The organism is Streptomyces sp. NPDC052079 (genome assembly GCF_040680275.1).
GTDB lineage: Bacteria > Actinomycetota > Actinomycetes > Streptomycetales > Streptomycetaceae > Streptomyces.
Window position 1 is genome coordinate 755,249 of the sequence record NZ_JBFAWL010000001.1, and the last position, 113,969, is coordinate 869,217.

Genomic DNA, 113,969 nt, shown 5'->3' on the forward strand with positions numbered 1-113,969 from the left:
ACGTTGGCGTTCCCGGCGTTGTTGTTGCCGTTGCCGCCGAAGTTGTTCCCGTTACCGCCGTTGTTGTTGCCGTTCCCACCCTGCTGACTCCACCACCCCTGGTTGCCCTGGTTCGGGTCGTCGGCGGCGAGGGCGGGGGTGACGGCCGTCGCGACCGCAAGGGCCCCGGCGGCGAGTGCTATGGGCAGTCGGTGAGAGAACGGGTGGCGCGGAGCCATGACAGTACCTCCATGTAGGGGGAGAAAACGGGTCGAAGGTGACTTGTCGCCACACTAGGAGCGCCCTCAGTTGCCCGCCCGCCCTGCTGCGCCATCGGTGACGGCATTCCGCCCTCCGGGTGGCGGCTACTCCGTCAGCTCCTCCAGCAGCCGCGCCGTGGTGAGCCCCGCCCGCAGATAGTCGACGAACAGCTCGTTGTGCAGCGCCCACGAGGAGCGCCGGGATCGGATCAGCCGGATCGCCGCCTCGGCGGTGCGTCCCTGGCGCATCAGTGCGTGCGCGATGACCAGACCGGAGCGGTTGTACCCGTGGTAACAGCGCACGAGGACCGTCCGGCCGTCGTCCAGCGCCTCGCACGCCGCCTCGGCGAGCCGGATCACGCCCGCGAGCTGCGTCCCGTCCAGCGGTCCGTCGGGAATGGGCCACACGTGGTGCTCGATCCCGGGATCCGGACCGTGCCCGGGCAGCCGCAGCAGCGTCTGCACAAGATCGAACTGCCGGTTCACGACGGCGAACTCCAGCTGCCCGGTCAGCCCCCGGAACTCGTGCCCGCCCATCCACAGACCGGGCACGACCTCGCTCCACGGAGCGTCCGGAGCCGGTACGTCGGGTTGATTCCTGCGGGTACGCAACGGCGCCTCCCCACCCTCACCGCCCAACTCCTCTCCAAGGTAACCGGCTTCTTGCCCCTGGAGCACCCCGCCTGTTCCCATGGACGTGGGGTGATGGTGCATGAACGAATTGCGCGTCATACCGACCTGGCAGCATGGCCGGGCAAGGCTGTACGTCTGCCTCCCGGACGGCAGGAACCTCGCCTGGTACGACCGTGAGGCGGCCCGGGTGAACCTCCTCCGTGAGGATCAGGAGGACGAGGTGCTGACCGCACTGGGCCCCTACCTCACCGGCCCGGTCTCGGTCGGCCCGCCGCCGGTCCCCACCCCCGCCGAGCTGGCGCGCCTCACCCTGCACCCGGACGACGATCTCGCGCCCAACCGTCCCGGCGAGGCACTGCTGATCGCCCTCGACCGCGATCCCGGCCCGGCCCGCCGCCTCCGCCCCGACCCGCGCCGCCGGGCGCTGGCCGCGCAGCAGACGGTGGGCGAGGCCCTGGACCGCCTGGAGGAGAGCGGCTGGCACACCCTGCACTCGATCCCGCTGCCCGGCGGCGACCGTATCCACCACCTGCTGATCGGCCCCGGCGGCCTCTACGCCGTCCACACCCTGTACGCCCGTAAGCAGCGGGTGACGGTCGCCGACCCCCGGATCGCCTTCGGCCGTCATGAACCCGTCCCCCTCCTCCGCCGCGTCCGCGCCGACGCCGACCGGGCCTCCCACGCCCTGACGGCCGAGGTCCGCGCGGTCCTGGTGCTGGTCGGCGCGTCCGCCGTGACCGTCCGGCCCCCACCCCCCGAGCTGCGCGTCCTGACGGACCCCGACCTCGACGCCCTCACCCGCCCGGGCGGCGTACTGAAGCCGGCCGACATCGAGGCCCTGCACGCCGTGGCGAGGGACCGGAACACCTGGTCCCGCCTGTGACGGACTGACGACACGCCCTACGGCAGCCGGGCCGCGTGCGCCGGATCCAGCAGCGGCGCCAGCAGATCGCCGTACTCCTGCACGCGCGGCTCGATGTCGGGCGCCAGGAACGCCAGCCGGTCCGGCGCCCGGCACTCCTCCACCTCCTCCCAGGTCACCGGCGCCGACACCAGCGGCTCGGGGCGCGCCCGCAGCGTGTACGGGGTGGCCGTGGTCTTGCGGGCCGCGTTCTGGCTCCAGTCGACGAACACCTTCCCCGGCCGCAGACTCCGGGTCATCCGGTGCAGCGCCAGCCGGGGCATGGCCTTCTCCGCCTCCACGGCCAGCGTCTTGGCGTACTCCGACACCTGCTCGGAGGAGGCGCCCCGCACCGCGGCCAGCAGATGCAGCCCCTTCGAACCGGACGTCTTGACGTAGGCCTCGATCCCGTCCGCCGCCAGCCGCTCCCGCAGCCACAACGCGACCTCGCAGCAGTGCATGATCGTCGCCGGCGCCCCCGGATCCAGATCGAACACGATCCGGTCGGCCTGCCCGGGGTCCCCTATGAGCCACTGATGCGTATGGAACTCGGCGACCAGGTTCGCCGCCCACATCAGGCTCGGCAGATCCTGCACCAGCACCATGCGGGCCGGGCCGTCGCTCCTCGGCACCTCGACGGTGGTGACCCAGTCGGGCGTACCCGGAGGCACGTTCTTGGTGAAGAACACCTCCCCGTCCGCCCCGTCCGGATACCGCAGGAAGGACACCGGCCGCTCCCGCAGATGCGGCAGCAGCACGTCGGCGACGGTCGCGTAGTAGTGCAGTACCTCCCCCTTGGTGAACCCGGTGGCGGGATACAGCACCTTGTCCAGATTGCTGAGCACGAGCCGTCGCCCCTCCACCTCAGTGATAGGAGCCATACGATGAGAATCTCACGCAAACCATGACAAACGCCCCGACACTGACCGGAGAGGTGCTGCAGTGCGATCCATTTGGAACGGCGCGATCTCGTTCGGCCTGGTCAGCATCCCGATCAAGCTGGTGAACGCCACCGAGAGCCACTCGATCTCGTTCCGTCAGATCCACACGAAGGACGGCGGCCGGATCCGGTACCGCAAGTTCTGCGAACTGGAGGACGTCGAGGTCTCCGGCCAGGAGATCGGCAAGGGGTACGAGGACGCGGACGGCACGATCATCCCGATCACCGACGAGGACCTGGCCCGCCTGCCGATCCCGACCGCCCGCACGATCGAGATCGTCGCCTTCATCCCCTGGGACCGGATCGACCCGCTCCAGATGGACGCGGCGTACTACCTGGCGGCGGGCGGGGCCCAGGCGGCCAAGCCGTACACGCTGCTGCGCGAGGCGCTGAAACGGAGCAAAAAGGTGGCGATCGCGAAGTTCGCCCTGCGCGGCAGGGAGCGTCTGGGCATGCTCCGTGTGGTCGGCGACGCGATCGCCATGCACGGCCTGCTCTGGCCGGACGAGGTCCGGGCCCCTGAGGGGGTCGCGCCCGACACCAACGTCACCGTCCGCGACAAGGAGCTGGACCTCGCGGACGCCCTGATGGACACCCTCGGCGAGGTCGACCTGGAGGACCTGCACGACGAGTACCGGGAGGCGTTGGAGGAGGTCATCGCCGCGAAGGTCTCCGGCGAGGCCCCACCGGAGGCTCCCCAGCCGGAGCCGGGCGGCAAGGTCCTGGACCTGATGGCGGCCCTGGAAAACAGCGTCCGCGCGGCACGCGAGTCCCGCGGCGAGGAAGCCCAGGTCAAGGACCTCCCCCAACGCAAGACGTCGCGTACGGCGCCGAAGGAGACCGAGGGCAAGAAGTCGACATCGAAGACGGCGGAGAAGAAGGCGTCTTCCAGCCGGAAGTCGACGTCGAAGGCGGCGCAGGCCGAAAAGAAGACGACGAAAAAGTCGCCCGCGAAGAAGACGGCGGCGAAAAAAACAGCATCCCGCAAACGCTCGGCCTGACACCGTGACCGTGGGGCCCACGGTGGGTGGCTGGCGCGCCAGCCGCGGGCAGTCGTGCCTCCCCCAGTGCCTTAAGGGCCTGGGAGGTACCCCCAGGGCGGCACGGGTGGGCGCGACGGCACCCCGCTTGCGCCGGGCTGCGCGAACAACCCCCGGCCCGCACCCACGCCGGTACCCGCAAGCACCGGCCCGCGCGGCCCAGCCCGCCCCGCCGCCTACGCCACGCGCCTCAGCGCCAGCACGTCACGACCCCCCCGCCAGATCCCAGATCTGCCGCGAAAGCGACTCCGCATACCCCACCGGGGCCGGATCGTTCGGCAACTGAGCGGGCACAGTAGTGCCCTCCTTCGCACCGGCCCGGTCGGCGAACAGCGCCACCGCCAGCGTGAGCCGGGAGTCGTACCCCACCGACCACACGGTGCGCCGGGTGATGCCGCCCCCGGCCCCGGCGGTGAGGAATGCCCCGCCCCCACCCCGCACGCCGGCCCGGTCGACGGCCGGGGGAACACCCACCTCGGACGCCCCCCAGCCAGAGCCGTCCGCCTGCGCGGTCACCACGTAGACGCCCTTCTCATCCATCACCCGCCGCCTCTCCGCGCGAGCGGTATCCACCGTCCGCCCCTCCCGAGTAATCCGCGCCACAGTATGAGGAGCCGCATGCACACCCTCCGCGGCCACAGCCGCATACGCCGACGCCAGCCGCAACGGTGTAGGCGCCGTAACATCGCGCAACCCCCGCAGCGGCCCACCCAGCCGCACCCCGGCGAACGGATCAAGCACCGACCCCGCCTCCACCGCCCCACTCACCGCATCGTTGAACGGCTGCCGCGCATAATCCGCCCCGCCGTACAGCACCCGCACGGCCCCGTCCCCGGGCTCGATCCCCACCACGGCCGTATGCACCCGGATGCCGCCCTTCCCCCCGGACCTGCCACCCCCGCTCCCACCCTTCGTGCGCTCCTTCACCGACTCCGCGGTGGCGTCCTGCAACGCCAGATCAAAGGTGGTGTGCACGGTGTACCCGCCGCGTGCCAGTTGGTCCTCGGTGATACCCAGCCGGTCGGCGGCCTCCTTCGACGCCACGTCGATCAGATACTGCCGCTGCCCCTCCGTCCCGCCCGGCGGATAGAACCGGAACGCCGGAAAACGGGCCTCCGCCCGCTGGGCGGCCGTAATGCTGCCGCCGGCCTCCATCGCGTCGAGCACCCACTCCCAGCGGTACCGCAGCTTCGCGGTCACCTTTGGATCAGACCCCGCCTTCTCGTAGTAGGAGGGGATGTTGACGATCGAGGCCAACGCGGCGCCCTGGGAGACGGTCAGGTCCTTCACCGCCACGTCGAAGTAGTTCCGAGCGGCGGCCTGGACACCGGCGGCCCCCCGGCCGAAGTACACCGTGTTGAGATAGCCCTCAAGGATCTCATCCTTGTCGCGCGTGCGATCGAGCTTGATGGCGATCAGCGCCTCCCGCGCCTTGCGGGACAGCGAACGCTCGGGGCTGAGCAGCGCGTTCTTCACATACTGCTGCGTGATGGTGGAACCGCCCTGCGGGGCGCCGCCGGACACCGTGGCCCACACCGCGCGGGCGATGGCGCGCGGTGACACCCCCGTGTCCGTACGGAACGACCGGTTCTCGGCCGCGATCACCGCGTCCTGGACATGCCGGGGCACCTGAGACAGCGGCACCTCCTGCCGATCCACGGGACCCCGCCGGCCCAGGTAGGAGCCCTCGGCGTCCACGAAGACCGTGCTCTGCACCACCGTCTCGGGGTGCGGCTCAGGAATGACGGTCAGCTTGTACGCCACAACAGCCGCACCGCAGACGACGGCGAGGAACCCCACAAAACAGAAGAAAAGCCGCCGCAGCCAGCGCCCCCGATTGCGCCGGAGACGGACACGAAAAGGCACACGCGCAGCCCGTTCCCCGGACCGGCGACGCCCCCGGACACCCAGCGAAGGCAGCTTCACAACCGCCACACCCCCGCAGGCACCGTCTCCCCAGGCCCCGACTGCCCAGGCGCCCTCCCCTCAGGCACCGACCCCACGGGCACCGCCCGCCCGACCGCCGGCCCAAGCTCCGACCGCACCAGAACGTCACCACTGGCGTCGTACACCGTAACGACCTGCCTGCTGCCGCCCCCGCTCCCGCCCTCGCCGACCGGTGTCTTCGCGTACCACACACCCCACCCCGGACTCCCGGCCAGCGTCAGCACGTTGGCGGTGACGGTCCTGCCACCGGTGCGGATCTCGATACGGGCGGCCTCGCCGTCCAGGCCGTAGTACACGCCCGTCTGGAAGTACGTCTCGTCGTCCAGCCGCTCGCCCTGGACGGAGATCCCCGGCCTGCCGTGATCCAGGTTCCCGTCGCTCACCGGGCGGAACCGCGTCGGCGCCTGCGCGGAGGACCAGTGGTGGCCGTCCGGAGTCAGCCAGACGTCCACCCCCGGAGCCGCGGCCACCCGCTCACCAGGGGCGACGATGCGCACCGGGCCGGGCGCCGGCTGGTCGGGAGCCTCCGCGGCCCCGGTGGTGTCACCGCCCGTGAGGGAACCGGAGGTGAGCACGGCGGGCGGCGCGAGCAGCAGCGCGCACCCCGCGGCGACGACACCCGCCCGCCGGCGGCGCCGCAGCGCACCGTCCCGCCGGATGTCGTCCAGCGGAACGGCCGACGGCACGAAGCCGGACATCAGCGCGGCGAACCTCGCCTGCCTGGCCTCGGGCGGGACGTTCTTGGCCCCGCGGCGCAGCAGCGCACGTACGGCACCGACCGAACACCCCAGCACCTGCGCGATTTCGGGCTCTCCCAGCCCCGACCAGTGCCGCAGCACCAGCACCGCCCGCCGCCGACCTCCGATGCGATGCGTCCGCAGATAGCCTCGGACAAGACAGCGCCGTACATGGAAGTCGACGTCGTTGCGCGGGATCCGCCGCCACCGCGCACACACCCGCACCAGGGTGCGCCGGGCCAACTCCTCCCCGGCGCGGGAGTCTTCGGTGAGCAGCCGGGCGGTGGCGACCAGCCGCGGCCACACGCCACGGGCGTACACGTCGAAGTCGCTGTCCACAACAGGCACTTGGGAGGCGTAACCCGACGGGGGCGGGAGGTACCTCACGTCTCTCGCCGCGGCCCCTCTGCGGTGCGCACCCACCTGCACGACGGGTCGATGGATCCCGGTACCCGTGTTCATCGTCTTCCTCCAGGGGTGTGCTTCGATGTGCGCGACCTGCGAAACCTGTACGCATGGCAGTGGCGGAAGGGTTGCAGGGGAAAATCCGAGACTCCGGTGGAGGGCATGACCGAGGACGAGTTCGACGCTTTCTACGCGGCCGCTTTCCCCCGGCTGACCGGGCAGCTCTACGCCTTCACCGGGGACCTCGGCGAGGCCCAGGACGTGGTCCAGGAGGCGTTCGTGAGGGCCTGGGACCGGCGCCACAAACTGGTGGCCGACGAGGCCCCCGAGGCCTGGATACGCACCGTCGCCATGCGTCTCGCGGTGAGCCGCTGGCGGCGGGCGAGACGCTGGCTGGAACTGGTACGGCGCACCCCGCCGCCCGAGCCGACGCCCGGCCCGGGGCCCGACCGCGCCGCCCTCGTCGCGGCGCTGCGTCAACTTCCGGAGGCGCAGCGCATGGCGGTCGTGCTGCACCACCTGTGCGACCTCAGTGTCGAACAGGTAGCCTCCGAGACCGACGCGCCCGTGGGGACGGTCAAGGCCAGACTGTCCCGCGGACGGGCGGCACTGGCCAGGCATCTGGCGGTGGACGAGGCCGCCGAGGAGCCGGCCTGGGAGGAGGGCGGCCGTGTCGGATGAACTCGCCGATGCCCTGCGCGAGTTGGCGGCACAGCATGAGACCCCGCCGCGCGTGGACGCTGCGGGGATCCGCGACCGCGCCCGGCGCCGCTCCCGCCGCCGCAGGGCGACCGTCGCCCTCGGTACGGCGGCGACGGCGGCCTGTGTGGTGACGGCAGCCGCCTTCACTCTGCACACCGAGGACCCCGCGGGGAAACGGCAGCTGCCGGGCGCGTCCTCGCAGACACCCGCCCCGACCGCGGCGACCCCCACCCCCACCCCCACCCACCCCAGCCGCCCCGCGTCCGGCCTGCTGGATCTCGGCCTGCACACCCTCACCGTCCGCGACCGGGTGATCCGCGTCGACTCGAATTCCTTCGGCCGGTCCCCGTCCGACGACCGGCTGACGGTGGTCTCCAAGGCCGACAACGCGGTGCTGCCGCTCAAGGGTGATCCGACGATCGAGGAGGTCAAGGTCCCGTACCTGGTGGAGCTGCGCGCCCCCGACGGAAAGCCCGTCTACGCGGGTGCCCTCACCTTCGACGCCAAGGTGCTCGAGGGTCTGTCGGACGACACGGGCTGGCTGGGCATGAGCTTCAAGGACGCGCAGTGGTTCTACGACCAGGTCCGCGAGGGCGACGGGATCGAGGTGACGTCGACGGTGCCCCCGGACGCCGGAGCCATCGCCGCCGTACCGGCCTCCGGGGCGGCGACCACCCTGCCGGAGACGGAGAAACCGTAGGTACCCGTACCCCAGAACGCGGCCCTCAAGGCACCATGGCACACATGGCCGACGACAACCGGATAGTGAACACCCACCAGTTCGAGGCGTGGAACGGCTACGAGGGCCGGCACTGGGCCGAGCACCAGTCGCGCTACGACGCCCTCAACGACCCCACCAACGCCCCGCTGTTGGACGCAGCCCGCCTCCGCGACACGGACAGCGTCCTGGACATCGGCTGCGGCAACGGCCGCCTGACCAGGCTCGCCGCCCGCACCGCGCGCCGCGCCGTCGGCGTCGACCTGTCCACACCCATGCTGGAACGGGCCCGGGCGAGCGCCGTCGAGGAACGCCTCACCAACGTCACCCACATCCAGGCCGACGCCCAGGTGCACCCGTTCGAGACCGCCTCGTTCGACGTGGCCCTGAGCCGCTTCGGCATCATGTTCTTCGCCGACCCGGTGGCCGCGTTCACGAACATAGGCCGCGCGCTGCGTCCGTCCGGCCGGCTGGCCTTCGTATGCCCGCAACCGCTCGACATGATGGACCAGTCGACGATCTTCAAGGCCGTGGCCGAGCACGTACGCCTGCCGGACTTCTCGCAAAAGACCGAAATCGGCCCCGCCGCCTTCGCGGACCCGGAACGTACGACAAGCGTCCTGTCGACGGCCGGTTTCGATCAGCTGGCCATCACCCCCCTGGAGGTCTCCCAACGCTGGGGCCCGAACGCGACGGACGCCGCCGACTTCCTCTTCGGCTGGGGCCCGATGCGCCACTGGCTGCGCGACGCCACCCCGGAGTCGGTAACCCACGCCCGACAGGCAGCAGCCGACGCCTTCCACCTCTACGAATCAACCGACGGCGTACACCTCACGGCCCGCTACTGGCTGGCCACGGCGACCTGGCCCAGCTAGGTAGTAGGTACTGCCGCCTCAACACCGTCTGCCAGGCGACTCAGTTCGTGTTGCCGCACGCCTCGGGCCGGCTGAGGCCGCACGACGCGCGAGTAGCAATGCCACTGGGCTCTACAGCAAGTGGTCGGCTTTACCGGCCTTGATGTCGGTGATGAGGGTGCGCAGGGCTTCGAGGGAGTCGGTAAGAGGGCTGTGCTCCTGGCCGACAACAGCTATGTATCCGTTGCCCTCGGAGTCGGTACCGAGGCGGAAGCAGGAGCTCCCCTCGCCGCAGAACGGGGCTTCCCAGGCGATGACAGCCATGTGGCCACTCCTCAAAGTTGGTGAGCGATCTCGCGGATGAAGTCGCGGGACCGTTCCGGGGACAGTGCCAGATCTTCCAACAGGTCGAGCTGGGCGCGGTATTTCGCGAGCTGACCGTCGGTGTGGAGGAAGTCCGGTCCATGAGAGTTGTCGATCTGCACGGTGTCGAGCTGCGACACGGGCCCTTCGGCGTAGACGACCGTCTGTCCCGCTCCCGGGAAGGCGCCGTGATCGAAGGGAAGCACAAGCACGGTGACGTTGTCCCACTCGGAGACTTCCAGCAGGTACTTCAGCTGCCCTCGGGCAACGTCCGGTCCTCCGAACTGCATCCGAAGCGCCGCTTCATGGATCACGGCCACATAAGGAACCGGATGGTCGCGAGTGAGCACACTCTGGCGTTCTGAACGGTGAGCGAGACGGAGAGCGACTTCATGTTCAGGAAGCTGCGGGACGACGGCGCGGAAGATGGCCGTGGCGTGCTCCGACGTCTGGAGCAGCCCCGGCACGTGCACGGTGTTCGCACCCCGCAGACACACCGCGTAGGCCTCGGTTTCGGCGATGTCCAGGAAGCCCTGGGGCAAGCTGCCCCGATAGCGCTCCCACCAACCCGCCTGGCCGGGCTCGGCCATTTCGGCGAGGGCATCGACGTAAGTCTCGTCGGTGCAGTCGCAGTTGCAGGCCAGCGTGCGCAACCGCTCTACGCTGATGCCGCGCAGTCCGGACTCCATGTTGGAAATGCGGCTCCGGTCGACGCCGAGGAGCCCTGCGGCGTACTCCGCGGACATGCCGGCTGACGTGCGCATCCTGCGCAATTCGCTCCCCAGACGCTTCTGTCGTTGAGTGAGGATCGTCCTCGGAGGCATGCCGTTCCTTCCATACGGTGCAGCGCCCTGATCAGTCCTATGAACACAATTTCACCGCTTCGAGGCCATTATTTCGGGCGGCATGGCAAATATGGCCCCTGCTGCTCTACTGTCAGTATCGCGCAAGTTACACAACGCGAGCCGGAAGTGCACCGCGCGAGCATGCCCGCCTGCCTTGGGACGGGTGTGCCCGCGACCAGGGCGGCAGGCCACCGGCGACCCCAAACCATCCCCACCGCACCGGAGTTCACCATGCCCGAAATCCCCCTGGTACCCGATCACTGGCACTTCCCCGCCCACCCCACCTCTGTCCGGCGAGCCCGCCAAGCCGTCGCGGAGTCACTGCCACACGCCCTCCGCCCGCACCTGAGCGACGACTTGAGCCTGCTGACCTCCGAACTGGTCACCAACGCGATCCGCCACGGAACCCTCCGGGAGGACGAGGACCTGATCGAACTCGTCCTGTGGCCGGCCGACGGCCACTACTGGCTAGCCGTATCCGATCCCGGCACCGGCAAGCCCGAACTGACCCACCCGGACACGGACTCGGAGAACGGCCGGGGCCTACTCCTCGTCAACCACCTCGCCACCGCCTGGACAGTCCGCCCCCGCCCCACCCGCGGAACATCCGTGATCGCGGGCCTCCCCTTCCACCAAGGCGGTTGACCCGACGAAGCGCTCGCTGGACCTGGTCGAGCAGCCGGGCGTCCCGGCCGCCCGCCGATCTCGCTGAACCGGCCACGGCTCGCGCGGTCCTCGACCCGCTCAGCTCGGCGCTCCACGGCACGGCGAGAGCACCCGACCATGCCCGGGCCCCTGGCATCCACCAGGGGCCTCGGTATTTCCCAGGTGTGCCCGCTCAGCACCCTGGGTCCACGGTGTCCTCGGTCGGGAGTCGCTGTGCGCGGGTGCCGAAGGGGTTGTCGATGACATACCGCCAACGGCCGTCCGCACCCCGCCGGGCGATGTCGGTGGCAGTGCCCTCGACGTGCACGGCTCTGCCCCTCCCGCCCGGTCCCGTCGATGACCCAGTCGACTATCAGCAGCGCCACGTCCCCGCTGCGGTACACATGCCGCGGACGGACCGCGATGGGAACTCCGAGCCCTTGCAGGCGGCCGTTCACGGCATGCAGTACAGGGCAGGTCGCCGGTGTTCCCGGCTGCGGCACCAGCACTGCTGCGTCCCCGTAGACCTGCGCCAACGCGGCGGCGTCGCCGCTGTTGAACCGCCCGGCGAACACTGCGGGCACATCTTCGGGCCGATCGGCCAAGCCTCGCATGATCGACAGACGTGAGGCGATATGCCACAGGGCCGGCGCATCGCAGACTTGCTGCGCGAGTACGAATAGGCATCACTGCCCACCTCCGACGCCCCTGGTATCGCGTCCTGGGGCCGCATTGGTGCTCTGCGTCTCAGCTCGTCGGATAGCCGATCTCCGCAATGTCCTCCGAGAGATCCGCCAGGACGATTTCCGAGTTCAACGCGCGGACCGCTTCTTCGGTCAGCGGGCGGGAAGAGAAGACGTGACGAACGGCCTCCAAGTCGACCGGGACCTCGTAGTGATCCTCGGCCCATCGCTGAAACGCTTCCGGGGTGCGATCCACCAGCAGTCGGAAGAGGTATCCGGCCCCGTCCGAATCTTCTGTCGCCGCATCGGGAAAGTCGATCGTTCCCACCTTCCAACGGGCGTCGACTGTCTCGCGCCACGTATAGGCAGTGACGAGGGGTATTCCGTCTTCGTCAGAGAACGCCGGTGCTTCGACATAAGGCCGGAAGACCTCAGGAACCTCGTCGAGCACTCCGGGCCATGGCCCGTCCTCCGCATAGGGGCTCATGGGCGATTCGTGATCGAATCCCCGCACGTAGACGCCGGCGGGTGAGAAAACGATCGAGTACTCGTCGCCCGATCCGTTCCGCATCGAGGCCACCGACTCCGTCTCGGACCAGTGGTCGTCGAAGGAGTGGTGGCGGCTCTCCCACTCAGGGCTCAGGACTGCCTCCAGGACGGCCAGGGAGCGGCAGTGCTCGCGTAGGACTGCTATTTCGGGCAGGTGTCGAGCAACGTCATGAACGGTCACCTGCTCATTCAAGCGCACGCCTCCGAGACGTCAGGCTCCTGCCTGACGGGTGCTATCGGAGCCTTCGCCCGGCCGGATTGCGGTGCGAAGGCTCTGGCATGACTGCGAAGCCGCCCGTCTGGTTCCTTGTGGCGGGCGGCTCGTGCCGTAGGTGTGCAGAGACTCGAGATCGCCGGCGGGATTCGAACCCGCGTCACCGGCTCGCGAGTCGGAGTAACGGCAGCGAGCGGCCGCTTGATTGAAAGGGCCTGTCCGCGCAGGGCCTGAGCGAAGACGATTGCAGTCAGTTTTTTTCCTGCCATGCGTGGATGACAGGTTGGGACATTCAGGCGATGACGCGGTAACGGCGGCGCAGTAGCGCCAGGACTACGACGGCTGCGAAGGTCATCCACATTTTGCCGAGGATTTGTCCAGGCAGGTAGTTGAGGGAGCCGAAGGCAAGGTGGAGGAACAAGAAGCTGTCGGCGAGAAGTCCGACGATGTTTGAGGCGAGTATTGCGACCAGTAGTCCTCGCTTGCGCAGGGGTTCGTAGACGACGAAGTCCATGGTTTCAGCGACGGCGAAGGCGACCGCTGAGGCAGTGGCGAGGCTGGGGTCGGCGAGGAGGTAGGAGAGGACGGTGCCGACGGCTATGGCGGCGAGAATCGCGCCACGGCCGGTCGCCTCGCGTGCAAGGTCGCGCAGGACGAGCGCCAGGCCGACGAGGTAGACGCCAGCAGGTGCGACGTAATTGAGGCCGACGGGTACCGCGCCGAAGTGAGTGACGGCCAAGTTGGCGGTTGGAATAGTGGCGATGTAGGCGATGAGTGTGGCGATACCGGCAGGAGCGGGGGCTTTCACGATCTACTTTCTGTCTCGGTGGTGGGGTGCTGCGCTCGGCTCCAGCGGCGGCGAGCGGGTGGGTGGGACGAACGTGCAGACATGCAGCGCACGGCACTGACATCCATAAGGCGTCGGTCCGTGCTGAAGTGCTGAGGGGAAGTGCCTGGTTCCGGCAGTGTGCAAGGTCCGGGTGGGGTCAGGCGGCGATGCTGCGCTGAGAGACTCGGGTGGGGCTCTCGACGGCGGGCATGCCAGACAGTGTCACGGATGCCAGCCCGCTGTACGGGCCACGGGACGCGTGCATAGCCGCCAGTGGACGCCTCCCGCGGGCTCGGGCGGGCGTGGGCTCAGCCGGTGTGGGTCAGGCTGGCGATGGCGTCGTGGCTGTGAATGCTTTCCAGATTCTTCGCACGAATCGCGTGATTCAGCCCCCTTTTACGACAGGCAAGGCTTATGTCACGGATGATGTCTTCGACGAAAACGGGATGGTCGTAAGCCTGCATGGTGACGACGCGTTCGTCGGGCCGCTTGACGAGGGGTAGGACAGGGGCGGAACCGGCGCTGCGCAGCAGGTCGACGATTTCGTGGATCGCCAGGGGGTAGGGCTCGTCGGCGGTGCCCGTGACCGTGAGGGTGATCTCGCTGCGTTGGTTGTGGGCCCCGTAGTCGGAGATGACCTTGGAGCACGGGCACAGACTGGTGACGTCGGTGGTCACCGTGGTCGTGACGGTGCAGGTGTCAGGGGTAATGCGGCCGGTGATGGTAACGTCGTGGGTTTGCCACGACTGCCGCTTACTGGCGGGTGCGGTCACGGTCGTGGCGATGGGCAGGGACAGCGTCACGGCCAGGGTGGGGGATTCCAGCAAGGCGAGCCCTCGTTTGAGGGCGATGGGCAACTCCTGCGGGGCGAGAGTAGCTACTTCCTCGTGCACCAGGGCGATCATGCGGCTCATGTGGGTGCCCCGCCGGTCGGCCTGCAGGCCGACGGTGACGCTGATGTCGGCGATGCCGTGCTGGCGCGTGTGGCCGTCATCGAACGTGACCGGGTAGCGCAGGCCGCTGATTCCTACTTCGTCGATGGCGATGCCGCGGTGGTCGGCCTCGTTTTGGATGTCGCGCATGCTGCTACTCGCCTCGGTAGGTGCAACCGGAGGTGCACGTCTCGCGCACGGTGATCGCTGACAGGGCGGGGAGTTCGGCGATCATCCGGTCCCAGATCCAGCGGGCCAGGTTCTCGCTGGTGGGGTTTTCCAAGCCTTCGATGTCGTTCAGGTAATAATGGTCTAGTTGTGCGTCGATGGGCTTGAATGCACGCTTGACGTCGGCGAAGTCCAGTACCCAGCCCGCTTCCGCATTTACTGGCGCTTCGACGTGCACGGTGATTTTGTAGGAGTGGCCATGGAGGCGGGCGCACTTGTGTCCTTCGGGGACACGTGGCAGGCGGTGGGCCGCTTCAAAGGTGAACTCGCGAAAGATTTCCATTACTGAATTCCCAGATACTTGTGCGTCTGGAGGGAAAGTGTCCAGCGCGGGTTCTTCAAGCAGTACTCGACGGCGGCGCGAGTGTGGGCCTCGCGATGAGCGTCGTCCAGGGGTTGCAGTCTGAAGTGGCGGAAGTTGAGGTCTTCGAACTGGGCGGGGTCGCCGCCGGCCTGGGGATAGACCAGCTTGAGTTCGTCGCCGTGAGTGAGGACCAGTGTGGAGCCGATCTTGGGGCTTACGCACAGCCAGTCGATACCCCGGGGTGCCGGGCGGGTGCCGTTGGTTTCCACTGCGACTTCGAAGCCGCGGTCGTGGAGGGCGTTGATGGCCTTCTCGTCCAACTGCAGTAGGGGTTCTCCTCCGGTACACACCACGAACCGGCGTGCGCGATCGGCAGTGGGCCAGGCAGCCTCCACGGCGGCGGCCAGGTCGTCGGCGGTGGTGAAGCGGCCGCCGCCTTCGCCGTCGGTGCCGACGAAGTCGGTGTCGCAGAACTGGCAGATGGCGCGGGCGCGGTCGCGTTCCCGGCCGGTCCACAGGTTGCAGCGCGAGAAGCGGCAGAAGACTGCAGGGCGCCCTGCGTGGCTGCCTTCCCCTTGGAGGGTGTAGAAGATTTCCTTGATCAGGTAGGTCATGCTCAGGCGCTCTGGTACTGGACCGGGTCCGTCACGCCGGCCTCGGCGAAGCCTTTCAGGCGCAGCAGGCAGGTCTCGCACTTGCCGCAGGCCCGTCCATGGTCGTCGGGGTCGTAGCAGGAGGAGGTCAGGGAATAGTCCACACCCAGACGCAGGCCCTCGCGGACGATGTCGACCTTGGACAGCGCGATCAGGGGGGAGTGCAGCGTGATCTTGGAGGTGCCTTCAACTCCGGCCCGGGTAGCTAGGTTGGCCATTGTGGCAAAGGCCTCCATGTACTCGGGGCGGCAGTCGGGATAGCCGCTGTAGTCCACGGCCGTAACCCCGGTGAAGATGTCACTGGCTCCGACGGTCTCGGCGAACGCCAGCGCGAACGACAAGAAGATCGTGTTGCGGGCCGGCACGTACGTAATCGGTACCCCGGATTGCGGCTTGTCCTGAAGTGAGTCGTGCTTGGGCACCTCGATGTCGGCGGTCAGGGCGGAGCCGCCGAAGACCCGCAGATCGATGTCGGCGATGACGTGCCGGGCCACCCCCTGCGCCTGGGCGACCCGCCGGGCTGCCTCCAACTCGATGGAGTGGCGCTGACCGTAGCGGAAGCTGAGCGCATAGGGGGTGAATCCCTGGTTTTTGGCGATGGCCAGCACCGTGGTCGAGTCCAGGCCGCCGCTCAGCAACACGATCGCGGGACGGTCCATGCTGTCACTCCCTTGTCGATGTCCGGTTGCCTCAGTTGAGGCAGGTGAAGCCTACCCCCTGTAACTAGCGGCTACAGTAACCACAACAACAGACGAGTTAGGGAAGCCAGGGGTCGATCCGCAGTGAACGAGTTGCCCATCGTGGTCACGTGCACGGACCGGAAGGCTTCACCGCCCGTGACCGCCCTGCGGGCCCGCGATCTGCCCGCCGCGGATCTGCCCGAGAGGGCCACGGAATGGGAACGCCGCCTTCGTACCGCCTCCGAGGCGCGGGTGGAGTTGGCACATCTCTACCAAGGGGACCAGTGGCGGCGTGCTCAAGCCCTGGCTGCCGTTGCTACCCATGCCGGGTTCGCGCCCCGACTGTATGTGGCCTCGGCCGGACTGGGTCTGCGATCAGTCTCCAGTCTCGCCCCCTCCTACGCGGCCACTTTCATGTCCCGACACGCAGATTCCGTGGCTTCCTCCACCTCCCAGGCGGCCGACTGGTGGGATCATCTGCAGCGCATGGACGAAAGTCGCAACTTGTCGAAGATTGCGGCTTCTGTCGGACGAATTCTTGTGGTGCTGTCGGAGACATACGCCCAAGCCATGCACCGCGAGCTGCTCGCCCTGGCGGCCAGCGGAGCGGACACGGTGCTCATCGGAGGCGCCTGCGACCTGGACGGCGTGCTGCGAATTCCAGCCAACGCCGCCCTGCGCAACGCCCTGGGCGGCACCCTCACCAGTCTCAACGTGCGCATGGCGGCCGCCTGGCTGCAGCACTGCACACCAGGCCGTCTCATTACCCCTGCCGCTAAAGAGCGTTGGACGACCTGGGTCGGCCAGGCGGCCTGCCCAGAACGCTACGCCCGCACCCCCATGTCGGACGCTGCAGTGATCGAATTCATCAAAGACATGAAACGCCGCTACCCAGACTCGTCCCGTACGCGCCTGCTACGCCTACTGAGAGACAAGGGGATGGCCTGCGAGCAAAAGCGCTTCGCAGGACTGTACTCGTCAACGATTGGCCAACGATGACCTCCACTGTGCTTAAGCGTCGGGCTCTGCGGATCGAGCAACACCCCACGATCCCGCTGTATGTGTTCACCTTGGCGGCGGAAGAGGTCCACCAGGTCGCCGACGTAGCCCGAATCTCGCGAGACGAAGCGGGCAAACTGATCGGCTACCAACGCCCTGAGAAGAAGCAGCACGTGAAGCAGATCCTCGAGTACCTGGACGGCGACGAGGTCCTGTTTCCCAACGGGCTGATCATGGCACTGCCCTCGAGCGTGCGGTTCAAGTCCAGCCCCGGCCCGAGCAGCAGCGACGGCTTGTGCACCTCGGGCACGCTGGAAATCCTCCTGCCCGATGCCCCCGACGCCCCCCGGCCCGCCTGGATCGTCGACGGCCAGCAGCGCAGCCTCGCCCTGGCCCGCACCCGCAACACCCGCCTGGCTGTGACCATCGCCGGCTTCGTCGCCGAAGACCTGGAAACCCAGCGCGACCAGTTCTTGCGCGTGAACACGGTATCTCCGCTGCCCACCAACCTCGTTACCGAACTCCTGCCGGAAGTCGGCACCCTGCTGCCGACCAAGCTCTCCGCCCGCAAACTCCCAGCCGTGCTGGTCGAGGCCCTCAACCACGACAAGGACTCACCCTTTCGAGGCCTGGTGCGCCGCCCGTCCACCACAGCCGAGCAGAAGACGGACGCCGTCGTCACGGACAACAGCCTCACCACGGCCATCCAGGAATCCCTCAACTCCCCGTCAGGCGCCTTCTTTCCCTACAAAAACCTATCCAATGGCACGGTCGACACGGCGACCATCCGCCAGATCCTCGTCGTCTACTGGACCGCAGTGCGCGACACCTTCCCCGACGCCTGGGGGTTGCCGGCGACCAAGAGTCGACTGATGCACGGTGTCGGCATCCGCTCCATGGGACGCTTGATGGACCGCGTCATGATGGCCATCGACCCCGCCTCACCCCATGCCGTGGAGTTGGCACGGGCCGAACTCGCCCTGATCGCTCCGCACTGCCGCTGGACCAAGGGACGCTGGCCCGACCTGAACACCCCCTGGAACGAGCTCCAGAACAACCCGCGCCACATCAGCACCCTGTCGAACTACCTCCTCCGTATCTATGTGCAGGAAAAGGCAAAGGCCGCGTGAAATTCTATTTCCCTGACAGCCAGGACCTGGTCAGCCCCACATACGACTTCATCAACGACGAGTACTCGCCCTACCGAGTCCGTCAGCGTGACGACGTCTACGCCCACCAGGCCGTGACACCGATCCCCTACGACGGGATCCTTGTCAGTAAAGCGGTTGTCGACGGATCCATGAAGGGTGCAGGCAAATACTCTGCCCCCCAGCGCGAGCGCTTCTACCGCCTGGGCGTCAGGAACTTCTTCCGCCTTCCCGACGAATGCTCCACCATCGGAGACTGCGGCGCCTTCAATTATATCGATGAAGAGCGCCCACCCTACGAAGTTGACGAAGTCCTTGACTTCTACGGCCGATGCGGATTCGACGCCGGCATCAGTATCGACCACATCATTTTCGGATACATCCCTCAAGAATCCGACCAAGAACCCGAAGCCGCCTGGATCAACCGCCAGCAGATCTCTCTGGCACTCGCTGAAAAGTTCCTCAATGCGACCAAGAAAACGGGCGTACGGTTTCAACCCGTCGGCGCAGCACAGGGATGGGGGCCCAACAGTTACGCGCACAGCGTCCAAGAACTGCAGAAAATGGGATATCGACGGATCGCGCTCGGTGGCATGGTCCCTCTCAAATCCCACGAAATCCTTGCCTGCCTGGGCGCCATCGACAGCGTCCGCAACATCGACACGGAACTGCATCTGCTCGGCATCAACCGGGTCGAGAGCATGGAAGAGTTCGCCCGCCACGGCGTGACTAGTTTCGACAGCACCTCGGCCTTCCGCCAGGCCTTCATGGACGACCGCAACAACTACCACAGCGCAACCGGCTCCTACACGGCCATCAGGGTCCCCCAAGTCGACGCCAACCCCGCCCTCAAACGGCTCATCCTGTCCGGCAGCATCTCCCAGTCCCAGGCCATCGCCGCCGAACGCGCCTGCTTGCGCGCCCTCCGAGAATTCGACCGCGAAGAGACATCCCTCGAGGAAGTGCTCAGCGCTCTGGAAACCTACGAATCCCTCGTTCTCGGACCGAAAAAGAAAAGCTATCTCGCACTCTACGAACGCACCCTGAGTGACGCACCCTGGCGCACCTGTCCCTGTGCCCTGTGCAAGAAATGCGGAGTCGAGATCGTAATATTCCGAGGGACGGAACGCAACAAACGTCGCGGTTTTCACAACCTGACCGTGCTCGAGGCAAAAATGCGCTCCCTCGCCTTCACGTAGAGCTTAGAAACATGTCCGCCTTTAATTTATTTCAGGAGTTGCGATGGCCGACCGATACGAACTAAGGCTTCCGGCGCTCGAAGTGCGCCAAGGCAACCGAAAAATTTACTGCTTCGCCGTCGACGGAAAGGAACTCCACAGCTTCGCCGCCGTCTCCCGCGTACGCCGGGACGACAGCAGTACCCTCCAGGGCTACCAGCGGCCCGAGGTCCTCAGCCACATCCGCGGCATCCGCCGCTACCTCGAGTCCGACAACGCCATGCTCCCCAACGCCCTGGTGCTGGCCTTGGACGACTCCGTCCGCTTCGAGACCACAGCGCGCCGTAGTAAGGGCGTCGACTACTCCGTCCCGGGCGAGCTGGTCATTCCCGTCGATGAGTCGCTTCCCGATGAGGACAAGCCGGCCCTGATCGTGGACGGTCAGCAGCGCAGCGCCGCCATCCGTGATGCTGACCTGGCGGAATTCCCCGTCGCCGCGGTCGGCTTCATCGCCGATACCCAAGAAGACCAGCGCTCCCAGTTCATCCTGGTCAACAACACCAAGCCGCTGCCCAAGGGCCTCATCCATGAACTGCTGCCCGAAACCAGCGGACACCTGCCCCCCTCCTACGCCCGCAAGCGGCTCCCCGCCCACCTGATGACCCGTCTGAACACCGACGGCAAGGGCCCCTTCTACGGCCGCGTGGCCAGCCCCACCTCGCCCGACGGCAACATCAAGGACACCAGCCTGCTGCGCATGCTGGAGCACAGCCTCTTCGAAGGCGCCCTCTACCAGTACCGCAACCCTGAAGACGGCTCCGGCGACGTCGAACGCATGCTGCTGCACCTGCGCAACTTCTGGATCATCGTCCAGCAGACTTTCAGCGACGCCTGGAAACTTCCGCCCCGCCAGTCCCGCCTCACCCACGGCGTCGGCATCCAGGCCATGGGCTTCGTCATGGACACCGTCACCGACGGCATGGCGGCGGAAGACGTCGACTGCGACCAGGTCCGGGCCGCGGTCCTTGGCTTGATGCCGGTGACCGCCTGGACTTCCGGGATGTGGCGCTTCGGTGACGGTGAGCAGCGCCGCTGGAACGGGCTGCAAAACACCCCTAATGACGTCCGCCTGCTCACCGACCTGCTGGTGCGCGCCGTACGGGACTGACGGCCGGCCGCGTTCACCGTGCCCTTTTGGGTACGGTGAACTGACTACGTCACTTCCCGCGCCTGCGCCCGCCCTTGGGGGCGGCAGGTTGGGCGGAGCGATGCTGCAGCGCATCTACGATGGCCCGCACTACCGACACCGACCCAGCCCCCTTTGGATACACCACCGCTTGCGTGTGCTGGGTGATGAAGTTGGTGGCGGCATGCGTGGCACACTGTGTGATCAGCACACTGAAGTCCACATGCCGGGCGACCTCCCGTAGTCGGGTGGAGCCCACCTTGTCCCCGGACAACGACACCTTCACCCGCGGGTAGTGATGGGCCATCCACTGCCGCACCCGCTCCAGGACGCCTGCATCCATGCCATACACCAGCACGTGCGCCGGCAAGATGGTGACAGGGCTGTCGCTGCTGGAGGTCTCCTGCCAGGTGGGCCAGACAAGGCCCAATTCCAACTCATCGGACAGGGAATGCGCCGAGGCCAGGCACGCCTCGTCAAGTCGCTCGGCGTGCCGGTTCAGCGGGGCCAACAACTCTAGTGCAGCCTGCGCGCGTACCTGCGGATCCGGAGTAGCGAAGGCGGCCAACCGATCGACGAAGTCCAGCGCCTGGCTGGCCGTCTCCGACGCAACCCACTCCTGTACTCGCATGGTCAGATACTCGAGGAACTCGTCGTAGTCGTCTGCGGACGGCGACGTCCGCAAGAACAACTCCAGCAACAGGTCCAGCACGGCTAGGTTCGCCGGATCACGCCGCTGGCCGATACTGCTGGTGGTGATCTGTGCCAGCGTCAACGGGAGGGAAATATTGCTGCGGGCGACCTCCTGCAAGAACGGGGACAGCGCGTACCGCCACACGTTCTGATACGCCGCATCACTCAAACCGGACAGCAGGTCGGCCAAAGCCGCATCCACGCCGGCATCCGCCGCCAGGGGCAACTGAGTGCCGCCGTCGGCCTCCATGTCCCGGCAGACCTGCAGCGCGGCCTTGTCCCCGTCGGCGACGGCTGCGAGCAGCTCCTCCCACGATGCCGGCAGCCAGGCCACGCTGGCATGGGAGGCTCCTGCTGTGTCGGCGGAGCCTGTGGTGCTGGCCTCCACCGCAAGGTCCGCTTCAACTGAGCCTGTTCCTGTAGCAGTCGTGCGGTAGGAGTCCATACCGGTTGGGACCACCGACGAACGCTGTGCCGCATCCAAGGTCGCAATAGCGCCGGCCAACTCCGTGTCCTGCCCGCGCGCCAGCAGGCCGACGAGCAAAGTCGCTGCCGCTGCATCACTGAAACGCACCGGCTCTTCTTCGGCCAGAAGCGCTATCGGTACTTGCGGTTGCGCCAGCGCTGCGCATGCCTTCTCCAACGAGCCCTCGGCCAACGCCGACTCGACACAGGTGGTGTAGATGGCGCTGAGGATCAGATCCTTCACCGCCCGGGGCGGATCCTGCAGCAGGATCTCCCGCAAGCCTGGCAGGTTAAGCAACTCCTGTGCCTGACCCAGCACCGCCAGGCGCTTGATCTGGAGATGCTTGAGGTTGGCCACCGACAGACCGCCTTGTCGGCCTATCTGGTCCAAGATCTCCGCGGCCACCTGAGGGGCACCGCCCACCAGCGCCGATTCAAAATCCGTCAGCAACCGGCCCAACGGCTTTGGCGCCGACCACGCCCGCTGCGGACTGTGCTCCACCAACGCCAGCATCCGCGTCAGCGCCGCGTGCAATGCTTTGCGCTTATCGCGTGGCGCCCGCAGCTTGAACGTGCTGGCGGGCCCGTAACGGGCGGCAATCGCCGCCTCGATCACATCACCGTCATCCAGATCGACGGGAACGTCGTAACCGACCTTGACCATCGACGGGCCTGCAAAGGCAACCAGAAGACCACGCACCACGGCTGCCTCGTTCGGCCGTCGGGCGATGACGTAATAAGCGGACTCCGCCGTCGCCTCCCACAGACGCGGCAGTACCAACGGTGCCCGCTGGGCCTGCAGAGCGCTGTCACGGAACACCGCGCACCATTCCAGATGCCGTCCCGCGGCGTTGTGCGCCGGATCAAGAAACAGATCAACGAACGCTTCCAGCGCCCCGCCCTGACTGGCCTGGGTCCCCTCAGAGCTCTTCACGCCTGCTCCCACTCGTGTTGAAACTCCACCAGAGCCTGTGCAGCGGCGCGCTCGTCCACGGCGTACGTGATCTGCTCCTTGTTACGCGCCAGGCCGTTGCGGGTGAAGTTCATCGAGCCCTGGAGGATCCATCCAGGACCCACCAAACACTTTTCGTGAACATTGTCGTCTTCGACCACCCGCAGGTGGCAGGTATCATCCGCCCCGGACCGCAACCGCTGCACGAACGTCTCATTGGCCGTGGCCGGTCTCGTCACCACCCGCACTTTCGTTTCCGTCCGGGCCAGCATCACCAGCAAATCCGACAATAGACAGCGCTCCGGGGGGTCCTCGCCGAGCAGATAGTCGAAGGCGCCATCGGAGTTGTCGACCAACTCCACATCGCTGATCCACGCTGACACCAGCCACACCTCGCCGTGTCCGCCGGCCAGTTGTGCCAGCAGAGCCGTGCGGATCAGGGAGTCCGCGCGCAACGCGCTGCGCGCATTGGTGCGCAGCGTCCGAGGCATGGTCACTGCTCCGACTCCCTAATGGTGCAGCGCACCAGAATGTGCTGATGATCCCGGCTTACTTGAATTACCTCTCCATAGACCCGCATCACGCCGCGATCCACCTCAACCAAAGGCACCTGCAGCATCACTGCACGGAGCACTTCGGGCTGATTCATTGGCACAACCAGGTCCACTTTCGCCGCGTGCGTCAGCGTCTCCTGGTACTGCTCGACCCAGGCGTCGGTGGTGGCATCAACGCGCGGGACGTTCTGCGCGTGCACGGTCGCCACCAGCAACCGGTCCAGCACGGCCGGGTGGTCACTGTCCCGGTAGGGCTGGTAGGTCTCCAAGTGATGGTTACGGGCTTGGTCGCCACGCGGCCAGAGCATGCTAAATGCCTGGTCCGCGGTCAATGCCCGCGGCAGGGGCACCGCGCCGGCGCCCGCGGCATACGCCACCACCCGAGCATCCACCTCGATGCCCACGGCTTCCTCCAGACCATTCCATGCCTGAATCAGCGCCCACGCAGCGGCATCCGTCATCCGGTCAGAGCCCGGACGCAGCAACCGGGTCGCCAACGCCGCCACGTCCGCATGCCGAGGCGCACCGTCCAACGCGCCCCAGGCTGCTCTGACCTGCCGCAGCGCGGCACCGGCAGCACCGGCTGACCCAGCATCCCGCACTTGCCCAAGGGCCTGAGCCAACTCCCCACTCGGCTCCTCCTCGACGACATGCCGCAGTAGATCCGTTAGCCGCCGATCGGTGTACTCATACGCGTTGGGCCGCAATGCAGCCTCCACCAGCGTCCAGAAGCGAGCCGGATCTTCGCCGTAGTGGTAGGCCAGGGCTTCAACGATGCCCAAGCCCCCTTCGGAGGTTTCACTGATCCAGATCGTGTCGACGCCCTCGTCGGTGCCGGCCACCACATCGATGGTCACATCACCGTCCTGGGCATCCGGGCAGATCCTCAATGCTGCCTCGAGGATTGCCGCAGCCAAAGTGTCGCGGTAGGCGCGCCGGGCAAGTTCGCCGGTGGCTTCTTCAACCTCCGCGGAAAACAGCAGCGCGCCTGCCTCGTCCATGGCACGCGCCACATCCGGCACCTGGCTCAGAGCCTGGAGATCGGCTGTCACCCGGTCGGCAGACCCGCCACCCGCAGCCTGAGCGCCACTGGCTATTGGATCCTGCCGATACAGCATCTGGATGACCTGATCCGCCTGCTCACGCCACGCCCCGCCGGCCAACGCAGCATGGATCGCCTCCGGCGTCTCCTTCTGCAACCCGCGCACGGCGAACGTGGTCAGGTAGACCAGCGCCAACCAGCCCCGCTGGAACACATTGGCGTGCGCACTGATCCGCGGATCCTCAGCAACGATGCGGGTGAACGCCTTTGTACGCCACTGCCGTGAGCGAAGATGCTCCACGATCCGCGGCGCTTCGATATCCAAGGCAGCCACCTGGACCTGCAGCGCGTCCGCGGACGACGCAAACCCCATAGCGGCAGCTTCACCATCCAGGGTGTAGCGCACCGACACCCGTTCCCGTTTCACCGGCGTGCCACGCGCGATGTCGCATTCCGCGCCGTAGGTCATACGGCGCACTTCGATGGGGTTACCCGCCGCATGCGTGGCAAAGCCCACCTGCGTGATGCGGCCCTGCCACGCCGCCAACTCCGGCACAGTGGCCTCGGTGGGACCACCTGACCAGTTGGGGAGGAACGCACTCGCCCACAGCGGGCGCCCCTGAGAATGGGTGGCCACATCGTCATCAGGTGCGGCCAGGATCATCCTGTGGGGACGCGTGACCATCAGGGTCCCCACATCTCCTCGGCCGCTGTCCCATCGGCCTTGCGATGACGCGAGCCGAACGATCCCGCTCAGATCGAGCGTGACGTCACTCGAACCTGCCGGCACCGCCAGCCAGGTACGGTGACGGTCGCTTTGGTAGCCGTAGCGGCGGCTGACCCGACCAGGGACCGCTTCCGCCAGCGCCCGTCCCACCGGCAGTCGCTCATCCCCGTCGGCGGCGAAGGGAAGTTCGAACTCCACCTCCGGCAGATTCAACGGATCGAACAGCGAGCGGGTGACGAACTCCGGCAAGAACGCGAACGGACCCGCTCCTGCATCGCTGTGCACCGGATCACGGCCCACCGCAAGGCGCCGCAGGATGGTCGGCGCCACAGCCAGCATCAGCGACCGCGGCTGTTCCCACAGCAGCGCCAATACACCGTCGTCATCGAGCGCCAACGCTTGCTGCAGGTGCACGGTCAGAGCGGCCAGCAACCCGTCGTCGCCGTCCAGCAATCCAGCAAGGTCGCTGCATACCTGCTCCCGTGCGCGCCCATACCTCTCACCCGGAGCCGGGTCGGCGGTTCCCGTCAGCAGTTGGCGCGCGTCCACCCCTAGGCCGCGCTGGCGCAGTCGCATGCCGAGCCAGTCCACCAGCGCCTGCGCGCCTTGGATCTTGATGATGTGGCGGTTTCCCAAGGGCAGGTTGCGCGCGGCAACCTCGGGGGAGAACAGCGCGTCGTAGCCCTGATAGGCCAATCGGTCGCGGCCGAAGTCGGAGAGGGTGACCAGCGTCAAGGGGCGCGTGCCGCGCTCACGCCCGGCACGACCCCGCCGCTGCAGGAAGGACGCGGCATCATGCGGAGCCTTGTGCTGCAGCACGAACCCGACGCGGGGGTCGTTGAAGCCCACTTCGAGCGACGCGGTTGCCACGACCAGATTGGCTTCCGCGTCGACGCCGGCGTCCTGGGACGAAGTCCGCCCGATCAGCAGAGGCCGCTGGACCAGATCGGCACTGAGATGGTGCCCGATGCGTTCGGGAAGGTCCCACGACTGGCCCACCGCATACCGGGCATCCGACGCTGGCAGATCCTGACCGCGTAGCGCCGCCAACACAGGCTTGTCGCACTTCCGGCGTCCTAGGCGGCCTATCTGGCCTCCTTCGGCATCACGCAAGTCGTCGTACAATCGGTTGGTGACATCCAAGTCGTCAGTGAACAAAAAGCCCCGGCTGCCGTGAAGAGACTGTTGCAGCGGGGTGCGGTAGTCGAGCAACCGGCCGTGCAGCATGGCGGTCTGGATGGCCACCGACAGCAAGCTCACCCCTGAGATCGGATCTCCGCGCAGGGCCAGGGCGTACTCACGGCCCTCGCTCTCCAGGTCGTCCGGATGCGGCTCGATCAAGGTGACCTTCCCCGCCTCCAGTCCGGTCAACTGCGCCATGAACTGATCAGCATGACGCAGCGTTGCGCTCAGCCCCACGAATGTGACGGGGCTTCGCCGGGCGTGGCGCCACCGCCGCAGCAACAAGGCGGTTTGCGCTCCTGTCGAACTGGTGTGCGTGTGTACCTCATCCAGCAGCACCACGCGCGGTCCCGCCCCGGGTATCCAGCCCAACACCCGTCCCAACACGGACCCGGCACTGACGCGGTTGAGCATCTCCGTAGTGGTGAAGAGCAACTTGGGGGCGTCTTGACACAGTGACTGTCGCGTCAGCGCCACCATCCCTGAGGGCAACTCCTTGCGACACTGAGCACAGCGCAGTACTTCCCGCTGGCGCTCGATGTCGCGTCGCGACCACTCCAACAGGCCGCCATCGCACGAGGGGCAGTTCAGGTAGGGACAGACGAAGCCGTCACGTGACGCTGGCCATGCCCCTGGCCGCTTGGACTCAGCCTTGGCAATCAGGTCCTTCCCGTTCCAAGGCGTACTGCCATACAGCACGCCGATGCGCAGCGCGCTCAAGCCCCGCTCTTTCAGCCGAAGGTTTCCTGCCACCGCGTCCCGCAATTGGTCCCGCAGCAGTTCCACCCGTGGATACAGCGCCAGGGTATGCACCACGTTGTGACGTCGGTCGTGGACCAGGGCCGCGAAATCGGGCAGGTAAAACGCCAGCGTCTTGCCACTACCGGTACCCGCGCTAACCACAACGCCACGCGAGTCGGTGGCCTGCAGACAGTGCAGGACTGCCTTGGTGGCATCCACTTGGAACCGCGACAAGTCGTAGGCGCCGATCTGACTGCGCGCCACCTTGGCATGCAGATCCGTCCATCCCGGCACTTGGGCCATCTCGGCGATTGCCTCCGCCGCGGGGACGTTCCGCTTGGGATAGCGGCGTTCGGCCACGTGCAGGCGGTAATCCGCCACCAAGCGTCGGCCCTGCTCCCACCACCGCTCCGGCAACTGCGACGCGCCGGGCTTAAAGCCTCGCGGGGGGAACAACTGCCGCAACGCTGCGGTGAGCCGCACCCCCTCTGCCAGACGCGTGCGGTAGCGCTTGGGGTTGTCCGGCAAGGGGAACAACAGATGGTGCCGTTTCAGGCTGTCCAGCAGCCCATCGCCCCCGAATTTTGCAGCTTCAGGGTCGTCCGCGGCCAACTTCCACAGCACATTCAGCACTTCACCGCGCGCCAGGGCACCCTCTGTCACCCCCCAGGACAACAACGGCAACTCAAGATCTTCAAGTACCGTAAGCGCACGTCCAAGCAAAGCGCGGCTGGGAACCGTCTGCGAAACCACCGACCGTCAGTCCGCCTTCCGGGTGACAGAGATCCAAACGTCCTGATCGTATTGACGCAGCAACGCAATGTCATCCGCGCTCAGGTCACGCAGCGTCATCCCGCCGGCGTCGATCCGTTCGACCAACTGCGCAAGTTCCGCCGGCACGTCACTGGGCGCATGCGCCAAGAGGCGCATCATGTCTGCATAAGCGGTGCAAAAGCCGCGGATCACTGTGCCGTCGACGGCGCGCCGCTCGGCATAGGCGCGCAGATCCCGCAGCAGTGCCTCCGCCTCACGCCGCTCCGCCGGAGCCAGAGCTGCAAAACGTACCGAGGAGACACCGCTCACCTGCGCCCGAGCCCACTGCGCCCAGGCCTCTCGGATCGCTGAGGTGAACTCCTTCGCGCAGGCCTCGAGCGCCTTTTGCGCCTCGGTGAACACCCGATCACCCGGAAGACCGCCACGGGACTTGTTCACAAACCGCTCATAGGCGCCCATCAAGGGCGTCAGGTCCACTGACTGCCCGGTGCGCTCTTTGAGCAGCGAGGCAATCGTCACCTGCCCGGTGGCTTTGTCCAGCGCGCCACGCACCTCATCGATGCGTCGTACCAGCCGCTCCTGCTGTACTGCATCCTTTCGTGCCTCGGCGATATGGCGCGCCTGATTTTGCAGTTCGCGCGCCTTGTCCAGAACCGAAGTGCTCACTTTTCGCCCTCCGACGCCGCCTGTGCGACCTGAGTGATCTGCTCCCAGGTGTCCGTCAGCGCTTCCATTTGCTGACTGGCCGTGCTGGCGGCTGTCTGTCCGCGCTCTTGAGCGGATCGCAGCGCATCGCCGAGGAACGCGTCAGCCTCCTGCAACAGGCGATGCATGTCGGCCAGGTGCGCATCCCTCAGTGGTATGACGCCCTGCAGCATGGCGGCCAGCTCGTCAGGCTTCTCCAGGTCGGGGGTGAGCTTGGCCAAGTCTTTCTCCAACACCGTCACACTCGCCCAATCGGCGTCCTGGATCTCCTCCATCAGTTGGCGGATTACCGGTACCTGACCGCCACCTTCCAGACCCAACTCCACCGCCACCCGCAGCGAAGCCTCCAACTGGCTCAGCAGATCAGCTGAGCGCTCTCCTCGCGGGAAACGCTCCCGGATCCCCTGCAGCAAGGCGATCAGGTGTGCGTGCTGGGTCGGCACCAGGACGTGCCACCCCGCCAACGGCTGTGCAGCATCTTGCGCCCACTTGGGCAGTTCCATCTCGCCCAAGTCCCACCTCTTGATCGCACGGCGTAGCAGTGGCAGTGCTCGGGCAGCGTCGATGACCTGTACTGCGCCCGTTCCCTGTCCCACCCCGAGCGCTCCGCGCAGCGTGTCCACCAGTGGCCCGCGTCTGGCCAGGTGGCTGATGAGGCTCCGTTGCCACATCTCGGTTCGGGAGGAGACATCCGGGCGCTTCCAAGATTGTCCGGAGTCGAAGGCGGCAGCGTGCAATTTCTCCAGCGGCATGCCCGGGTGAGCTCGGCCGGCGAGCGCTGCACCCATCAACGACACGCGCAGCCCCGCCACCAAATCATCGTCGGTGACTTGTGACTGCTCGGTGACACGTTCACGCAGGACGCGGGCGTAGCGGTCGGCCATGCTGGACAAGCGTACGACGTCCTGAGGCCTCACCCCGACCGCGGACTCAGTGCTCAGCAGGATCAGGCTTTTGAAGAATTCGGCGTTTGCGGGCTTCCGCTTGAGAATAACAGGCGAGTCACCCCGGGCCAGTGCCTCAGCCGATGCCTGCTCAATGGAGACAGTGCTCGCCTTGTTGGTCCAGCCTGCCTTGTCAAGTTGACCGGAAGACAGTGGCTTCACCGGAGGGTTGAGCCAATCCTGTCGGTAGAAAGCGGCTCGTGAAACCATCGAACGCACGGTGGAGGCCTCCGCCGTCGGCAGGCCGGTGTCCCCGGTGCTCCAACTCTCCACCAGGTCCAGGCGCTTTCGCAGACTCGGCGGTAGGAGGGATGGCCCCACATCGGGCGGGGCGACTACAGGGGTCTTCGCAGTCGCCTTGGGCGTCTGGGGGAGCACACGGGGGCGATCAACGTCGAGGGGCAGGTCAGGTAGGGAGAAGGCGGTGGCGATACCGGGTTCGAGGTTGATCAGTTCGGCGGGGCTGTTTGCCCAGAATTCCAGTAGTTTCTCGCGGCGTGCGCCATCGGTCTGGTCGAGGTCTTCGATCTGTTCCCGCACTCGGCTGGCCAGAGGCAGGTCTCCTGCCTCGCGGTTGCTCTTGAAGCGGCCGCGGAACTGTTCGTCGGGGAACGAGCCCTCTTGGATGCTATCGAAGCCTTCGGTCAGGACAGGGATCAAGGCCCGGCTGAGAACGGTGCGTGGCACGAACGCCTTCGGCTGTGCCGCCGGAGCGACCGCGTGGACGGTCCGGTTCAGTGCGAAGCGGTTGAACGGGTACAGGCCATACCCCTCCGCCGACTTGCCGAAGGTGTCATGGCAGGGGGCTTGGAAGGGGCATTCCTCGCACTGGTTGGGTACCGACTCTCCGGCGTGTGCCTCCAAAGCCTTGCGGCCCACCCGGGCGGCGTTGAGGTAGCGGCCGGCGAAGGAGGCGACGGCTTCGGGGCTGTCTTCCTCCAGGACAAGGTCCAAGTTGTAGACGTGACCACCGGTGGAGGCCTCAATGCGGGTGAGAGCCGTTTCCGGTAGATCGTGGAAGTAACCGCTGGTGATGGCCATGAGAGTGCGCATCGGAGCAAGGGCGGTGCGGCCCTCGCGCTGCGACGTCTCGGTGATCGCATCGAGCAGATCACGCTGCACACCCTGAATGAGGGCGAAGTCCTCGACCAGCAGGACAATCTCTTTGCCCTGCCGCGCGTAGATCTCCCGCACCTTCTTCATCGCATCAAGGACGCGTCCACCGCCCAGCGAGGAGGTGGCCTGAACAGACTTCTCCCAGTACTCGTTGAGCATGTCCACCGCAGCGTCGCGCATCTGCGGCTTCGACAACAGCAACCGCAGCATGACCCGTGTGGGCGCGGCCACTCCGTCCATCACGGAGTCAACACTGAGCGGCAGGTCATCAACGGTGAAAAGGGGAGGACGCTCTGCATCCGAACCGCGATCGCTGAGCATGTGCTCGGCGAAGCGCGGGATGAACTTTCCCTCCTCCAACATCTGATCTTGCAACACCGGGTCCTGCAAGATCACCGCCAGGCCCTTCAGACCCGCGAGTTGCCGCTGCTTACCGCGCAGTTCACCAGCCACAGTCCCCGCAAGCGCGATCTTCAACTCATTGATGAGCCGCAGGGCCAGCGTAGAGGCATCCGTGCCGCTGGTGGAGCCCCTGACATCCGAGCGGATCTGAGTGATCTCCTCATCGTCGATTCCCTCCAGCAGCGACTCGATCACATGCCGCAGGCTGGTCTTGGATTTCTCAAGGTAGATCACCTTGCGCTTGTCCGAGGCCGGCAGGTTCTCCCGCACCCAGCGCACCAGGTGAGACTTTCCCGATCCGGACTCGCCGACGATCGGCATGAGCACCGTGCCGGTGGCAGTCTTGCGTCCGAGGAAGTCCTTGAGGACATCCCTTTCGCTGACGAGTTGGCCGGTGTTGGTGAACTGCCTGCCGTCGATCTCAGCACGCTGCATCTGCAGAGGAGTGTGTGTCGCCAAAAAGACTGCGGGGGAGGCCACCACCGCTTCGGTCTGGATGGTTGAGACAACCCGCTCGACGTCCCAGCAGACGTAGTCGCGAAGTTCAGGCATCGTCGCCCTCCAGCAGGGTGATGGAAGAACAAATACGGGGAGAGGAACGTTCCGGGTCATGCAGATTGATGACCACGGAGGCGTCCGAGTCCTGCCCGAGCAGCAACCACCCCTCGTGCTCGCCCCGCAACAACGCAAAGGACAAGGCCGCACCAGCAACCTTTGGAGCATCAATGACATAGCCCAGCGACGTGGCGAGGGCCCCACCAGACACCACCGGCAGGTGGTGGCGCAGCAGCTGGACGGCCGTCATGGAATCAGTGGCGCGGCCACGCTCGAGTCCATCGGTGAGTACCTGATGGATTGCACGCGTGCAGTCCGGCACGTGCCGATTGGCGGCGTGAGGCGCCGGCGCGATCAGCCCTAGGGCGGTTCCCCAAGCAGCGAATGAGGGCCACCGTGTGTCATTGGTCAATACGAGTTGGCCGTCCGGCGCGTCGCGATTGTGGGCCTGGTCGACGAGCGCCCAGTTGAATGCTTCCTTGAAGGGGTCCCTTGACAGGATCCAGGCAAGAGCGCGCCGGATGTCCTCCGGCGGATCCGGCACCTCGCCGTGGACCCCCAAGACGGCCGCGCGCGCCACCTTTTGGAAACCGGCGAAGTCGTCAACGGCAATCTTCTCCAGCCCCCCGGCAAGGGACCAGCAGTCGTCTTCGGATGCGGCAGCCAGGCCTAGACCCTTCAGCGTGTTCAGGGCGTGATGTACCGGGCCGGTGTTCTTCGCCGCCTCTCCCGGCTCCAAGTACATGGTGATCGTCTGCTTAGATACGGGTTTTCCCTCCGACGCGAGGAAACGTACCGCAACCCACATGACTCCCGGCTGCGGAGTGGGGGTGTTCAGCAACTGCATCGTTAGAGCTCTTTTCTCGCATGCTCGAGGGAGACCGTGGTCGCATGGGTGTCGAGTAGGAGGCGACCGGGGCGTTCTGGGTCTTCCGCCTTCTCGGGATGCAGCAGGTAGAGGGGCTCGCCGTCGGACAGACGCGTCCAGGCGTCGGCGTCCACGATGGTTGCGTTCTCCTTCTCCACCCACACCATCAGGCCTTGAACCTCGTGCACCAGGCTGCCGTCGTTATCGAAGACCACCGCGGCCGAACCGGCCTCCTCTTGGATCTGGAGTGCCTGCTCGGCGCTAAGACCGGGACCGCCGAAGTAGGAGGCTCCCGACCGCGCCAGGCGCACCAGCAAGGGCAGCAACTCTGTGCGGCGCTCGTCGCCGCTGCGCCAGTACAGGCACAAGCTCGCACCGTAGGGGTGCAGTCGGTGCAGCGGAGCCCTGGTGCGCGGCCATTCGGCGATGTCCGGGTCGGGGGACAGGGGAGCGCGATACAGCGTGCCTGGGCCGCCGGGTGGCAGGCCCTGGCGCCGACACGAAGGGCACCCGCGACAGCCCGGCATGGTGAAGTAATCATCCACGGTGTAGTACTGCGCCAGGTCATCGGCCAGGCAGCAGCGACGCAGCAGCAGTTGCTCCATCCGATTAAGGGCGCTGTCTTGAGCTCTTCTGATGTTGCCTCGCACCCGGTCGATAGCGGCGGCGAAATAGGCGGGATCGTTGGTCTGCCCGTCCTTGAGGTCGACATCCACGAGGTCGGGCGCCTCGTCGTAGAACGCGGTCAGCCTTCGCCGCCACGCCGCCTCGTCCTCTCCTTGCCCACGATGCGGCGGCTCGGGGGGCCGGATCTCGATCAGGCCGGCGCGCACCATGAAGTTGAGGATCTGCTCGTTCCATCCGCGGTGGCGTTTGAATCCTTCGGCCAGGCGCGTCGGTCGGTGCGTCAGGTTCAGCCGGTAGCAGGTGCCCTCGGTCCTGGTGTGCTGCAGGAACATACCTTCCCACCAGCGCTCCCACGCGGTAGGAGCGGTGATGAGGTTCTGGCGGTTGAGGGTGTGCGCGATCGCGCGATCTGAGGGAATGGTGGCGAGGTAGGCCAGGGACGGGCTGCCGTCCCGCCCGCCGCGCCCGACTTCCTGGTAGTAGCGGTCCACCGTCTCCGGCAGGCAAGCGTGGATCACCGTGCGCACATCCCCCAGGTCGACCCCCAGGCCGAAGGCGGAGGTGCCCACGATGACATCGAACCGTGTCGGCACGGGGGAGTCGCCCTGGCGGCCTGCCCAACCGGACAGTGCCGCACGCCGCTCCTCCTCGGTGGAATCACCGTGCACGGTGCCCACCCGGTGCAGTCCGGCCTGCCGCAGCTTGTGCAGCCACAGTTTGGCGTCTTCACGTCGCGCCACGTACAGCGCCATCGGCTTGGGCAGGCGGGTAACGGCCTCCAGTATGGCCTCTGTGCGTTTTTCCTCGTCAGAGAGGGAGTCGATGAAGTAGGCCGGCTCCTGCCGCAACTCCGATGCCCACACCATTTTCGCCTGCCGTGGCCGGGCGAAAAGGTTTTCCAAGGTGCTGACCTGCTGCTGCGTAAGCGTGGCACTCATGGCAACGGTGCGCGGTGCCCACTGCTGGCCGGCTGCGCCGATCCAGTTGCGTCGCTGTGCGGCCAGCGACTGAAAGGCCGTGCGGAAGTCGTTGCCCCACTGCTCGACGAGGTGTGCCTCGTCCAGGATGAGGTAGTGCAAGTGCTTGGCGTTGGCAGCCTCCAACAAGGCCGCCTGCAACCCCATGGTCACCGCCTCGGGGGAGGCCACCACCAACCCTTGGCGTCCGGAGACGATGTCGTCACGGATCTGCTGTTTGGCGGCGGCATCCAAGGAGCCGACATAGGCATACCTGCGCCGGGCGGCGTCGGGATGGGTGCGACTGAGCAGGCTGCGGATGCGGCGTTCCATGTCGATGGCCAACACCACCGTGGGAACCACCAGCACCGACACGCCACCGTGGGCACCGGCCAGCAAACATGCCGCGAGCGCCACCGGGGTCTTGCCATGTCCGGTGGGAAGGCAGACGATCGCCGTTTCCCCCGGCGGCATCATCGCTAGCGAGCGCGCTGCCTGTTGCTGGCCCCGGGACAGGTAGTGGCGGTAGTTCCACACATGCGTCCAAAACGGGTCGGCCGGTGTGTGGTCCAACGCTCGCCGCATCGAGGAGTCAGTCCCCAAGACGGCCTGGCGGACCTGGTCCAGGCCTGCTTCGCACGCTGCGGCAGAGTCCTCCGTCGGCGCCCACGGCACGCCGCGCAGCAAGACGCGCTCACCGTCGAAGAGCGCGTCCAGGCCGCCCGCCCGCCACTGTTCGAGCGTCGGCAACCCCTCACGCAGGGGGACCGGCAGGCGGGCAGGGTTGCCCAAGGCGTCAGCACGCAACAGGATTTGATGCGTCAAGGTGACGACGTCGAGCCATCCGCCGGCACCACTGCCTAGTCCGGCCAGCGCGTCGCTCAACCGGCGCGCCGTTCCCGCCGAGGGCGCATCCGTACCGGCTGCCGGCCACGCGGCGAACAGGCGGCGGGCTTGCCCCCATTCATCCATGCTCATGCCTGCACGTACTCCAAGCCCCTACGCACGACGCACACGGCGGCGACGATACGGATTACCGGACGGGACAACCCCTTGGCCAACGCCTCCAGGACGGCGGCATCGGTAACCAGGCCCTCGGTGTCGGTCACCAGGTGGCCTGCGGCGCGCCGCGCACCGCACTGGGCGTTGAGGACGGCGGCCACCTCCAACGCCTGCTGCTGGGCTTCCTCGCAGGTGGCTGTCAGATTCGTGTGCTGGTGCAGGAAATCGAAAGCGGCCTCCGAGGCCTCGCGGGCAAAGGCAGCGGCGACCTTCTGCCCGCCAAACAGGGCGAAGTACTCATCGGCGCGGGCGCTGTTGTAGTTACGGTCACCGCTGAGCTTGTTGTACGGCGCGTTCAGCCATGCCACCTGCGCCGTGTCGGTGACGCCCCGGTTGGTACCCCCTTCCACCCACACCCGGTGCACGAACGGAGCCAGTATGCGGTCGGCTTGCCGGCGCAGGGCCCGCGCCGCATCCGGGCTGTCTTCCACACAGGACAAAGCGGCTGCGACATCGGCTTCGATGAGGAAGTCAAAGCCGTAGTAGGGCTGAGGCTCCTCACCACGCGCCATGCGCCGGTCGATGCGGCGAAACACCGCGCATTGCCCCAAATCGTCACTGAGGACTGCTTCGCCGAGGAGGTCCACAAACGGATTACCCAACCTGAAAAGCCGCGCACCCGGACACCGCAGTGCCACCGAACGGTTGAACACGCCCGCCGCCAGCCCATCATCAGTGATCCGCTGATGTACCCGCCGCCAGTGCCGCGGCGCTAGCAAGGGATGCGCAGAACTGACGTTGAACTGCACCGCCGGTACGCCGTTGACCGAGCGTGTCACGTGTTGCAGGCGGATCCCCCCACTGTCCTTGTCGGTGTAGCCCATAAGCGCCGACTGGATCTGCTTCCAATCCGTCTCCACATCGACCAGGGATTGTGGAACGCTGCGCAGCCCTTGCCCGGCGGTGTGAATGGACTCCAACAGGTCCATCTTGGCGATCTCCTGCTGTTCCTCCCTCAGACGACGGCGTACTTCCTCTCGCTGCGCCAGCAACCCCTCCGGTCCGGCTGCAAAGGCCTGCTCCCACACCCCGTGAAGGGACTGCGCCATGGCATCCTGCAACGTTGAGGTGGAGGCGTCGAAGACCCCATAGCCCTCGGTCAGCAACGCCGCCCAGGCCTCGTCGAAGGAGGCATCGCTGCCGTTTTCATCGGCTACACGGAACTGTGCGGCAGGCTCGTCGCGACCTGCACTCTGCTCACCGGGATAGCGGTCCACCCTCCCCAACCGCTGCTCCAACTGATTGGCCGACCATGGCTGCCGCAGGTGAAACACCCCGTCGGTAACCTGCAGGTTCAATCCGTCCTCGGCGGAGTCGTCGGCAATGAGTACCGCCTGTCCCGCAGCGTTCGACCACGTCGTCAGCGCATTCGCCGCTACCGCCGGCTCCTGACGCTGAGAGTGCTCAGCCACCGTCAGCCGCCCGAATCGGCGTCTTAGATAATCAGTGAGGTGGCCGGCCATCTGACCCGGTCCACAGAAGATCACCGACTTCTTCAGCCCACGCAAGTGGGGCAACAACGCGTCTACCAGGCCGCGCATGTCCTCCCGGGAAGGTGCAGAGATCTCTCCTTGAACGCTGTTGAGCAGGCCGCGCTCGACAGCCACCACTGGGGCTGCGGCCAGCAGCGTCCTTTCCTGTGCGCTCACGCCGGCCCGCTGCGCGGCGGCCTCATCGGCATCCAGGCGCCAGCGCAACACATCGACGACGTCTTGAGGCAGGCCCGTCGCTCGCGTAGCAAGAACGGCCAGCACCATGCCGTAGGCGGCGCTCTCGCCGGTGGCCTGCTGGTTGTCCAGATGGTCACGCACCTGGCTCCACCAGCGCAGCACCAACTCCGGCCCCGCGTCCGCAGCGCCGGAAGCGGCCGGGATGAGCGTCGGCCGAGCCCGGCCCCGCACCGCGTATGTCAACCCCACCGATTCGGGCTCGGTGCTCTCCCGCAGTACCGCCTCGCGACGATGGCGGATCACCCGCCGGTGAATACGGTAGGTTTCACTGAGATGAGCACGCACCTGTGCGACCCGGTAGGCGAAGTCACTACGCCGGGCCTCATCGACCAGTTCGTCCTCATCATCGAGCAACGCCAGCACATCGCCAGCGAGCTGATGAAAGCGCGTGTCGGAGGCGGGCAGGAGGTCGGCGATGTCAGTCAGGCTGTCGCGGATCACATAGTTCAACTCCGGATCGAGGGACTGCACGGCGTCGGCTAGTGCCGCGCGCATCGCATACCGCTTCTCAAACTGTGCCTGCTGATCCCATCGGTACAGCTTCGGATCCAGCAGGTGCAACAGGCCCAGATTCGTCAGGTAATGCGAGGTGACCGGCGTCGCGGACAGCAGCAGCAACCGCTGCGCAGAGTGCGCCAGCGCACACAACTCCCGGTAGGGCGACTGCTGCGGACCCGACTGCACCAGAGCGTGCGCCTCATCGACCACCACCAGTGCAAAGCCCTCATAGGCCTGCCACTTGTGCGGGGTCTCGTGAGAGGTGACGACCAACTGCTCCTTGGAGAAGTCGCCAATGTGGAACTTCTCCTGAAGCTCCCTCAGCCACTGCCGGCGAAGCGCTGCGGGAGCGACCACCACAACCCGCGCAGTCGGATCGTCCAGCAGCACCTGCCGAACCACATAACCCGCTTCGATCGTCTTGCCCAGCCCGACCTCATCGGCTAGCAGGTACCGTTGGACGGGGTCGGACAGCACCGTCAAAGCGGCATCGACCTGATGAGGGTAGATCTCCACCGACGAGGAGGAGAACGCACTCATGCCGGCGCAGGCACCACGCTGACGCACCAGGCTGTGCAACATCGGCAGGCGGGCCTGCCGGTAGGGAGCGGTACTGCCTCCGCGCACGGCGAGATTGGCCGTAGGATCCTGCACGGGGCGATCCCAGCGGACGTAGAGATCGTCCACGGAGACTGGCAGGTCGTAGTCTGCATTGGGGAACCGCACGATGTACTCACGCTCACCGGCGTAAGCAACCCGCCCTGCGTTCCACGCCCCGTTGCGGTTGCGACTCCTCCACCAGATGCGCTCCTCGACATCGAGAAGCACCCGGTGGGCAAGTCGGTCAGCAACCCACTGTGAGTGCGCCACGGTGGTAACCGGAGACTCGAAGTAGTCGACGCGGACACGGCCGTCCTCCACCGCCCCGACCTTGCCGATGCCCGGACCCCCCGGCACCTGCACGAAACTACCAATCCACGAAGCATCGGCGCGAGCGTACGTCATGGCCCTACCCCCCACATGCCGTGCAACCTGCCGCTCTTCCGAGCTAACACCCCCCAGGCGTTATGGCTGCAAACCTTCACTATTTGATCACATCCTGGGCGTGTATTTGAACCCATGAGGATGTGCGGGCTTCGCCGAGCGAACGGGGACGCCGATATAGGTGTAGCGCACATCGGCCATAAGGGGAAGGATCCGGCGCTTTCACCATCCCTGCAGGTCGGATGAACTGAGGCGACGCGTGAGCCCTCAGGTCAAGGCGCTGCCCTGTCGGCAGCAAGGCCAGTCACAGCCAACCTGTTCGCCTGCATGTACTACGGCGCCTTGCGCCCGGCTGAGGCCTCGGCCTCACCGATGCGGACCTGAAGCTCACCGAGGTCGGCTGGGGAACGGTGCTGCTGAACCGGACGCGCCCCCGTGTCGGCAAGCAATGAACCGGACTCCGGCGAGACCCACGACGACCGGGGCCTGAAGAACCGGCCGGCGGAGAAGGTGCCGCTCGTACCGATTCCGCCCCAGCTCGTCGCCACCCTCCGGCAACACTCGACACCTTCGATAGCGACGAGGACGGGCGGCTGTTCGCCGATGAGCGTGGGGGAGTGGTCGGCTCCTCGACGTACTACCGCGTCCGGCACAGGAAGCGCGTGCGCTGGCGCTCCCGCCGGTCGCGGTCGCCTCCCCGCTCGCGGCTCGCCCGTATGACCTCCGGCACTCGGCACTGTCGACCTGGCTCAACTCCGGAGTTGACCCGACAGAGGTCGCCGAGCGTGCGGGCGTCAGCGTGGAGGTCCTGCTGAGCCGCTACGCCAAGTGCATCGACGGACGGCAGGGGATCGTCAACCGCAAGATCAAGGAACTGCTGCGCGAGTACGAGTGATCGGGCGGTGCACTGTCGGTGCCGTCCTTTACGCTGCGCCTTTGATTGAACAGTCCAGGTGGGGAGGGACAGAGGTGGGCGGCAACGCATGGCGGGACACTGGTCCGTATCAGCGTGATCTGGACGCCGCATTCCGGCAGGCCCAGGAAGAGGAGCTGGCGCGGGACAACCACGGTTTCGAGGGCCGGTCTGTCGAGGAGCTGTGGCGCGACCCGGACTGGCAGGATTACGTTCTCACCGGCGGCACGGGCACCGTGCTGGACTTTCCCTGCATGATCGAGGCCACGGACACCGTCAACGGCCCGTTCATGCGGCTGCTGACCGATGATGAGGTGCGTGCGTGGGCTCCTCACGGCCGGCCCACCTACGCGGAGTGGGACGCCGCCCTCGCCTCCGAGCGGTTGGGCTTCCCGGGCCGCGCCCAGGGGAACTGCACGGTGCTCTACCGCGACGGCCGGCCCGCGCAGATCGCCTACTGGGGGGTCACTGCCGACTAGCGGGGCGGCGTCGTGATCAGGCTCAGTGGAGGAGACACATCGGTGGTCCCCGAACTCGTCCTGGGCCACCAACGTTGTCCGCGCTTCGGTAACACAGCTCACCGAGCGGGGAAGGTGAGTCGCAGAACGATCTCGCCGTCGTCGATCTCCCCGGTGGGCTCGAACCCGAACTTCTGGTAGAAGGGCCACGGCTCGCCGTCGCCGGGCTCGTAGCTGGTCAGCAGCTCGGTGGCGCCGTCCGCGCGCACCAGGGTGGCGACCTGCGTGAGCGCTTCTCGGCCGATCCCTCGCCCCTGGTAGCGCTTGTCGACGAGGAGGCGCCAGAGGAAGTGACGCCCTTGGTAGGGACCGGCAGGCGGTTTCCACGACAGCATCACGAAGCCGACCGGCTCATCGCCGCGGTACACGGCGCGGTACCAGGGATTGGCCTCCGGTTTCTTCGCCGCCTCCTTGAGGGAGTGGGACACGGAGGCGACGAATTGCTTCTGGTCACGTCGGACGCGGAGGGCACGGACGGCATCCCGGTCGTCGTCGGTGATCTCCCGTAGGTGCACGCTCGGGGATCTCATCCCACACCCCTTCCGCATCCGGCAGCTGCGCCGTCTCGGCCTACGTGAAGAGCCGCCACCGGGCGGCATTCCCGCGCATCCGCGTCGTCGAGGCCTCCAGGTCGGACGTCTTCGCAGCGTATTCGGCACAGGCGATCTGGAGCGGGACTGGCACGCCGTGCTGTGACCGCGTCCAAGACAGCTCCCAGGAGAGCAACCTGGCCTGACGCGGCGATGCGCGTGCGCAGGCCCCTTCGTCAGTTAGATGCGCTGACCTGGGTAATCGCTCGGCCGCGACCGGCTCCACGTCGACCCGCGGACGAGCCGGATGGCGCAGTCGCAGGTGATCGCGAGAGGTTTCCTTCGGAACTTACCGAAAGGCTATTGACTTATGACATCTGGCGTGCATCGTGGTTAGTAGGCCATAACACCGAAAGGGTTGCAAAGTCGATGACGACGTCTAGTCGACGTAGTGACTTGGACAGGATGTGGTTCAGGCCCCCAGCAAGCCGGCGCGACACCGAGGCGACAGTGACGACTGAAGCTTCAGGACACGCGCAGTACTACTGGGGACTGTTTTTTGCCCCTCAGGGCGCGGCCACTGCACTGTGCTCTGCCGCGACGGTCAGCAGGCCGAGATCGGCTACTGGGGTCACCGGCGATCAACCGACCCTCAGGCCCCTGGACTTGTCCGGGGGCCTTACTGTTTGCCGGGGCTGACCTGGGCAGACGTCTCAAGATCCTGTCCACGAATAGTCCACAGACGCCGACATACGGCGCTCCGGGCGGCATACGCCTGCACAAACACGAAGACCCCACCTTCAGCGTTTTCGCTGGTGGTGGGGTCTTTTGGCACCTTCTTCGAGGTGCCCCCGGCAGGATTCGAACCTGCGCACACGGCTCCGGAGGCCGTCGGATTTACTGTGGCGTGAATCACAACGGCTGGATTGAGTCGGACACCGGGGCCAATTCCGTACTCTCTGCTGACGCGTGAGACCCGGACTGCGAGGATGAGGCGCCGTGACCGCTGGGGGGTGTACTCGCACGCTCAGGGCCGCTGTGTTCGCGGCCGTCTGCGTGCTGCTCGCCTCCCTGGGCCACGTCATGATGTCGGGAACCGCGGTGCCCTGGTGGGCCATGGCCGCAGGAGCGGCGGCGACCGGCGGCACGGCCTGGCTGCTGGCCGGCCGGGAGCGCGGGCCGGTCGCGGTCGGCTCCGTCACGGTCGCCGCCCAGGCCGTACTCCACGCGTCGTTCTCGCTCGCCCAGGCAGCCGTACAGCCGAAACCGTCCGGCGGCAGGTCGCTGGTCCAGCAGTGGCTGGGCTATCTGCTGTGCGGTTCGCCGTCGGGACCGGGCACGGAGCACGGCGCCATGCCGACGTCCATGACCTCCATGGACCACGCGATGGGTACCACGCACTCCATGGGCTCGATGGACCACATGGGGGCCGCGCATGCTCTGGACCACGACATGGGCGGCCTGTCCTCGACCGGCATGCTCGCCGCCCACCTGCTGGCCGCGCTGCTGTGCGGCCTGTGGCTCGCCCACGGCGAGCGCGCCGCGTTCCGCATCCTGGGCGCTCTCGCCGGATGGCTCGTCGCTCCGCTGCGCCTGATCCTCCGGCTGCCCGCGCCGCCGCACCGGCCACGCGTCCGCGCCCCCAGAGGCGGCTCGGAGCGCAAGCCGCCGCGACTCCTCCTCACCTACGCGATCACTTCTCGGGGTCCACCCATGGGGACCGCTGTCGCCTGACGACAGCCGGCTTCCCGAGGCCGTGCACGGAGACGACGAACGGTCGGCTCCCCACCTCGGGTACCGGCCGCGCATACCCGCGCCCGGCCGTTCACCCCGACACCCCTTCACCGGTTCCGCCGTGCCGCTCGCACTGCCCTGTGCGCGCCGTCCCGGACACCGGTCCAGGCCCGGATGCTCGATCACCCCTGGGCCGGTGCCTGCTCCAGGCGGGCCAGGGACCAGCTGAGTGTCCCGGCCTGGCCGCGCAGGGCCTGCCCAGCGTTTGAATACAGCCCCTACACCATCGAAACGAGGGAGTCCTCCGTGCACCGCCCGACCCTGGTACGCAACCTGCGCCTCACCGGCGCCCTCTCAGCAGCCGCGCTCGCAATCGCTGTCGCCACCGCGGGCCCGGCCGCGGCCCACGCCGAGGTCGAGGCGGAGGGTGCTCGGGCCCTCGACCAGAACGTCGAGCTGACCTTCTCCGCCGAGTCGGAGTCCGCCTCGGCCGGGATCAGCAAGCTGGAGGTGATCCTGCCCAAGGGCATCGCCCCGCAGGACATCACCTATGAGGAAGGCCCCAAGGGCTGGAAGTTCGCCCCTACCGGCCGGGGCTACACGGTGTCGGGGCCGAAGCTCGCCGTGGGCGAGGACGCCGAGTACGCCGTGACCGTACGGCAGCTGCCCGACGCGAAAGAGCTGGTCTTCAAGACTCTGCAGACCTACAGCGACGGCAAGGTCGACCGCTGGATCGAACTGGAGGAGGAGGCCGAGGCGGACGGACACGGGCACGGCCATCCCGCGCCCCGCCTGGAACTGAAGGCAGCCGCACCCGGCGCCAAGCTGGTGAGTCCCAGCCCCACGGACGAACCGACCACCTCCGCTCCATCGTCGGCCGGCACCTCGGACGAGCCCGCCGCCGACGAGTCGCCCGCGGAGCCGGTGGCGGATGACCCGAAGGACGACGACGGCATGCCCATGGCCGTACCTCTGGGCATCGGTGCGGCCGTCCTCGTGCTCGGCGGTGGCGTGTGGTGGTTCAGGAACCGCCGGAGCGGATCTGCCTGAGCCCCCTCGGTCCGGTCGAGGCACGCCCCCTGGGAAGCCAGACAAGAGAAGTGATGTTGCGAGGTGCGCGCTTGAATCAGGGTGGGAACGAACACAGGCACCAGCGGCGCGCTCTCATCGTCGCCTACGACGACGCGCAGATCGCTGTCGCCCACCCGCTACGCCCACTACATGTAAGGCAAACCGCCGGGCGGCTGCGCATGTGAGCGGATGCTTCGGCCGCAAGCGGTAACCGGAGGACACATCAGATCTTGATGACGGTGGCGCGCCCGCCGCACAGCAGGGTGACGTCCTCCGGATCGGAGGTCAGGATCGTGGCCGGTCCGGGCGCTGCGAGTGCGGTGGCGCTGAGCATGGCGTCGATGGCGTACTTGTGGCCGTGCAGGCCTGCGTCGGCGAGGAGGGTTGCGGCGTGGCGGGCGATCGGCTCGGTGACCGGTTCCACGACGAGGCGGGAGAGGGTCCACCCCAGGGCGGGGCGGTTGATCCGCGGGTGGACGACCTCCACCAGGGTGGCTGCGGAGGTGATCACCCGGAGGTCGTCGGCGCGGGCGAGTGCGAGCCAGGCGGTGACGGTGCGGTCGCGGAGGACGGCCTTGGCCAGTCCCTCGCTGTCCAGTACGAGGGTGCCGCCGGGGACGGCGGGGGAGCGGCTCACGCGGCGTTCGCTCCGCCCGTCGCCTGGTTGTCGCGGGCCTGGTGGAGCAGCTCGCGCAGGGCCTGGATCTCCTCGTCCGTGACGGGCCCGTGCTCGGCCTCGGCGACGGTGATGAGCTCGTTGAGGTTGTCGCGCTCGATCTGGCGGGCGACGGCGGCGGCGACGTAGGCGGACAGGCCGGAGGGGCCGCTGCGGGCCTTTGCTGCTTCGGCGATGTCGCGCGGCATGGTGATCGAGTACTTGCCGGTAGGCTCACTCATGCTACCTATCCTACCGTGAATCCTCCCGGCGGTGAGTGCGGATACCGAGCCCGCTCAGACGTGCCCGCCGCATTCCGGTCCGATGGTCGACCCGTCCTTGCGGAAATCCCCGGACGATCCGGTGCGACGGCCGGACCATGCCGCACTCACCGCCGGCCGCCGCGCGCGGGGCAGTTGCCGGGGCGCACGGGTTCGCGGCACATGGGCTACGCCGTGCCAGGGGTCGACAGCCTGCCGGTTGCCCGGGGGTAGGACGTCCATCCTTGATCGAGGACCGGATTGCGGTCCCCCTCGTGTCCGTTGAGGCATTCATTGAGAGCCCAGGTGGAGCGCTGGGGGTCGGCCGCCCGTTCCAGGAGCAGAGTGCTGGGTGTGGTGTCTGTCAGGGTCACCAGGCGTTCGACTTCGTGGGCTGCGACGACCGTGGTCGGGATGTCGGCGATGGGCAGGCCGAGGTGGGGCAGGTTGGCGTTGGCGACGGGGAACGGTTCAAGGGTGACGATCAGTGCCTGGCGTGGACGGTCGGTCGGGATGCCAGCGAATGCCGGATGGTACTGGTCGATCTGGGCTGAGGTGGCGTTGACCTGGCGGGGCTGTGGCCGCTCGGGCGTGCTGTAGCGTGCCGCCGCTGTGGCGATCAGTGGCAGCAGTGAGCTGTGACGATGCCGCCGGATGCGCTGGCGGTATTCGTCCTCCGTCACCAGCCGGTCATACAGGTACGCAGCCATTCCGCCATGATCCTCGTCCTGGAGCGGTTATTCGACAGATTTCTCCCGAGTCAGTCCCGAACGTGCCTACTTGAGGCGTGATCGCGCGGATCCTCGCGTTTCGGTGTGGGCCGGCCCTCACACCCCTGCCCGAGGTCAGTGTTGTGCGGGGACGCCGAGGTCGTCGAGGAGCCCGCGGACGCGGTGCTCGATTTCGTCGCGGATGGGCCGGACGGCGTCGACGGTCTGGCCTGCGGGGTCGTCCAGGGTCCAGTCGAGGTACCGCTTGCCGGGGAAGACGGGGCAGGTGTCGCCGCAGCCCATGGTGATGCAGACGTCGGACTCCCTGACCGCGTCCACGGTGAGCATCTTCGGGACCTCGGCGGAGATGTCGATGCCGACCTCGCGCATGGCTTCGATGGCGGCGGGATTGACGTGCTCGCCGGGGTTGGAGCCGGCGGAGCGGACCTCGACGCAGTCCCCGGCCAGGTGGGTCAGCCACGCGGCGGCCATCTGGGAACGGCCCGCGTTGTGGACACAGACGAACAGCACGGAGGGCTTGTCGGACATCAGAGGTCTCTCTTGTCTCACGACGACATCAGGTGCGACTGACATCAGTACCCGGTGGTGTCAGTCATCACTGATGTGACACTATCAGTCCATGATGACGTCAGTCGACACTGACCTGATCCGGGTTCTGGCCGACCCGCTCAGGCTCCGGATCGTGACCCTGCTCGCAAAAGAAATGCTGTGCACCACCCACCTGGTGGAGGAGACCGGTGCCAAGCAGACCAACCTCTCCAACCACCTGAGAGTGCTGCGCGAGGCCGGGGTCGTCGAGACGGAGCCGTGCGGCCGGTTCACGTACTACAGGTTGCGCCCGGATGTCATCGCCCAGCTCGCGGGCCAGTTTGCTGACCTGGCCGAGTCCGCCCGTACCGCCGCCGACAACAAGCGGTCCTGCCCCTGAACTTCGCCGTCCCAGGCGACTGCACCAAGGAGTCTTTGTTGACCGCCACGCACGAGTCCGCCGCGGAGTCAGCGATGTCCGCCGCCGAGCCGCAGCCCGCCCCGGGCGCCACCCCGCCCCGCAGGCCGCTGGCCGCCCGGGCTGCCGCCGAACTCGTCGGCACCGCAGCCCTCGTCGCGGTGGTGATCGGCTCCGGCATCCAGGCCACCGAGCTGACCAGGGACGTCGGGGTACAGCTGCTGGCCAACTCCCTGGCCACCGTCTTCGGCCTCGGTGTCCTGATCCTCCTGCTCGGGCCGGTCTCCGGCGCGCACTTCAACCCCGTGGTCACGTTGGCCGAGTGGTGGACGGGCAGGCGCGGTGGCGCAGGGGTGACGCTCCGCGAGACCGCCGTTTACGTCCCGGCGCAGATCGCGGGTGCGATCACGGGCGCGATCCTGGCGGACGCGATGTTCGGCAAGCCGCTCGTGGAGTGGTCCACCCACGACCGGTCCGCCGGGCACCTGCTCCTCGGCGAGGTCGTCGCCACCGCCGGCCTGATCCTGCTGATCTTCGGCCTGGCGCGCGCCGACCAGCTGCGCTTCGCCCCGGTCGCGGTCGCCTCGTACATCGGCGCCGCCTACTGGTTCACCTCCTCCACGTCCTTCGCCAACCCGGCGGTGACCATCGGCCGCGCCTTCAGCGACACGTTCGCGGGCATCGCGCCCGGTTCCCTTGCGGGCTTCATCGGCATGCAGCTGATCGGTGCCCTGGTCGGGCTGGCGCTGGTGGCCCTCATCTTCATGCCTGGCCGGGACACCGCCAAGTGACGCACGCAGTCCAGGTAGTGGTGATCGGCGGCGGCCAGTCCGGGATCGCCGCCGGATACAACCTGCGCCGCCTCGGTGTCGACTTCGTCGTCCTCGACGCCCAGACCACACCGGGCGGAGCCTGGCAGCACACCTGGGACTCCCTGCACCTGTTCTCCCCAGCGGCCTTCTCGTCTCTGCCGGGCCGGCTCATGCCGCCGCAGCTGGGGGAGGAGTACCCGGACGCTGCCCACGTGGTGGAGTACCTCGCCGACTACGAGAAGCGCTACGAGCTTCCCGTCGAGCGCCCGGTACGCGTCCTCGGCGTCCACCGCGACGGCCAACTCCTGCGCGTGGAGACCGACTCCGGCACCTGGCAGGCACGCGCCGTGATCAGCGCGACCGGCACGTGGTGGCGCCCATTCCTCCCCGCCGTCCCCGGCCGAGGGGACTTCGGCGGACGCCGGCTCCACGCCGTGGAGTACCGCAGCCCGCAGGACTTCGCCGGCCAGCGGGTGATCGTGATCGGCGGAGGCAACTCGGGCGCGCAGATCGCCGCCGACCTCGCCTACGACACCAAGCTGACCTGGGTCACCCAGCGCCCGCCCCGCTATCTGGCCGACGACATCGACGGCCGCGCCCTCTTCGACGCGGCCACCGCCCGCCGCCGTGCCCTCGACGAGGGCCGCACCGACACCGGCGGCGTCGCCTCGCTCGGCGACATCGTCGCCGTGCCTCCCGTTCGCGAGGCCCGCGACAGCGGCCTGCTCAGGGCGAGCCCGATGTTCACCCGCCTGGTCCACGGCGGTGTCGAGTGGGCCGACGGCACTCGCGCCGAAGCCGACGCCCTCATCTGGTGCACCGGCTTCCGGCCGGCTCTCTCGCATCTCGCGCCCCTCCGACTCCGTGGCCGACGCGGCCACATCGCCACGTCCGGCACGCGCGCGGTGGACGAGCCGCGCCTGCACCTGTTCGGCTACGGAGACTGGACCGGGCCCGCCTCTGCCACTCTCATCGGTGTCGGCCGACCCGCGCGCGAGGCGGCACGAGAGATCGCCGGCCTGCTCGCGTAAGCGCCCACTTCCCGACCACGCCATGCCCTGTGCGACCGTTGGGGCAAGCGGAGACCCCTCCGGGGCCTCCGCCCCCGGAGGCCGACTTCGGCTCAGGAGCCGGAGAGCGAGGATCATCGTCCTCCCGGGTATCCGGCCGTAGCCGAACCTGAGAAGCCAGCGGGACGGAGTGGCAGCCATGGACGAGCGATGCCCACTGGACCGACAGGCTGTCCACGCCGACTGGGAGCGCATCCAGGCCGACTTCCATCGCTTCCTCGCGGAGGCGAGCGCCACCGACCTGCGCCGACCGACAGCCGGGACACGCTGGACCAACGAGCAGCTGCTGTTCCACATGCTCTTCGGCTACATGCTCGTCCGCGTGCTCCTGCCCCTGCTGGGACTCTTCACCAGGCTGCCGCGCACTGCGAGCAGGATGTTCGCCCGTCTGCTGAACGCTGCGGCCAGACCGTTCCATGTCATCAACTACGTCAGCTCCGTGGCTGGCTCGCTCTACTTCAACCACCGCCGCATGGGAGCGAAGATGGACCGTACCCTCGCTGCCCTCCATCGGCGCCTGGACCGCGAATGCGCAGCCTCCCTCGAGCGCGGCATGCACTACCCGCCCCGCTGGGACCCCTTCTTCCGCGACTGGGTGACCCGCGCGGATCTGTACCGCTATCCCACCCAGCACTACGACTTCCACCGCGCCCAGCTCACGCTGGGCCCTGCGCACGACTGATCCGGTTCGGCCGGCATCAACTGGTCCGCCGTCACCGCTTTGGGGCATCGGTCAGGTGACAGCGGGGCTTCGGCGCTCGATGAGGACGACGTCGCGCCAGCGGCCGTGGTGGCGGCCGATGCGTTCGCGGGTGCCGATGACGCGGAAGCCGGCCCGTTGGTGCAGGGCGATGCCGGCGGTGTTCTCGGGGAAGATGCCGGACTGGATGGTCCAGATCCCGGCCGCCTCGGTGGAGTCGATCAGCGCTTTGAGCAGGGCGGAGGCGACTCCGTGGCCCCGGGCGCCGGGATGGACGTTGAACGAGCTGGTCGAGGCCGCGGACGAGAAAATCCTGACCAAGACCATAGCCCGCTACGGGCGCGCCGATCTCCTCTGCATCGACGAACTCGGATACATGGAGCTCGACCGACGCGGCGCCGAACTGCCGTTCCAAGTACTCACCGAGCGGGAGGAGAAGAACAGCGTGGCCATCGCCTCCAACGAGAGCTTTGGTGCATGGACAAAGACGTTCACCGATCCCCGGCTTTGCGCGGCCATCGTCGACCGGCTCACCTTCGGCGGCAACATCATCGAGACCGGTACCGACTCCTACCGCCTCGCCCAGACCAAGGCTCGGGCCGAAGAGTTCCGCACCCGCTGACAGCCACCGCACACCATGGTGCGGTGGCTGACGACGTGCACAGACGCTACAGAGCGGTTTCCAAGGTCACCGACTGAGACGCGAAGCCGTTGCGCTCATAGAACCGGATGGCCTCGGCGTTGCTTGAGTAGGCCGTCACCTCCGCCTGCCCGGCCCCCACCTGCTTCGCCCAAGCGAAGAACTCGCTGACCAGGCGACCCCCGACCTGTCCCCGACGGTATGCGGGCTGCACATACATGCTCACCAGCGTCGCGACCTTCACCGGCTTCATCGCGGATGCCTCGCCCACCACACCCGTGAGATGCCCCACCACCTTGCCGCCGCAGTCGGCAACGAGGAGAAGCCGACTCGGATCAGCTAAGCCAGCCGCGAAACGCTGCCGTCCGTGCTCGCGAGGCCAGTCGATGTTGATGCTTGGATCTCGGGTTCCGGCGTCCTCGGCGAATAGGGCGCTGCTGCATGCGACAAGCCCTTTGACATCCGCCTGTTCGGCTTTACGGACAACCACCTCTTGTCGTTGATCACTCATGGTCACGACACTAGCGACCGGCACCGACACCGCCGCCCGAGTGCCTCTCAAACGCGTGAACAAACAGCGGCATCCAGATCGGCAAGTGACTCCCGAGCTCATGAACAAACGCCATCGTACTCGTCGACATAGCCAGTCGCGGGAAGATTCTGCCGGGTAGTCGGCGCGTGTCGAGAGTCGGTACTCGCCGGCCGGGCCCTGCGCTGCGCGGGCGAGCGGCAGCAAGAGGGGCGGGATCTCGTTGCGGTGCCGGCGCATGATCTGCCGCAGGGCGCGGGCGCATGACGGGCGGACGCTCATCCGCGCAGCATGGCAGACAATCACCCGGCGGCCGGCCACTGCGTCACCAGGCTGCTGTCGCCTCGTCGGTGAGGGTGATGCGGGCGCCGGGCCGACCCCAGTTGCCGACCCAGGCCGCGAACTTCCGGCGGGCGACAGCTTCACTTCCCCACCATCCGTGCTGTACGGGCTGGGAAAGCCGGCAACAGGTTGGTGCCTCGTCTATCCGGTGATGGCGACTGGCGCGTCCCAGGCGTTGCGATCCACGACGATGGTGTGACCGCCTCGGGTTTCCTTGCTGTTGACGGCGTACTGGTGCGCGCGGCTGTGGTTGGTGTACAGCGTCGGATCCCAAGGCCAGTCGGCACAAGGCCGACAACAAGTCCGAGGCCATCGACTACACCTTCCACGCCGGCCCCGGCGGCTTCGTCCAGCCCGCCGATGGCGAGCGCACCGCTCGCCGCCTGCCGCTCGTCGCCGAGGCTGACGGCACTAAGTACAACCAGGTCTCGTTCTCCTGGCGCCGCTCCGAGGCCGATGCATGGACGCGGATCCCCGCTGGAGACGTCACCAAGGATGGCACCGCGCTGACGTCGTGGCCCATCGCGCCAACGAGCGGCAAGAGTCCCACCCTGGCGTGGAGCGCCACGGACACCGTGAATCCCGATGGCAGCATCGAAATCAAGGCCGACTTTGACGGACCCAACGGCGCCTCAGGCAGTACCGAGGCGCTGACGGTCGTGGTCGACCGGAATGCCGACAGCGCCGCCACCGAGGCGATCGGTCCCGGTTCGCTCAATCTCCTCACCGGTGACTTCCTGCTGTCAGAGACCGACGTCTCGCAGTTCGGACTGTCCGTGGAACGCTCCGCGTCCTCTCGTACTCCCGCGGCCACGCAGGACGGCCAGCTACCGATCTTCGGCAAGGAGTGGGTCAGCGGTACTACCGCGGAACTCACCGACTCCGACTACAGCTACCTGCGGAGGATTTCCGACACCGCGGTGGACGTGGTGACCGCGGACGACAGCTCCATCCACTTCACCGCGAACACCGCCAGGACCGGCTGGATTCCTGAGCCCGGATCGGAGTACCTGACCCTCACGGGCAGCACCGCCGGAAGCTTCACTCTGACCGAGACCGAAGGTGTCGTCACTGAGTTCACCAAGCCCGCCGGCGCCACCACCTGGCAGGTGAGCAGTTCCAGGAACGACGGCCAGACGGTGTCGACCACCAGCATCGAGTCCAAGACCGTCACCGTCGACGGCAAGGAACTCGCGCGCCCGGAACGAATCTTCGCTCCCACCTCGGCGACGACCACCGCGGCCTGCAAGGCCGATCCCTCGACCAAGGGCTGCCGGATCCTGCAATTCGTGTACGCCACGGCCACCACAGCCACGGACACCGCCTACGGCGACTACAACGGCCAGGTGAAGGAGGTGCGGCCTCTGGTCGACTGCGCCTGGTGCGGCGACGGCGACGGCGAAGACGGTGCAGAGCTACGCGTACGACAGCACAGGCCGGCTGCGGCAGACCTGGGACACGCAGATCTCTCCCGCTCTGAAGACCGAGTACGACTACGACAGCGCGGGCCGGGTCATCAAGGTCACGCCGCCCGGCGAACTGCCGTGGACCTTCACCTACGGCAAGGCGGGCGCGAGCAGCGCGGCCGGTGACGGCATGGTGCTCAAAGCGTCTCGCCCTGCGCTGAAGCAGGGTACGGCCGCCACCGTCGAGGGCGAGGCCGTCACGTCAGTCGTCTACGACGTGCCGCTCACCGGGACCGCCGCCCCATACCAGATGTGAACGGCTGACGTGAAGGCGTGGGGGCAGACCGACGCTCCCACGGACGCGACAGCCGTCTTTCCCGCTGACTCGGTGCCCACTTCCAACACGGGCACCTCGCTCGGCGCGGGTTCCTACGGCCGAGCCACGATCCACTATCTCGGCACCTCCGGCCGTACCGTCGACAAGGCCGACCCGGGCGGCCACATCACCACCACCGAGTACGACCGCTTCGGCAACACGGTGCGTGAGCTGACGGCCGCCAACAGAGAGGTCGCCGTCCGTACCTCCGCCGAGAACACCGCCGCGCGTGCCGACCTGGCGCCCAGCAGCGATCGGGCGAGACGCTGTCCGGGCTGACCCTGATGGGCGCTCGGATGTACGACTCGGCCACCGGCCGTTTCCTTCAGTCGGACCCGGTGACCGGCGGCGGCGCGAACGCCTACGGCTATCCTGTCGACCCCATCACCATGTACGACCTGAATGGCAAGTGGTCGTGGTCGGGGAGCACGTGGTGGAAGATTGCCAAGTGCGTCTGGGCCATCATCTCCGTGGCGATGTGGGCCAGCGGGTTCGGATGGCTGATGAAGGTCAACAAGATTCGCAAGGCCGTGAAGCTCATCCGTAAGATCGGCTTCAAGCGTCTGTACAGACTGATCAAGGTGATCAGGAATAAGCCTCGACGCAAGTGGTATAGGGCTGCCGCGGGATTCGGGGCCGCGCTAATTTCGGCGGTCGGTGTCCTCATGGGCTTCTCGTCAGTCCAAGAAGACTGTTACGACGCGTTCAAGTAACAAGCAGCCGGGGGGCCCGACAGGCGGGCCCCCCGGCTACCCTTCTTCTCGAATCGGAACCAAGATGCCTGCCTCAGTATGGAAGTCGGCCGGAGTCGTAGCCCTTCTCCTCGCCATCGTCATCACAGTCGCGTTCCTGGTCACGGCCCTTTGGATGTCCCGGACCCGAAACCCCAAGCGCGAGTATCTCAAGTGGTCCCTTTCTTTGCCCGTCGTCGTGGCTTCGGTGCTTAGCGTTCTCATTGGCGCATGGGCCACCGACCGGACCCCGCACTTCGAAATGGATGAGTTCAAGACGGTGCTGATTCCACTCACCATGGGACTCTCAGTGCATGCCCTCGTCCGCGCCTGGCTCGCAGACGACAAGGGAGTTCAGTGGCCGACGCGTTATATCCCGGCTGCTCTCGTGCTGCTCTGCGGAACACTCGTCTCCGGTGCGACTACCTACCTCGGCGCCTGACAGTAGGAATCCGCCCCTGCGGTGAAAGAGCCGGGGTGGATTGATCAGTCCGTGCTGGATGATGCCGCGGCTCGGGCTTTGCACACCGTGAGGCGTTGAGCCTTTTCCAACCTCACTCTGCGCTGGTCAGGTGCAGGGCGAGGACGGCCTGGACGAGACGCGTGCTGCATGCAGCGCGCCGGAAGCTGGGTCCCTGGGTCTCGCACCCGCGTACGGCCGGGTTCGTCCGGAGTGGTCCCCAGGGACTGGGGCGGCCGATACCGTTGAGGGAGACGCCAGTTCTGCCCTTCTGGAGCCCTCGATGAGCGAACAACCGGCACCCGCCGACCACGCCCGGCAGCAACTGGAGCCCGCGGCCGCCGACGGGTTGCGTGCGTTCGCGGCCAAGACCCGCGCCAGCGCCGACCAGTTCGCCGCCGTCCTGGAGGACATCGCGGCCAACGGGCTGCCCTCGGTGGAAGACTGCACGCCGTGGGAGGAACTGCGCGAGGCCCACCTCGCCCGGCTCGCCGCGCAACACCCGGCCGTCGCCTGATGGGCCCGCGCCGCGCCCGGATCGCGGTGGTGGCCGAGGCGGGGGCAGCCAGGGCAAGCGTGGCCACGGCGGTGACGACTTCGCTGCGCATCAGGTTCTTGATCACGGCTCCACAGATAGGGCGGTGGCTGGCAGGTTGAGCCGGTAATGCTGCTGTGTTCACTCTGGTGGAGCACGGTGTCGAGTGGGCGTATCGGTTTCGACTGCCATGAGCGCGGCGAGCACCTCCTGGACCGCAAACGGGTCTCATCGTCCGCGGCCCCGACCTCCACCACGGCCCTGGTGAACGAGGCCGCCACGGTCAAGCGCCTGTCCTCATACCGAGTCAGGTGCGTAGCTGGGTGAGTCCGTCTGCGCGACGCTGGTCCTTCGGACGGCCGAGGGCCCGCCGCATGCGGATCAGGTCGTCGAGTGCGGCGTAGCGGATGGTGAATCCTGCGGGGTCACGGGTGGTCTCGGCTGAGGTCAGGCAGGGGGTGACATCCATGGTGCCCCAGGGCAGGGCGGGGGTGCACAGGTCTCCGCTGGCACCGGTGACCCGGTACCCCACCTGTGAGCGGTCGAGATCGGGCAGTTCGGGCAGCCAGTCAGGGCTAGGGCGTCGCGCAAGGCGTGCGCCTCGTCAGGGGCGCCTTCCCAGAGCAGGTCGAGGTCCCCGGTCAGTTCGGTCGAGCCGTGCATGATGCCGGCGACCTGGCCGATGACTACCGCGCGCCTCGACGCGCATCGCGGCACAGACCTGCTGGCGGTAGCTCGGCGGCTTCAGGCAGGCCAGGTAGGAGAAGTCGATCCGGGTGGCCGGCGTACGCGCAGCGGTCGGAGACCTTCGTGGCGGCGACCCAGCCGAGCACCACCTCATGCTCGCCGTGGGCGACGAGCGGTGCTCAGGCAGCTTCGCGGCGTCGAACGTCTGCCAGGTCGGTGCGGTCGTCTCGAAGGTGGCGTTCCCCCCGTCGATGCCTGCCTGGTAGATCGCCGGCACCTGTTCGGCCTGCACGATGGTCATCGGCACCATGGCCACGCTGGTCGGACTCGACACGGTGGCGTATCCCCTCGTTCCCGGCCGCTGGTCAGACTGTGCCTGGCGCGATGGTCAGCAGCTTGCCCATGGCGGCCAGTACGGACGGCTCGACGCGGTAGTAGACCCACGTGCCGCGCCGCTCGGAGGTCAGCAGCCCGGCGTCTTTGAGCTTCTTCAGGTGGTGGGAGACGGTCGGCTGGGAGACCCCGACGTCGGAGATATCGCAGACGCACGCCTCGCCGCCCTCGTGCGAGGCGACTGCGGAGAACAGCCGCAGCCGTATGGGGTCACCCAGGGCCTTGAACATCCGCGCGGCCGTCTCGGCCTCCTCCGCGGTGAACGGGCGCTCGGTCAGCGGCGGGCAGCACGGCGCCACGGCCTCAGATGCCTCGGATTCGAGCAGCGGCAGCACCTTGGTATTCGACATGCATCTATGTTGACACACGTCAAACCAGGCGGCCCAGGGGTGAATGGCTCAGCCGCCCCGCGGCGAGCTGCCGCTGGCCCCGGCCGGCCGCCACGATCACCACCGAGTCGATCCGCTCCACCCCGATCCCCTGATTCGGTATATGTCTATGTTGACGCTTATCGATACAGGTGCCATGCTGGGTGCTGCGCAAGGAATCGACAAACGTCGAATCAAAGGGGAACCTCGTGAACGCGCCCATCACCGACCAGCTGCCCGTCGTGGTCATCGGAGCCGGTCCCATCGGGCTCGCAGCCGCAGCCCACCTCGTCGACCGCGGCCTCGAACCGCTGGTCCTGGAGGCCGGCCCCTCCGCCGGCACCGCCGTACGCGATTGGGCGCACGCGCGGCTGTTCTCGCCGTGGGCCGAGGTCACCGATTCGGCCGCCGAGAAGCTGCTCGCCCCGACCGGATGGGTCCGCCCCGACGGCGCCACCTATCCCACCGGCGACGACTGGCTCGAGCGGTACCTCCAGCCGCTCGCCGACGTCCTTGGCGACAAGGTCCGCTATGGCGCCACCGTGACCGGCGTCGCTCGCGCCGGCCGGGACCGGATCGTCGACGCCGACCGCGCCGAGCAGCCCTTCAACGTGCACGTCCTGCTGGCCGACGGCGGCGAGGAGCGGGTCAGCGCCCGCGCCGTTATCGATGCCTCCGGCACCTGGACCCTTCCCAGCCCGATGGGTGCCGACGGCCTGCCCGCTCTCGGCGAGACGGCCGCCGCCGGTCGCATCTCCTACCGCGTCCCGGACCTCAAGGACCCGGTCGTCCGCGCCCGGTACGCGGGCAAGCGTGCCGCGGTCATCGGCTCCGGCGCCTCCGCCTTCACCGCGTTGGCCTACCTCGCCGACCTGGCCAAGGACGAGCCGGGCACGCACGCGCTGTGGATCGTGCGCCGCGGGATCACCGACTCCACCTTCGGCGGCGGCGAGTCCGACCAACTGCCCGCCCGTGGCGCTCTGGGCCTGCGCGCCAAGGCCGCTGTCGAGGACAGCCACGCATCCGCTGTGACCGGCTTCCGCACCCAGGCCGTGGAGCGCGACGGCGACCGGCTCGTCCTGGTCGCCGAGGACGGCCGCCGCCTGGACCCGGTCGATGAGATCATCGTGCTCACCGGCTTCCGCCCCGACGTGTCCTTCCTCTCCGAGGTCCGCCTCGGCCTCGACGAGCGCCTCCAGGCCCCGACCGCCCTGGCCCCGCTCATCGACCCCAACGTCCACTCCTGCGGCACGGTCTACCCCCACGGCGTGAACGAACTCTCCCACCCGGAGCAGGACGTCTACCTGGTCGGCATGAAGTCCTACGGACGCGCGCCCACGTTCCTGGCGATGACCGGCTACGAGCAGGTCCGCTCCGTCACCGCCGCACTCGCCGGTGACCGCGAGGCCGCCGAACGGGTCGAGCTGACCCTGCCCGAAACCGGGGTGTGCGGCGGCGCGGGCCTGTACGACGACCCCGACGCGGCTCAGAGCGGCGAGGGTGGCGGATGCTGCGCGGCCCCGGCCACTCTGCAGATCGGTGTCGGTGCCCCGACCGCCCCCTCCCGTGGCTGCTGACCGGCCAACCCACCCCAACCAGCAGGAGGTACGCCATGTCCCGTGTACAACTCGCGCTCCGCGTCCCGGATCTGGACGCATCGGTCGCCTTCTACAGCAAGCTGTTCGGCACCGAGCCCGCCAAACTCCGCGACGGCTACGCCAACTTCGCCATCGCCGAGCCCCCGCTCAAGCTCGTCCTCGTCGAAGGCACCGCAGAGGAGGCCACCCGCCTGGACCACCTCGGCGTCGAGGTCGAGTCCACCGAGGCCGTCCACGCCGCCACCGCCCGCCTGAGCGAGGCCGGCCTGGCCACCGACGTGGAGAACGACACCACCTGCTGCTACGCCCTCCAGGACAAGGTCTGGGTCCACGGACCTGGCAAGGAACCCTGGGAGGTGTACGTCGTCAAGGCCGACGCCGACTCCCTGGCCGAGCAACGGGGCAGCACCTGCTGCGCAGGCCCGGCCGTGGCCGACAGCGGCGCGACAGATGAGGTCGCCGCAACCGGCTGCTGCTGACCGCTGGATGAGCGGCTTTCACACGAGTCAGGCCGCGACCGGTGCGGGGGCGGTCTGCTGGCAGGGCGGCCAGCACCCTGTAGAGGGTGGCGGAGCGCATGCGTACCGCCCACGACGCGCCGGCCCAGGCGCCCAGCAGGCTGCCGGCCAGCAGGTTGACCGCGACCGGCCGGCGTGAGGCGACGTCGGCCACCGAGACCGCTGCCAGGCGGGCGGGCAGCGGGACGAGAACCACGACCAGGCTCATCGCCTTGTTCAGGATGACGACCGGTAGATCGTCCCCGACCAGCGTTCCCCGCTGTCGGAGATCACCCTTGGCCGAGAGGGGCGTTCCTGTCCTCAGGAATTGCGCGCCGGTGGCTCCGGGGTGTATGTCGGGCCGGGCCATGAAGCAAGGCTGGCTTCCATCACTCGTTCAGAGGCGCATCTCATGCGCATTACGCGCATGATGCCCAGAGTTGACCACGACTAGTTGCGTCTACTTGCAGGGGTAAAGGATCATGCCGACGTTTGTTGCGCTGCTGAACTGGACCGACCAGGGAGTCCGCGGCTACAAGGACACCCCGCAACGCGCCGAAGCCTTCACGGCAGCGGCTCAGAAGCTCGGGGTGAAGGTCCTGAACCTCTTCTGGACCGTCGGCCCGTACGACGTCGTGGCTGTCGTGGAGGCGCCCGACGACGAGACTGCCACCGCGGTGCTCCTACAGGTCGGCGCGTTGGGCAACGTCCGTAGCACGACCCTGCGAGCCTTCGGCCGGGAGGAGATGGACCGCATCATCGCCAAAGCCGCCGGCTGAGGGACTTCCCCGTCGAGGTTCTGTCGGTACGAGTGACACGCTCAAGGCGGTCCCCACAAGGCCCCTGGACCTGTCCCGGGGCCTTGGCGGATACCAGGCATGACCTGCGCTTACGTCCCAAGATCCCGTCCACGCCTCGTCCACAGACCCCGACATATGGCCGCTCCAGGCGGCGCATGCCTGCACATACGCGAAGACCCCGTTCTCAGCGTTTCCGCTGGTGACGGGGTCTTTGGGCACCTCATAAACGGTGCCCCCGGCAGGATTCGAACCTGCGCACACGGCTCCGGAGGCCGTTGCTCTATCCCCTGAGCTACGGGGGCGTGTCGTCTGCGTGGTGATCGCGGCGACGGGTAGAACACTACCAGTTCCCCGGGGGTGGTCAGGAACCCGTTTTCGCAGCGGGCGGGGGCGGTCCGGAGTGCGGGGGTCGCTCGTGCGGGGCGGAAGTGGGGAAACGCCGGACGCGGTGGCCGGTCGCGACCTACTCTCGAGTTGTGCCAGGCGCGTCGGGCCGGGTTCTTGTTGTGGACGACAACAAGGTCATCCGGCAGTTGATCAGGGTCAACCTCGAGCTGGAGGGCATCGAGGTCGTGACCGCGGCCGATGGTGTCGAGTGTCTGGAAGTCGTTGATCAGGTGCGGCCCGACCTCGTCACCCTCGATGTCGTCATGCCGAGGCTCGACGGGCTGCGGACCGCCGGTCGGTTGCGTGCCGACCCGCGGACGAGGGACATCCCGCTCGTCGTCGTCAGTGCGTGTACCCAGTACGAGGTCGAGAGCGGGCTCGATGTCGGGGTCGATGCGTTTCTTGCCAAGCCCTTTGAGCCGCAGGAGCTCGTGCGGATCGTTCGGGAGTTGATCGCGGATCCGCTAGGGCAGCGCGGCCACGGGGACACCGAGCCGGCCGCCGGGCACGCCGGAGGGTGACGGCAGGGCGCCGTCGGTTCACGGGCGTCCACATCCCGGGATCGCCGCCAAACCCGTTCGCCTACCCACCCCCCTCCTCCCCTACGCTTGTCCCGTGACCCCCGTCGAGCTCTCCCGCACCGTGCTGCACGCGGTGCGTCGTGCCGTCGACGAGGGCGAGCTGAACGTGGCCCCGCCCGAGCGGGTCGTCGTTGGGCCTCCGGGGCCCGGGGGGTGCGGGGACTACGCCACCAACGTCGCCCTTCAGCTCGCCGGGCCGGCCGGGCAGCCGGCGTACCGCGTCGCCGAGGTGCTGCGAGAGCGTCTGCTCGGCGCCGGCGGGATCAGCGACGTCGTGGTCACCGGGCCCGGGTTCATCAATATCTCCCTTGGGGGTGCCGCGCCCGTCGAGGTCGTGCGTGAGGTTCTGCGGTGCGGGGGGCTGTACGGGTACGGGGACGACCTCGGCGGGGAGGGGGTTGTACGGCTGGTTGCGGCCTGCGAAGTCCGCGCTGTCGTTCAGCTCGATGCCGTCGCGCGCATTCTCCGGTCGCAGGGCGCCCTCGTGTACGCCGCGTGCGCGGGTCCGCTCCCGGCCGAGTGGGGGAGCGTGCTGGGCGTACGGGTCGACGGCCTCAGTGGGGAAACCTCCGAGGTTGGCATTCGGCCCGTTCCCTCGCCCTCCGATCCGGTTCCTCTCGGTCGTGACGCCGGGCGCTGGGCCCTGCTGCATCCCGCGCCGCACGACCGGCCCCGGATCGGGGACGAGCATCTGGTGCAGCGTGAGAGCAATCCGCTGTTCCGGGTGCGGTACGCCCATGCCCGGACGCGGGCGGTTGTGCGTAATGCCGCCGATCTGGGGTTTGGGGCGGAGCCCGGGGTCGTGGCAGAGCAGTCGGCGCTGTGCCAGGCGCTTGCCGATCATCCCCGCGTTCTTCTCGGCGCCGCCACTCACCGGGCGCCCGACCGGCTCGCCCGGCATCTCGTGACCGTCGCCGATGCCGTACTGCCGCTGCTTCCCGCCGTGCTGCCGCTGGGTGAGGAGAAACCCTCGGCCGCCCACCGTGCCCGGCTCGCCCTCGCCGAAGCCGCCGGGACGGTGCTGGCCGGTGGCCTGTCCCTGCTCGGCATCGACGCACCCGATCATCTCTAGGAAGCCCAAGACCAGTCATGAGCCGTTCCGCACACCCCGCCGGGCCCCGTCACGCCGACGTCCTCCCCGAGGGGCACTACTCCGCGCCGCCCGCCGATCTCAACGCCCTCGACCCCAAGGTGTGGTCCGAGACCGTCACCCGGAACGGTGAGGGCGTGCTCACCGTCGGCGGGATCGACGTCAAGCGGCTTGCCGAGGAGTTCGGCACGCCCGCCTACTTCCTCGACGAGGACGACTTCCGGGCCCGGGCGCGGGCCTGGCGCACTGCGTTCGGCCACGACGCCGACGTGTTCTACGCCGGCAAGGCGTTCCTGTCCCGGGCCGTCGTGCGCTGGCTGCACGAGGAGGGGCTGAACCTCGACGTGTGTTCCGGTGGGGAGCTGGCCACCGCGCTGTCGGCCGGGATGCCCGCCGAGCGGATCGCCTTCCACGGGAACAACAAGTCCACCGGCGAGATCCGGCAGGCCGTCGAGGCCGGGGTCGGGCGGATCGTGCTCGACTCGTTCCAGGAGATCGTCCGGGTCGCGCACATCGCGCAGGAGCTCGGCACGCGGCAGCGGGTGCAGATTCGTATCACCGTCGGTGTCGAGGCGCACACGCACGAGTTCATCGCCACCGCCCACGAGGACCAGAAGTTCGGGATTCCGCTGGCCGGCGGGCAGGCCGCCGAAGCCGTGCGGCGGGCCCTGAAGCTCGACGGGCTGGAGCTCATCGGGATCCACTCGCACATCGGGTCGCAGATCTTCGACATGTCGGGCTTCGAGGTCGCCGCGCACCGGGTCGTCGGGCTGCTCAAGGACATCCGTGACGAGCACGGCGTCGAACTGCCCGAGATCGACCTCGGGGGCGGGCTTGGTATCGCGTACACCAGTGACGACGACCCCCGTGAGCCGCACGAGATCGCCAAGGCGCTGACCGAGATCGTCACCCGGGAGTGCGAGAGCGCACGGCTGAGCACGCCGCGGATCTCCGTCGAGCCCGGGCGCGCCATCGTGGGGCCGACCGCGTTCACGCTCTACGAGGTCGGCACGGTCAAGCCGCTCGACGGGCTGCGGACGTACGTCTCCGTCGACGGGGGGATGTCGGACAACATCCGCACCGCCCTGTACGACGCCGAGTACAGCGTTGCCCTGGCCTCCCGCAGCTCCGACGCCGAGCCGATGCTCTGCCGGGTCGTCGGCAAGCACTGCGAGAGCGGGGACATCGTGGTGAAGGACGCCTTCCTGCCGGGTGACCTGGCGCCGGGCGACCTCATCGCCGTGCCGGCGACCGGGGCGTACTGCCGGTCCATGGCCAGCAACTACAACCATGTGCTCCGCCCGCCGGTCGTCGCCGTCCGCGGGGGTGAGGCGCGGGTCATCGTCCGGCGGGAGACGGAGGAGGATCTGCTGCGGCTCGATGTCGGGTAGGTCCGCTGGTCGGAGGGGAGGGCCTCCGATCACCCGGTCAGGGTGTGGTCAGGAAGATCTTCGGTTCGAACGGCCGGGGAAATGAAATAGATGTCTCACGATCCGGACAAAGGGCAGAAACTCCCGTCCGGTGAGTGAGACTGGTGCAACCGAGACGGTAATCAGGAAACGAGGTCGGATGATGCGTACGCGTCCGCTGAAGGTGGCGCTGCTGGGCTGTGGAGTGGTCGGCTCAGAGGTGGCGCGCATCATGACGACGCACGCCGACGACCTCGCCGCCCGGATCGGCGCCCCGGTGGAGCTGGCGGGCGTGGCCGTGCGGCGGCCCGACAAGGTGCGTGAGGGGATCGACCCCGCGCTGGTCACCACCGACGCCACCGCGCTCGTCAAACGGGGCGACCTCGACATCGTCGTCGAGGTCATCGGCGGCATCGAGCCCGCCCGTACGCTCATCACCACCGCCTTCGAGCACGGCGCCTCCGTCGTCTCCGCCAACAAGGCGCTGCTCGCCCAGGACGGCGCCGCGCTGCACGCCGCGGCCGAGGAACACGGCAAGGACCTCTACTACGAGGCCGCAGTCGCCGGTGCCATTCCGCTGATCCGGCCGCTGCGCGAGTCCCTCGCCGGTGACAAGGTCAACCGGGTGCTCGGCATCGTCAACGGCACCACCAACTTCGTCCTCGACAAGATGGACAGCACGGGCGCCGGTTACCAGGAGGCGCTCGACGAGGCCACCGCGCTCGGGTACGCCGAGGCCGACCCGACCGCCGACGTGGAGGGCTTCGACGCCGCCGCCAAGGCCGCCATCCTCGCCGGGATCGCCTTCCACACGCGGGTGCGCCTCGACGACGTCCACCGCGAGGGGATGACCGAGGTCACCGCCGCCGATTTCGCCTCCGCCAAGGAGATGGGCTGCACCATCAAGCTGCTCGCCATCTGCGAGCGGGCGGAGGACGGGGCGTCGGTCACCGCGCGGGTGCATCCGGCGATGATCCCGCTCAGCCATCCGCTGGCCTCCGTGCGGGGCGCCTACAACGCCGTGTTCGTGGAGTCGGACGCCGCCGGGCAGCTGATGTTCTACGGTCCCGGCGCGGGCGGTGCGCCGACGGCCTCCGCCGTGCTCGGGGACCTGGTCGCCGTGGGGCGCAACCGGGTCGGCGGGACCACCGGACCCGGTGAGTCCGCGTATGCCGCGCTGCCCGTCTCGTCGATGGGCGAGGTCGTCACGCGCTACCACATCAGCCTGGACGTGGCCGACAAACCGGGCGTTCTCGCCCAGGTCGCGACCGTGTTCGCGGAGCACGGCGTCTCGATCGACACGGTTCGCCAGCAGGGCAAGGACGGCGAGGCGTCGCTCGTCGTCGTCACGCACCGTGCGTCCGACGCCGCCCTCGGCGGGACCGTCGAGGCGCTGCGCAAACTCGACACCGTGCGTGGTGTCGCCAGCATCATGCGGGTTGAAGGAGAGTAACCAGCAATGACCCACCAGTGGCGCGGAATCATCGAGGAGTACCGGGACCGGCTGCCGGTATCCGACAACACGCCGGTCGTGACGCTCCGTGAGGGCGGTACGCCGCTCGTGCCCGCGCAGGTGCTCTCCGAGCGCACGGGGTGCGAGGTGCACCTCAAGGTCGAAGGGGCGAACCCCACCGGGTCCTTCAAGGACCGCGGGATGACGATGGCGATCTCCCGGGCGAAGGAGGAGGGGGCCAAGGCCGTCATCTGCGCCTCCACCGGCAACACCTCCGCCTCCGCCGCCGCGTACGCGGTGCGGGCCGGCATGGTCTCCGCCGTCCTTGTGCCGCAGGGCAAGATCGCGCTCGGCAAGATGGGCCAGGCGCTGGTCCACGGGGCGAAGATCCTCCAGGTCGACGGCAACTTCGACGACTGCCTCACGCTGGCCCGCGCGCTGAGCGACAACTACCCCGTGGCGCTGGTCAATTCGGTCAACCCGGTACGTATCGAGGGGCAGAAGACCGCCGCCTTCGAGATCGTGGACATGCTGGGTGACGCCCCCGACCTCCATGTGCTGCCGGTGGGCAACGCGGGCAACATCACCGCGTACTGGAAGGGGTACAAGGAGTACGCCGCCGACGGGGTCAGCACGAGGACGCCGCGCATGTGGGGCTTCCAGGCCTCCGGCAGCGCGCCGATCGTGCGCGGCGAGATCGTCAAGGACCCGTCGACCATCGCCACCGCCATCCGGATCGGCAACCCCGCCTCCTGGGAGTTCGCGCTCGCCGCGCGGGACGAGTCCGGCGGCGCCATCGACGAGGTGACGGACCGTGAGATCCTGCGGGCCTACCGGCTGTTGGCCTCGCAGGAGGGCGTCTTCGTCGAGCCCGCGTCCGCCGCGTCGGTGGCCGGTCTGCTGAAGGCCGCCGAGCTGGGCAAGGTCGACCCGGGTCAGACGATTGTGTGCACGGTCACCGGAAACGGTCTGAAGGACCCCGACTGGGCCGTCGCCGGTGCGCCGCAGCCGGTCACCGTTCCCGTCGACGCGGCGACCGCCGCGCAGCGGCTGGGCCTCGTCTAGCCACCGCGTCAGGGCCGGTCACCCCCGCGACGCGCCCGCCGGAATGCACAGGACCGGCGTAAGGGTGCGTCGACCTGGGGACGATACCCGGAGGGGGTGCACAAGGGGCTCGCGACACGCATCGTGCGCCTCCTGTGCGCCCTATGTCGCCACTGAACCTTCCTTCGATAGGCTGTACTGAACCCGCCCGCCGCATATGCCGCGGCAGTGCGTCGTCTTCACGGTCCGGAAAGCGGCCGGGAGCGGCCCGGAAAGCGGCCGGCCACCCCGGTCGGCGGCGGCCCCAGGGTCTCGTACGTCATCGAATGTCCATCGAACGTCATTCGACAGTCACGCAGCTCAAGGAGAGTCTTCGAGCGATGGCCGGTCCCGCCTTCCGAGCCGCCGCCGTCCGGGTGCGCGTCCCCGCCACCAGCGCCAACCTCGGCCCGGGCTTCGACGCCCTCGGCCTCGCGCTGGGGCTCTACGACGACGTGGTCGTCCGGGTGGCCGACTCCGGGCTGCACATCGACATCGCCGGTGAGGGCAGCGAGAACCTCCCGCGCGACGAGCGCCATCTCCTCGTACGCTCCCTGCGCACCGCCTTCGACCTGCTCGGCGGACAGCCGCGGGGTCTCGAGATCGTCTGCGCCAACCGGATTCCGCACGGCCGGGGCCTGGGCTCCTCCTCCGCCGCCATCTGCGCCGGGATCGTCGCCGCCCGCGCCGTGACGATAGGCGCCGACGCCAAGCTCGACGACACCGCGCTGCTCGAACTGGCCACCGAGATCGAGGGCCACCCCGACAATGTCGCCGCCTGTCTGCTGGGCGGATTCACCCTGTCCTGGATGGAGGGCGGCGCCGCCCGGGCGATCAGGATGGATCCCGCCGATTCCATCGTTCCGGTGGTTTTCGTGCCCGGGAAGCCGGTTCTCACCGAGACCGCGCGCGGACTGCTCCCGCGCACCGTGCCGCACGTCGACGCCGCCGCCAACGCGGGCCGTGCCGCCCTGCTCGTCGAGGCCCTGACCAGGCGCCCCGAGCTGCTGCTGCCCGCCACCGAGGACCGTCTGCACCAGGAGTACCGCGCCCCGGCCATGCCCGAGAGCGCCGCCCTGGTGGAGCGGCTGCGCGAGGACGGCATCCCCGCGGTGATCTCCGGCGCCGGGCCCACGGTCATGGCGCTGGCCGACGAGGACAGCGCCGACAAGGTCGAAGCACTGGCCGGCACCGACTGGGCCGCCAATCGGCTCGGTCTCGATGTGCAGGGCGCGAGCGTGCTTCCGCTCGCCACCTGACACACGGTTGCCGGATTTGGAGAGGGGGAATGTTTGTTGGATCCGGTAGTGTTAACCTCAAGTCTGCACCCGACCCCACCATGGCGAGGTGCCTCGTGTCCCCGTCCGGGACAGACATTCTTCCGGGAGCCCCCCAAGCCGCACTGTGTTCACTGCTACGTACGCAGGCAGTACGTCGTACGCGGACGCTGAGCGGCCCGACGGTGGGGGTACCCCCTCTGGGGGAGCTCCGGAACCGGTGCGACCACGCCACGTGACACTGGGTGCCACGCCTCGAGGAAGCGCCATCACCAGTTATCTCTTCCGCCGCTCAGGCGGACAACCGCCCCGGCACGGTTCACACAGCAAGGACCGATGCCGGACAGCACAACCGGTCGCCGAGCCAGACAGGCCGACGTCCGCTCCAGGGAAGGACCCTTCGTGAGCGACACCACCGATCTGATGGGCGCACGTGTCGAGGAGACCGCTGCCGCGCCCGCCACGGACGCTTCCGCGCCTGCCTCCGGTGCCGGCTCCCGGCGGCGCCGCGGTACCGGCCTCGAGGGCATGGTGCTGGCCGAGCTGCAACAGGTCGCATCCGGCCTCGGCATCAGGGGCACCGCGCGCATGCGCAAGAGCCAGCTGATCGAGGTCATCAAGGAGGCGCAGGCCGCCGGCGGAGGCGCCCCCTCCGAGGGAGCCGCCCCGGCCAAGGCCGAGTCCGCCACCGAGACCAAGCCCAAGCGCCGCGCCACCTCCCGGACCCGTACGGGTGACACCGCGGAGAAGAAGGCCGACGCCAAGGACGAGCAGGCCCCCGCGCAGGCCTCCGCCGAGAAGGCCGAGGCCCAGCAGCAGATCGAGATCCCGGGCCAGCCCTCCGCGAAGGCCCCGGCCGAGCAGGCCGAGGACGCCGCCCCCGCCGAGCGCCGCCGCCGTCGCGCGACCGCCGACGCCGGAGCCCCGGCCGCCGCCGCCGAGACGGGCACCGCCGAGGCGAAGACCGAGACCCCGGCCCAGCCGCAGCAGCAGCCGCAGCAGGGCGAGGGCAAGTCCGACCACGAGGGCGGCGAGGGCCGTCGCCGCGACCGCCGTGACCGCGGCCGCGACCGTGACCGCGGGGACCGCGGGGACCGCGGTGACCGTGGCGACCGCCGCGGCAAGGGCGACGACCAGCAGCAGGGCGGCGGCCGTCAGCAGAACCAGCAGGGCGGCGGCCGTCAGGACGACGGGTACGACGACGACGGAGGCGGCCGCCGTGGCCGTCGCGGCCGCTACCGCGACCGCCGTGGCCGCCGTGGCCGCGACGATGTGCAGGAGCCGCAGATCACCGAGGACGACGTCCTCATCCCCGTCGCGGGCATCCTGGACATCCTCGACAACTACGCCTTCATCCGGACCTCCGGCTACCTGCCCGGTCCGAACGACGTGTACGTCTCCCTCGCCCAGGTCCGCAAGAACGGCTTGCGCAAGGGCGACCACATCACCGGCGCCGTGCGCCAGCCCAAGGAGGGCGAGCGCCGCGAGAAGTTCAACGCGCTGGTCCGCCTGGACTCCGTCAACGGCATGGCGCCCGAACACGGCCGCGGCCGCCCGGAGTTCAACAAGCTGACCCCGCTGTACCCGCAGGACCGCCTCCGCCTGGAGACGGACCCGGGCGTACTCACCACGCGGATCATCGACCTGGTGTCGCCGATCGGCAAGGGCCAGCGCGGTCTGATCGTGGCCCCGCCGAAGACCGGCAAGACCATGATCATGCAGGCGATCGCCAACGCGATCACCCGCAACAACCCCGAGTGCCATCTGATGGTCGTCCTCGTCGACGAGCGTCCGGAAGAGGTCACCGACATGCAGCGGTCGGTGAAGGGCGAGGTCATCTCCTCGACCTTCGACCGCCCGGCCGAGGACCACACCACGGTCGCCGAGCTCGCCATCGAGCGCGCCAAGCGCCTGGTGGAGCTGGGCCACGACGTCGTCGTACTGCTCGACTCCATCACGCGTCTGGGCCGTGCGTACAACCTCGCCGCCCCGGCCTCCGGCCGCATCCTGTCCGGTGGTGTCGACTCGACGGCCCTGTACCCGCCGAAGCGCTTCTTCGGTGCGGCCCGCAACATCGAGGACGGCGGCTCGCTGACCATCCTCGCCACCGCCCTGGTGGACACCGGGTCCCGCATGGACGAGGTGATCTTCGAGGAGTTCAAGGGCACCGGCAACATGGAGCTCAAGCTCGACCGGAAGCTCGCCGACAAGCGCATCTTCCCCGCGGTGGACGTCGACGCGTCCGGTACGCGTAAGGAAGAGATCCTGCTCGCCAGCGACGAGCTCGCCATCGTCTGGAAGCTGCGCCGGGTGCTGCACGCACTCGACCAGCAGCAGGCGGTCGAACTGCTCCTCGACAAGATGAAGCAGACCAAGTCGAACGCCGAGTTCCTGATGCAGATCCAGAAGACGACGCCGACGCCGGGCAACGGCGACTGACGTTCCGCTTCTCGCGCAAGGGCTCTGCGACACAGGGCTGCTGCGGCAAAGGGCCGTTTCCGTTACGGAAGCGGCCCTTTGCGTGGTTCCGGGGCAGGTGGGGCGTGAGCGAGATGTTTGCCACAAGGGAGCTGTGCAACCCTTTGCCGGATTTTCCCGTCTGACCCGACGGCGGGACCATGGTGGCGTACGGGCGGTTACGGCCGTGTCTGCCACCAGGCACAGGGGGTAACCGACGGGAGACGATCCGAGGAGCACATGTCTGCCGACAGCACACCTGACCCGGGGATACCGGCGGAGTCCGGTCGACCGGGCACACGCGGGCGGAGCAAGGGGCACCGCCGCAAACCGCGCGACAAGCGGCACAGAGGCATGAAGATCATGGCCTGGACGGCGGCGGGCATCGTCGTGCTCGGGGGAACCGGAGCCGGATACCTGTACTTCAAGCTGAACGGCAACATCGAGAGCGTCGACATCGACCAGGTTCTCGGCACCGACCGGCCCGAGAAGGTGGACAACGGCTCCGAGAACATCCTCGTCCTCGGCTCCGACACCCGCGCCGGCGGCAACAAGGACCTCGGCGGCGGCAGCGACGACGGCAGCGCCCGCTCCGACACCGCGATGATCGTGCACGTGTACGAGGGCCACAAGAAGGCGAGCGTCGTCTCCATCCCGCGCGACACCCTCATCGACCGCCCCGAGTGCGCCGACACCGAGGGCGGCACCCACCCCGCCGCGAACGGCGTGATGTTCAACTCCGCCTACGCCACCGGCGGTGCGGCCTGCGCGGTGAAGACCGTCGAGTCCCTCACCGACCTGCGCATGGACCACTACCTGGAGGTCGACTTCAGTGGCTTCCAGAAGCTGATCGACGAGCTCGGCGGCGTCGAGGTCACCACCACCGAGCACATCCAGGACCCCGACAGCCACCTCGACCTCCCGGCCGGCACCCACCGCCTCGACGGCGAACAGGCCCTCGGCCTGGTCCGCACCCGGCACGGCGTCGGCGACGGCTCCGACCTCGGCCGCATCCAGCTCCAGCAGGCGTTCATCAAGGCCCTGGTGCGGCAGGTCAACGAGGTCGGCGTCTTCACCAGCCCGAAGAAGCTGTACAGCCTCGCCGACAGCGCCACCAAGGCCGTCACCACCGACTCCGACCTCGGCTCGGTGAACTCCCTGATGTCCTACGCCAACGGTCTGAAGGGCATCGGCCCGTCCAACATGCACATGATCACCATGCCGGTCCAGTACGACCCGGCCGACGGCAACCGCGTGCTCCCCCTGAAGGACAAGGCCCAGCTGGTCTGGGACGCCCTGAAGAACGACAAGCCGATCCCGAAGAGCGCCACACAGGACACGGCCACCGGCGAAGCGACGGGCGTGGTGACTCGCTGAGGGGCGCGGGGTTGTATCCCTATGCGGTTCCGCCGCGTCGGGCCCGGGACACACGGACGGCCCGCCGGGAATGGATGACGCCAACCCCCGGTTTTGGGTGAGGGCCCCAGTCCTGGCAGACTGGTATGTCGGCCCCGGTTCACGCTCCCGCACCCCGCGTCAGCGACCCGGCGCCCTCCCGAACCTAGGAGACACCTTGAAGCGCGACATCCACCCCGAGTACGTCGAGACGCAGGTCAGCTGCACCTGTGGCGCGTCGTTCACCACCCGCAGCACGATCTCCGGCGGCACCATCCGTGCCGAGGTCTGCTCCGAGTGCCACCCGTTCTACACGGGCAAGCAGAAGATCCTCGACACCGGTGGCCGTGTGGCCCGCTTCGAGGCCCGCTTCGGCAAGGCCGCCGGCTCCAAGAAGTAGCGAGCCGCCAACCGCCGGTCCACGGCCGCGCCCCGCCCGGGGGCAGGCCGGGACCGGCGTTTTTGGTCGCCCGCCCCTTCACCCACGCAATCGCAGGAGCCCAAGATGTTCGAGGCCGTCGAGGAACTCGTCGCCGAGCACGCCGACCTGGAGAAGAAGCTCGCCGACCCGTCGGTCCACGCCGACCAGGCCAACGCGCGCAAGCTGAACAAGCGCTACGCCGAGCTCACCCCGATCGTCGCCACGTACCGCTCCTGGAAGCAGACGGGCGACGACGTCGAGACCGCGCGCGAACTGGCCGCCGACGACCCCGACTTCGCCGCCGAGGTCAAGGACCTGGAGAAGCAGCGCGAGGAGCTCACCGAGAAGCTCCGCCTGCTCCTCGTCCCGCGCGACCCCAGCGACGACAAGGACGTCATCCTCGAGATCAAGGCGGGCGCCGGCGGTGACGAGTCCGCCCTGTTCGCCGGCGACCTGCTGCGGATGTACCTGCGCTACGCCGAGCGCGTCGGCTGGAAGACCGAGATCATCGACGCCACCGAGTCCGAGCTCGGCGGCTACAAGGACGTCCAGGTCGCCGTGAAGGCCCGCGGACAGATCGAGCCCGGTCAGGGCGTATGGGCGCGGCTGAAGTACGAGGGCGGCGTGCACCGCGTGCAGCGCGTGCCGGCCACCGAGTCCCAGGGGCGCATCCACACCTCCGCGGCGGGCGTCCTCGTGACCCCCGAGGCGGAGGAGGTCGACGTCGAGATCAATCCGAACGACCTGCGCATCGACGTCTACCGCTCCTCCGGGCCCGGCGGCCAGTCCGTCAACACCACCGACTCCGCGGTGCGCATCACGCACATCCCGACCGGAGTCGTCGCCTCCTGCCAGAACGAGAAGAGCCAGCTGCAGAACAAGGAGCAGGCCCTGCGTATCCTGCGCTCCAGGCTGCTCGCCATGGCGCAGGAGGAGGCGGAGAGGGAGGCCGCCGACGCCCGCCGCAGCCAGGTCCGCACCGTCGACCGCTCCGAGAAGATCCGCACGTACAACTTCCCGGAGAACCGCATCTCGGACCACCGCGTCGGCTTCAAGGCGTACAACCTGGACCAGGTCCTGGACGGCGACCTCGCCGCGGTGATCCAGGCCTGCGTCGACGCGGACTCGGCCGCCAAGCTCGCCGCCGCTTAAAGCCCCCGTAGACAGTCCGGAGGACCAGTGAACCTGCTGCTCGCCGAGGTGGCCCAGGCCACCCAGCGGCTCGCCGACGCGGGCGTGCCCTCGCCGCGCACCGACGCGGAGGAGCTCGCCGCGTTCGTGCACGGCGTCAAGCGCGGCGAGCTGCACGGTGTGAAGGACTCCGACTTCGACGCCCGGTACTGGGAGGTCATCGCCCGCCGCGAGGCCCGCGAGCCGCTCCAGCACATCACCGGGCGGGCGTACTTCCGCTACCTGGAGCTCCAGGTGGGTCCCGGGGTGTTCGTCCCGCGCCCCGAAACCGAGTCGGTCGTCGGCTGGGCGATAGACGCCGTCCGCGCGATGGACGTCGTCGAGCCCTGCATCGTCGACCTGTGCACCGGCTCCGGCGCCATCGCGCTGGCTCTCGCACAGGAGGTGCCGCGCTCGCGCGTGTACGCCGTCGAGCTGTCCGAGGACGCCCTGATGTGGACCCGCAAGAACATGGAGGGGTCCAGGGTCGAACTGCGCCAGGGAGACGCCCTGACGGCCTTCCCGGACCTCGACGGACAGGTCGACCTGGTGATCTCCAACCCGCCGTACATCCCGCTCACCGAGTGGGAGTACGTCGCGCCGGAGGCCCGCGACTACGACCCCGATCTGGCGCTGTTCTCCGGTGAGGACGGCCTCGAACTGATCCGCGGTCTCGAGCGCACCGCACACCGGCTGCTGCGTCCCGGCGGCGTGGTCGTCGTGGAGCACGCCGACACCCAGGGCGGACAGGTGCCGTGGATATTCGCCGAGGAACGGGGCTGGGCGGATGCCGCCGACCACCCCGACCTGAACAACCGCCCGAGGTTCGCCACCGCCCGCAAGGCGCTGCCGTGAGCGTCCCGCATACTTCAATCCCCCCAGCAGCACGTGTACGAGGAGGCCCGCCAGATGGCTCGGCGATACGACACCAACGACGCGACCGACCGCGTGACCGGTCTGCGTGAAGCCGCGTCCGCCGTCCGCCGGGGCGAGCTCGTGGTGCTGCCGACGGACACGGTGTACGGCATCGGCGCCGACGCGTTCACCTCGGAGGCCGTCGCCGATCTGCTGGAGGCCAAGGGCCGGGGCCGCAACATGCCCACGCCCGTCCTCATCGGCTCGCCGAACACCCTGCACGGCCTGGTCACGGACTTCTCCGAGCAGGCCTGGGAACTGGTCGACGCCTTCTGGCCGGGCGCGCTGACGCTGGTCGCCAAGCACCAGCCGTCGCTCCAGTGGGACCTCGGGGACACCCGGGGCACGGTGGCCGTGCGGATGCCGCTGCACCCGGTCGCCATCGAGCTGCTCACCGAGGTCGGCCCCATGGCGGTGTCGTCGGCGAACCTGACCGGTCATCCGGCGCCGGAGGACTGCGACGCCGCGCAGGAGATGCTCGGCGACTCCGTCTCCGTGTACCTGGACGGCGGGCCCACCCCGGGGAACGTCCCCTCCTCCATCGTCGACGTCACGCGGCCCGTGCCCGTGCTGCTGCGCGAGGGCGCGATCTCGCCGGACGAGCTGCGCAAGGTGGTTCCCGACCTCGAGGTGGCGAATTGACGGCCCCTGAGGCGGGGCGTGGCATAGGCAACGGGGAATCCAGCGCGGAGACGACGACGACCTTCGGGTTTCCGCGCGACACCTTCCGCATCCTCCACGTCAGTACCGGAAATGTGTGCCGCTCGCCCATCACCGAGCGGCTGACCCGGCATTTCGTGAGCCAGCGGCTGGGCATCCTGGGCGGCGGGCTGATCGTGGAGAGCGCGGGCACGTGGGGGCATGAGGGTGCGGCGATGGAGGCGCACGCGGAGACTGTGCTGGCGGAGTTCGGTGCGGACGCTTCCGGGTTCGTGGGGCGTGAGTTGCTGGATGAGCATGTGATCCGGGCGGATCTGGTGCTGACGGCTACGCGGGACCATCGGGCTCAGGTGATCTCCATGGGGCATTCGGCGGGGCTGCGTACGTTCACGCTGAAGGAGTTCACCCGGCTGGTGAACGCGATCGACCCTGCGACGTTGCCGCCCTTGGAGGAGGGGCTGGTCATGCGGGCGCGGGCGTTGGTGCGGGCGGCTGCGGCGCTGCGGGGGTGGTTGCTGGCGCCTACGGCTGAGGCGGATGAGGTGTACGACCCGTATGGGGCGCCGTTGACGTTTTTCCGGTCGATCGGGGACGAGATACATCAGGCGCTGGATCCCGTGGTGACGGCGCTGACGGGGGTTCCGGCGCGGATGTAGGTGGGCGTTGCTTTCGAGGGCGCCCGGCGGGGTTCCGCTGTGCCCACCCGTTCCGCCCTGCGGAACGACTGCCCACAGCGACGTGGGAAGCGGACTTAGGTGGGCGTTGCTTTCAAGGGCGCCCGGTGGGGTTCCGCTGTGCCCACCCGTTCCGCCCTGCGGAACGACTGCCCACAGCGACGTGGGGGTGTAAGAAGTCGGGCGGTTTTCAGGGGTGGGGCCTAGATTGGCGGTATGACGGTCAGTGATGCGGTCGAGGTGGATGTTCTGCGGCGGCAGGATCCCGAGTTGGCCGAGGTGCTGCTCGGGGAGCGGGAGCGGCAGTCGGGCACGCTGCAGCTGATCGCCGCCGAGAACTTCATGTCGCCGGCCGTGCTGGCCGCCCTCGGCTCGCCGCTCGCCAACAAGTACGCCGAGGGCTACCCCGGCAACCGGTACCACGGCGGCTGCGAGATCGTCGACGTCGCGGAGCGCCTCGCCGTGGAGCGGGCGAAGGCGCTGTTCGGCGCGGAGCACGTCAATGTGCAGCCGTACTCCGGCTCCTCCGCCGTGCTCGCCGCGTACGCCGTCCTGCTGCGCCCCGGCGACACCGTGCTCGCCCTCGGCCTGCCGTACGGCGGTCACCTCACCCATGGCTCGCCGGGCAACTTCTCCGGCCGCTGGTTCGACTTCGTCGGCTACGGCGTGGACGCGGAGAGCGGTCTGATCGACCACGAGCAGGTCCGCACCCTGGCCCATGCGCGCCGTCCCAAGGCGATCGTGTGCGGCTCCATCGCCTATCCCCGGCACATCGACTACGCCTTCTTCCGCGAGGTCGCCGACGAGGTCGGCGCCCATCTCATCGCGGACGCCGCGCACCCCATGGGTCTGGTCGCCGGGGGAGTGGCGCCCAGCCCGGTGCCGTACGCGGACATCGTGTGCGCGACGACACACAAGGTGCTGCGGGGCCCGCGCGGGGGGATGATCCTCTGCGGCGCCGAGCTGGCCGAGCGGGTGGACCGGGCCGTGTTCCCCTTCACCCAGGGCGGCGCGCAGATGAACACCGTCGCGGCGAAGGCCGTCGCCTTCGGGGAGGCGGCGACCCCGGCGTTCGCCGCGTACGCGCATCAGGTGGTCGTCAACGCGCGGGCCCTCGCCGCCGCGCTGGCCGCCGAGGGGCTGGTCGTCACCACCGGCGGCACGGACACCCACCTGATCACCGCCGACCCGGCGCCGCTCGGTGTCGACGGGCGCACCGCGCGGGGGCGGCTCGCGGCGGCCGGTATCGTGCTGGACAGCTGTGCGCTGCCGCACGACGACGTCCGCGGGCTGCGCCTGGGCACGGCGGCGGTGACCACGCAGGGCATGGGCGTCCGGGAGATGACGTACGTCGCGGGGCTGCTGGCGAGCGTGCTGCGCGGCGGGACGGACATCGCGCGGGCGCGTGAGGACGTACGGGAACTGGCGGCGGCGTTTCCGCCGTACCCGCGCTGAGCGGGCCGGGCCCGGGGTGGACGCAGCGGATGCACAGCCCCCGTGGAACCATCGTCGCTACCCGGAAGTCCTCACTCATATGCGCGCCTCGCTAGGGTGTGGGGCTGTGATGGCCAGCGAGACCTGTGGGGAAGCCCGTGCGTGAATACCTGCTGACGCTCTGCATCACGGCCGCGGTGACGTACCTGCTGACCGGGCCGGTGCGGAAGTTCGCGATCGTGGCGGGGGCGATGCCGGAGATCCGGGCACGCGACGTGCACCGGGAACCCACTCCGCGGCTCGGCGGTATCGCGATGTTCTTCGGGCTGTGCGCGGGCCTGCTGGTCGCGGACCACCTCACCAACCTCAACCAGCTCTTCGAGAAGTCCAACGAGCCGCGGGCGCTGCTCTCCGGAGCGGCGCTGATCTGGCTGATCGGTGTCCTGGACGACAAGTTCGAGATCGACGCGCTGATCAAGCTGGGCGGCCAGATGATCGCCGCCGGTGTGATGGTCATGCAGGGTCTGACGATCCTGTGGCTGCCGATCCCGGGCGTGGGGTCCGTCGCGCTCACCCAGTGGCAGGGCACGCTGCTCACGGTCGCGCTGGTCGTCATCACGATCAACGCGGTCAACTTCGTGGACGGCCTGGACGGTCTCGCGGCCGGCATGGTGTGCATCGCGGCGGCGGCGTTCTTCCTGTACGCCTACCGCATCTGGTACTCGTACGGGATCGAGGCGGCCGCCCCGGCGACGCTGTTCTCGGCCATCCTGATGGGCATGTGCCTGGGTTTCCTGCCGCACAACATGCATCCCGCGCGCATCTTCATGGGCGACTCCGGCTCGATGCTCATCGGCCTGGTGCTGGCCGCAGGCGCCATCTCCGTCACCGGGCAGGTCGACCCGGACGCGCTGAAGCTGTTCGCCGGGTCGGAGAAGGAGGCCGTGCACCAGACGGTGCCGGTGTACATCCCGCTGCTGCTGCCGCTGACCATCATCGCGGTGCCGGCCGCCGACCTGATCCTGGCGATCGTGCGGCGCACCTGGCGCGGTCAGTCGCCGTTCGCGGCGGACCGGGGGCATCTGCACCACCGGCTGCTGGAGATCGGCCACTCGCACAGCCGGGCGGTGCTGATCATGTACTTCTGGTCGGCGCTGATCGCCTTCGGCGCGCTGACGTACTCGGTGAACTCGGCGTCGATGTGGATCGTGCTGAGTGTGGTAATTCTCTCGACGCTCGGTCTCATCCTGCTTCTGCTGCCCCGGTTCACCCCGCGTGCCCCGCGCTGGGCGGAGGCCGTCGTGCCGCCGCGCTACCGCCGTCGCCGGGACGCGGCGGCCGTCGCGGACGCACCGGGCGCGGAGACGGCCCGCGGCACCCCGGAGAAGGCCCCGGACGACGACCGGACCCCGGTGGCCGCCGGTGTCTCGGGCGTCAACGGAGCGACCGCCGTCGGCCCCCGCGCACGTCTGGCCGACCGATCACGGTCAAGGTAAGAATCCGGCTAGAGCATTGCCAACTCGTGGGTCCCCTATGGGACGGTGTTGGGGGTGTGAAGCACCCCAATATCAGACATACCGTCCAGCTTCACGCTCAGGCGCGCTGATGCACCCTCATGTGTGATGGTGGGCACACCTGACAGGTAAAGACTGCATCAAATAGTTTGTGATACGGTTCACGAGAACCCCGGATAGAGCCGAAGGACCGCAGTGCGACGGTTCACCGGTGCGAGGAATTCTCACCCGGCCCGGGGGTCTACGCTCGTCCATGACGACACCCCTGCCCCCTGTGAAAGCGGAGTTGCCGCCATGCCGTCCCATGACGCCCGGAACCTTCTGCAGTGCGCTGTGCCCACAGCGGCTGCGGGTGCGGTCGCCGTTGCCGTCAGCGGTGCGGTGGCCGGCGGCAAGGGTGCGCTCGGCGCGGCGGTCGGCACGGTCCTGGCCATCCTGTTCATGGGAGTCGGCCTCTACGTCCTGCAACGGACGGCGAAATCACTGCCGATGCTCTTCCAGGCCATGGGACTGATGCTCTACGTCGCCCAGTTGCTGCTGCTCCTGGTCTTCGTCTCCCTCTTCAAGGACACCTCTCTCTTCAACCCGAAGACATTCGCGATCGGGCTCGTCGTGGCCACCGTCGTATGGATGGCCGCGCAGGCCCGCGCGCATATGAAGGCCAAGATCTTCTATATCGATCCGGACTCCGAGAAGAGTGAGAAGCCCGAGAAGACGGGGCCGCCGTCGTGACGGGTAGGGCCGGGATAAGGACCGCTGACAAGTCCTGCTATCGTCCGGTGCCAACTGCGGCATCGCGGGCGCGGGCATCCAAGCTGACGCCTGCTCAATCGCGAGGCTCGATGCCCCCCAGCCGCCCCCACATCCGTAACACCTGTCCGGTGCCGACCCGCGGCATTGCGCCGCGCCGACACAACGAGGTTGCCGAACCTATGCGTCACGCCGAAGGAGCCCGCGGTGAGTGCTGACCAGACCCAGCTCGCCTTTGACTGGAGCTGTCGGATCATGTCCGACAACGGGTGTGGTTTTCCGGCTCCGGGCCTGCACTCGTTCCTCTTCAAGCCGATTGCCACCATCGGCGGGTTCGAGTTCAACAAGGTGATACTGCTGGCCCTTTTGACCTCCGTCCTCGTCGTCGGCCTGTTCTACGCGGCCTTCGGCAAGGCCAAGGTGGTGCCGGGCAAGATGCAGCTGATCGGTGAGGCCGGCTACGACTTCGTCCGCCGCGGCATCGTCTACGAGACCCTCGGCAAGAAGGAGGGCGAGAAGTACGTCCCCCTGATGGTCTCGTTGTTCTTCTTCATCTGGCTCATGAACATCTGGTCGGTGATCCCGCTGGCCCAGTTCCCGGTGTCGTCGATCATCGCCTACCCGATGGTCCTGGCGGCCATCGTCTACATCCTGTGGATGTCGCTGACCTTCAAGCGGCACGGCTTCGTGGGCGGTTTCAAGAACCTCACCGGGTACGACAAGTCGCTCGGCGCGGTCCTGCCCCTGGTCATGGTCATCGAGTTCTTCTCGAATACCCTGGTCCGCCCGTTCACGCACGCGGTGCGACTGTTCGCCAACATGTTCGCCGGTCACCTGATGCTGGTGATGTTCACCGTCGCCTCCTGGTACCTGCTGAACAGCTGGATGATCCCGGCCGCCGGCGTCTCGTTCCTGATGACGATGGCCATGATCGTCTTCGAACTTTTCGTGCAGGTCGTCCAGGCGTACGTCTTCGTACTGCTGGCCTGTTCGTACATTCAGGGCGCTCTCGCCGAGCACCACTGAGCCCCTCCCGCTTCACAGCCCCAGAACGTCCGGTGGCCAACCCCCGCCGGTCCATGAAAGAGAAGGAAGAATCAGCATGGCTGCCACTGAGACCCTCGCCGCTGTCTCCGGTTCGCTCGGCTCCATCGGCTACGGCCTCGCCGCCATCGGCCCCGGCATCGGCGTCGGCATCATCTTCGGTAACGGCACCCAGGCCCTCGCCCGTCAGCCCGAGGCGGCCGGCCTGATCCGCGCCAACCAGATCCTGGGCTTCGCCTTCTGTGAGGCGCTCGCCCTCATCGGCATCGTTATGCCGTTCGTGTTCGGTAAGTAATCACCCCTTACCAGAACGCATCGACGAAAGGCACTGATGTGATCGCCAACCTGGTACAGCTGGCGGCCGAGGAGGAGCAGAGCCCGCTCATTCCTCCGGGCCCCGAGCTGCTCGTCGGCACCATCGCCTTCGCCATCGTGTTCTTCTTCTTCTGGAAGAAGCTGCTCCCGAACATCAACAGGGTTCTGGAGGAGCGCCGCGCGGCGATCGAAGGCGGTATCGAAGAGGCCGAGGCCATGAAGGTCGAGGCCCAGAGCGTCCTTGAGCAGTACAAGGCACAGCTCGCCGAGGCCCGGCACGAGGCCGCGCGTCTGCGCCAGGAGGCGCAGGAGCAGGGTGCCGCGCTCATCGCCGAGATGCGGGCCGAGGGCCAGCGGCAGCGCGAGGAGATCGTCGCCGCCGGTCACGCGCAGCTCGAGGCCGACCGCAAGGCCGCCGCGTCCGCGCTGCGTCAGGACGTCGGCAAGCTCGCCACCGAACTGGCCGGCAAGCTCGTCGGCGAGTCCCTCGAGGACCACGCCCGGCAGAGCCGCGTGATCGACCGCTTCCTGGACGAGCTCGACCAGAAGGCCGAGGCCGCACGATGAACGGAGCGAGCCGCGAGGCCCTGGCAGCCGCCCGTGAGCGTCTCGACGCGCTGACGGACAGCAGGACCGCCGACGCCGCGACGCTCGCCGACGAGCTGGCCGCCGTCACCGCGCTGCTCAACCGCGAGGTGTCGCTGCGTCGGGTCCTCACCGACCCGGCGCAGCCCGGTGAGGCCAAGGCGGAGCTGGTTCAGCGCCTGCTCGGCTCGCAGGTCAGCGGTCCGGCCGTGGACCTGGTGGCCGGCATGGTGCGCTCCCGCTGGTCGCAGTCCCGCGACCTGGTGGACGCACTGGAGGAGCTGGCGAACACCGCCGACCTCACCGCCGCGGAGCAGGCCGGCGCGCTCGACGACGTCGAGGACGAGCTGTTCCGGTTCGGCCGGATCGTCTCCTCCAACGCCGAGCTGCGCGCCGCACTGACCGACCGGAGCGCCCCGGCCTCCGCCAAGAGCCGGCTGCTGCACAGCCTGCTCGGAGGCAGGGCGAACGCGACGACCGAGCGTCTGGTGACGCGCCTTGTGAGTGCGCCGCGGGGACGTAGCCTGGAGTCGGGACTGGAGTCCCTGTCCAAGCTCGCCGCCGAGCGCAGGGACCGCATGGTGGCCGTCGTCACCTCCGCGGTGCCGCTGAGCGACCAGCAGAAGCAGCGCCTGGGCGACGCCCTCGCGAAGCTGTACGGCCGCCGGATGCACCTCAATCTCGACGTCGACCCCGCGGTCATCGGCGGGATCCGGGTGCAGGTCGGTGACGAGGTCATCAACGGCTCCCTGGCGGACCGGCTCGAGGACGCGAGCCGCCGGCTGGCGAGCTGAGCAGCACAATCCGAATAAGGCAGTACGTACTTACGGCCCTGGTTGGGCCGTGTAGAGGATTCACCTCCTTTGGGGGGAGTCCCCATCCCCCCAAGTGAAACTTCGGGCCCAACAAGGAGAGCAGGGAACTCAGATGGCGGAGCTCACGATCCGGCCGGAGGAGATCCGGGACGCGCTGGAGAACTTTGTCCAGTCGTACAAGCCGGACGCGGCCTCGCGCGAGGAGGTCGGTACGGTCACCCTTGCCGGCGACGGCATCGCGAAGGTCGAGGGTCTTCCCTCGGCCATGGCCAACGAGCTGCTGAAGTTCGAGGACGGCACCCTCGGCCTCGCCCTCAACCTCGAGGAGCGCGAGATCGGTGCCATCGTCCTCGGTGAGTTCAGCGGCATCGAGGAGGGCCAGCCGGTCACCCGCACCGGCGAGGTCCTGTCCGTCGCGGTCGGCGAGGGTTACCTCGGCCGTGTGGTCGACCCGCTCGGCAACCCGATCGACGGCCTCGGCGAGATCGAGACCGAGGGCCGCCGCGCCCTCGAACTGCAGGCCCCCACGGTCATGCAGCGCAAGTCGGTGCACGAGCCGATGGAGACGGGCTACAAGGCCGTCGACGCCATGACCCCGATCGGCCGTGGTCAGCGTCAGCTGATCATCGGCGACCGCCAGACCGGCAAGACCGCCCTGGCCGTCGACACGATCATCAACCAGCGCGACAACTGGCGCACCGGCGACCCGAAGAAGCAGGTCCGCTGCATCTACGTCGCCGTCGGCCAGAAGGGCTCCACCATCGCGTCGGTCCGCCGCGCGCTGGAGGAGAACGGCGCGCTGGAGTACACGACCATCGTCGCCGCCCCGGCGTCCGACCCGGCCGGCTTCAAGTACCTGGCGCCGTACACCGGCTCGGCCATCGGCCAGCAGTGGATGTACGAGGGCAAGCACGTCCTGATCATCTTCGACGACCTGTCGAAGCAGGCCGACGCCTACCGCGCCGTGTCCCTGCTGCTGCGCCGCCCGCCGGGCCGTGAGGCCTACCCGGGTGACGTCTTCTACCTGCACTCCCGTCTGCTGGAGCGCTGCGCGAAGCTCTCCGACGACATGGGCGCCGGTTCGATGACCGGTCTGCCGATCGTCGAGACCAAGGCCAACGACGTCTCGGCGTTCATCCCGACCAACGTCATCTCCATCACCGACGGCCAGTGCTTCCTGGAGTCGGACCTGTTCAACGCCGGTCAGCGCCCCGCGCTGAACGTCGGTATCTCCGTCTCCCGAGTCGGTGGTTCCGCGCAGCACAAGGCGATGAAGCAGGTCTCCGGCCGTCTGCGCGTGGACCTCGCCCAGTTCCGTGAGCTGGAGGCGTTCGCCGCCTTCGGTTCCGACCTGGACGCGGCCTCCAAGGCGCAGCTGGAGCGCGGTCAGCGCATGGTCGAGCTGCTGAAGCAGGACCAGTACCAGCCGATGTCGACCGAGGACCAGGTCGTCTCCGTCTGGGCCGGCACCACCGGCAAGATGGACGACGTGCCGGTCGCGGACATCCGCCGCTTCGAGAAGGAGCTCCTGGAGTACCTGCACCGCAAGGAACAGGGCCTCATGACCTCCATCCGCGAGGGCGGCAAGATGTCGGACGACACCCTGCAGGCCGTGGCCGACGCGATCGCCGAGTTCAAGAAGCAGTTCGAGACGAGCGACGGCAAGCTGCTCGGCGAGGACGCCCCGGCCGCTGCCGCCAAGTGACGTAAGGAAGGGACCTGACTCATGGGAGCTCAGCTCCGGGTCTACAAGCGTCGCATCCGATCCGTCACCGCGACCAAGAAGATCACCAAGGCGATGGAGATGATCGCCGCCTCGCGCGTCGTCAAGGCGCAGCGCAAGGTGGCGGCCTCCACGCCGTACGCGCAGGAGCTCACCCGCGCGGTCACGGCGGTCGGAACCGGGTCGAACACCAAGCACCCGCTCACCACGGAGGCGGAGAACCCGACCCGTGTCGCGGTCCTGCTCCTCACGAGCGACCGCGGCCTGGCCGGCGCCTTCAACGCCAACGCCATCAAGGCGGCGGAGCAGCTGACCGAGCGCCTCGAGCGCGAGGGCAAGCAGGTCGACACGTACATCGTCGGCCGGCGCGGTGTCGCCCACTACAACTTCCGCGAGCGCACGGTCGCGGAGTCGTTCACGGGCTTCACCGACGAGCCCTCGTACGCGGACGCCAAGAAGGTCGCGGCCCCGCTGATCGAGGCCATCGGGAAGGACACGGCGGACGGCGGCGTGGACGAACTCCACATCGTCTACACCGAGTTCGTCTCGATGATGACGCAGACGGCGGTCGACTCCCGGCTGCTCCCGCTGCGCCTCGAAGAGGTCGCGCAGGAGACCGCCACCAAGGACGAGATCCTGCCGCTGTACGACTTCGAACCCTCGGCGGAGGACGTCCTCGACGCCCTGCTGCCGCGGTACGTGGAGAGCCGGATCTACAACGCGCTGCTCCAGTCGGCCGCTTCGAAGCACGCCGCCACGCGGCGCGCGATGAAGTCGGCCACCGACAACGCGGGCGAGCTGATCGACAGGCTCTCCCGACTTGCCAACGCGGCCCGCCAGGCCGAAATCACCCAGGAAATCAGCGAGATCGTCGGTGGCGCCAGTGCCCTGGCCGACGCGAACGCGGGGAGTGACAACTCATGACCACCACTGTTGAGACCGCGACGGCTACGGGCCGCGTCGCCCGGGTCATCGGCCCGGTCGTCGACGTGGAGTTCCCCGTCGACGCGATGCCGGACATCTACAACGCGCTGCACGTCCAGGTCGCCGACCCGGCCAAGGAGGGCGAGCTCAAGACGCTGACCCTCGAGGTCGCGCAGCACCTCGGTGACGGCCTGGCCCGCACCATCTCCATGCAGCCCACCGACGGTCTGGTCCGCCAGGCCCCGGTGACCGACACGGGCGCGCCGATCTCCGTGCCGGTCGGTGACTTCACCACGGGCAAGGTGTTCAACACCCTCGGTGAGGTGCTGAACGTCGACGAGCAGTACACCGGTGAGCGCTGGCCGATCCACCGCAAGGCGCCGAGCTTCGACGAGCTCGAGTCGAAGACCGAGATGTTCGAGACCGGCGTCAAGGTCATCGACCTTCTCACCCCGTACGTCAAGGGTGGAAAGATCGGTCTGTTCGGTGGTGCCGGCGTCGGCAAGACGGTGCTCATCCAGGAGATGATCTACCGCGTCGCCAACAACCACGAGGGTGTGTCGGTGTTCGCCGGTGTCGGTGAGCGCACCCGTGAGGGCAACGACCTCATCGACGAGATGAGCGAGTCGGGCGTCATCGACAAGACCGCCCTGGTCTTCGGTCAGATGGACGAGCCCCCGGGCACCCGTCTGCGCGTCGCGCTGGCCGGCCTCACCATGGCCGAGTACTTCCGTGACGTCCAGAAGCAGGACGTGCTGTTCTTCATCGACAACATCTTCCGCTTCACCCAGGCCGGTTCCGAGGTGTCGACCCTGCTCGGCCGTATGCCCTCCGCGGTGGGCTACCAGCCGAACCTGGCCGATGAGATGGGTCTCCTCCAGGAGCGCATCACCTCGACCCGTGGTCACTCGATCACCTCGATGCAGGCGATCTACGTCCCCGCGGACGACCTGACCGACCCGGCCCCGGCCACCACCTTCGCCCACCTCGACGCGACGACGGTGCTCTCCCGTCCGATCTCGGAGAAGGGCATCTACCCGGCCGTGGACCCGCTGGACTCTACGTCCCGGATCCTGGACCCGCGCTACATCGCGCAGGACCACTACAACACGGCCATGCGCGTGAAGAACATCCTGCAGAAGTACAAGGACCTGCAGGACATCATCGCGATCCTCGGTATCGACGAGCTCGGCGAGGAGGACAAGCTCGTCGTCCACCGTGCCCGTCGCGTGGAGCGCTTCCTGTCCCAGAACACCCACGTCGCCAAGCAGTTCACCGGCGTGGACGGTTCGGACGTGCCGCTGGACGAGTCGATCGCCGCGTTCAACGCGATCTGCGACGGTGAGTACGACCACTTCCCGGAGCAGGCGTTCTTCATGTGCGGTGGCATCGAGGACCTGAAGAAGAACGCGAAGGAGCTGGGCGTCTCCTGACTCCCGGGTTCTGACGCGGTGAGCCGCACGGCTCACCTTTGAGGGGGCGGGCGCGTCCCGCCCCCTCTCCCACTACTAGACTTGTAACCAACACCCGGCACAACCGCCGGGTGGTGACCCGAGGAGCCACCTTGGCTGCTGAGCTGCACGTCGCGCTGGTCGCGGCCGACCGAGAGGTCTGGTCCGGCGAGGCCACTCTGGTCGTCGCGCGCACCACGTCCGGCGACATCGGCGTCATGCCCGGTCACCAGCCGCTGCTCGGTGTGCTGGAGTCGGGCCCGGTGACCATCCGTACGAGCGAGGGCGGGACGGTCGTCGCCGCGGTGCACGGCGGTTTCATCTCGTTCGCCGACAACAAGCTGTCGCTGCTGGCCGAGATCGCCGAGCTGGCGGACGAGATCGACGTCCAGCGGGCGGAGCGGGAACTCGCCCGCGCGAAGGCGGAGGACGACAGCGAGGCCGAGCGCCGCGCGGATGTCCGTCTGCGGGCGGCGGCGGGGCGCTGATCCCGGCGCGGTGAGATGACGTCACTCAGCCGCGGCCGGCACCGGAGCGATCCGGAGCCGGTCGCGGCTGAGGCAGATCTGGATGATTTTTCCGTTCCGTTACCTAGGAGACGAGGAGGTCGGTGCCGATGGTCCTCGCTCTGACTGTGTGCGGAATCGTCGTGGCCCTCGTGGTGCTGGGGCTCTTCGTCTTCGGTCTGCGCCGCCGCCTCATCCAGCGGTCCGGCGGAACCTTCGACTGCAGCCTGCGCTGGGACGCCCCCGGACCGGCCGACTCCGGCGGCAAGGGCTGGGCGTACGGGGTGGCACGTTACAACGGTGACCGGGTCGAGTGGTTCCGGGTGTTCTCCTACGCCCCCCGCCCGCGCCGCGTCCTGGAGCGCTCCGCGATCGAGGTGGCCGGCCGCCGCGTCCCCGAGGGCGAGGAGGAGCTGGCGCTGCTGTCCGACGCGGTGATCCTGGCCTGCCGGCACCGGGGTACGCGTCTGGAGCTCGCCATGAGCGAGGACGCACTGACCGGTTTCCTCGCCTGGCTGGAGGCGGCCCCGCCCGGGCAGCGGGTGAACGTGGCCTGAACCCAACGGAACGGTCTGACGTACACGAACCGCCCCCGGACGAAAGCGTCCGGGGGCGGTGCTGTGACGGTGGTGCGGGCTGTGCCGGCTACCTCAGTCCGCTGTCGATGGCGTTCACGAGCTCACCATTGACGGTGTCGCCGCTGAACTCCCAGAAGAAGGCGCCGCCCAGCCCCTGGTTCTTGGCCCAGGACATCTTTCCGCCGATCGTCGACGGGGTGTCGTAGGACCACCAGTTGGTGCCGCAGTGGGCGTAGGCCGTGCCGGCGATGGTGCCGGTGGCGGGGCAGGAGTTCTTCAGGACCTTGTAGTCCTCGATGCCGGCCTCGTAGGTGCCGGGCGCCGCTCCGGTCGCCGAGCCGCCGGGGGCGGACTGGGTGACGCCGGTCCAGCCGCGGCCGTAGAAGCCTATGCCGAGCAGCAGCTTGCTCGCCGGGACGCCCTTCGCCTTCAGCTTGGCGATGGCGGCGGCCGAGTTGAAGCCCTCCTGGGGGATGCCGTTGTACGACGTCAGCGGCGAGTGGGGCGCCGTCGGGCCGTCCTTGTCGAAGGCACCGAAGTAGTCGTACGTCATCACGTTGTACCAGTCGAGGTACTGCGCGGCGCCGCCGTAGTCGGCCGCGTCGAGCTTGCCGCCGTTCGAGCCGTCGGCGGTGATGGCGGCGGTGACCAGGTAGTCCCGGCCGAACTCGGCGCGCAGGGCCCGCGAGAGGTTCTCGAAGGCTTCCGGGCCGCTGTTGTCACAGGTCAGGCCGCAGGCGTTCGGGTACTCCCAGTCGATGTCGATGCCGTCGAAGACATCGGCCCAGCGCGGGTCCTCGACCACGGCCTTGCAGGACTTGGCGAACGCGGCCGGGTTCTGCGCGGCCTGGCCGAAGCCGCCGGAGTAGGTCCAGCCGCCGAAGGAGTACAGCACCTTGATGTGCGGGTACTTCGCCTTCAGCTGGCGCAGCTGGTTGAAGTTGCCGCGCAGCGGCTGGTCCCAGGTGTCGGCCTGGCCGCTGACGGACAGGTCGGCGGTGTAGGCCCGGTCGGTGGCGGCGTAGGAGTCGTCCAGCTTGCACTGGCCGTTCACGACGTTGCCGAAGGCGTAGTTGATGTGGGTTATCTTGGCGGCCGAGCCGGAGGTCACCAGGTTCTTCACGTGGTAGTTGCGCCCGTAGACGCCCCACTCGGTGAAGTAGCCGAGCTTGACCTTGTCGCCGGTGGGGGGCGGCTCCTCGGTCCGGCCGGTGGTGCGGACCTTCACCGCGCCGCTGACCGGACCCGTCTGGTCGGCGGTGTCACGGGCCTGGACGGTGTAGGAGTAGTCCGTGCCCTTGGTCAGGCCGGTGTCCGTGTAGGAGGTGCCGGTCACGGTGGCGACCCTGGCGCCGTCGCGCAGCACGTCGTAGTTCTTGATGCCCTTGTCGTCGGTGGCCGCCGACCAGGACAGCTTCACCGAGGTGTCGGTGACGTTGGAGGCGGTGGGGGTGCCGGGCGCGGAGGGGACCGCGTCGCCGGGGACGGAACTGCCGTCGCAGCTCCCGCCGTTGAGCTTGCAGCCGGAGGGGGAGCCGGAGCCGCTGCCGTTGAAGCCGAAGCTGACCGACGCCCCGGGGGCGAGGGTGCCGTTCCAGCCGACGTTCTTGGCGGTCCAGTGGTCACCGGAGTTGGTGACGGTGGCGTCCCAGGCGGAGGTGACCTTGGTGCCGGAGGGGAAGTCCCACTCGACGGTCCAGGAGTTGATCGTCGTGGTGCCGGTGTTCTTGACCGTCCACTTGCCCTCGAAGCCGGAGCCCCAGTCCTGGGTCTTGGCGTAGGTGGCGGTGGCCGAGGTCGCGGCCTGGGCGGGGCCGGCGAGGGCGACGAGGCCGGAGAGGGGGAGCAGCAGGGTTGCGAAGCCCGCCGCGGCTCTGTGTCTGAAGCGCATGCTGCGCCTCCTTTTGGGGAGAAGCCGTGGGGGACGTGACTGAGCCATCACATCCGCGGTGCCGCGAGAATAGAAAGGTCTGGACCAGGGGTCAATAGGTCTGGACCACTTCTCTCGAGGTCTCCCCGGCCTTCCGCTAGACGCCCAACTCCTGTGCCAGCACTGCCGCTTGCACCCGGCTGCGCAGCTCCAACTTCCCCAGCAGACGGCTGACGTGCGTCTTCACCGTCGCCTCGGCCATGTCGAGCCGCCTGCCGATGTCCGCGTTGGACAGCCCCTCGCCGAGACACGACAGCACCTCGCGCTCGCGCCGCGTGAGGGAATCCAGCACCGCGGGATCGCCCGTCACCGGCCGGGTGGGCTTCGCGGCGAACTCGGCGATCAGCCGCCGGGTGACGGCCGGGGCGACGATGCCCTCGCCGCCCGCCACCGTGCGCACCGCCGTGATGAGGTCCTTCGCCTCCGTGTTCTTCAGCAGGAACCCGGCGGCCCCAGCCCTGAGCGCCCCGAACACGTACTCGTCGAGGTCGAACGTGGTCAGCACCAGCACATCGGCGAGCCCCTCCGCGACCACCTGCCGGGTCGCCGACACCCCGTCCAGGCGCGGCATCTGCACATCCATCAGCACCAGGTCGGGACGGAGCTCGCGGGCGAGGGCCACCGCCCGTTCACCGTCCGCGACCTCGCCCACCACCTCGATGTCGGGCGCGCTGCGCAGGATCAGGACCAGTCCGGCGCGGACGGCGGACTGGTCCTCGGCGACCAGGACGCGGATCATCAGGCGTCTCCTTGCACGGTGTCGGTGACCGGGAGGGTGGCACGCACCACCCACAGCTTGCCCTCCGGGCCGCTCTCCGGCCCGGCCTGGAACGTGCCGTCCAGCAGGGCCGCCCGCTCCCGCATGCCGACCAGACCCGCCCCCGACCCCGGCGCGCGGGGGGTGTCCCGGCCGTCGTAGGGGCTGGTCACCCGGAGCACCAGGGCGTCCTCCGGCCGGCGCAGCCATACGGTGACCCGCCCCGGCGCGCCATGCTTCAGCGCGTTCGTCAGCGACTCCTGCACCATCCGGTACGCGGCGAGCCCGACCGGCGCGGGGACGCCGTCGTACGCGGCGTCCAGGGTGACGTCGAGGCCGTTGGCGCGGGCCCCCTCGACCAGGGTGGCGAGGCTGTCGAGGGTGGGGGTCGCGGCGGGCTCCAGGTCGTCGGCCCCGTCGCGCAGGATGCCGATGAGCCGTCGCATTTCGGACAGCCCCTGGACGCTGTTCTCCCGGATCACGGTGAGCGCCTCCCGGGAGGTCCCGGGACTGTCCAGGGAGAGGGCGGCCGTGGAGTGGATGGCGATCGCGGAGAGGTGGTTGGCGACCATGTCGTGCAACTCGCGCGCCATGCGGGCGCGTTCCGCGGTCACCGCCTGGGTGCGGTCCATCTCGGCGAGCAGCGCGGTCTGTTCGGCGCGCAGCAACGCCGCGTCCGCGGCCTCGCGGTGGTTGCGCACGATGAGCCCGGTGGACGCCGGGGCGAACGACACGACACCGACACCGACACCGATCAGCAGCGCTTCGGGCTCCCGCCACATCGTGTACGGCACCAGCGTGCCGACGACGGTGAGCAGACCGGTGATCCATGGGATGCGGCGTGCGGAGGCGGGCGTGCCGTACAGGACGGCGGCGTACATCAGGTCGGTGTACATCAGGACCGTGGCGATATTGCCCTGGGTGAGGAGATCCCCGACGAGGGCGGCCGTGCCGGTCAGCAGGGCAATGCGCGGAGCGGCCCGGCGCAGCAGCTCGCAGCAGGCGGTGACGACGAGCGGCACGAGGATCGGCCAGCGGCCGTCGAACACCACCATGGGCTGGGTGTCCGGCCGCATGCCCAGACCGATGCCCCACAGCAGCAGCCCGCCGGCGAGCCCGGCAAGCGCGACCCACACGTCGAAGCGGGGAGGACGGGGCAGTCGTACGGCCATGGCCCCATCCAACACGGTGCGCGCACCCGGCGCCTGATCCGCGGGAAGGGTCCTGGACTGCATCTTTCGATGTACCGCGAGTTCATCGGCGGCGACGACGCGTCCGGCTGGTCCGGACGGGAGCCTGGAAGGGTGACCGAGAGGAGCGAACCGTGATCGTCGCCTTGATCGCCGCCTGTGAGATCGGCTTCTGGGTGCTGCTGGCGGCCGGACTGGCCTGCCGGTACCTGCTGAAGATGCCGCGCACCGGACTGGCCCTGCTGCTGTGCGAGCCGCTGCTGGAGGTCGTGCTGCTGGTCGCCACCGCGCTGGACCTGAAGAGCGGAGCGGAGCCGAACTGGACGCACGGGCTGGCCGCGCTCTACATCGGCTACACGGTGGGCCACGGCCACCGCACCGTGAAATGGCTCGACGGCCATGCCGCCCACCGTCTGGCCGGCGCGCCCAAGCCGCTCGGCCCGCCGCGCTACGGCATGGCCCGGGCCCGGCACGAGACCAAGGTCTGGCTGGGCACGCTGACCGCCGCCGTCGTGGCGACCGTGCTGCTCCAGTTCGCCATCTGGTACGTCGGCGACCCGGGCCGCACCACCACCCTCGAAGCCTGGCGCTTCACGGCCTGGCGGGCGGCCGGCATCCACGGACTGGTGGCCCTGGCCTACTGGATCTGGCCGAAACGGGCCCCCGCCGGCGAGCTCGGGGACCGGGCCGCGCGGGAGAAGGAGAGCGCCCGGCGCTGAGCTGGGGAGCGCCCGCTCAGCGCTCCCCGCCCGGGACCCACAGCACGTCGCCGGTCTCCTTGTTCGCGATGCGCGCCAGGATGAACAGCAGGTCGGAGAGACGGTTGAGGTAGGTGGCGGTGAGCGGGTTCATGGTCTCCCCGTGCGCCTCCATGGCCGCCCAGGTGGAGCGTTCGGCGCGGCGGACGACCGTGCAGGCCTGGTGCAGCAGGGCCGCACCGGGAGTACCGCCGGGCAGGATGAAGGAGCGGAGCTTCTCCAACTGCTCGTTGAAGCGGTCGCAGTCCGCCTCCAGCCGGTCGATGTAGAACTGCTCGACCCGCAGCGGCGGGTACTCCGGGTTCTCCACCACCGGGGTCGACAGGTCCGCGCCCACGTCGAACAGGTCGTTCTGCACGCGGGTGAGGACGGCGGTGATCTCCTCGTCGAGACCGCCCAGCGCGATCGCCGTACCGATCACCGCGTTCGCCTCGTTCGCGTCGGCGTAGGCGGAGATCCGCAGGTCGGTCTTGGCGACCCGCGACATGTCACCGAGAGCGGTGGTGCCCTTGTCGCCGGTCCTCGTGTAGATACGCGTCAGGTTGACCATGGGATCAGCCTAGTGCGGCCCGTCCTGCGCCGCGGGAGTGGTGCACAGCACGCACAGCAGGCCCCGGGCGCGGGTGCCGTCGGGCAGGTCCCAGGCGCCCGCCACATGACCCGCCGCCCCCGGACCGGGCAGCGGCGAGCCGTCCGGAGCCGGCCGCAGGGTGCGCAGGACCCGCAGGGCCGTGCCGTCCGGCGCTGACAGTTCGGTGTGCTCCGGGGTGTCCTCCGCGGAGGCGAAGTGCGCGGGGACCGGTCCCTCACCGGCGAAGGCGTGGGTGACCTCCCGGTCGGGGGTGTCGCTGACGTTCTGGGCCTGAGCCTGTGCGCGGCCCTCGATCAGCGCCGCCAATTCGGCGACGGCCACCGGATCGTGGCAGCCGTCGTAGATCCAGCGCCGGCCGAGGACGCCGTGCTCGGCGGTGCCGACGAGGGCGTGCTCCGCTCCGGCGAGGGGAGCGCCGCGGTAAGTGAGCGGCACGAGGTAGGCGTCCGGTGCGGAGCCGGGCCCCGAGGCATCGGTGACGATCATGAATTCGATGCCGACCTCGCCCTTGGGGTCGTCGAGGCGGAAGCCGCCGGCCCTGGCCGGTCGCGGCTCCTTGCCGTCCCCGTGGAACCAGGGGCGCGAGGGCAGCCAGGAGGCCAGCAGTTCCAGCTTGGTGGGGACGAGGGTGGTGCGGTGGATCACGGCCATGCCGAGGTTCTCCTCCGGTCGGGCGGTCATGCCCTCCCACCCTGGCATCCGCCGGTGGCGGCAACCCGGGTGTTCCGCACGGCGGGTGGGGTGCGGGACGTGACGGGAGTCTCACTCCGTGAGACGTGAAACGCGTTACTAAGTCAGTCACACGGACCCTGGTGACCGCTAGTGTCCGCCCGTAGAGAACAACGACAGCGCGTATCAGGGGAGTCGCACAGTGGCACGCAAGCTCGCCGTCATCGGGGCCGGTCTCATGGGATCCGGTATCGCCCAGGTCTCCGCACAGGCGGGCTGGGACGTCGTTCTGCGCGATGTCACCGACGAGGCGCTGACGCGGGGCACCGACGGGATCAAGGCGTCGTACGACAAGTTCGTGGGCAAGGGGAAGCTGGAGGCCAAGGACGCCGAGGCCGCCCTCGCCCGGATCACCGCGACCACCGACCTGGACGCCTGCGCGGACGCGGACGTCGTCGTCGAGGCCGTGTTCGAGAAGCTCGAGGTCAAGCACGAGATCTTCCGGACCCTCGACAAGATCGTCCGCGAGGACGCCGTACTCGCCTCCAACACCTCCGCCATCCCGATCACCAAGATCGCGGCCGTGACGGAGCGCCCGGAGCGGGTCGTCGGCACCCACTTCTTCTCGCCGGTGCCGATGATGCAGCTGTGCGAGCTGGTCCGCGGCTACAAGACGAGCGACGAAACCCTCGCCCGGGCGCGGGAGTTCGCCGAGTCCGTCGGCAAGACCTGCATCGTGGTCAACCGGGACGTCGCCGGCTTCGTCACCACCCGCCTCATCTGCGCCCTCGTCGTCGAGGCCGCCAAGCTCCACGAGTCGGGCGTCGCGACCGCCGAGGACATCGACCTCGCCTGCAAGCTGGGCTTCGGCCACGCCATGGGACCGCTGGCCACCGCCGACCTCACGGGCGTCGACATCCTGCTGCACGCCACGGACAACATCTACACCGAGTCACAGGACGACAAGTTCGCCGCTCCCGAGCTGATGCGCCGGATGGTTGATGCCGGTGACATCGGGCGCAAGAGCGGGCAGGGCTTCTACGAGCACTGACACCGCGCATTCGCCCCGGCGTGCATCACACGCCGGGGTGAATTCGGTATCGGTTCGCTTACAGGCAGCAACCACTGCGGGCGCCATGCCGTCAGAGGTTGCATCACCGGCCTGACGGAAAGCACGGAAAACGCGGAGCACAACACGCATCACGGGGAGCGGATATGCACATCAGGGGCGACCACGCCGAGCTGGTCGTCGGGGGCCGCCTCGACGTCCGCAGCGCGGCGGACGCCCGTACGGTCCTGCATTCGGCCGTCGACGACGGAGCCGGCGACCTGGTGCTGGACCTGTCCGAACTGGACTCCTGGGACGCCACCGGACTCGGCGTGATCATGGGAGCCCACCGACGGGCCGGCCGGTGCGGCCGGCGCCTGGTGCTGCGCGACGTGCCGCCCCAGATGCAGCGCCTGTTGGTGGCCACCCGGCTGCACCGGATCCTGGCGATCGAAGGGGGCATCGGGGTGGAGTCGCTGCCCCGAGTGTGAGGGTTACGGGTGGACGACGGACGACCCGGACCGACCTCGGCGCACCGCGCGACCCATGCACAATCCTCACGAGACTGTGACGTCTCGGACGGCGCGGTACCCCGGACTGTCGTAGATACTGAGCGAAGGTTTAGGGTTCGGCTGCCCGCTGCCTTGCAACCCTCGAGCGGGCCCGGACCAGAAGCGACAGCGCGGTGTGCAGCGAGGCCGGGGAGGGCTTCAGCCACGACGCTTTTGGGGGGCTAGGACCTATGGACCCGAACCACACGGGACCCGACGAGTACGGCCACGGCCACGACGGTGACAGCGGCGCGCCGCGTCGTCCTCCCAGGGAATCCCTCACGTCCGACTTCGGACAGCACGCACCCGCGCTCGCCCGCACGGTGCAACTCGTCTCCGGCGACTTCCTGCTGACCGTCAATCCCGTCGACGGCAGCGAGATCGAGCCGTGCCCGCCCGCCGAACGCCCGGCCCGCCCGGTCAAGCTGACCGAGGCCGAGCGCGCCGAGGTGCAGCGTGCCGCGCAGCCGCCCGTCCCGCCGGGCCCCGCACAGCCCACGCTGCCGCTCCTCGCCCGTCAGGACGAGCGCGAGAAGCTGGTCCGGCTGCTCGCCCGGGGCCGCTCCGTACGCCTCGTCGGCCCGGCCGGTTCCGGTCGCACCCGGCTCCTCGATGTCGTCGCCGAGGACTGCGCGGACCTCGCGCCCGACGGCGTCGTCCGGCTGAACGGCCTCGGCCGCTCCGCCGACGACCTGCTGCACGACCTCTTCTACGCCGTGTACAGCGCACCGCTGCACCGCCCGGAACGGGACGAACTCCTCAGCCAGGTACGCGAGATCGGGGCCGTCGTCGTCCTGGACGACCTGGAGTTCGGCGCCGCCGCCCTCGACGAACTGCTGGACGCCACCCCCGAGTGCGCGTTCCTGTTCGCCGCCACCCCGGGCGTGCCCGAGCCCTCCGCCGACGCCGGCGTCGAGGAGGTCACCCTCCCCGGTCTCGACCGCGCCGCCGGACTCGACCTGCTCGAGCGGGCCGTGGGCCGCCGCCTCACCGAGGACGAGTCGAACTGGGCCGGTGACCTCTGGTTCGAGTCCGAGGGCCTGCCGCTGCGCTTCGTCCAGGCCGGCGCCCTGCTCCGGCAGCACGACCGGCTGCGGGCCGGCAGCAGCGCCGTCGACGAGTTCGGTGTCTTCGAGGACACCCGGCCCGACGACGCCCCCTTGGACCCCGCCGACGGCGACGAGGTGCCGCTGCCCTCGCTCGGCGAAGCCGCCGCCCCCGCCCCGCTGCTCGCCGCCCGGCTCAGCGCGTCCGCCCGCGCCACCCTGCGGTTCGCCGTCGCCCTCGGCGGCGAGGTGCCCCACCAGGCGCATCTGCCCGCCCTGGTGGGCGACACCCACGCCGACGCCGCCCTCGGTGAACTGGCCGCCTGCGGACTGGTCTCCCCGGTCGGCTCCCGCTATCGGCTCGCCGCCGGGGTCCCGGCCCAGTTGGAGGCGGCCGGATACGCCGCCGACGCCGAGGCGCAAGTACGCGCCGCCGCCCAGCACTACGCCTGGTGGACCGGGCACCCCTCGGTCACCCCGGAACGGGTGTGCGCCGAGGCCGACGCGGTGCTGGCCGCGCTCTCCGTGCTGTCGCCGCTCACCCCGGCCGCCACCGAGGGCGAGCCCGGCACCGCCGTGGAGCTCGCCCGCACCGCCGCGCCCGCGTTCGCCTCGGGGCTGCACTGGAGCGCCTGGGAGAAGGCGCTGCGGGCCGGTGCGGAGGCCGCGCGGATCGCCGGGGACGTGGGCGAACAGGCCTACTTCCACCACGAGCTCGGCATCCACGCGCTGTGCGCCGGACAGCTCGACCGGTCGCGCGCCGAACTGGAGGCGTCCATCGGGCTGCGCGGCGCCCTCGCCGACAAGCGCGGCACCGTGGCGGGGCGGAGGGCGCTGGCCCTGGTCGCCGACCGCTCCGGCACCCCGCTCTCCCTCATGGCGACCGCGGGGGAGGAAGTGCCCGAGGTCCATGTCGAGGAGTCGGCCTCGCCGCCGCGCGGGGTGCCCACGGCGTTCCCGGAACTCAAGCCGCCCGCCGACACCGCCCATGTCATCAGCCGCACGGTGCCTTCGCCGGCCACGCCCGCCAAGACCGGCAGTGGCCTGAAGGGCGTGGCCAAGCGCAATCTGGTGGCGGCCGGCGCGGGCGCGCTGCTCGTCGCCGTCCTGGGCACCGTGGTCACCCTCGGCGCCACGTCGGAGAACGACGCGGGTACGCCGTCGGAGAACGTCGGCGTCAACCCGTCCGCGAGCCAGGGCATCGACGACGGCAGCCTCGGCGCCGACCCGGCGGCCGGGGACGACGACGGGGACACCGGTGAGGCCACCAGCCGGCCCACCGACCCGGGCCCGGACGGCACGCTGGGCACCTCGGACGACCCGACGCCCACGGCCGGCAAGTCCGGACAGCCGTCGGACAAGCCGAGCGGCACGACGAAGCCGGGCGATGCGACGAAGTCCCCGTCGAAGTCGCCGTCCAAGTCCCCCTCCAAGTCGCCGTCCAAGTCCCCGACCCCGCCGCAGGAGCCGACCGAGCCGGAAGAGCCGACGGAGCAGCCCACGACGCCGACGGACCCGCCGACCACGCCGACGCAAGCGCCCACGTCGCCGGAGGAGCCGTCCACCAGCGACTCCGCCAGCGGCACCGCCCCCTCCACTCCCGTGGGGACGAGCAGCTCCGCCGGCGCCCCGTCGAGCGGCGGCGCGGGCACGCCCAGCGGCTCGCCGCCGGTGATCTGACCTGCCGCCGTCATGCCCGAGGGCCGGATTCCCCGACGGAATCCGGCCCTCGGTCCTGTCACCGCGGTATACCGCTCAGAACAGGCGCAGCTTGTCGTCCTCGATGCCCCGCATGGCGTCGTAGTCGAGAACCTGGCAGCCGATGCCCCGGTCGGTCGCGAGGACCCGGGCCTGCGGCTTGATCTCCTGGGCGGCGAAGACACCGCGCACCGGGGCGAGATGGGGATCGCGGTTGAGCAGCTCCAGATAGCGCGTGAGCTGTTCCACGCCGTCGATCTCGCCGCGCCGCTTGATCTCCACGGCGACGGTCCGCCCCTCGGCGTCCCGGCACAGGATATCGACCGGGCCGATCGCGGTCATGTACTCGCGGCGGATGAGGGTGTAGCCCTCGCCCAGGATCTCGATACGGTCGGCGAGGAGCTCCTGGAGGTGTGCTTCCACGCCGTCCTTGATCAGGCCGGGATCGACGCCCAGTTCGTGCGAGGAGTCGTGGAGGACTTCCTCCATCGTGATGATGAGCTTCTCGCCCGCCTTGTTGACGACGGTCCAGACGCCCTCGTCCTCGCCGGTGCCCTCCTTCAGCGTGCAGGGCGGCGACATCCAGTTCAGGGGCTTGTAGGCCCGGTCGTCGGCGTGGATCGAGACGCTGCCGTCCGCCTTGACCAGGATCAGACGGGGTGCCGACGGCAGGTGCGCGGTGAGCCGCCCGGCGTAGTCCACGGAGCAGCGGGCAATGACGAGACGCATGGTCGGCAACGCTACTCGACCGACCGGGGTCGAGGCGATCCGCCCTCCGGGCCGCCCTCACAGCCGCCCCCCGCGCCCCCTGCGGCGCGTCCTGAATCTCCTGGAAAACGCGTGTTCGGCGATGGCCGATTACCGGCCCACAGGAAGTTCCGCATCCGAGCATTCTCCTGGTGCCGTCACGGTCCGATGCTTACGGTATTGAACGGGAGGTCGCGAACTGTGTACGCAGCGTGCCGATGTCGCGCACTCCCCTATCTGTCAGGCAACCCCTGCTCGTTGGGGGTGCGAGAGGAGAACCCATGTCGCTCGACGTCTCACCGGCCCTACTCGAACAGGCCGAGCGAGGCGAGGTCGACGAAGCTGACTTCGTCGACTGCGTCCGGACCTCCCTGCCCTATGCGTGGGAGATGATCAGCTCCCTGGTGGCCCAGCTGAAGGTGGACGGCGGCGAGTTCGCCGACAACCAGACGCCCCCGCCGGACGAGCGGGCACGCGGTCAGCTGCTGCGTGCGCTCGCGAGTGACGCGATACGCGGCGCGCTGCAACGGCACTTCGGTGTACGGCTGGCCTTCCAGAACTGCCACCGGGTGGCCGTGTTCCCGCTTGACTCCTCGGTCGACGAGACGCTGGCCCGCTTCACCTCGGTGCGCAATCAGCTGCTGAACCAGTCGCCGGAACTGCGCGACTGCTGACGCGGCATCGTTCGCTTGCCGCTCCGTACGCGGGAGGTGCGTTTTTGTACCGGGGCGGCAAGCCTCCGCGAACCCCGCTCGCTCAGGTGAGCTGGGGAAGTACCTCGGCCCCGAGCCGCCGTACGTTCTCCTCCGTGGCCGCCAGATCGCCGGATCCCTCGACGAGCAGGGCGAAGCGGGAGATGCCGGTCCGCTCGCTGGTCGCGGCGAGCCGGTCGGCGCACAGCCGGGGCGTGCCCACCGGGTGCAGCCCGCAGAGCAGTTCGGTGTATGCCAGCGGGTCCCGCGTCTGCCGCTGCCGGCCGTCCACGGTGACATGGGCCTCCAGCCCCTGCTTCAGCCAGCCGGGCATCGCCTTCAGCAGGACCTCCGCCGCGTCCGTGCGCCGGTCCGCGATCTGGCAGACGCCGGCCGAGACATGGGCCGCGCGGTGGATCTCCCCAGCCGGCCGCCCGCACGCGCGCGCGTGCTGCCGCCACAGGGAGACCATCTCGGCCTTCTCCTCGTCCCCGATGTGCATGCCGAGCAGCATCGGCAGCCCGCGCTCGGCGGCCAGCCGCACGCTCGCCGGGGAGGTGCAGGCGACCACCACCTCCGGGCCCTCGGTCTCGGTCAGGGCCTCCGACGGGCGCGGGACCACGGGCACCTCCCGGAAGCGGTACCGCTCGCCGTCCGCCCCGACGGACGGTTCGCGCAGCCAGCGCATCAGCAGATCGAGTGATTCCGGGAACCCCTTCTCGTACGCCTCCAGTCCGGCCCCGAACACCTCCAGGTCGACCCACGGCCCGCCGCGCCCGACGCCCAGGGAGAACCGGCCGCCGCTCGCGATGTGCAGCAGCGCGGCCTGTTCGGCGAGGGCCACGGGATGGACGGTGGGCAGCACACTGACCGCCGTACCGACGCGCAGCCTGCGGGTGCGGCCGAGCAGCAGCGCGGCCAGGGTGACGGCGGACGGGCACGTGCCGTAGGGCACGAAGTGGTGCTCGGCCAGCCAGACCGAGTCGAGACCCGCCTCCTCCGCGGCCTCCGCCGAGCGGACCGCGCGGTGCAGCGCCTCCCCCTCGCCCTGCCCGGGGAACTGGGCGGCCAACACGAAACTTCCAACGCGCATTGCTTTTTCCTGCTTCCTTGGCTCCGACACGGAGCTCCCCCGCAGGGCATAACCGCCCGACACGTGCCGAGGACACGGCCGGGCAGGCGATTTTGCGGATTGTCTGCACAATGAGCCGTTGTCGAGGGGCGCCCCCCGACCACGGAGGGGACTTGTGACGGTTGGTGGCGTACGCCTACCCCCGCCCGTGCCGCGTAGGCTGGATGCGGCCCCAGCATCCTGTATAGCCCCGTGAGGTGTCCTGTGTCCCCGCGTCGCAACCGACCCAAGGGAGCCGGTGCGTCCGGCCGGAGCGCCGAGGACGACCGTTCCGGGCGCTACGGCGGCTGGCAGTCCACGGAGAGCTGGCAGGGCGAGGAGTGGAGCGTGCGGCATGTGGCGGGCGCCAGCGCCCAGGGCAAGGCCTACCGCTGCCCCGGCTGCGACCAGTTGATCCCGGACGGGGTGCCGCACGTGGTGGCCTGGCCGGAGCACTCGGGCGTCGACGAGCGCCGCCACTGGCACAAGGCGTGCTGGAACGCGAAGGACCGCCGCACCACGCGGGTGCAGCGGTCCCGTAACGCGCCGAGGTTCTGACCGGTCCTACACGTCCCGCTTCTCCAGCAGCGCATAGGCGCCGCCGAGCGCGACCCCCGTGACGACCAGCATGATCCACAGCGGGTCCCAGCCGCCCGGGCCGGACTCGGTGAGGGAATTGGCGTAGAAGACGCCCATCTGGTTGGGGATGGAGTACTCGAACAGCGCCTGCTGGACGTCCTTGAGCGACTCCGAGAACATGAAGAGGGCGATCACCAGCGGGGCGAGCACGGCACCGATCATGATGGTGATGGCGCCCGCCGAGTGCCGGACGGCCGAACCGATCGCCAGCGACAGCGTGCCCAGCAGCGCCAGGTAGAGCGAGACGCCGACCGTGCCCTTCAGCCACTCCTCGCCGGAGGGGTCCTTGGCGTTGTACCCCTCCAGCATCGCCACGTGCAGGAAGCCGGTGAGCGTGGCGCACACCAGCGTCACCACGAAGGCGACCAGGAAGAACACCAGGGCCTTGGCCGCGAGCACGCGTCCGCGAGAGGGGCAGGCGACCATCGTGGTGCGGATCATGCCCGTGCCGTACTCCGAGGCGGTGGTCAGCACGCCCAGCGTGATGATGCAGATGGCTCCCAGCAGCAGTCCGAAGAAGCCCAGAGTCAGCGGGCTCTCGCCGCCCAGGTCCGGGTCGGAACTGACGATCACGAGCCCGGTCAGCAGACCGATACCGACCACCAGCACGACGAAGACGCCCAGGGTCCACATCGTGGAGCGCACGGACTTGATCTTCGTCCACTCGGAGGCCAGCGCGTGCCCGAGGTGCGTGCGCACCACCGGGATCGGCGAGGTGTAGCCGGGGTAGGGGGAGTTGGGCGCCGCCTGCCAGTCGGGTGCGGCGCTCTGCGGCATCGGGGGCGGGGGCGTGCTCATCGGGCGTCCTCGGGCTTGGTCAGGTCGGCGGCGGGGGCGGACGGAGGCGCGGCGGCCGGCGGCGTGGCCGGAGCCGGGCCCTGCGGCGCCTGCGGAGCGGACTGCGCGTACGGGTTGGGCGTGGGGGCACCCGGGGCCGCCCCGGGGGCGCCCGGAGCGCCGTAGGGGCCCGCGGGGGCCTGCACCGGGGCGCCCTGCGGTGCGGGAGCCGGGAAGGGCTGCCCGCCCTGCTGCGGCGGCGGAGGCGCGTACCAGCCGGGCTGGCCCTGCCCCGGAACCGGCATCGGGGGCTGCACGCCCGGCGGCAGCGGCTGCTGGAGCCCCGCCTTCTGGTCGGTGGTCGACCGGTAGTCGACGGCGCCCTGCGTCATCCGCATGTACGCCTCCTCCAGCGACGCCTGGTGCGGCGACAGCTCCCACAGCCGTACGTCGCTGTCGTGGGCGATGTCACTGATGCGCGGCAGCGGCAGTCCCGTCACCCGCAGCGCCCCGTCCTGCTCCGGCAGCACATGGCCGCCGGCCTCGGTGATCGCGGCGGACAGCTTCTCGCGCTGCTGCGGCTCGGAGTCCGGGGTCCGCACCCGCGCGAAGTCGGCGGAGTTGGCGGAGATGAAGTCCTTCACGCTCATGTCGGCCATCAGCTGTCCGCGGCCGATCACGATGAGGTGGTCCGCGGTCAGCGCCATCTCGCTCATCAGATGGGAGGAGACGAAGACCGTACGGCCCTCCGCGGCCAGCGACTTCATCAGGTTGCGCACCCAGAGGATGCCCTCGGGGTCTAGGCCGTTGACGGGCTCGTCGAACAGCAGCACCTGGGGGTCGCCGAGCAGCGCGGCGGCGATGCCGAGCCGCTGGCCCATGCCCAGGGAGAAGCCCTTCGACCGCCTGTACGCCACGTCGTGCAGGCCCACGACGCCCAGCACCTCGTCCACCCGGCGGGACGGGATGCCCGACAGCTGGGCCAGGCTCACCAGGTGGTTGCGGGCGGACCGGCCGCCGTGCACCGCCTTGGCGTCCAGCAGCGCACCGACCTGGCGGGGGGCGTTGGGCAGCTTGCGGTACGGGTAGCCGCCGATCGTGACCCGACCCGCGGTGGGGTTGTCCAGGCCCAGGATCATCCGCATCGTCGTCGACTTGCCCGAGCCGTTGGGGCCCAGGAATCCGGTGACGGCGCCGGGACGCACCTGGAAGGAAAGGTTGTACACAGCGGTCTTGTCGCCGTACCGCTTGGTCAGGCCGACTGCCTCGATCATGCTCCGCACCCATCGAAAGGTTCAGGACAGCAGGGCGCACGCCCCCGTAAGGGTTAGGAGGATATCCGGACGCTGACGGTTCCGCTCAAGGCAGGGTAAAAACCGGCCCCGGACGTACCTCACTGGGCATCGCGCCTCTTGAGCAGCACATAACCGCCCACCACCGCGGCGGCCACCCACAGCGCCATGATGCCCAGCCCGCCCCAGGGGCCGTACGGGGTGTCGTCGTCCGGGGGCTGGACCACCTGCATGATCTTGCTGCCGGCCTGGTCGGGCAGGAACCGGCCGACCTTCTTGGTGGCGTCGACGTTGCCGAGGATGTTGGAGATCAGGAAGAAGAACGGCATCAGGATGCCCAGCGACAGCATGGGGGAGCGCAGCATCGTGGCGACGCCCATCGAGAACAGCGCCATCAGTGTCATGTAGAGACCGCCGCCGAACACCGCCCGCAGCACCCCGTCGTCGCCGATGGACGCCTTCAGGTCGCCGAGCATGGCCTGGCCCAGGAAGAAGGTGGCGAAGCTGGTGGCCATGGAGACGACGAGGGCGAGCGCGGTGGCGACCGCCAGCTTGCTGAACAGGAAGGTGCCGCGCTGCGGCACGGCCGCCAGCGAGACGCGGATCATGCCGGTGCTGTACTCGTTGGACACCACCAGCACCCCGAACACGATCATCGCCAGCTGACCGAGGCTCATTCCGGCGAAGCTGATGAACGTCGGGTCGAAGGCCGCCCGGTCCTGCGCGCTGAGGGACTCGAACTCGTTCTTCGACAGGGCCGAGATCAGCATGCCGAGCGCGATGGTGACGACCACCGCCAGCGACAGTGTCCACACCGTGGACGCCACCGACCGGATCTTGGTCCACTCCGACTGTACGACCTGCGTCGCCGTCATATCCGCTCAGCCCTTCGTCCAGCTCGCGCCCCACTGCTGCGGGGGTGCGGGCGTACCGGTGCCGGGGTGCGCGTGATACTCCACCGACTCCGCGGTCAACTGCATGAACGCCTCCTCCAGGGAGGCCTGCTGCGGACTCAGCTCATGCAGCGTCAGCTGGTGGCGGGCCGCCAGCTCCCCGATGGCCTCGGCCGTGGACCCGTCCACCTCCAGCGCCCCGTCACCGCTCTCCACGACCGTCATCCCGGCCCCGTGCAGCACGTCCAGCAGCCGCTCCCGCTGCGGACTGCGCACCCTCACATACGAGCGGGAGTTGCGCTCGATGAAGTCGGCCATCGAGGTGTCGGCGAGCAGCCGCCCCTGCCCGATGACCACCAGATGGTCGGCGGTCAGCGCCATCTCGCTCATCAGATGGGAGGAGACGAAGACCGTACGGCCCTGGGCGGCGAGCGACTTCATCAGCGTGCGGATCCAGTGGATGCCCTCGGGGTCGAGGCCGTTGACGGGCTCGTCGAACATCAGGATCCGCGGGTCGCCGAGCAGCGCGGCGGCGATGCCCAGCCGCTGGCCCATGCCGAGCGAGAACCCCTTGGCCTTCTTCCGCGCCACCGCCCTCAGCCCGACCTCGTCCAGCACCTCGTCCACCCGGCGCGGCGGGATGCCGTTGCTCTGGGCGAGCCACAGCAGATGGTTGTAGGCGCTGCGCCCCGGGTGCGCGCCCGTCGCCTCCAGCAGCGCCCCGATGTACGTCAACGGGTTCTTCAGCCGGTGGTAGTGCGTGCCGTCGATCCGCACGTCCCCGGCGGTCGGATAGTCCAGGCTCAGGATCATGCGCATGGTGGTCGACTTGCCGGCGCCGTTCGGACCGAGGAAGCCGGTGACGATGCCCGGCCGGACGGTGAAGGTCAGATTGTTGACCGCCACCTTCTCGCCGTACCGCTTGGTCAGCCCCTCGAGCTCGATCATGCGGCCACGCTAAAACGGGACAAAGCCCTCTGCCACCTCAGTGGCAGAGGGCTTCGCCGACGTACGGACGCCGTTACCGGGACTGCTGGGCCGGAACCCCGCGGGAGATCGGCTCGTCCTCGGCGGCCGGCGCGCCGGTCGCGGCCACCGCCGCACCGGTGAGCGTCGCCAGCATCTCGCGGACGTTCGTCAGCTGGGCGTTGATGGAGTCGCGGCGGTTGGTCAGCGCCGCGAGCTCGCGCTCGGATTCCGAACGGATCCGGTCCGCCTTGGCGTTGGCGTCGGCCACGATGTCCTCGGCCTGGCGCTGCGCGGTCTCCACCGTCTGGCGGGCACGGCGCTCGGCGTCGGTGCGCAGCTTCTCGGCCTCCAGGCGCAGCTGCTCCGCGCGGTGCTCGATCTCCGCCAGGCGCTTCTCGGCCTTGGCCTGACGCGAGGCCAGATCGCGCTCGGACTGCTCACGCCGCTTGGCAAGGTTCGTCTCGAAGTCGGCGGCGGCCTGCGCGGCCTTGGCGCGGGTCTCCTCGAAGAGGGCGTCCGCCTCCTCCCGCTTGGACTGCGCGTCCTTCTGCGCCTCGGAACGCAGCTGGGACGCCTCGCCCTTGGCCTTCTCGACGATCCGGACGCCCTCGTCCTCCGCCTTGGCCTTGCGCTCGGCGGCGTACGACTCGGCGTCGTTGCGCACCTGCTGGGCGGCCGACTCGGCGAGCTCGCGGTGCTGCTCCGCCGCGCGCCGGGCCTCCTCGCGCAGGTCCTTGGCCTCCTCCTCGGCGAGGCGGAGGATCTTCTCCACGCGCGCGCCCAGACCCGCGTACGACGGCTCGGCGTCGTTGACCTGGGCCTGGGCGTTCTGTGTCTCGAGGTGGAGCTCTTCGATGCGCTTTTCCAGAGCGGTGATGCGGGCGAGAGCGCTGTCACGGTCGGAGACGAGCTTGGAGATACGTTCGTCCACCTGAGCGCGGTCGTACCCACGCCGCACAAGCTCGAAGCCGTAGGGGGAAGTGTCGCTCATGGGGTTCCTGTCGAATGAGACCGGTGAGGTGATAGGTGGAATCCTAGGGGCCGAAGCGCTGTGTCATCGAGCGGATGCACGTTTGATACGGAGAATGACACCCCTTTTGAGTGGCTCGCCACCGGAAGACTTGCCAAAAGCATGGTCAAAGCCCTCACCGTACAAGGGTTTTGGCCCGGTTTGCTAGCTATCGGATGACTTGCCACCCGTACGGGTAGCACCCGCGGCGGCCCCCGCCTTGACCCCGTTGTCCTTGCCGCCCGCCGGCGCCTCGAAGGACTCCAGCGCCTCCAGCACATCCTGCACGCGGGAGATCTCCGCGTTGATGTCCTCGCGGCGCCGCACCAGCACCTCCAGCTCGCGCTTGCCCTCCTCGACCGTGCGCCGCGCCTCGCGGACCGCCTCGGCCTTCAGCTCCTCGGCCTCCTTCACGAGCATGGCCTTCTTCTGCTCCGCCTCCTTGAGCAGCCCCTCGGCCTTCTTCACGGCGGCGATGCGCACCTTGCCCGCCTCGGAGTTGGCCTCGGACACGATCTCCTTGGCCTTCGCCTCCGCCTTGGCGAGCTGCTCCTCGGCGGCCTTGATGAGCGCGTCGCAGCGGTCGCCCGTGGACTTCATCGTCTCCGCCGCCTCACGGCGGGCCCGCTCGTGCAGCTCCTCGATCTCACCGGTGATGCGGTCGCGCAGCTCCTCCGCGCGCTCCCGGATCTGCGTCGCGTCCCGGCGCGCACCGACCAGCAGCTCGTCCGCGTCCGTACGGGCCTTCTCCACCCGCGCGTTGCCCTCGACGGTCGCCTCGGACACCAGCCGGTCGGCCTCGGTGCGGGCCGCGCCGACCATCGTGTCCGCCTGCGACTCGGCCTCCGCCGTCGTCTTCTGCGCCTGCTGCTGCGCCTCGGTGAGCAGCTTGTCCGCCTCGGCGGTGGTCTCCGTGATGAGCGTGTCGACCTGCTCGGCCGCCTCCGAACGCCGCTTGTTGGCCTCCTTGCGGGCCTCGTCCAGCGTCCGCTCGGCCTCCTCGCGCGCCGTGGCCACCAGCCGCTCGGCCTCCGACTCCGCGTCGGACCTGACCCGCTCGGCATCCTGGCGCAGCCGCTCCGCGTGCGCCTGCGCCGATCCCACCGTCTCCGCGGCCTCGGCCCGCAGCCGCTCCGCGTCACCGGCCGCGTCCGCGATCAGCTTCTCCGCCTTGGCGACCGACTCGGAGCGCACCCGCTCCGCCTCCGTGACGGTGTCCTCGGTGAGCCGCTCGGCCTCGCTGCGGGCCTCCGTGATGAGCGTGTCCGCCTGCGTCGCCGCGTCCGAACGGATCCGGTTGGCGTCCTCGCGGGCCTCCGCCCGGGTGCGCGAGGCGGCCTGCTCGGCCTCGGCGACGGCGTCCGACGCCTCCGTACGCATCCGCTGGGTCTGCTCCGACACCTCCGCGCGGATCCGCTCGGCCTCCGTGATCGCCTCCGAGACGGTGCGCTCGGCCAGCGACTTGGCGGCCTCCGTCTCCTCGTGCGCCTCGCGCCGCAGCCGGGTGGCGTCCTCGCTCGCCCGCTCCCGCTCCGCGTAGGCGTCGGCGCGGACCCGGTCCGCCTCCTCCTCGGCCCCGCGGCGCGTACGCTCCGCGGCGTGCTCGGCGGCGGAGCGCAGCCCGGTGATCTCCTCCTGCGCCTGCTCGAACAGCCCCGCGACGGAGTCCCGCACCTGCTGGGCGTGCTGCTCGGCCGCCGACACCATCTCCGTGGCGCGCCGGTCCGCCTCCTCGACCAGACGTACGGCCTCGGCCTGCGCCTCCTCCACGCGGGTGCGCGCCGAGGCCAGCAGCTCCTCGCTCTGCTCGCGCGCCCGCTCGCGCTCCTGGTCGGCCTCCTGCCGGGCCGCGCCGAGAAGTTCCTCGGCCTCGCGCCGCCGCCGGGCCGCCTCCTCCTGCGCGGCGGCCAGGGTCTCGGACGCCTCCGTACCGATCCGCTCGGCCGCCGCCTGCGCCTCCGCGCGCATCCGGTCGGCGCTGTCCTGCGCCTCCGACTTCAGCCGCTCCGCCTCGGCCGCGGCCTCCGAACGCAGTCGTACGGCGACGGACTCGCCCTCCGCGCGGAAGGCAGACGCGTCGGCCGCCGCCTCGTTGCGCAGCCGCTCGGCCTCGGCCTCCGCCTGCTGCTGGAGCGTACGGATCCGCTCGGCGGCCTCGCCGCGCAGCCGCTCGCCCTCCTCGGTCGCCTCACGGCGGATCCGGGAGGCCTCCTCGCGCGCGTCGCTCAGCGCCTGCTCGGCGGCGGCGAGCCGCTCCTCGGCCTCCGTGTGCAGCCGGGTCAGGTCGTCCGCGGCCTCCGCGCGGCGGGCCTCGACGGCCCGCTCGGTCTCCTCGCGCAGCTCGCGCGCGGCCCGCTCGGCGTCCTCCTTGAGCGCGTCGGCCTGCTCGACGGCCTCAGCGCGGTGCCGCTCGGCCTCCTTGCGCGTGCGGTCCAGCGTCTCCTCGGCCTGCCGCCGCAGCGTGGTGGCGCGCTCGATGGCCTCGGTGCGGACCTTCTCGCTGTCCGTCTGCGCGGTGGAGCGCAGCTCGTCGGCGTCGGCCTTCGCCTTGGCGAGCAGCTCCTCGGCGGACTTCGCCGCCTCCTCGATCTGCGCCACGGCCTCCTTGCGGGCCTCCGCGCGGATCCTCTCGCCCTCGGCGACCGCGTCCGCGCGCAGCTGCTCGGCCTCGCCGCGCAGCCGGCGCGCCTCCTCCTGCAGCTCGACCGTCTTGGCGCGGTACTCCTTGGTGTCGTCCTTGGCCGCGCCCTTGAGCTGCTGGGCGATGTCGTGCGCCTCCGCGCGCAGCCGGTCGGCCTCGGCCTCGGCCTCCCTGCGGATCCGCTCGGCCTCCTCGGCCGCCGCCTTCGTGGTCTGCTTGGCCTCCTCGGACGCCTTGTTGAGCACGTCCTCGGCGGTCCTGGCCGCCTTGGACAGCTGGGTGGCGGACTCCTCGGCGGTGAGCGTGCGGGCCTTCTCGGCGGCCTCCGCGACGATCTTCTCGGCCTCCGCGCGGGCGTCGGCGACGAGCTGCTCGGCGTCCGCCTTGGTGGTCTCGGCCTCCTTGGTGGCCTCGCTGACCAGCCGGGCCACCTGCTCCTTGGCCGTGCGCGTACGGGTCTCGTTGGCGGCCTCGGCGGAGGCGAGCGCCTTGGCGGCGGCCTCCTTCGCCTCGGCGACCACCTTCTCCGCCTCGGCACGCGCCTCGCGCAGCGCGCTCTCCGCCTCCGCCATACGCTGCTCGGCGGCCTTGGCCAGCTCCTGGGCCTCACGGCGGGCCGACTGCGACTCGGAGGCCGTGGACGTTCGCACCTGCTCGGCGCGCTCGGTGGCCTCCTGCGCCTCCGTGGTGGCGGTGGTCAGCAGCCGGTCGGCGTCCGCGCGGGCCCGGCGCAGCAGCTGCTCGGCCTCCGCGCGGGCCGACTCCGCCTCGCTCTGCAGCCGGCGACGGGCCTCGGCCGTCAGCCGCTCGGCCTCCGCGCGGGCGGCGGCCATGGCCTGCTCCCGCTCCGCGCGGGTCTCCTCCATCAGCCGGCGGGCCTGCTCCTCGGTGCGGGCCCGCAGCTGCTCCGCCCACGCCACGTTCTCGTTGACGTGCGACTCGACGGTCTGCCTGCGCTCCGCCAGCTCCTGATCGAGCTGCTGGCGCCGGGTCACCGCCTCCTGGTGCAGCTCCGCCTGCAGCCGGGCCGCCTGCTCCGCGTGCTCCTGGAGGATCCGCTGGGTCTGCGCACGGGCCTGGCTCAGCTCCCGCTCGGCGTCCGCGCGGAGCTGGTCGGCCTGCAGCTGCGCGTTGCGCAGCAACTGCTCGGCCTGGTAGCCGATGTCGCCGCCGTCGTAGGCGGGCCGGGACATGATGGTGCGCCGCGCCTCGTGCAGCTTGGCGCGCAGCACCTCGACCTGGTAGCCGAGGTCCTCGGCGTGCTGGATCGCCTTTTCCCGCTCGGTCTTCAGCCGCTTCATCTCGGCTTCGAACCGAGAGAGGTGGTCGACGTCAGCCGCCGGCTCTCGCTCCTGGCTCTCGTAGCCCCGCACTGCGCGGTCCCATCCGTCCCCTGGTCGCAAGTCTGGCCGAGCTCCGTCCAACCGCCGAACGGGGCCCCCGGGGGAATGGTGTCAGATCAACGGCGGAGCCTGGGCTGCTGCCCCGCGCTCGCCCCCCGAAACCCGGACCCCGGCGATCCCGCCGCCCAAAGACGACGGGACTCGGTCACCACGCATGGAGCGGCGACCAGACCCAACCCTACCGGCCCTTATGTACGTGGGTCAGTGCTCGGACGACTCAACGGGCGCCGAAGTGACCAGTTCTGTCAGTACGCCATGGCAGTCCTTGGGGTGCAGGAAGGTGATCCGTGACCCCATGGAGCCGCGCCGGGGCTCTTCGTACAGAACGCGTACCCCCTTCTCCTTGATCCCGGCCGACTCCGCGTCCACATCCGCCGTACCGAAAGCGATGTGGTGGACGCCCTCGCCGTTCTTCGCCAGCCACTTGGCGACGGTGGAGTCCTCCCGGGTCGGCTCGAGCAGCTGCAGGTAGGAGGCCCCGCCGTCCGAGGTGTCGTTGATCTTGAGCATGGCCTCGCGCACGCCCTGCTCCTCGTTGACCTCGGAGTGGAACACCTCGAAGCCGTAGGTGGCCCGGTAGAACTCCACGGTCTTGTCCAGGTCGAAACAGGCGATCCCGATGTGGTCGATTCGCGTCAGCATGGAATCAGTGCAGCGCTCCCGCGGTGGTTACGCAACGTGCGCGCGATCACACCGAAAGGCCGATGACGGGGTCCACCGCACGTCAGTACATTCGAAGTAAACCCTCGTTCACTCCTCGGCTGTGCAGCCGGAAGGGGATCGCATCTCATGTCTTCCGCAACTTCCGCATCATCCGCAGCAAACGGCACGACATCCGTCATCGTCGCGGGCGCCCGCACCCCCATGGGGCGGCTGCTCGGCTCGCTGAAGTCGTTCTCCGGAGCCGACCTCGGCGGCTTCGCCATCAAGGCCGCCCTCGACCGTGCGGGGATCGGCGGCGACCAGGTCCAGTACGTGATCATGGGGCAGGTGCTCCAGGCCGGGGCAGGGCAGATCCCGGCACGTCAGGCCGCCGTCCAGGCCGGTATCCCGATGAACGTCCCGGCGCTCACGGTCAACAAGGTGTGCCTCTCCGGCCTCGACGCCATCGCGCTCGCGGACCAGCTGATCCGTGCGGGTGAATTCGACGTGATCGTCGCCGGCGGCCAGGAGTCCATGACCAACGCCCCCCACCTGCTGCCGAAGTCCCGCGAGGGCTTCAAGTACGGCGCGGTGCAGATGCTCGACGCCATGGCGCACGACGGTCTGACGGACCCCTTCGAGAACATCGCCATGGGCGAGTCCACCGAGAAGCACAACACCCGTCTCGGTATCGCCCGCCCCGAGCAGGACGAGATCGCCGCCCTGTCCCACCAGCGCGCCGCCGCCGCGCAGAAGAACGGCATCTACGAGGCCGAGATCACCCCGGTCGAGATCCCGCAGCGCAAGGGCGGCCCCGTCCTGTTCAGCAAGGACGAGGGCATCCGCGGCGACACCACGGCCGAGTCGCTCGGCAAGCTGCGCCCGGCCTTCTCCAAGGACGGCACGATCACGGCGGGCTCCTCCTCGCAGATCTCGGACGGTGCGGCGGCCGTGGTCGTGATGAGCAAGGCCAAGGCGCAGGAGCTGGGCCTGGAGTGGATCGCCGAGATCGGCGCCCACGGCAATGTGGCCGGCCCGGACAACTCCCTCCAGTCGCAGCCGTCCAACGCGATCCGGCACGCGCTGAAGAAGGAGGGCCTGGAGGTTTCCGACCTCGACCTCATCGAGATCAACGAGGCCTTCGCCGCGGTCGCCGTCCAGTCAATGAAAGACCTGGGCGTTTCCGCCGAAAAGGTGAACGTCAACGGCGGTGCCATCGCCCTCGGTCACCCGATCGGGATGTCCGGCGCGCGGCTCGTGCTGCACCTGGCGCTGGAGCTGAAGCGGCGCGGCGGCGGTGTCGGTGCGGCGGCGCTGTGCGGCGGTGGCGGCCAGGGTGACGCGCTGATCGTGCGGGTACCCAAGGCCTGAGCCGGTTTCCTGACAGGTTTTCTCTCGTGAACGGAGCTGTGATGCAGGACGTCTCCTCGCTGGTCGCCCAGGCCAGGGAAGGCAGGCCACGGGCCGTGGCCCGGCTGATCTCCCTGGTGGAGGGGGCGTCCCCGCAGCTCAGGGAGGTCATGGCGGCCCTGGCGCCGCTGACCGGCAACGCCTACGTGGTCGGCCTCACCGGCTCCCCGGGCGTGGGCAAGTCCACCTCGACCTCCGCCTTGGTGACCGCGTACCGCAAACAGGGCAAGCGGGTCGGCGTCCTGGCCGTCGACCCGTCCTCCCCCTTCTCCGGAGGGGCCCTGCTGGGCGACCGCGTCCGCATGTCGGAGCACGCCTCCGACCCGGGCGTCTACATCCGCTCGATGGCCACGCGAGGCCACCTGGGCGGCCTGGCGTGGGCGGCCCCGCAGGCCATCCGCGTCCTCGACGCGGCCGGCTGCGACGTGATCCTGGTCGAGACGGTGGGCGTGGGCCAGTCGGAGGTGGAGATCGCCTCCCAGGCCGACACGTCCGTCGTGCTGCTGGCGCCCGGCATGGGCGACGGCATCCAGGCGGCCAAGGCCGGAATCCTGGAGATCGGCGACGTCTACGTCGTCAACAAGGCCGACCGCGACGGAGCCGACGCCACCGCCCGGGAGCTGAACCACATGCTCGGCCTGGGCGAGTCCCGCGCCCCGGGCGACTGGCGCCCCCCGATCGTCAAGACGGTCGCCGCCCGCGCGGAGGGCGTCGACGAGGTGGTCGAGGCCCTGGAGAAGCACCGTGCCTGGATGGAGGAGCGCGGCGTCCTGACCGAACGCCGCCTGGCCCGGGCCTCCCACGAGGTGGAGTCCATCGCGGTCACGGCCCTCCGCGAACGCATCGGCGACCTCCACGGCGACCGCCGCCTGGGCGCACTGGCAGAACGCATCATCACCGGCACGCTGGACCCGTACAGGGCAGCGGACGAACTGGTAGAGGGCCTGACAACCACCCCCACAACCAGCCCGTCCGGCACAACCAGCCCGTCCGGCATATCCAGCCCGTCCGGCGCTTGAGGACGGGCCCGAAGGGCCGAAACCCAGCCCGTCCGGCGTTTGAGGACGAGGCCCGAAGGGCCGAAAGGGGGTCTGGGGCGCAGCCCCAGGGACGGGACGGGAAGGGGCGGCGGGGGCGAAACCACCTAGTCGTCGGCGGAGTCGCCGCCGTCGTCCCCCCGCTCGACGCTGACCTCACCACTGCGAACGTCGACCCGCCAGTCCCGCTCGCCCCCGGAGGAGCCCCGCGTCTCGGCCTCCCACCCCAGGTCCCCGTCGTCATCGAGCTCCACGGAAACCACCGTCCCCTTGGCGCCCGCCACCTCCGCGGCCTCCTGCGCCGACACCGACGCCCCCTTCAACGCGGCCCGCACCTCACCGGCGTCGTCCTCGTAGTCCGCCCAGGCCCCGAGGACCTTGCCGCTGCCCGGGTCGACCCGCACGCTGCGCCAGTCGTCGCCGCGCCCGAGCACCTCGACCTCCCAGCTCCCGTCGTCGTCCAGCTCGGCCGACACGGCGGTACCCGGCGTGTGCTTCAGCGCGGCAGCGATGGCGTCGGCGGCGGTTACACCGGAGACCGCACGCTCGTCACGGTCGTCCCGACCCCCGTCGTCGTCCCCCGCCCGCACGGCCGGCGATGACACGGACCCGGACCCGGACCCGCCGTCCTCACCTCCCGAGCCCCCGATGGCAGTAGCCGTACCCCCGCCAACCAGAGCCGCAGCCGCCACCACGGCGATCACAATGTTCCGCTTCATGTCACGTCCTCCCGAGTCGGTGCGCTTCCGCGCTGCACGGCACCAATCTCGCCGACCGACGCTGAGAGCAACCTGAAGCCGCCTGAAGTGACCTTCAGCTTCCCTTTGCCACTCTTTCCCCATGCGCCTGCTGATCGTCGAGGACGAAAAACGCCTAGCCCTCTCCCTCGCCAAGGGCCTCACCGCCGAGGGCTACGCCGTGGACGTCGTCCACGACGGCCGGGAGGGGCTGCACCGGGCCACGGAGACCACGTACGACCTGCTGATCCTCGACATCATGCTGCCCGGCATGAACGGCTACCGCGTCTGCGCCGCCCTGCGCGCCGCCGGACACGACGTGCCCATCCTGATGCTCACGGCCAAGGACGGCGAGTACGACGAGGCCGAGGGCCTGGACACCGGCGCCGACGACTACCTCACCAAACCGTTCTCGTACGTCGTCCTGGTCGCCAGGATCAAGGCGCTGTTGCGCCGCCGGCAGGGCCCCGGCGCCTCCCCGGTCCGGGTGCACGGCGACCTCAAGGTCGACACCGCCGCCCGCCGCGTCTACCTGGGCGAGGACGAAGTGGCGCTGACCGCCAAGGAGTTCGCGGTCCTGGAGCACCTCGTGCTGCGGGCCGGCGAGGTGGTGTCCAAGGCCGACATCCTGGAGCACGTCTGGGACTTCGCCTACGAGGGTGACCCCAACATCGTCGAGGTCTACGTCAGCGCCCTGCGCCGCAAACTCCGCGCCGGTCTCATCCGTACCGTGCGCGGTGCCGGTTACCGGCTGGATGGGGCGACGCCGTGAGCCGGCTGTTCGGATCGGTCCGCGCCCGGGCGACGCTCGGTGCCGTCCTCGTCGTCGCGGTGGCCCTGGTCGCGGCGGGCACCGCCGTGGTGCTGTCGCTGCGCTCCAATCTGATCGGGGAGGCGGGCACCGAGGCGGAGCGCTCCGCACGGGCGGTCGCCGCCGAACTCGCCGCCCGGACGCCGTACGACAGGCTCTCCGGGCTGGACACCGAGGGCCGGCCGGTGCAGATCGTCGACGAGGACGGCAGGCTGGTCGCGGGCTCCGAGGACCTGGAACGGATCACCGGCACGACGACGGCCGAGGTGACGCCCGGGCCGTCGGCTTCCGCCGCCATGGCCGATGACGACCCGGACGACGTGCGCGACGACTCCGGCGACGACGATTTCCGCCACGACGACGCCCGTGATGACGATGACGACGACTCGGGCGAGTCCCTGAAGGTCGGAGAGATCGCCCGCGACAGCACCTTCCAGAACGGCTCCGCGACGATCGACGGCGACCACCAGGACTACCGTTTCGCCTCCGTGGAGGTGCGGACCCCCGACCGGGGCCGTCTGACCGTCCACGCGGGCGCCCCGCTCGCCGCCGAGCAGAGCGCCGTACGCACCGCGCTGACCGGGATGCTCATCGGCCTCCCCGTCCTGCTCGGCGTGGTCGCCGGCGTGACCTGGCTGGTCACCGGGCGTGCCCTGCGTCCGGTCGAGGGAATCCGGCGGGAGATGGCCGCGATCACCGCCTCCGAGGATCTGGCCCGCCGCGTGCCCGAACCGGCGACGCACGACGAGATCGCCCGCCTGGCCCGCACCACCAACGCCACGCTCACCGCGCTGGAGGCGTCCGTGGAGCGGCAGCGGCGGTTCGTCGCCGACGCCTCCCACGAGCTGCGCAGCCCGATCGCTTCCCTGCGGACGCAGTTGGAGGTGGCCGCCGCTCATCCGGAGCTGCTCGACCTGGACGGCGCCGTCGAGGACACCGTGCGGCTCCAGCAGCTCGCCGCCGATCTGCTGCTGCTCGCCCGGCTGGACGCAGGGGAGCGGCCCGCCGACGCCCCGGTGGACCTGGCCGCGCTGGCCCGCGAGGAGGCCGCCGGGCGTCCGGGTGTGACGGTGCACGCGGAGCCGGCGGAGATCACCGGATCGCGGGGACAGCTCGGCCGTGTGCTCGCCAACCTGCTGGACAACGCCCGGCGGCACGCTCGCGAGCGGGTCACCGTGACCGTGCGGCGGGAGGGTGCGTGGGCCGTGCTCGGGGTGGCCGACGACGGCGAGGGTGTGGCCGAGGCCGACCGGGAGCGGATCTTCGAGCGGTTCGTACGGCTGGACGCCGCCCGCAGCCGCGATGACGGTGGCGCGGGACTGGGGCTGGCGATCGCGCGGAACGTCGCCGTACGGCACGGCGGGACGCTCACGGCGGGTGCGGCGCCGGCCGGCGGAGCCCTGTTTGAACTCCGCCTGCCGCTCGCCCGCTCGGGCTGAGGGCCGTCAGTGACGCCCTCTCTGGCCCCGCAGATGCTCTGCGATGGGCTTCAGCGCCTTGTCGAGCTCGATGAGCGCCTCGGGGGAGAGCAGGTCGATGAAGTGCCGGCGCACGGACGCCACATGGTGCGGCGCGACGTTCTGCATGGTCTCCATGCCATGATCGGTGAGCACCGCGTACAGTCCGCGGCGGTCGGACTCGCAGTTCTCCCGCCGGACCAGGTTGGCGTTCTCCATGCGGGTGATCTGGTGCGAGAGCCGGCTCTTGGACTGCATGGTGGCGGAGGCGAGGTCGCTCATCCGCATCCGCCGGTCCTCCGCCTCGGACAGATTCACCAGGATCTCGTAGTCGTTCATTGTCAGGCCGAACGGCTGCAGATCCTTCTCGAGCTGGTACGTCAACAGCTTGTTGACCTCCAGGTGGGTGCGCCAGGCGCACTGCTCCGCATTGGTCAGCCAGCGGGTGGCCGTCTCGGTCTCCATGAATGAAGTCTACCTAAGGAAGTTGAAAGGCGAACTAATGAGGCTTCCGTGTGACACCGCGGTCAGGCGTTCGATGTCACACCCCGCACACTACCGCTCACAGCCCGAAGCGACGCTGGAGGTCCCCCAGCTGTCCGGGAAGACGCGGTGCCCCTGCGCCCTGCCCCTGGCCGCCCGGAATGCCGCTCCCGGGTACCCCCGGCACGTGCGGAATGACCCCGGTGGCCTGCTCGGTCATCAGCGTTTCGGACGACTGGAGCAGCACCGTGCCCGCCCCGACGAACTCGAACTGGTGCTCCTCGCCGGAGGCCCCGCCCAGGCCCGTCATCGCACGTAGACCGCCCATGAAGCCGGTCATGTAGCCGTGGTCGTAGTGGTGGCACGGGGACGGGCAGTCCGCCCAGCCGACCAGCGCCTGCGGGTCCACCCGGATCGGCGGTTCCATGAACACCACCGGACCGTTGGACGCGGCGACGAACTTTCCGGTTCCGATCAGGGTCAGAAAACCCGGCACGATCGACTGCTTGAGCGACAGACTTGGCTGAAAAGCTAGCAAGTTGCCCGAGCGAATGGTCAGGTTGCCGTCCTCGAGGTCGTACGAATTCACATCGAAGGCCCGGTCGGCGAGGAGCATCTTGCCCGAGCCCTCCGCGACGACCCAGTCGCTCGCGTGCAGAGGCGAATGGAACGACGTACGGACAAGTCGGTCGAGTCGCCCGTGCCCGATGCCGTTGAACTCGATCGAACCGTAGTAAGCGATCATCTTCCCCTTCTGCATGAACCACTGGGTGCCCTTGAGCTCCACGCAGAAGGTGTAGTGATCGACGTTGTCGTCGGACGGCAGCGTCATCGGGTCGTGGACCGGACTGCTCACAGCTTCTCCTCCGATGCCTGGACGTACACGGCACCGCTGCCGCTGAGCTCCAACTGGAAGGCCTCGCCGGAGCCGCGGCCCA

At 68.9% G+C, this 113,969-nt stretch carries 104 protein-coding genes, 2 tRNA genes and 7 pseudogenes (1 of these 113 cut by a window edge); 61 read left to right on the top strand and 52 right to left on the bottom strand.

Features of this window, described 5'->3' with window-relative positions:
* A pseudogene (locus AB0L56_RS03665) lies at nt 1–218 on the bottom strand (SH3 domain-containing protein); the annotation flags it as partial.
* 126 nt (nt 219–344) lie between these two features.
* Nucleotides 345–851, bottom strand: a complete 507-nt coding sequence (locus AB0L56_RS03670) for a dual specificity protein phosphatase family protein (protein WP_365418465.1) — start codon at nt 849–851, stop codon at nt 345–347.
* A gap of 100 nt (nt 852–951) precedes the next feature.
* On the opposite strand from AB0L56_RS03670, the gene AB0L56_RS03675 reads away from it, so the two are divergent.
* The gene (locus tag AB0L56_RS03675) at nt 952–1,755 is read left to right on the top strand and encodes a nuclease-related domain-containing protein (protein ID WP_365418468.1); all 804 of its coding nucleotides are present in this window, start codon (nt 952–954) and stop codon (nt 1,753–1,755) included.
* Nucleotides 1,756–1,772: 17 nt separating this feature from the next.
* On the opposite strand, the gene ligD is transcribed toward AB0L56_RS03675, so the two are convergent.
* Nucleotides 1,773–2,654: a non-homologous end-joining DNA ligase gene (gene ligD, locus AB0L56_RS03680; protein WP_365418471.1), complete on the bottom strand. Its 882-nt coding sequence runs from the start codon at nt 2,652–2,654 to the stop codon at nt 1,773–1,775.
* A 61-nt stretch (nt 2,655–2,715) separates the two neighbouring features.
* Between ligD and AB0L56_RS03685 the strand changes: the two genes are divergently transcribed.
* A complete protein-coding gene (locus tag AB0L56_RS03685) occupies nt 2,716–3,714 on the top strand; it encodes a Ku protein (protein WP_365418474.1) in 999 nt (332 codons plus the stop codon).
* Between the two features lie 243 nt (nt 3,715–3,957).
* Here the strand turns inward: AB0L56_RS03685 and AB0L56_RS03690 are convergent, their stop codons facing one another.
* Nucleotides 3,958–5,553 carry a transglycosylase domain-containing protein gene (locus tag AB0L56_RS03690; protein ID WP_365418477.1) on the bottom strand — a complete coding sequence of 532 codons (1,596 nt, stop codon included), beginning with the start codon at nt 5,551–5,553 and terminating at the stop codon, nt 3,958–3,960.
* A gap of 122 nt (nt 5,554–5,675) precedes the next feature.
* A complete protein-coding gene (locus tag AB0L56_RS03695) occupies nt 5,676–6,785 on the bottom strand; it encodes a sigma factor-like helix-turn-helix DNA-binding protein (protein ID WP_365418480.1) in 1,110 nt (369 codons plus the stop codon).
* A gap of 219 nt (nt 6,786–7,004) precedes the next feature.
* On the opposite strand from AB0L56_RS03695, the gene AB0L56_RS03700 reads away from it, so the two are divergent.
* Genes AB0L56_RS03700 through AB0L56_RS03710 form a run of 3 tightly spaced genes read left to right on the top strand, consistent with a single transcriptional unit; the run spans nt 7,005 to nt 9,137 of the window.
* Entirely contained in the window at nt 7,005–7,523 is a 519-nt protein-coding gene (locus AB0L56_RS03700; protein ID WP_361028903.1) for a SigE family RNA polymerase sigma factor, read from the top strand.
* On the top strand, nt 7,513–8,244 hold the full coding sequence (locus AB0L56_RS03705; RefSeq protein WP_365418483.1) for a hypothetical protein: 732 nt from the start codon (nt 7,513–7,515) through the stop codon (nt 8,242–8,244). Before AB0L56_RS03700 ends, AB0L56_RS03705 begins: the two co-directional genes overlap by 11 nt.
* A gap of 44 nt (nt 8,245–8,288) precedes the next feature.
* Complete coding sequence (locus AB0L56_RS03710) at nt 8,289–9,137, top strand: class I SAM-dependent methyltransferase (RefSeq protein ID WP_365418486.1); 849 nt, start codon at nt 8,289–8,291, stop codon at nt 9,135–9,137.
* Nucleotides 9,138–9,248: 111 nt separating this feature from the next.
* Here the strand turns inward: AB0L56_RS03710 and AB0L56_RS03715 are convergent, their stop codons facing one another.
* Nucleotides 9,249–9,440 (bottom strand): hypothetical protein, encoded by a 192-nt coding sequence (locus tag AB0L56_RS03715; RefSeq protein ID WP_365418488.1) that lies wholly within the window; start codon nt 9,438–9,440, stop codon nt 9,249–9,251.
* An 11-nt stretch (nt 9,441–9,451) separates the two neighbouring features.
* Nucleotides 9,452–10,303, bottom strand: coding sequence for a helix-turn-helix transcriptional regulator (locus AB0L56_RS03720; RefSeq protein ID WP_365418491.1), 852 nt, complete (start codon nt 10,301–10,303; stop codon nt 9,452–9,454).
* Between the two features lie 252 nt (nt 10,304–10,555).
* On the opposite strand from AB0L56_RS03720, the gene AB0L56_RS03725 reads away from it, so the two are divergent.
* Nucleotides 10,556–10,969: an ATP-binding protein gene (locus AB0L56_RS03725; protein ID WP_365418493.1), complete on the top strand. Its 414-nt coding sequence runs from the start codon at nt 10,556–10,558 to the stop codon at nt 10,967–10,969.
* A gap of 747 nt (nt 10,970–11,716) precedes the next feature.
* Here the strand turns inward: AB0L56_RS03725 and AB0L56_RS03730 are convergent.
* The 6 genes from AB0L56_RS03730 to queC all read right to left on the bottom strand — a co-directional run bounded on the left by AB0L56_RS03730 (nt 11,717) and on the right by queC (nt 16,020).
* Nucleotides 11,717–12,382 carry a hypothetical protein gene (locus tag AB0L56_RS03730; protein WP_365418496.1) on the bottom strand — a complete coding sequence of 222 codons (666 nt, stop codon included), beginning with the start codon at nt 12,380–12,382 and terminating at the stop codon, nt 11,717–11,719.
* Between the two features lie 325 nt (nt 12,383–12,707).
* Nucleotides 12,708–13,223, bottom strand: a complete 516-nt coding sequence (locus AB0L56_RS03735) for a VUT family protein (protein WP_365418498.1) — start codon at nt 13,221–13,223, stop codon at nt 12,708–12,710.
* 329 nt (nt 13,224–13,552) lie between these two features.
* Nucleotides 13,553–14,326 (bottom strand): GTP cyclohydrolase, FolE2/MptA family, encoded by a 774-nt coding sequence (locus AB0L56_RS03740; RefSeq protein ID WP_365418501.1) that lies wholly within the window; start codon nt 14,324–14,326, stop codon nt 13,553–13,555.
* Between the two features lie 4 nt (nt 14,327–14,330).
* Nucleotides 14,331–14,687: a 6-carboxytetrahydropterin synthase QueD gene (gene queD, locus AB0L56_RS03745; RefSeq protein ID WP_365418504.1), complete on the bottom strand. Its 357-nt coding sequence runs from the start codon at nt 14,685–14,687 to the stop codon at nt 14,331–14,333.
* The gene (gene queE, locus AB0L56_RS03750) at nt 14,687–15,322 is read right to left on the bottom strand and encodes a 7-carboxy-7-deazaguanine synthase (RefSeq protein ID WP_365418507.1); all 636 of its coding nucleotides are present in this window, start codon (nt 15,320–15,322) and stop codon (nt 14,687–14,689) included. Before queE ends, queD begins: the two co-directional genes overlap by 1 nt.
* Nucleotides 15,323–15,324: 2 nt before the next feature.
* A complete protein-coding gene (gene queC / locus AB0L56_RS03755; RefSeq protein WP_365418510.1) occupies nt 15,325–16,020 on the bottom strand; it encodes a 7-cyano-7-deazaguanine synthase QueC in 696 nt (231 codons plus the stop codon).
* Nucleotides 16,021–16,476: 456 nt separating this feature from the next.
* Here queC and AB0L56_RS03760 point away from each other — a divergent pair, with 456 nt between their 5' ends.
* The 4 genes from AB0L56_RS03760 to dbpB (AB0L56_RS03775) are packed head-to-tail and all read left to right on the top strand — an operon-like array spanning nt 16,477 to nt 20,534.
* The gene (locus AB0L56_RS03760; protein WP_365418512.1) at nt 16,477–17,040 is read left to right on the top strand and encodes a hypothetical protein; all 564 of its coding nucleotides are present in this window, start codon (nt 16,477–16,479) and stop codon (nt 17,038–17,040) included.
* Nucleotides 17,037–18,170, top strand: a complete 1,134-nt coding sequence (gene dbpB, locus AB0L56_RS03765) for a DGQHR domain-containing protein DpdB (protein WP_365418517.1) — start codon at nt 17,037–17,039, stop codon at nt 18,168–18,170. Before AB0L56_RS03760 ends, dbpB (AB0L56_RS03765) begins: the two co-directional genes overlap by 4 nt.
* Nucleotides 18,167–19,387: a tRNA-guanine transglycosylase DpdA gene (gene dpdA / locus AB0L56_RS03770; protein ID WP_365418520.1), complete on the top strand. Its 1,221-nt coding sequence runs from the start codon at nt 18,167–18,169 to the stop codon at nt 19,385–19,387. Before dbpB (AB0L56_RS03765) ends, dpdA begins: the two co-directional genes overlap by 4 nt.
* 43 nt (nt 19,388–19,430) lie before the next feature.
* Complete coding sequence (gene dbpB, locus AB0L56_RS03775) at nt 19,431–20,534, top strand: DGQHR domain-containing protein DpdB (RefSeq protein WP_365418523.1); 1,104 nt, start codon at nt 19,431–19,433, stop codon at nt 20,532–20,534.
* Between the two features lie 49 nt (nt 20,535–20,583).
* On the opposite strand, the gene dpdD is transcribed toward dbpB (AB0L56_RS03775), so the two are convergent.
* Genes dpdD through dpdE form a run of 8 tightly spaced genes read right to left on the bottom strand, consistent with a single transcriptional unit; the run spans nt 20,584 to nt 38,150 of the window.
* Nucleotides 20,584–22,644, bottom strand: a complete 2,061-nt coding sequence (dpdD, locus tag AB0L56_RS03780; RefSeq protein ID WP_365418526.1) for a protein DpdD — start codon at nt 22,642–22,644, stop codon at nt 20,584–20,586.
* Entirely contained in the window at nt 22,641–23,153 is a 513-nt protein-coding gene (gene dpdK, locus AB0L56_RS03785) for a phospholipase D-like domain-containing protein DpdK (RefSeq protein ID WP_365418864.1), read from the bottom strand. Before dpdK ends, dpdD begins: the two co-directional genes overlap by 4 nt.
* Before the next feature lie 2 nt (nt 23,154–23,155).
* Nucleotides 23,156–27,661 (bottom strand): protein DpdJ, encoded by a 4,506-nt coding sequence (gene dpdJ, locus AB0L56_RS03790; protein ID WP_365418529.1) that lies wholly within the window; start codon nt 27,659–27,661, stop codon nt 23,156–23,158.
* A 6-nt stretch (nt 27,662–27,667) separates the two neighbouring features.
* Nucleotides 27,668–28,348 carry a hypothetical protein gene (locus tag AB0L56_RS03795; protein ID WP_365418532.1) on the bottom strand — a complete coding sequence of 227 codons (681 nt, stop codon included), beginning with the start codon at nt 28,346–28,348 and terminating at the stop codon, nt 27,668–27,670.
* Entirely contained in the window at nt 28,345–31,401 is a 3,057-nt protein-coding gene (gene dpdH, locus AB0L56_RS03800; protein WP_365418535.1) for a protein DpdH, read from the bottom strand. The genes AB0L56_RS03795 and dpdH overlap by 4 nt, the downstream gene beginning before the upstream one ends.
* Entirely contained in the window at nt 31,394–32,251 is an 858-nt protein-coding gene (gene dpdG, locus AB0L56_RS03805) for a protein DpdG (protein ID WP_365418538.1), read from the bottom strand. Before dpdG ends, dpdH begins: the two co-directional genes overlap by 8 nt.
* Before the next feature lie 2 nt (nt 32,252–32,253).
* Nucleotides 32,254–34,833, bottom strand: coding sequence for a protein DpdF (gene dpdF, locus AB0L56_RS03810; protein WP_365418541.1), 2,580 nt, complete (start codon nt 34,831–34,833; stop codon nt 32,254–32,256).
* Nucleotides 34,830–38,150, bottom strand: a complete 3,321-nt coding sequence (dpdE, locus tag AB0L56_RS03815; RefSeq protein ID WP_365418544.1) for a protein DpdE — start codon at nt 38,148–38,150, stop codon at nt 34,830–34,832. Before dpdE ends, dpdF begins: the two co-directional genes overlap by 4 nt.
* 294 nt (nt 38,151–38,444) lie before the next feature.
* Between dpdE and AB0L56_RS03820 the strand changes: the two are divergent.
* Both AB0L56_RS03820 and AB0L56_RS03825 read left to right on the top strand, forming a co-directional pair.
* A pseudogene (locus tag AB0L56_RS03820) lies at nt 38,445–39,024 on the top strand (site-specific integrase); the annotation flags it as partial.
* A 74-nt stretch (nt 39,025–39,098) separates the two neighbouring features.
* Nucleotides 39,099–39,521, top strand: a complete 423-nt coding sequence (locus AB0L56_RS03825) for a hypothetical protein (RefSeq protein ID WP_365418547.1) — start codon at nt 39,099–39,101, stop codon at nt 39,519–39,521.
* A gap of 98 nt (nt 39,522–39,619) precedes the next feature.
* Here the strand turns inward: AB0L56_RS03825 and AB0L56_RS03830 are convergent, their stop codons facing one another.
* Entirely contained in the window at nt 39,620–40,090 is a 471-nt protein-coding gene (locus tag AB0L56_RS03830; RefSeq protein ID WP_361028870.1) for a GNAT family N-acetyltransferase, read from the bottom strand.
* Between the two features lie 846 nt (nt 40,091–40,936).
* Nucleotides 40,937–41,012: transfer RNA gene (locus AB0L56_RS03835), tRNA-Arg, on the bottom strand.
* Nucleotides 41,013–41,089: 77 nt separating this feature from the next.
* Here AB0L56_RS03835 and AB0L56_RS03840 point away from each other — a divergent pair.
* Together AB0L56_RS03840 and AB0L56_RS03845 are read left to right on the top strand one after the other, a co-directional pair.
* Nucleotides 41,090–41,824, top strand: coding sequence for a hypothetical protein (locus AB0L56_RS03840; RefSeq protein WP_365418551.1), 735 nt, complete (start codon nt 41,090–41,092; stop codon nt 41,822–41,824).
* Between the two features lie 306 nt (nt 41,825–42,130).
* Nucleotides 42,131–42,874 carry a DUF1775 domain-containing protein gene (locus tag AB0L56_RS03845; RefSeq protein WP_365418553.1) on the top strand — a complete coding sequence of 248 codons (744 nt, stop codon included), beginning with the start codon at nt 42,131–42,133 and terminating at the stop codon, nt 42,872–42,874.
* A gap of 244 nt (nt 42,875–43,118) precedes the next feature.
* Here AB0L56_RS03845 and AB0L56_RS03850 read toward each other — a convergent pair whose 3' ends face one another.
* From AB0L56_RS03850 to AB0L56_RS03865, 4 genes are all read right to left on the bottom strand, one after another.
* Nucleotides 43,119–43,532, bottom strand: a complete 414-nt coding sequence (locus AB0L56_RS03850; protein ID WP_365418556.1) for a PIN domain-containing protein — start codon at nt 43,530–43,532, stop codon at nt 43,119–43,121.
* Complete coding sequence (locus AB0L56_RS03855; RefSeq protein WP_365418559.1) at nt 43,529–43,792, bottom strand: CopG family transcriptional regulator; 264 nt, start codon at nt 43,790–43,792, stop codon at nt 43,529–43,531. Before AB0L56_RS03855 ends, AB0L56_RS03850 begins: the two co-directional genes overlap by 4 nt.
* Before the next feature lie 206 nt (nt 43,793–43,998).
* The gene (locus AB0L56_RS03860) at nt 43,999–44,520 is read right to left on the bottom strand and encodes a hypothetical protein (protein WP_365418562.1); all 522 of its coding nucleotides are present in this window, start codon (nt 44,518–44,520) and stop codon (nt 43,999–44,001) included.
* 135 nt (nt 44,521–44,655) lie between these two features.
* Entirely contained in the window at nt 44,656–45,069 is a 414-nt protein-coding gene (locus AB0L56_RS03865) for an arsenate reductase ArsC (protein WP_365418565.1), read from the bottom strand.
* A 91-nt stretch (nt 45,070–45,160) separates the two neighbouring features.
* Between AB0L56_RS03865 and AB0L56_RS03870 the strand changes: the two genes are divergently transcribed.
* The 4 genes from AB0L56_RS03870 (at nt 45,161) to AB0L56_RS03885 (ending at nt 48,051) form a co-directional block, all read left to right on the top strand.
* Nucleotides 45,161–45,469 (top strand): metalloregulator ArsR/SmtB family transcription factor, encoded by a 309-nt coding sequence (locus tag AB0L56_RS03870; protein WP_361028850.1) that lies wholly within the window; start codon nt 45,161–45,163, stop codon nt 45,467–45,469.
* Nucleotides 45,470–45,507: 38 nt separating this feature from the next.
* On the top strand, nt 45,508–46,278 hold the full coding sequence (locus AB0L56_RS03875; RefSeq protein WP_365418568.1) for an aquaporin: 771 nt from the start codon (nt 45,508–45,510) through the stop codon (nt 46,276–46,278).
* On the top strand, nt 46,275–47,330 hold the full coding sequence (locus tag AB0L56_RS03880) for an ArsO family NAD(P)H-dependent flavin-containing monooxygenase (RefSeq protein WP_365418570.1): 1,056 nt from the start codon (nt 46,275–46,277) through the stop codon (nt 47,328–47,330). Before AB0L56_RS03875 ends, AB0L56_RS03880 begins: the two co-directional genes overlap by 4 nt.
* A 178-nt stretch (nt 47,331–47,508) precedes the next feature.
* Complete coding sequence (locus AB0L56_RS03885; RefSeq protein WP_365418572.1) at nt 47,509–48,051, top strand: DinB family protein; 543 nt, start codon at nt 47,509–47,511, stop codon at nt 48,049–48,051.
* Between the two features lie 51 nt (nt 48,052–48,102).
* Here the strand turns inward: AB0L56_RS03885 and AB0L56_RS03890 are convergent.
* Nucleotides 48,103–48,345, bottom strand: a pseudogene (locus AB0L56_RS03890) (N-acetyltransferase family protein); the annotation flags it as partial.
* Between the two features lies 1 nt (nt 48,346).
* Here AB0L56_RS03890 and AB0L56_RS03895 point away from each other — a divergent pair.
* Nucleotides 48,347–48,691 (top strand): annotated as a pseudogene (locus AB0L56_RS03895) (ATP-binding protein); the annotation flags it as partial.
* Nucleotides 48,692–48,737: 46 nt separating this feature from the next.
* On the opposite strand, the gene AB0L56_RS03900 reads toward AB0L56_RS03895, so the two are convergent.
* Together AB0L56_RS03900 and AB0L56_RS03905 are read right to left on the bottom strand one after the other, a co-directional pair.
* Nucleotides 48,738–49,220 (bottom strand): GNAT family N-acetyltransferase, encoded by a 483-nt coding sequence (locus tag AB0L56_RS03900; RefSeq protein WP_365418575.1) that lies wholly within the window; start codon nt 49,218–49,220, stop codon nt 48,738–48,740.
* Between the two features lie 501 nt (nt 49,221–49,721).
* A pseudogene (locus AB0L56_RS03905) lies at nt 49,722–49,865 on the bottom strand (peptidoglycan-binding protein); the annotation flags it as partial.
* A gap of 2 nt (nt 49,866–49,867) precedes the next feature.
* Between AB0L56_RS03905 and AB0L56_RS03910 the strand changes: the two are divergent.
* The 4 genes and pseudogenes from AB0L56_RS03910 to AB0L56_RS03925 form a co-directional block, all read left to right on the top strand.
* Nucleotides 49,868–51,602: pseudogene (locus AB0L56_RS03910) on the top strand (sugar-binding protein); the annotation flags it as partial.
* A 56-nt stretch (nt 51,603–51,658) separates the two neighbouring features.
* Nucleotides 51,659–52,075: a hypothetical protein gene (locus AB0L56_RS03915; RefSeq protein ID WP_365418578.1), complete on the top strand. Its 417-nt coding sequence runs from the start codon at nt 51,659–51,661 to the stop codon at nt 52,073–52,075.
* A gap of 64 nt (nt 52,076–52,139) precedes the next feature.
* On the top strand, nt 52,140–52,535 hold the full coding sequence (locus AB0L56_RS03920; protein WP_365418580.1) for a hypothetical protein: 396 nt from the start codon (nt 52,140–52,142) through the stop codon (nt 52,533–52,535).
* Between the two features lie 301 nt (nt 52,536–52,836).
* Nucleotides 52,837–53,070 (top strand): hypothetical protein, encoded by a 234-nt coding sequence (locus AB0L56_RS03925; protein ID WP_365418583.1) that lies wholly within the window; start codon nt 52,837–52,839, stop codon nt 53,068–53,070.
* Between the two features lie 325 nt (nt 53,071–53,395).
* Here the strand turns inward: AB0L56_RS03925 and AB0L56_RS03930 are convergent, their stop codons facing one another.
* The 3 genes and pseudogenes from AB0L56_RS03930 to AB0L56_RS03940 all read right to left on the bottom strand — a co-directional run bounded on the left by AB0L56_RS03930 (nt 53,396) and on the right by AB0L56_RS03940 (nt 54,518).
* The gene (locus tag AB0L56_RS03930; RefSeq protein ID WP_365418586.1) at nt 53,396–53,620 is read right to left on the bottom strand and encodes a hypothetical protein; all 225 of its coding nucleotides are present in this window, start codon (nt 53,618–53,620) and stop codon (nt 53,396–53,398) included.
* A 247-nt stretch (nt 53,621–53,867) separates the two neighbouring features.
* Nucleotides 53,868–54,085 (bottom strand): annotated as a pseudogene (locus AB0L56_RS03935) (N-acetyltransferase); the annotation flags it as partial.
* A gap of 55 nt (nt 54,086–54,140) precedes the next feature.
* Entirely contained in the window at nt 54,141–54,518 is a 378-nt protein-coding gene (locus tag AB0L56_RS03940; protein WP_365418589.1) for a metalloregulator ArsR/SmtB family transcription factor, read from the bottom strand.
* Between the two features lie 227 nt (nt 54,519–54,745).
* Between AB0L56_RS03940 and AB0L56_RS03945 the strand changes: the two genes are divergently transcribed.
* The 3 genes from AB0L56_RS03945 to AB0L56_RS03955 all read left to right on the top strand — a co-directional run bounded on the left by AB0L56_RS03945 (nt 54,746) and on the right by AB0L56_RS03955 (nt 57,410).
* Nucleotides 54,746–56,113 (top strand): FAD-dependent oxidoreductase, encoded by a 1,368-nt coding sequence (locus AB0L56_RS03945; RefSeq protein ID WP_365418592.1) that lies wholly within the window; start codon nt 54,746–54,748, stop codon nt 56,111–56,113.
* A gap of 35 nt (nt 56,114–56,148) precedes the next feature.
* The gene (locus AB0L56_RS03950; RefSeq protein ID WP_365418595.1) at nt 56,149–56,613 is read left to right on the top strand and encodes an ArsI/CadI family heavy metal resistance metalloenzyme; all 465 of its coding nucleotides are present in this window, start codon (nt 56,149–56,151) and stop codon (nt 56,611–56,613) included.
* Nucleotides 56,614–57,113: 500 nt separating this feature from the next.
* Complete coding sequence (locus AB0L56_RS03955; protein ID WP_365418598.1) at nt 57,114–57,410, top strand: GYD domain-containing protein; 297 nt, start codon at nt 57,114–57,116, stop codon at nt 57,408–57,410.
* A 251-nt stretch (nt 57,411–57,661) separates the two neighbouring features.
* On the opposite strand, the gene AB0L56_RS03960 is transcribed toward AB0L56_RS03955, so the two are convergent.
* Nucleotides 57,662–57,733 (bottom strand) — tRNA-Arg (locus AB0L56_RS03960).
* Between the two features lie 126 nt (nt 57,734–57,859).
* On the opposite strand from AB0L56_RS03960, the gene AB0L56_RS03965 reads away from it, so the two are divergent.
* From AB0L56_RS03965 to AB0L56_RS04085, 25 genes are all read left to right on the top strand, one after another.
* Nucleotides 57,860–58,339, top strand: coding sequence for a response regulator (locus AB0L56_RS03965; RefSeq protein ID WP_365418601.1), 480 nt, complete (start codon nt 57,860–57,862; stop codon nt 58,337–58,339).
* Between the two features lie 94 nt (nt 58,340–58,433).
* Entirely contained in the window at nt 58,434–59,471 is a 1,038-nt protein-coding gene (nrtL, locus tag AB0L56_RS03970) for an ArgS-related anticodon-binding protein NrtL (protein WP_365418604.1), read from the top strand.
* A 17-nt stretch (nt 59,472–59,488) separates the two neighbouring features.
* The gene (lysA, locus tag AB0L56_RS03975; protein ID WP_365418606.1) at nt 59,489–60,880 is read left to right on the top strand and encodes a diaminopimelate decarboxylase; all 1,392 of its coding nucleotides are present in this window, start codon (nt 59,489–59,491) and stop codon (nt 60,878–60,880) included.
* A gap of 178 nt (nt 60,881–61,058) precedes the next feature.
* Nucleotides 61,059–62,351, top strand: coding sequence for a homoserine dehydrogenase (locus tag AB0L56_RS03980; RefSeq protein ID WP_365418609.1), 1,293 nt, complete (start codon nt 61,059–61,061; stop codon nt 62,349–62,351).
* Between the two features lie 6 nt (nt 62,352–62,357).
* Nucleotides 62,358–63,416 (top strand): threonine synthase, encoded by a 1,059-nt coding sequence (gene thrC / locus AB0L56_RS03985; protein ID WP_365418612.1) that lies wholly within the window; start codon nt 62,358–62,360, stop codon nt 63,414–63,416.
* Between the two features lie 359 nt (nt 63,417–63,775).
* Nucleotides 63,776–64,693, top strand: coding sequence for a homoserine kinase (gene thrB / locus AB0L56_RS03990; RefSeq protein ID WP_361028811.1), 918 nt, complete (start codon nt 63,776–63,778; stop codon nt 64,691–64,693).
* Nucleotides 64,694–65,113: 420 nt separating this feature from the next.
* On the top strand, nt 65,114–67,150 hold the full coding sequence (gene rho, locus AB0L56_RS03995; protein WP_365418616.1) for a transcription termination factor Rho: 2,037 nt from the start codon (nt 65,114–65,116) through the stop codon (nt 67,148–67,150).
* A gap of 258 nt (nt 67,151–67,408) precedes the next feature.
* Nucleotides 67,409–68,545 (top strand): LCP family protein, encoded by a 1,137-nt coding sequence (locus AB0L56_RS04000; protein ID WP_365418619.1) that lies wholly within the window; start codon nt 67,409–67,411, stop codon nt 68,543–68,545.
* Nucleotides 68,546–68,741: 196 nt separating this feature from the next.
* The gene (rpmE, locus tag AB0L56_RS04005) at nt 68,742–68,963 is read left to right on the top strand and encodes a 50S ribosomal protein L31 (protein ID WP_125504205.1); all 222 of its coding nucleotides are present in this window, start codon (nt 68,742–68,744) and stop codon (nt 68,961–68,963) included.
* Nucleotides 68,964–69,068: 105 nt separating this feature from the next.
* Complete coding sequence (prfA, locus tag AB0L56_RS04010; RefSeq protein WP_190161616.1) at nt 69,069–70,136, top strand: peptide chain release factor 1; 1,068 nt, start codon at nt 69,069–69,071, stop codon at nt 70,134–70,136.
* Nucleotides 70,137–70,163: 27 nt separating this feature from the next.
* A complete protein-coding gene (gene prmC / locus AB0L56_RS04015; RefSeq protein ID WP_361028801.1) occupies nt 70,164–71,009 on the top strand; it encodes a peptide chain release factor N(5)-glutamine methyltransferase in 846 nt (281 codons plus the stop codon).
* A gap of 54 nt (nt 71,010–71,063) precedes the next feature.
* Nucleotides 71,064–71,711, top strand: a complete 648-nt coding sequence (locus AB0L56_RS04020; RefSeq protein WP_361028798.1) for an L-threonylcarbamoyladenylate synthase — start codon at nt 71,064–71,066, stop codon at nt 71,709–71,711.
* The gene (locus tag AB0L56_RS04025) at nt 71,708–72,385 is read left to right on the top strand and encodes a protein-tyrosine-phosphatase (protein ID WP_361028795.1); all 678 of its coding nucleotides are present in this window, start codon (nt 71,708–71,710) and stop codon (nt 72,383–72,385) included. The genes AB0L56_RS04020 and AB0L56_RS04025 overlap by 4 nt, the downstream gene beginning before the upstream one ends.
* Before the next feature lie 234 nt (nt 72,386–72,619).
* Entirely contained in the window at nt 72,620–73,858 is a 1,239-nt protein-coding gene (gene glyA, locus AB0L56_RS04030) for a serine hydroxymethyltransferase (protein ID WP_365418625.1), read from the top strand.
* 137 nt (nt 73,859–73,995) lie between these two features.
* Nucleotides 73,996–75,333, top strand: coding sequence for an MraY family glycosyltransferase (locus tag AB0L56_RS04035; protein ID WP_365418628.1), 1,338 nt, complete (start codon nt 73,996–73,998; stop codon nt 75,331–75,333).
* A 312-nt stretch (nt 75,334–75,645) separates the two neighbouring features.
* Nucleotides 75,646–76,083, top strand: a complete 438-nt coding sequence (locus AB0L56_RS04040) for a hypothetical protein (protein WP_365418631.1) — start codon at nt 75,646–75,648, stop codon at nt 76,081–76,083.
* 273 nt (nt 76,084–76,356) lie between these two features.
* Nucleotides 76,357–77,127 carry a F0F1 ATP synthase subunit A gene (gene atpB / locus AB0L56_RS04045; protein WP_365418867.1) on the top strand — a complete coding sequence of 257 codons (771 nt, stop codon included), beginning with the start codon at nt 76,357–76,359 and terminating at the stop codon, nt 77,125–77,127.
* Nucleotides 77,128–77,203: 76 nt separating this feature from the next.
* Nucleotides 77,204–77,440 carry an ATP synthase F0 subunit C gene (gene atpE / locus AB0L56_RS04050; RefSeq protein WP_093768138.1) on the top strand — a complete coding sequence of 79 codons (237 nt, stop codon included), beginning with the start codon at nt 77,204–77,206 and terminating at the stop codon, nt 77,438–77,440.
* A 38-nt stretch (nt 77,441–77,478) separates the two neighbouring features.
* Nucleotides 77,479–78,027, top strand: coding sequence for a F0F1 ATP synthase subunit B (locus tag AB0L56_RS04055; RefSeq protein WP_365418634.1), 549 nt, complete (start codon nt 77,479–77,481; stop codon nt 78,025–78,027).
* The gene (locus tag AB0L56_RS04060; RefSeq protein WP_365418637.1) at nt 78,024–78,839 is read left to right on the top strand and encodes a F0F1 ATP synthase subunit delta; all 816 of its coding nucleotides are present in this window, start codon (nt 78,024–78,026) and stop codon (nt 78,837–78,839) included. The genes AB0L56_RS04055 and AB0L56_RS04060 overlap by 4 nt, the downstream gene beginning before the upstream one ends.
* A gap of 133 nt (nt 78,840–78,972) precedes the next feature.
* Nucleotides 78,973–80,565, top strand: coding sequence for a F0F1 ATP synthase subunit alpha (gene atpA / locus AB0L56_RS04065; protein WP_361028777.1), 1,593 nt, complete (start codon nt 78,973–78,975; stop codon nt 80,563–80,565).
* A gap of 21 nt (nt 80,566–80,586) precedes the next feature.
* Nucleotides 80,587–81,507: a F0F1 ATP synthase subunit gamma gene (locus tag AB0L56_RS04070; RefSeq protein ID WP_365418640.1), complete on the top strand. Its 921-nt coding sequence runs from the start codon at nt 80,587–80,589 to the stop codon at nt 81,505–81,507.
* Entirely contained in the window at nt 81,504–82,940 is a 1,437-nt protein-coding gene (gene atpD, locus AB0L56_RS04075; protein ID WP_361028771.1) for a F0F1 ATP synthase subunit beta, read from the top strand. The genes AB0L56_RS04070 and atpD overlap by 4 nt, the downstream gene beginning before the upstream one ends.
* Before the next feature lie 131 nt (nt 82,941–83,071).
* Nucleotides 83,072–83,446, top strand: coding sequence for a F0F1 ATP synthase subunit epsilon (locus AB0L56_RS04080; RefSeq protein WP_365418643.1), 375 nt, complete (start codon nt 83,072–83,074; stop codon nt 83,444–83,446).
* Nucleotides 83,447–83,574: 128 nt separating this feature from the next.
* Nucleotides 83,575–84,021 (top strand): DUF2550 domain-containing protein, encoded by a 447-nt coding sequence (locus tag AB0L56_RS04085; RefSeq protein WP_365418646.1) that lies wholly within the window; start codon nt 83,575–83,577, stop codon nt 84,019–84,021.
* An 88-nt stretch (nt 84,022–84,109) separates the two neighbouring features.
* On the opposite strand, the gene AB0L56_RS04090 is transcribed toward AB0L56_RS04085, so the two are convergent.
* From AB0L56_RS04090 to AB0L56_RS04100, 3 genes are all read right to left on the bottom strand, one after another.
* Nucleotides 84,110–85,933, bottom strand: coding sequence for a glycoside hydrolase family 18 chitinase (locus AB0L56_RS04090; protein WP_365418649.1), 1,824 nt, complete (start codon nt 85,931–85,933; stop codon nt 84,110–84,112).
* Between the two features lie 136 nt (nt 85,934–86,069).
* Entirely contained in the window at nt 86,070–86,711 is a 642-nt protein-coding gene (locus tag AB0L56_RS04095) for a response regulator transcription factor (protein ID WP_365418652.1), read from the bottom strand.
* On the bottom strand, nt 86,711–87,901 hold the full coding sequence (locus AB0L56_RS04100; RefSeq protein WP_365418655.1) for a histidine kinase: 1,191 nt from the start codon (nt 87,899–87,901) through the stop codon (nt 86,711–86,713). The genes AB0L56_RS04095 and AB0L56_RS04100 overlap by 1 nt, the downstream gene beginning before the upstream one ends.
* Before the next feature lie 152 nt (nt 87,902–88,053).
* Here AB0L56_RS04100 and AB0L56_RS04105 point away from each other — a divergent pair, with 152 nt between their 5' ends.
* Nucleotides 88,054–88,638, top strand: a complete 585-nt coding sequence (locus AB0L56_RS04105; RefSeq protein ID WP_365418658.1) for a hypothetical protein — start codon at nt 88,054–88,056, stop codon at nt 88,636–88,638.
* 16 nt (nt 88,639–88,654) lie between these two features.
* Here AB0L56_RS04105 and AB0L56_RS04110 read toward each other — a convergent pair whose 3' ends face one another.
* Together AB0L56_RS04110 and AB0L56_RS04115 are read right to left on the bottom strand one after the other, a co-directional pair.
* On the bottom strand, nt 88,655–89,227 hold the full coding sequence (locus AB0L56_RS04110; protein ID WP_365418661.1) for a cob(I)yrinic acid a,c-diamide adenosyltransferase: 573 nt from the start codon (nt 89,225–89,227) through the stop codon (nt 88,655–88,657).
* A 9-nt stretch (nt 89,228–89,236) separates the two neighbouring features.
* On the bottom strand, nt 89,237–89,920 hold the full coding sequence (locus AB0L56_RS04115; protein ID WP_365418870.1) for a 1,4-alpha-glucan branching protein: 684 nt from the start codon (nt 89,918–89,920) through the stop codon (nt 89,237–89,239).
* A 220-nt stretch (nt 89,921–90,140) separates the two neighbouring features.
* On the opposite strand from AB0L56_RS04115, the gene AB0L56_RS04120 reads away from it, so the two are divergent.
* The 3 genes from AB0L56_RS04120 (at nt 90,141) to AB0L56_RS04130 (ending at nt 94,263) form a co-directional block, all read left to right on the top strand.
* Nucleotides 90,141–90,989, top strand: coding sequence for a 3-hydroxyacyl-CoA dehydrogenase family protein (locus AB0L56_RS04120; RefSeq protein ID WP_361028747.1), 849 nt, complete (start codon nt 90,141–90,143; stop codon nt 90,987–90,989).
* 164 nt (nt 90,990–91,153) lie between these two features.
* On the top strand, nt 91,154–91,477 hold the full coding sequence (locus AB0L56_RS04125; protein ID WP_361028744.1) for an STAS domain-containing protein: 324 nt from the start codon (nt 91,154–91,156) through the stop codon (nt 91,475–91,477).
* A gap of 251 nt (nt 91,478–91,728) precedes the next feature.
* Entirely contained in the window at nt 91,729–94,263 is a 2,535-nt protein-coding gene (locus AB0L56_RS04130; protein ID WP_365418665.1) for an ATP-binding protein, read from the top strand.
* A gap of 75 nt (nt 94,264–94,338) precedes the next feature.
* Here AB0L56_RS04130 and nucS read toward each other — a convergent pair whose 3' ends face one another.
* Entirely contained in the window at nt 94,339–95,010 is a 672-nt protein-coding gene (gene nucS / locus AB0L56_RS04135; protein ID WP_190161639.1) for an endonuclease NucS, read from the bottom strand.
* 299 nt (nt 95,011–95,309) lie between these two features.
* On the opposite strand from nucS, the gene AB0L56_RS04140 reads away from it, so the two are divergent.
* A complete protein-coding gene (locus AB0L56_RS04140; RefSeq protein WP_361028737.1) occupies nt 95,310–95,702 on the top strand; it encodes an SCO5389 family protein in 393 nt (130 codons plus the stop codon).
* Nucleotides 95,703–95,784: 82 nt separating this feature from the next.
* Here the strand turns inward: AB0L56_RS04140 and AB0L56_RS04145 are convergent, their stop codons facing one another.
* On the bottom strand, nt 95,785–96,813 hold the full coding sequence (locus AB0L56_RS04145) for an LLM class flavin-dependent oxidoreductase (protein ID WP_365418668.1): 1,029 nt from the start codon (nt 96,811–96,813) through the stop codon (nt 95,785–95,787).
* Between the two features lie 243 nt (nt 96,814–97,056).
* Here AB0L56_RS04145 and AB0L56_RS04150 point away from each other — a divergent pair, with 243 nt between their 5' ends.
* Entirely contained in the window at nt 97,057–97,389 is a 333-nt protein-coding gene (locus AB0L56_RS04150; RefSeq protein WP_365418671.1) for an ATP/GTP-binding protein, read from the top strand.
* Between the two features lie 6 nt (nt 97,390–97,395).
* Here AB0L56_RS04150 and AB0L56_RS04155 read toward each other — a convergent pair whose 3' ends face one another.
* From AB0L56_RS04155 to mce, 7 genes are all read right to left on the bottom strand, one after another.
* The gene (locus AB0L56_RS04155; protein WP_361028727.1) at nt 97,396–98,268 is read right to left on the bottom strand and encodes an ABC transporter permease subunit; all 873 of its coding nucleotides are present in this window, start codon (nt 98,266–98,268) and stop codon (nt 97,396–97,398) included.
* On the bottom strand, nt 98,265–99,521 hold the full coding sequence (locus AB0L56_RS04160; RefSeq protein ID WP_365418674.1) for an ABC transporter ATP-binding protein: 1,257 nt from the start codon (nt 99,519–99,521) through the stop codon (nt 98,265–98,267). Before AB0L56_RS04160 ends, AB0L56_RS04155 begins: the two co-directional genes overlap by 4 nt.
* A 119-nt stretch (nt 99,522–99,640) precedes the next feature.
* Entirely contained in the window at nt 99,641–100,414 is a 774-nt protein-coding gene (locus tag AB0L56_RS04165) for an ABC transporter permease (RefSeq protein ID WP_365418677.1), read from the bottom strand.
* Nucleotides 100,415–100,420: 6 nt separating this feature from the next.
* Nucleotides 100,421–101,380 carry an ABC transporter ATP-binding protein gene (locus AB0L56_RS04170; protein ID WP_365418680.1) on the bottom strand — a complete coding sequence of 320 codons (960 nt, stop codon included), beginning with the start codon at nt 101,378–101,380 and terminating at the stop codon, nt 100,421–100,423.
* Nucleotides 101,381–101,453: 73 nt separating this feature from the next.
* Nucleotides 101,454–102,392: a cellulose-binding protein gene (locus AB0L56_RS04175; RefSeq protein ID WP_190161646.1), complete on the bottom strand. Its 939-nt coding sequence runs from the start codon at nt 102,390–102,392 to the stop codon at nt 101,454–101,456.
* 183 nt (nt 102,393–102,575) lie between these two features.
* Nucleotides 102,576–106,424 (bottom strand): polarized growth protein Scy, encoded by a 3,849-nt coding sequence (scy, locus tag AB0L56_RS04180; RefSeq protein ID WP_365418683.1) that lies wholly within the window; start codon nt 106,422–106,424, stop codon nt 102,576–102,578.
* Between the two features lie 231 nt (nt 106,425–106,655).
* Complete coding sequence (mce, locus tag AB0L56_RS04185; protein ID WP_361028714.1) at nt 106,656–107,096, bottom strand: methylmalonyl-CoA epimerase; 441 nt, start codon at nt 107,094–107,096, stop codon at nt 106,656–106,658.
* Between the two features lie 147 nt (nt 107,097–107,243).
* Between mce and AB0L56_RS04190 the strand changes: the two genes are divergently transcribed.
* A complete protein-coding gene (locus AB0L56_RS04190) occupies nt 107,244–108,467 on the top strand; it encodes an acetyl-CoA C-acetyltransferase (RefSeq protein ID WP_365418686.1) in 1,224 nt (407 codons plus the stop codon).
* A 41-nt stretch (nt 108,468–108,508) separates the two neighbouring features.
* A complete protein-coding gene (gene meaB, locus AB0L56_RS04195; RefSeq protein WP_365418873.1) occupies nt 108,509–109,525 on the top strand; it encodes a methylmalonyl Co-A mutase-associated GTPase MeaB in 1,017 nt (338 codons plus the stop codon).
* Nucleotides 109,526–109,650: 125 nt separating this feature from the next.
* Here meaB and AB0L56_RS04200 read toward each other — a convergent pair whose 3' ends face one another.
* Complete coding sequence (locus tag AB0L56_RS04200) at nt 109,651–110,262, bottom strand: PepSY domain-containing protein (RefSeq protein ID WP_365418689.1); 612 nt, start codon at nt 110,260–110,262, stop codon at nt 109,651–109,653.
* Between the two features lie 121 nt (nt 110,263–110,383).
* Here AB0L56_RS04200 and AB0L56_RS04205 point away from each other — a divergent pair, with 121 nt between their 5' ends.
* A complete protein-coding gene (locus tag AB0L56_RS04205; protein WP_365418692.1) occupies nt 110,384–111,052 on the top strand; it encodes a response regulator transcription factor in 669 nt (222 codons plus the stop codon).
* Nucleotides 111,049–112,530, top strand: coding sequence for a HAMP domain-containing sensor histidine kinase (locus AB0L56_RS04210; RefSeq protein WP_365418695.1), 1,482 nt, complete (start codon nt 111,049–111,051; stop codon nt 112,528–112,530). The genes AB0L56_RS04205 and AB0L56_RS04210 overlap by 4 nt, the downstream gene beginning before the upstream one ends.
* Nucleotides 112,531–112,536: 6 nt before the next feature.
* Here the strand turns inward: AB0L56_RS04210 and AB0L56_RS04215 are convergent, their stop codons facing one another.
* The 3 genes from AB0L56_RS04215 to AB0L56_RS04225 all read right to left on the bottom strand — a co-directional run.
* Nucleotides 112,537–113,013, bottom strand: coding sequence for a MarR family transcriptional regulator (locus tag AB0L56_RS04215; protein WP_361028701.1), 477 nt, complete (start codon nt 113,011–113,013; stop codon nt 112,537–112,539).
* 97 nt (nt 113,014–113,110) lie between these two features.
* Nucleotides 113,111–113,863 carry an AIM24 family protein gene (locus AB0L56_RS04220; RefSeq protein ID WP_361028698.1) on the bottom strand — a complete coding sequence of 251 codons (753 nt, stop codon included), beginning with the start codon at nt 113,861–113,863 and terminating at the stop codon, nt 113,111–113,113.
* A 20-nt stretch (nt 113,864–113,883) separates the two neighbouring features.
* A protein-coding gene (locus tag AB0L56_RS04225) for an AIM24 family protein (RefSeq protein WP_365418699.1) crosses the window boundary here: on the bottom strand, nt 113,884–113,969 show its final stretch. It continues 565 nt past the right edge of the window; the window shows 86 of its 651 coding nt (coding positions 566–651); its start codon lies off the right edge, out of view; it ends in the stop codon at nt 113,884–113,886.

Coding starts and splice junctions, on each gene's coding strand:
- AB0L56_RS03675 (WP_365418468.1), top strand. CDS start 952: ATGAACGAATTGCGCGTCATACCGACCTGGCAGCATGGCCGGGCAAGG.
- ligD (WP_365418471.1), bottom strand. CDS start 2,654: ATGGCTCCTATCACTGAGGTGGAGGGGCGACGGCTCGTGCTCAGCAAT.
- AB0L56_RS03700 (WP_361028903.1), top strand. CDS start 7,005: ATGACCGAGGACGAGTTCGACGCTTTCTACGCGGCCGCTTTCCCCCGG.
- AB0L56_RS03710 (WP_365418486.1), top strand. CDS start 8,289: ATGGCCGACGACAACCGGATAGTGAACACCCACCAGTTCGAGGCGTGG.
- AB0L56_RS03715 (WP_365418488.1), bottom strand. CDS start 9,440: ATGGCTGTCATCGCCTGGGAAGCCCCGTTCTGCGGCGAGGGGAGCTCC.
- AB0L56_RS03720 (WP_365418491.1), bottom strand. CDS start 10,303: ATGCCTCCGAGGACGATCCTCACTCAACGACAGAAGCGTCTGGGGAGC.
- AB0L56_RS03725 (WP_365418493.1), top strand. CDS start 10,556: ATGCCCGAAATCCCCCTGGTACCCGATCACTGGCACTTCCCCGCCCAC.
- AB0L56_RS03740 (WP_365418501.1), bottom strand. CDS start 14,326: ATGCGCGACATCCAAAACGAGGCCGACCACCGCGGCATCGCCATCGAC.
- queD (WP_365418504.1), bottom strand. CDS start 14,687: ATGGAAATCTTTCGCGAGTTCACCTTTGAAGCGGCCCACCGCCTGCCA.
- queE (WP_365418507.1), bottom strand. CDS start 15,322: ATGACCTACCTGATCAAGGAAATCTTCTACACCCTCCAAGGGGAAGGC.
- queC (WP_365418510.1), bottom strand. CDS start 16,020: ATGGACCGTCCCGCGATCGTGTTGCTGAGCGGCGGCCTGGACTCGACC.
- dbpB (WP_365418517.1), top strand. CDS start 17,037: ATGACCTCCACTGTGCTTAAGCGTCGGGCTCTGCGGATCGAGCAACAC.
- dbpB (WP_365418523.1), top strand. CDS start 19,431: ATGGCCGACCGATACGAACTAAGGCTTCCGGCGCTCGAAGTGCGCCAA.
- dpdK (WP_365418864.1), bottom strand. CDS start 23,153: ATGCCTCGGACGCTGCGCACCAATGCGCGCAGCGCGTTGCGCGCGGAC.
- dpdH (WP_365418535.1), bottom strand. CDS start 31,401: ATGCCTGAACTTCGCGACTACGTCTGCTGGGACGTCGAGCGGGTTGTC.
- dpdG (WP_365418538.1), bottom strand. CDS start 32,251: ATGCAGTTGCTGAACACCCCCACTCCGCAGCCGGGAGTCATGTGGGTT.
- dpdF (WP_365418541.1), bottom strand. CDS start 34,833: ATGAGCATGGATGAATGGGGGCAAGCCCGCCGCCTGTTCGCCGCGTGG.
- dpdE (WP_365418544.1), bottom strand. CDS start 38,150: ATGACGTACGCTCGCGCCGATGCTTCGTGGATTGGTAGTTTCGTGCAG.
- AB0L56_RS03830 (WP_361028870.1), bottom strand. CDS start 40,090: ATGAGATCCCCGAGCGTGCACCTACGGGAGATCACCGACGACGACCGG.
- AB0L56_RS03855 (WP_365418559.1), bottom strand. CDS start 43,792: ATGAGTGAGCCTACCGGCAAGTACTCGATCACCATGCCGCGCGACATC.
- AB0L56_RS03860 (WP_365418562.1), bottom strand. CDS start 44,520: ATGGCTGCGTACCTGTATGACCGGCTGGTGACGGAGGACGAATACCGC.
- AB0L56_RS03865 (WP_365418565.1), bottom strand. CDS start 45,069: ATGTCCGACAAGCCCTCCGTGCTGTTCGTCTGTGTCCACAACGCGGGC.
- AB0L56_RS03870 (WP_361028850.1), top strand. CDS start 45,161: ATGATGACGTCAGTCGACACTGACCTGATCCGGGTTCTGGCCGACCCG.
- AB0L56_RS03885 (WP_365418572.1), top strand. CDS start 47,509: ATGGACGAGCGATGCCCACTGGACCGACAGGCTGTCCACGCCGACTGG.
- AB0L56_RS03900 (WP_365418575.1), bottom strand. CDS start 49,220: ATGAGTGATCAACGACAAGAGGTGGTTGTCCGTAAAGCCGAACAGGCG.
- AB0L56_RS03915 (WP_365418578.1), top strand. CDS start 51,659: ATGTACGACTCGGCCACCGGCCGTTTCCTTCAGTCGGACCCGGTGACC.
- AB0L56_RS03920 (WP_365418580.1), top strand. CDS start 52,140: ATGCCTGCCTCAGTATGGAAGTCGGCCGGAGTCGTAGCCCTTCTCCTC.
- AB0L56_RS03925 (WP_365418583.1), top strand. CDS start 52,837: ATGAGCGAACAACCGGCACCCGCCGACCACGCCCGGCAGCAACTGGAG.
- AB0L56_RS03940 (WP_365418589.1), bottom strand. CDS start 54,518: ATGTCGAATACCAAGGTGCTGCCGCTGCTCGAATCCGAGGCATCTGAG.
- AB0L56_RS03950 (WP_365418595.1), top strand. CDS start 56,149: ATGTCCCGTGTACAACTCGCGCTCCGCGTCCCGGATCTGGACGCATCG.
- AB0L56_RS03955 (WP_365418598.1), top strand. CDS start 57,114: ATGCCGACGTTTGTTGCGCTGCTGAACTGGACCGACCAGGGAGTCCGC.
- lysA (WP_365418606.1), top strand. CDS start 59,489: ATGAGCCGTTCCGCACACCCCGCCGGGCCCCGTCACGCCGACGTCCTC.
- AB0L56_RS03980 (WP_365418609.1), top strand. CDS start 61,059: ATGATGCGTACGCGTCCGCTGAAGGTGGCGCTGCTGGGCTGTGGAGTG.
- thrC (WP_365418612.1), top strand. CDS start 62,358: ATGACCCACCAGTGGCGCGGAATCATCGAGGAGTACCGGGACCGGCTG.
- thrB (WP_361028811.1), top strand. CDS start 63,776: ATGGCCGGTCCCGCCTTCCGAGCCGCCGCCGTCCGGGTGCGCGTCCCC.
- AB0L56_RS04000 (WP_365418619.1), top strand. CDS start 67,409: ATGTCTGCCGACAGCACACCTGACCCGGGGATACCGGCGGAGTCCGGT.
- prfA (WP_190161616.1), top strand. CDS start 69,069: ATGTTCGAGGCCGTCGAGGAACTCGTCGCCGAGCACGCCGACCTGGAG.
- AB0L56_RS04020 (WP_361028798.1), top strand. CDS start 71,064: ATGGCTCGGCGATACGACACCAACGACGCGACCGACCGCGTGACCGGT.
- glyA (WP_365418625.1), top strand. CDS start 72,620: ATGACGGTCAGTGATGCGGTCGAGGTGGATGTTCTGCGGCGGCAGGAT.
- AB0L56_RS04040 (WP_365418631.1), top strand. CDS start 75,646: ATGCCGTCCCATGACGCCCGGAACCTTCTGCAGTGCGCTGTGCCCACA.
- atpB (WP_365418867.1), top strand. CDS start 76,357: ATGTCCGACAACGGGTGTGGTTTTCCGGCTCCGGGCCTGCACTCGTTC.
- atpE (WP_093768138.1), top strand. CDS start 77,204: ATGGCTGCCACTGAGACCCTCGCCGCTGTCTCCGGTTCGCTCGGCTCC.
- AB0L56_RS04060 (WP_365418637.1), top strand. CDS start 78,024: ATGAACGGAGCGAGCCGCGAGGCCCTGGCAGCCGCCCGTGAGCGTCTC.
- atpA (WP_361028777.1), top strand. CDS start 78,973: ATGGCGGAGCTCACGATCCGGCCGGAGGAGATCCGGGACGCGCTGGAG.
- AB0L56_RS04070 (WP_365418640.1), top strand. CDS start 80,587: ATGGGAGCTCAGCTCCGGGTCTACAAGCGTCGCATCCGATCCGTCACC.
- atpD (WP_361028771.1), top strand. CDS start 81,504: ATGACCACCACTGTTGAGACCGCGACGGCTACGGGCCGCGTCGCCCGG.
- AB0L56_RS04085 (WP_365418646.1), top strand. CDS start 83,575: ATGGTCCTCGCTCTGACTGTGTGCGGAATCGTCGTGGCCCTCGTGGTG.
- AB0L56_RS04090 (WP_365418649.1), bottom strand. CDS start 85,933: ATGCGCTTCAGACACAGAGCCGCGGCGGGCTTCGCAACCCTGCTGCTC.
- AB0L56_RS04095 (WP_365418652.1), bottom strand. CDS start 86,711: ATGATCCGCGTCCTGGTCGCCGAGGACCAGTCCGCCGTCCGCGCCGGA.
- AB0L56_RS04100 (WP_365418655.1), bottom strand. CDS start 87,901: ATGGCCGTACGACTGCCCCGTCCTCCCCGCTTCGACGTGTGGGTCGCG.
- AB0L56_RS04110 (WP_365418661.1), bottom strand. CDS start 89,227: ATGGTCAACCTGACGCGTATCTACACGAGGACCGGCGACAAGGGCACC.
- AB0L56_RS04115 (WP_365418870.1), bottom strand. CDS start 89,920: ATGGCCGTGATCCACCGCACCACCCTCGTCCCCACCAAGCTGGAACTG.
- AB0L56_RS04125 (WP_361028744.1), top strand. CDS start 91,154: ATGCACATCAGGGGCGACCACGCCGAGCTGGTCGTCGGGGGCCGCCTC.
- AB0L56_RS04130 (WP_365418665.1), top strand. CDS start 91,729: ATGGACCCGAACCACACGGGACCCGACGAGTACGGCCACGGCCACGAC.
- nucS (WP_190161639.1), bottom strand. CDS start 95,010: ATGCGTCTCGTCATTGCCCGCTGCTCCGTGGACTACGCCGGGCGGCTC.
- AB0L56_RS04140 (WP_361028737.1), top strand. CDS start 95,310: ATGTCGCTCGACGTCTCACCGGCCCTACTCGAACAGGCCGAGCGAGGC.
- AB0L56_RS04145 (WP_365418668.1), bottom strand. CDS start 96,813: ATGCGCGTTGGAAGTTTCGTGTTGGCCGCCCAGTTCCCCGGGCAGGGC.
- AB0L56_RS04155 (WP_361028727.1), bottom strand. CDS start 98,268: ATGAGCACGCCCCCGCCCCCGATGCCGCAGAGCGCCGCACCCGACTGG.
- AB0L56_RS04160 (WP_365418674.1), bottom strand. CDS start 99,521: ATGATCGAGGCAGTCGGCCTGACCAAGCGGTACGGCGACAAGACCGCT.
- AB0L56_RS04165 (WP_365418677.1), bottom strand. CDS start 100,414: ATGACGGCGACGCAGGTCGTACAGTCGGAGTGGACCAAGATCCGGTCG.
- AB0L56_RS04170 (WP_365418680.1), bottom strand. CDS start 101,380: ATGATCGAGCTCGAGGGGCTGACCAAGCGGTACGGCGAGAAGGTGGCG.
- AB0L56_RS04175 (WP_190161646.1), bottom strand. CDS start 102,392: ATGAGCGACACTTCCCCCTACGGCTTCGAGCTTGTGCGGCGTGGGTAC.
- mce (WP_361028714.1), bottom strand. CDS start 107,096: ATGCTGACGCGAATCGACCACATCGGGATCGCCTGTTTCGACCTGGAC.
- AB0L56_RS04190 (WP_365418686.1), top strand. CDS start 107,244: ATGTCTTCCGCAACTTCCGCATCATCCGCAGCAAACGGCACGACATCC.
- meaB (WP_365418873.1), top strand. CDS start 108,509: ATGCAGGACGTCTCCTCGCTGGTCGCCCAGGCCAGGGAAGGCAGGCCA.
- AB0L56_RS04200 (WP_365418689.1), bottom strand. CDS start 110,262: ATGAAGCGGAACATTGTGATCGCCGTGGTGGCGGCTGCGGCTCTGGTT.
- AB0L56_RS04205 (WP_365418692.1), top strand. CDS start 110,384: ATGCGCCTGCTGATCGTCGAGGACGAAAAACGCCTAGCCCTCTCCCTC.
- AB0L56_RS04215 (WP_361028701.1), bottom strand. CDS start 113,013: ATGGAGACCGAGACGGCCACCCGCTGGCTGACCAATGCGGAGCAGTGC.
- AB0L56_RS04220 (WP_361028698.1), bottom strand. CDS start 113,863: ATGACGCTGCCGTCCGACGACAACGTCGATCACTACACCTTCTGCGTG.